Source organism: Olleya sp. UBA1516 (assembly GCF_002323495.1).
In the GTDB taxonomy this organism is placed as follows: domain Bacteria; phylum Bacteroidota; class Bacteroidia; order Flavobacteriales; family Flavobacteriaceae; genus Olleya.
This window is the reverse complement of sequence record NZ_DCQO01000009.1, coordinates 255,512-370,854: the sequence shown is the minus strand read 5'-3', so window position 1 is coordinate 370,854 and position 115,343 is coordinate 255,512. Positions and strand designations below refer to the sequence as shown.

Below are 115,343 nucleotides of genomic sequence, written 5' to 3'. Positions count from 1 at the left end.
TCACAAAAACATTTAAGCTTACAAGTTTACCTAAACTGTTGTTAACAACAGCAAAGTCATGGTATAAAAGCGAACCCTTTCAGCGTAGCGCAATTGTTGCGTATTACGCCATTTTATCTTTGCCTGCTTTAATTATAATTATATTAAATTTAGTAGGATCTGTTTGGGGACGTGATATGGTTCAAGGCGAATTGTTAGATGAAATCGCTAAAGCTATAGGACCTGACACTGCCGAAACCATACGACTAATGATTGTTGGTCGTGGTAATGAAGCGACCTCATTATTTGCAACAGTTGTTGGTATAGCAACCTTATTATATGGTGCTACAGGAGTATTTTTTCAACTACAAGCTGCTTTTGATAAAATTTGGGAACATGAAGACGATTACACCAATGGATTTATAGCAACTCTTATTAGTCGTTTAAAAAGCTTTGGTTTTATATTAATAATCGGCTTTTTATTGCTAACTAGTTTTTTACTAACCTCATTATTAAGCACGTTTAGTAGCCAATTACAACATGTTCTACCTGATAATGTTGTAGAATACTTGTTTGCTTTTGACTTTATAATTTCTATTGGATTTATATACGTATTATTTGCTACTATGTTTAAGTTTTTACCTTCAGCAACTATTTCTTGGAAGTCGGTTAGGGTAGGAGCATTATTAACGACTTTACTATTCTTATTAGGTAAATATCTTTTAGCTATATATTTTAATACCATGCAACCAGGATCAACCTATGGAGCAGCTGGTTCAATAATATTAATCATGCTTTGGGTGTCGTATTCAAGTTTAATATTACTATTTGGTGCGCATTTTACAAAAACTTATGCTAATGCGTATATTAAAGCTTAAAAGTCATAGTTAATACCCAACCATTATTCAGCTAATGTGTCAATATTGTAAAGGACTACAGTAATTGTGTAACATGAAAAGCATACGTTATTGTGACCTTTGTACAAAACAAATTCAAACCAATTAATTATAAAACGCTATCCAAATAGCAACACGTTTTTGATTAATTATAAAACATAAAAAGCTGTGATTAAACCAAGAGAAAAAGCACCAGAATTACAAATCAAATTAGTTAACGATACCACATGGAAATTAAGCGATCAATCGCCAGAAAATTTCACATTAGTATTATTTTATAGAGGTAAACATTGTCCTGTTTGTAAGAGTCAATTAGAAGAGCTTCAAAAAAAGTTAGATAAATTTACAGATAGAGGCGTAAATGTCATTGCCATCAGTTCTGATACAGAAGACGTCGCAAAAGCAACACATAACGAGTGGGATATTTCAAACATTCCGTTAGGATACGATTTTTCAATTGACGAAGCTAGAAAATGGGGATTATTTATTTCTTCAGGAATTAAAGAAGAACCAGAATTGTTTACAGAGCCTGGATTGTTTTTAATAACACCAGACCAAACCGTGTATTGGGAATCTATCCAATCCATGCCATTTGGAAGACCAGGTTTCAATGATGTTTTAGGTGGTATTGACTACATACTAAAAGCAGATTATCCTGCTAGAGGAGAAGCCTAAAACCTTAGGATTAAATAAAATTTAATCCTACAACACGATTAGCCTTTTAATAAAGGCATTTTAAAACACGCTTATTCATATTAAAGTCCCACTTGGACAGTGCTAAGCGTATCACTAACTTAAATATAAATTTACATGAGTAATACCACAGATAAAGGATTTAAAACGATTAATCCAGCAACCGAAAAAACAATAAAACAATACGATTACATGACAGAAGACCAAGCTATTAAAGCTGTAGACAACTGTCATGAAGCTTTTTTAGATTGGAAACTAAAATCGTTAGAAGATCGCGCAACTATTATAAAAGCAGTTGGTAAAACGCTATTGGAGGTTAAAGATGAATATGCCGAATTAATGACTCAAGAAATGGGTAAATTAGTTAGCCAAAGTCATGACGAAATCGAGCTTTGTGCTGGAATTTGTGAATACACAGCAACTGAAGGTATCAAACAATTACAAGATGAAGTACGTACCATGGAAAATGGAGGAAAAGGAATCATCCAACAAGCACCTTTAGGCGTTATTTATGGTATTCAACCATGGAATTTTCCATTATATCAAGCCATTCGTTATGCGATAGTTAATCTTATGGCAGGAAACGGAGTGTTATTAAAACACGCTAAAAACGTGACTGGTTCTGCATTAAAACTTAAAGACGTTTTTGAAAAAGCAGGATTACCTAAAAACCTTTTTACGGTTTTAATTATAGATCACGATACATCTGATAAAATTATCGAACATAAAGCAGTTAGAGGTGTAACGCTAACAGGAAGTTCTAAAGCTGGTGAGTACGTAGCACAAAAAGCAGCCAAAGCATTAAAAAAGACAGTCTTGGAGTTGGGTAGTAATGATGCCTATTTAGTATTAGACGATGCAGATATTGATTTAGCAGTACAAACAAGCATACAAGGACGTACGTATAACAACGGAGAAACTTGTGTGGCAGCAAAACGTTTTGTGGTAGTAGACAAAGTGTACGACCAGTTTAAAGACGCATTTGTTAAAGGAATGAAAGACATTAATTTTGGCGATCCTATGGACAAAGACTCAAAATTAGGACCTATGGCTAGAAAAGATTTAAGAGACAAAATTCACCAACAAGTAGAAGACAGTGTTACTAATGGAGCAACCATTTTATGTGGTGGAACAATACCTGAGGTTACAGGATATTATTATCCTTCAACCGTTTTAGGTGACGTAAAACCAGGACAACCAGCATATAGTGACGAGCTATTTGGACCTGTTGCTTCACTAATTAAAGCAAAAGATAACGAAGATGCTATGCGAATAGCTAACGACAGTCGTTTTGGACTAGGAGGCGGAATTTTTAGTAAGGACGAAGACAAAGCCATCCAATTAGCAAAAGACCATTTTGATACAGGAATGATAAACATTAACTCTTACGGATTAGCACATCCAAACATGCCATTTGGAGGAATTAAAGACTCTGGTTATGGACGTGAACATGGTGGATTTGGTATTAGAGAATTTGTAAATTCTAAATCTATAATGTTGAATAATAGCAAATAAATTATAATAGCGTTACAGCTATTGTATACAAAAGATCAAGTTGAAAAGCTTGGTCTTTTTTTTTGGTTTAATGTGAAATTTACAAAGATGAGGTTTCCCGTAAGGTTTGTTTGAATACTTGATGTAATTTTAAAATAATTAAAAAACTTACGCATAATTATTATTATTATATGTAATTGTTGATAAAGCAATCTTATTTATTAATAACTAATACAATACGGTTAATTTTTAGAACCTATTACTTCATACTTTTGATAATATAAAAAAATACTTATGGCGAAAATACATACACTCAAAATCAATAATTTTAGAGGAATTAAATCATTTGAACAAGTGTTTGGATTCAGTGATTTTGTGTGTTTGATAGGTCGTGGTGATGCAGGTAAAACTACAATTCTAGACGCTATTTCATATGTACTCAGTCCAAATTGGAATCTAACAATAAAAGATACAGATTTTCATAATTGTGATGTCTCTGTTCCAATTGACATAGAAGTCAATTTATATGATTTACCAAAAAAACTAATTCAAGAAAGTCAATTTGGATTATATATTAGAGCTTTGAACAAAGCTAATGGAACCATAAAAGATGATATTGAAGATGGTTTAGAAATAGCTTTAACGTTAAAATTAATAGTCAATAAGAATTTAGAACCAAAATGGTATATAATCAATGGTAGGCAAGATCCTATTGAAATATCTTCATCACAAAGAAGTGAATTAAATATGTTTCAAGTATCAGATTATATAGATAGTCATTTTTCTTGGGATCAAAGGAGTCCATTGAAAGCTTTGTTCAGACTAGAAGATGAAGAGAGTAGTATAGGTGATGTTTTGAATGAATCAATGAGGAACATTAAAGATGACGTTGATAAAAAAGATTTTAATGAATTTAATAACGTTTTAGCAAAGATTGTAGCAAGTTCCAAAAAATTTGGAATTAATATATCAAATGTATCAACAAGTCTAGATTTAAAAAGCATTACATTATCAGATAGTCGGTTTTCATTACATGATAATAATGTTCCATTTCGTTTAAAAGGTAAAGGTTCAAAGAGATTAATTTCAATTGCAATTCAAGCTGAACTAGCTAAGTCAGGCGGTATAGTTTTGATAGATGAAATAGAACAAGGTTTAGAGCCTGATAGAGCACAACATTTAGCAAAAACCTTGAAGCTGAATAATGCAGGACAGATATTTATAACCACTCATTCTAGAGATGTTTTAGTTGAATTATCAGCAGAAAATTTATTCATAGTTAAAAAAAATGAAAAAAAATTAAGAAAGTTAGATACTTCTCTTCAAGGCACTATTCGAAGAAATCCTGAAGCATTTTTTGCTGATAAAGTAATTATTTGTGAAGGAGCAACAGAGGTTGGTTTTTGTCGAGCACTTAATAATAGTAGTTTATCTAAAGATGAAGATAATATAGCTTTGAAAGGAGTTAGGTTAGTTGATGGAGGTGGTTCTACGTTCGTTAGCTATAGTGAAGCTTTTGTAAATTGTGGATATAAGGTTTGTGTTTTTTGTGATTCTGATGTTGACTCTATTAATATTAGAAAAGAGGATCTCAAAAGTATTGGAGTTGAAATAATTGATTGTGAAGATAAATTGGCATTAGAAAAACAATTATTTAAAGATTTACCATGGAATGCTATTTGTAAGATGGTAGCATATGCAATTGAATTAAAATCTAAAGAGAGTATTCAAGATAGTGTTAAGTCAAATTTTATTAATTTCTATGATGAAAATGAATATACGTGGATTGATAAAGATTGTGTTGAAATAAGAAATGTATTAGGTGCAGTTTCTGTAAAAGAAAAGAAAGAATGGTTTAAAAGGATGGATCATGGTGAAGTGATCGGAGATATCTTCTTTGAGTACATAGAAGAAATTAGTGAAACGCATATTGGAAAACAAATTAATAAACTTTCTAATTGGATAGATAATGCATAATTATTTTGATTTCGTGACTAGGCAAAAAAGTTTACTTATTGCACCTGCAGGCTACGGAAAGACTCATGCAATATCAGAGTCTCTAAAGATTACAACAGGAAAACAACTAGTTTTAACCCATACACATGCAGGCGATTCATCTATTAAAGAAAAATTAAAAAAAGCTAAAATACCTAGTAAAAAATTTAACGTAGAAACAATAACAAGCTTTGCTCAAAAATATGTTTTAGCTTTCTATGTTGATAAAGATAAAATTCCAAAACAAGAAGATTCTAAAGCATATTATCCTTTTATAATAGAGGAAGCTTGTAATCTTATTACTTTAAAGCCTATTTCAAAAGTCATTTTATCATCTTATGAGGGATTATTTGTTGATGAATATCAAGATTGTACAAATGAACAGCATCAGTTAATTATGTTGCTTTCCAAATTAGTTAAAACAAGAATACTTGGAGATCATTTACAAGGAATTTTTGATTTTAATAAAGGTGATTTGATTGATTTTGATAACCCAACAATGAAAGATTTTAAATCTAATGAGTTTACATTAAGCACACCTTGGAGATGGAAAAATAATAGTCGTGAAGATTTAGGAGAAGATTTAAAGTGTATTAGAGAAAAACTTATAGGAAAGGAAGTTATAGATTTAAGGGAATTTAAATCTATAGAAACACATATCGTTAATGAAAAAGATTTGCATAATATTGGTAATCCTTATGTTTCTGAAATTTGGAAAATATTAAGAACGAATAAACCATTGTTCATATATCCAGAATCGACTCATATAAGTCCTAGATTATCAATAATCAAAAAATTCAAAAATAGTTTTACATTAATAGAATCAATTGATAATAAAGATTTTTATTCAATTGCTAGGAATATTGATAATACAGATAGTTTTAATATTGTAAAACAGCTGATAGCAATAGCTTCTGAAATTTTTAAAAAAACAGATATTAATAATTGGTTTAATGATAAAGGCGTAAAATCTAAACAAAAGGAAGAGGATAGATTAAAAATAAAATCCTTAAAAAGTAATTTTGAAAATTTAAAAAAAGAAAAATCATTACTACTTATTTCTGATTCTTTATCTAAAATAAAAGATGATTTAAAAATAGCTTGTTATCGCACTGATTTGTATAATTCACTAAAAGAATCATTGGAAGAAGCTCATTTTAATAAAATTACTGTTTACGAAGCGATGGTAAATAAAAGAAATAGAATTCGTAGAAATGGTAAAAAAATATATGGAAATTGTATAGGTACGACCTTATTAACCAAGGGTTTAGAGTTTGACACAGTAGTATTATTAGATGCTCATAAATATAAATGCCCAAAACACCTATATGTTGCGATGACTAGAGCTTCAAAAAAATTAATTATTTTTACAAATAATCCTATATTGAATCCTCATTAAATTAAAAGAATAAAACTTGCATTTAGGATAACAAACTTGACTATATGAAAAACGAAAATCAAATAAAATGTCCTAATTGTGGGACTTCCATAGATGTTCAAGATATTTTATCGCATCAATTAGAAGAGGAAATCAAACAAAAGTATCAGTCGCAAATAGCTGCCGAGAAAAAACGATATGAGAGTCAGCAAGAGCAATTAAAACAAGAGAAGTTAGATTTTGAACAAAAGAAAAAGCGTGAGAATGTGTTATTTCAAGAACGTTTAGAAAATCAGCTTAAAGAAGATAAAAAAGAAATTGAAGCAAAGCTAAAGCTTAAATTAAAGGAAGAGCAATCAGATCAGTTTGCTGCGTTACAAAAAGAGTTAAACGAAAAATCTGAACAAGTCAAAGAGTTAAACCGCTCTAAAGCAGAAATTGAAAAGCTTAAAAGAGAAAAAGGCGAACTTAAAGAAGCTGCTGAGGCGGAAGCACAAAAAAAGCTTAACGAAATTCTAGTAGCTGAAAAAGAAAAGATTAAAAAATCTGAGGAAGACAAAAACGAATTGCGTTTTAAAGAAATGCAAAAGCAATTGGAAGACCAGAAAAAGCTAACCGAAGAAATGAAACGTAAGCAGGAGCAAGGCTCTATGCAACTACAAGGTGAAGTGCAAGAGTTAGCAATAGAGGAGTGGTTAGCAGCTCAGTTTCCGTTAGATACTATCGAGGAAATTAAAAAAGGTGCGAGAGGTGGAGACTGTATCCAAATTGTACATACTAGAACAGAACAAAACTGTGGTACTATTTACTACGAGAGTAAGCGTACAAAAGATTTTCAGCCTAGCTGGATAGAAAAATTTAAAGCAGACATTAGAGATCGAGGAGCCAATATTGGTGTATTAGTGACTGAGGTCATGCCATCAGATATGGACCGAATGGGTTTAAAGGATGGTATTTGGATTTGTAATTACGACGAGTTTAAAGGGTTGTGTGCTGTGTTAAGAGAAGGAATTTTACAAGTTAATAATGCTATTATCACCCAAGAAAACAAAGGTGATAAAATGGATTTACTATATGATTACTTAACTAGTAACACCTTTAGAATGCAAATTGAAGCAATTGTGGAAGGTTTTACACAAATGAAGTCTGATTTAGAGAGTGAAAAACGATCGATGCAACGTATTTGGAAGCAAAGAGAGAAGCAAATCGAGAAAGTAGTGACCAATACCATAGATATGTATGGCTCTATTAAAGGTATTGCTGGAAATGCAATACAATCTGTAAAAGCTTTGGAATTGCCTGGTTTTGATGAAGATGACGATTAATTATTTCGTTTTTTTACATAAATATTCATTTTTATTTCATTGAAAATCAAATAATAAATGAGAATTATAACTCATTATCTAATTAATGGCACTATACTTGCATAATATTAAGTATTAATAAATAAATTACATTACAATGAGTAGAGGTACAGTAAAGTTTTTCAACGACACAAAAGGATTTGGTTTTATTACTGAAGAAGGAGTAGACAAAGATCATTTTGTACACATTTCTGGATTAATCGATGAGATTAGAGAAGGTGATGAGGTTGAATTTGACTTACAAGAAGGAAACAAAGGATTAAACGCAGTTAACGTAAAAGTTATCTAAGATATATATTCAGTACAATTCAAGAAAAAGGTTGCCTAAAAAGGCAGCCTTTTTTTATGCGCTAAATTTAAGATCTATTTAAACAAAGGACTGAAAAGGTTTAGTTATCTAATAGATTTATTTTGGCATAAAATTACAAACAAAAAAAGGTTGTCCAAATGGACAACCTTTTTTATTAATATATAAAGCGAAGCTTATTTTAAGCTTTCTAATAATTTTTCTGCAACTAACTCAGATGATGCTGGATTTTGTCCAGTAATTAAATTACCATCCTGAATAGCGTAAGCTGCCCAATCTTCTTTTTTAGAGTAGATTCCACCATTTTTACTTAGCATGTCTTCCACTAAAAATGGAACAACCTGTGTTAAACCAACAGCATCTTCTTCTGTATTTGTAAATCCTGTTACTTTTTTACCTTTTACTAATGGTTCTCCATCTGTTCCTTTTACATCTTTTAATGCAGCAGGAGCGTGGCATACAAATGCTACAGGCTTTTCTTGTGTGTTAAATTTTTCGATTAAAGCGATTGACGTTTTATCGTTTGCTAAATCCCATAATGGGCCATGACCTCCTGGATAAAATACAGCATCAAAATCGTCAGCATTCATGACTGATAATTTATGTGTATTAGCAATTAATGCTTGTGTTGCTTCGTCTTTGTTGTAACGCTCAGTATCTTCAGTAGCAGCATCTGGTGAGTCACTACTTGGATCTATTGGAGCTGCACCTCCATTTGGAGTAGCAATAGTAATTTTAGCTCCTTTGTCTACTAATGTGTAATATGGATTTGCGAATTCTTCAACCCAAAATCCTGTTTTTTTTCCTGTATCTCCTAATTTATCGTGAGATGTTAATACAAATAATACGTTCATAGTTTTTTCTTTTTTAGTTTCTGTTTTTACTTCTAAAACGCTTTTAGAAGCTGTTTTATCCTTACAGCTAGTTGCTGTAACAATGGTTAGCGTTAAGGCTAATGTTTTTATTAAATTCATTTTAATACTACTGAATATATTTAATAATAATAATAATATTAATATCAGTTTGAGTGCAGTTAAAAACCTTAGAATTTTTGCTGTTATAGCACTTTAACTACACCCAAAAATGATAGTATGTTTAATATGCCATTTTTACAATTTTTTCTGCATCTTCAGGCATTAAAGCTTGACGCTCGCCTAATTTCCAACCTCTAGCTTTAAAACGTTTAGCAACTTCTTCAGCAGTACCTTCATAGTCTTTAGTATAGTCAGATAATTTAGTATCAATACCTAACTGATGGAAAAATGCTTCGGTTTTAGCAATAGCTTCATAGGCTTTATCGTCTGTACTACCTTCAGTAATATTCCAAACACGTTCTCCATATTGTGCTAATTTTTCTTTTTTAGCTTCAAAATTATATTTGTAATGACTTGGAGTAATTACAGCTAACGTACGTGCGTGATCAATTCCGAATAAAGCTGTTAACTCGTGACCCATCATGTGGATTGCCCAATCTCCTGGTACTCCTTTTTGTATAAGTCCGTTTAATGCCATAGTACAACTCCACATAAAGTTAGATGCTGCTTGGTAATTTGTAGGATCTTTTAATACTGTTGGAGCAACCTCTACTAAAGTTTGTAATATACTTTCTGCAAAACGATCTTGTAATAAAGCTCCAATTGGATACGTCATATACTGTTCTAAAACGTGTGTGAAAGCATCTGTCAAACCATTTGCTAATTGACGTTCTGGAATAGACGTTATCACTTGTGGATCTAATATTGAAAACACTGGAAATAAACCAGGTCCTCCCATTGCTAATTTTTCTTTAGTTTCTTCACGTGTAATTACTGCACCAGAATTCATTTCGGATCCTGTTGCTGGTAAGGTTAACACAGTTCCAAATGGCATTCCTTTTTCAGTTCTGATATTTTTAGTTAAAATATCCCAAGGTGTATCACCATCGTAAACAGCAGCTGCAGATAAAAATTTAGTTCCGTCAATTACAGATCCACCACCAACTGCTAGTAAATACGTAATGTTTTCATCTTTAATAATTTTTAAAGCGTCCATTAATGTTGCGTATTCTGGATTTGCAGGAATACCTCCAAACTCAGTAACATTAACGTCTGCTAAAGCAGTTTTTACTTGATCGTAAATTCCGTTTTTCTTAATACTTCCTCCACCATAAAGTAATAATACTTTTGCGTCTGAAGGAATTTCATTTTTTAATTGTTCTATCGTATCCTTTCCAAAAATAATTTTGGTTGGGTTTTTAAATTCAAAATTGTTCATCTTCTTTTTCTTTTGGTTATTATATTTTTACTATCATTTTTCCTTTGTTTTTACCTTCGAATAAATCGATAAAAGCTTGAGGAATATTATCGAAACCATCAACGATAGTTTCGGTATAGGTTAATTTTTCTTCACCTAACCAACCTGATAATTTTTGGATGGCTTCTGGGAATTTTTCGGCATAGTTACTAACAATAAAGCCTTGCATTAACGCACTGTTTTTAACTAAAAATGGTTGTACGCTTAATCCTGTAGGCAATTCAGTATTATTATATACCGAAATGGCACCACAAATAATGATTCTTGCAAATTGATTAATACTAAACATTACAGCATCCGAAATTGGTCCTCCGACATTATCAAAATACACATCCACTCCGTTTGGTGCAGCTAGAGCAATTGCAGATTTCATGTCTTTTGTGGTGTTGTAATTGATGCCTTCATCAAAACCGAATTTACTTTTTAGCATTTCGATTTTTTCATCTGTACCAGCAATTCCAATAACGCGTAAGCCTAATATTTTTGCTATTTGTCCAACAACACTACCAACTGCACCTGCAGCTCCTGAAACTACTATGGTTTCGCCTGCTTTAGGCTTTCCTATTTCGGTTAATCCTAAATAAGCAGTTAAACCTGTCATACCTAAAATACCTAAATAGGTGCTTAAAGGTGCTTTTTCAGGATCTACTTTAATTAAACCTTCACCATTAGACACTTGTATAGTAGACCAGTTTAGCATGCCAGAAACGTAATCTCCAACTTGGAATTTTTTGTTTTTAGAATCTAAAACTTTAGCCACAACACCAGAGTGTATAGGTTCGTTTAATTTAAAAGGCGGAATGTAAGATTTTGCATCATTCATTCGTCCTCTTAAATAAGGATCTACCGAAACATAAGCTGCTTCTAATAAAATCTCTCCATCAGCTATGTTTAACGATTTATCGTCTTCGACAAATTCAAAATTAGAAAGTGTAGGTTGTCCTTCAGGTCTGCTTTTTAATACTATCGTTTTCATGTTCAATTTCATTTAAGTTTTATATTATTCAATAACGGTTACAATCTCATCCATAGGTCTTCTAACTTTGACAAGATTTACTAACCAATCTTCCTCTTCTTTTCTGTAACCAATTGGTAATAATACAGCACTACGTAAACCTTTTTCGCGTAAGCCTAAAATTTTGTCTACAGCATCTGGCTCAAAACCTTCTAAAGGCGTTGCATCTACACCTTCAAAAGCTGCAGCAGTTAACGCTTCAGTAAATGCAATGTAAGCTTGTTTTGATGCGTGAATAAAGTTTTCTTCTGGATCTTTTTGAGGATACATACCTAATAACATTTGTCGGTAATTTTCCCAACCTTCGTTTTTAAAACCACGAATGTCATTGGTTAAATCAAACATATAATTAATACGCTCTGGTGTATAATGGTCCCAAGCAGCAAATACTAAAAGGTGAGAACAGTCTGTGATTACAGATTGATTCCAAGCAATTGGTCTAATTTGCTCTTTAATATCTTGGTTTTTTACCACAAATATTTCAAAAGGTTGTAATCCTGAAGACGTGGGAGCCAAGCGTGCAGCCTCTAAAATACGTTCTATTTTATCTTCTGCTACTTTTTCGCCATTCATGGCTTTAGCTGCGTATCTCCAATTTAATTTATCTAATAATTCCATATATTCAATGTTTGTTTTAGTTGTTTTTAGTAATGCGTTGTATTGCATCTGATGCTATAATAGTATTAGCATGATTGGTGCTATTAGCTAGGTTTAACATGGCTTGAGCAATAGTTTCTGGTTCAATAATTTTATATTTTTTTAAGGAACCTATAAATAGCGGTTTTAATGCTTCAAAAATTGAGATTCCTATTTTTTCAAGCGCACGTCTTTCTTCACGTTGGCCTCCAATTAATGAAGGTCTTAAAATGAAGGATCGGTTGATGTCTTGATTTAGGACATCTTGCTCCATTTCGCCTTTAGTTTTATTATAAAATATGTTACTTTTTGCATTGGCTCCCATTGCAGATATAACTACAAATGTATCTATACCATTAGCTTTAGCAAGCTTTGCAGCAGCAACCGGAATCCCGTAATCTATTTTTTTGTAAAGTGATTTATCTGGTGTTTTACTTTTAGTTGTACCAATGCAACAAAACACTTGATGTGCAGTAAAATCGTCTTTAAAATCTTCTAGTTTTAATAAATCTCCAATGTATTGAGTTACCTTACTAGGTAATCCTTTTATTTTAGATCGTGAAAACAATTTTATGCTGGAGTAGTCTTTGTCTTCAATTAATTTTTGAAGTAAAATACCTCCAGTTAAACCTGTTGCACCTAATATAATTGCTGTTTTTTTCATTTTAATTACAAACTTTTATGCTGCTCCAAGCAGATTGATAGGCTTCTTCTAAATGGGCTTTATCTAATTGAAAAACACCACGTTTTTGGGTAATCATCAAAAACGATAATGGATTTATAGCATAGGCGTACAGTAAATAATCAGATAAAGGTTTAATAATACCTTCTTGTCTTCCGCGTTCCCAAAGGTCTAGCAGTGGCTGTAAGTGTTTTATACCTTCTTGTCTGCTTATCTCGTCAATCATTGGTGTGTTATCACATTGTGCTAAAAACATTGCGTTTTCACTTTCTTTTAATTTAAAGTCTGCAATACGGTTCCAAATTAGTTTAAAGCCAGCTTCAATAGGCATATCTTCTTTATAAGTTTCAAAAGCATATTTTGTATAGTCTGCTTTAACTTCGACGTAAGTCTTATTTACTAAATCTTGTTTATTTTCAAAATACAAATAGATTGTAGCAGGTGAGACGTTAGCCATTTTTGCTATTTTACTCATTGGTGTCGCATGAAAACCGTTGTTGTTAACCAACTCGATTGTCGCCTTTACCAATGCGTTACGTTTATCTATACTTTTTTGAAGTTTTGCCATTTGTGATCTAATTCTGATGCAAAGATATACAAAAATGAATGTTCATTCTTTTTTTTAACAAAGATTTAATTTATGATGATTTAATTATAAAATCATAAGATTAAATCATAGTAACACTAGCGAAAACGTAAAGGCTTAAAGCTAATATAAATGATAGTGTAAATGAATAACAACGCTAAATACCAAGTGTTTGCAACTAAATCTAGATAATCAATTTTACCATTTGCAAAACTAAGTATCATTAAGACTTGAGCGCCATAAGGCAAGATTCCTTGAATAATACAAGCAAAAATATCTAAAATAGAAGCTGTTTTTTTGTTGTCCAAATGATATTGATCGTTGATTGTTTTTGCGATTGGACCAGCTATTATAATAGAAACTGTATTATTAGCAATTGCCATATTAATTGTACCAACCAATGCAGCAATACCTAGTTGTGCAGAGCGTTTACTTTGAATTAAATTTTTAATTTTACTAAGAATATAGTTTATCCCTCCATTTTTTTCCACTAAAGCAGCTAGTCCACCTGTTAATAGAGATAACAAAAAGATTTCGGTCATACTGGTAAAACCACTGTATGCGATTTTAGTAGACTCTATTAATGTGAAATCTCCATAAATAATTCCTAATAGTCCACCAGCAATAACACCTAAAAGCAACGTTACAAAAACATTTATTCCAATAATAGAAAGTAGGATAACCAATAGATAAGGCGTGATTTTTATAATGGAGTAGGTGTAGGTTATAGCATCTGTTGGTACAGCTTTTAATCCAAAACCTTGTATAATTAAAATACCTATAGTGATTAAAGCTGCAGGCAACGCGATTTTAATATTTTGCTTAAACTTGTCACTCATTTTACAACCTAATGACTGTGTTGCTGCAATAGTTGTGTCTGATATTACCGAAAGATTATCTCCAAACATACTACCGCCAAGTAATGCACCACATAATATCCCTAAATCTACATTGCTTTTATCTGCAAAACCAATCACAATTGGAGCTAATGCAACTATTGCACCAACAGATGTACCTGTAGATACAGATAAAAAACCAGCTATTATAAACACGCCAAAATAGATGTATTGTATAGCAATATAATCCAGTCCAAGATTTACAATAGCGTCTACACTTCCAGTAGCCTTAGTTATAGTTGCAAATGCACCAGCCAATAAATAGATTAGGCACATGGTTAATATTTTATCATCACCACAACCTTTAAGCAGCGTATTTATTTTAGAGGTTATGGATTGTTTAAACATTAAAAATGCCACAATTATACCTACTATAACAGCAATTGGAGCTGGTAATGCGTAAAAATCGTTTTGATAAATTCCAACACCTAAAAATGTAAATACAAATACGAATAATGGTATTAATGCTGAAAATTTTGGAGTAATTGTTTTTGACTTTGCCATGTTTCCTTTTCATTTTTAAAAGGAAATAGCAGCAAATAAAAGACATATGATTTAACATTTGTTCCAATTACTTGGCTTATCTATTTAGCACCTTGCTTGTTATTGCAGGTTGCTATCTCCTTTTATTGAGATTCTTGATAATTTATTTAAGTCGGCAAATGTATAGCATAAAGCTATACCAAAATATTAAAATACGTTAAAATTTGTAAAAATATAAGTGATAAATTATGTTGAAAACCTGATAAAAAACTACTGTTTTTACAAGTCCGATTATATGAAGTGATTAGTTAAGTAATATTGTGTAATATTTTTAAAAACAGCTATTTATAATTAAAAATATTTACTAGAAATATCATTATCTTTGACAACTTTAGTTTTTAAAATAAAGGTCATAAAAAGATAAAGCGACAAGTAATGACAAAACAATATTAATAAGGTGAAAATTTCGTTATACAGAAAATATTCATTGATTGGAGATAAGCCAAGGTTGAAAATTGTGGCAACACCTGAGGCTAACAAAATTGTACCAGTAGCGTAATTATCACTAATATAAATCATAGCAAAAGTGATCGCATAAATAAATAAGCACAACGCACAAATAAACATGAATATTATGTTGTAATTCGGGATTTGATCAATCAATAAATCTACCACTGCATAAATTACATATCCAACTAAAAAAACGCCAAGTATAACAGATAATGATAGAAAAGATTTTAATTTACTTTTTATTAAATACTTTTTTAAAATCAAAGTAAAAAGTATAAGGTATCCTGAAGTTAATAAGCTAATAGCATTAAAATATTTATTATAATCGTAAAAACTTATTATATTAAGAATAAGAAAAGCCAGTAAAGCTATTAAAAATTTAGGATCAGCTTTCTTTTTAGTTATACTTAAATATTTAAATATTAATATTAGAATAACTATAGGAGAGATATAAATCAAATCTTTTCTAGAAGTAAGTGAGACACTCATTATCAATGCTGCTATTACAGCAATAAAAAAAAGGATGTCAAAAAAAGAAGATTTAATTTTAAACATTACAAAATGTAATAGATTACACACAAATATACTTAAATGTTAATCAGCATATACATGTTAAGTTAATTTATAATCAGTCTAAAATGAAATAAATTTAAAGTTTAATATATATTTTAGATAAAATTTGATTTAAACAGCTTTAATTTGGCATCTTATTCTTTTATAATTTATAGGAAGAACTTATGATGACGAACAAAATGATTGGTATAGTTGGTGGTGTAGGTAGTTACGCTGGTATTGACTTAATTAAAAAGGTATACGATTTAACCGAAGCGACTTCAGATCAAGACCATTTACCAGTTTCGATGCTCTCTGTGCCTCATAAAATTATTGACAGAACTAAATATCTTTTAGGTGAAACTGAAATAAATCCTGGCATTGCTATAGCAGAAATTATTGCGTCTTTAATCGCTAGTGGATCGTCTATTATTGCTATTCCGTGTAATACAGCACACGCTAAACCAATTTTAAGTTTAATTGAAAAAAGTATACCAGAATCTTGTGTTTTAGTTAATTTAATTGAAGAAGTTGGGCTTCATATTTCTACAAAACATCCAGAGATTACTAAAGTTGGTGTTTTAGGAACCACTGGAACTATTTTAGCAAAAGTCTATCCTGAAGTTCTAGCAAAATACAATATTGAAGTCATTCAACCTTCCGAAGATATTCAGGATTTATTTGTGCATCCTTCTATATATGATACATCTTACGGAATTAAAGCATTTTCAAATCCGGTAAACGAAAAGGCCAAAGAAAACCTAAGTATGGCAGCAACTTATTTGTCTAGAAAAGGCGCACAAGCTGTAATTTTAGGATGTACCGAAATTCCGCTTGCTATTCAATATCAAAAAATAGAAGACAGTTTAATTATTGATGCAACAACCGTTTTGGCTGCTGCTTTAATACGCGAATCTAAAAAAATGGAATTAATAGCTTAACTACTCGTTAAGCTCTAATAGTTGGCGCACAACTTCCACGTTTTAACAACATATATTCGCCATTATTTTTAAACTCTCGTATAGAAGTTCCTGCATATCGCTTAAACGTTTTAGATAAGTGACTTACGTCTGTAAAACCAAGTTCGTCTGCAATTTGGGTTAATGTAAAATCGGAATTTAGCAATCGAATTTCTACAAGTTTCAGCTTCGCTTTAATAATATATTCTCTTAAAGGAATATTTACTTGTTTCTTAAAATATTCACTTACATAAGTCGCAGACATCATAAAAACATCGGCTAAGTTTTCAACTTTAAGTAATTCAGTTTTATCTATGTTTTCATTAATATAGGTTAGCATTTTTGTAATCCTATCATCCGAATTATTTTTAGGAACTTCAAAATAACTTCCTTTTTTTATATTTCGTATTAACAACTCTAAAACACTTGTCATTAAACTAGTTACTAGGTTAACAGATTCTTCACCATAATTTCTAGATTCTTGTAAAATCATAGTTACTAGGCTGTTTAAATGGTTCCTGTCCATTTCATTTTTAATAATATCTCCTGGTAATTGGTTGTAATTAGAGAGTATGTAAGCAGCTTCTTTAAACCATTCGTTTCTATCAATAGTAATTCTGTTTACATTTTTAAAAAACGAATCTGTAAATTTTAAAAACACAAAACGTGTCGGTTTTTCAATAGTAAAAGAATGGCATTTTAATGGTGGTAACAAAAACATGCTGTTTTTTGTATAGTTGTAATCGTTGTAATTAATACACTGCGTACCTTCGCCATCTTTAATTAAAACCAATTCAAAAAAGTTGTTTTTAACAGGACGTTGTTTCCATTCTGTTAATTCTATTTCTTGTATTTCAAAAGGTTTATAGGCTTCTAATACTTGCATAATGATATGTTTTATGGATAATCAAGTACAAATCTAGAGAAATATTGATTTAAAAACTATTAATTCACTATTCAAACCTTTTTAGATACATAATTTTCCTTTTTATCTACCTTAAAACCCTGAATTTCTAGAATTGATTTCACCTAGAAATGTCTATTTTTACAAAAAAAATATCCATTTGTTTTTAAAATACATTCAAAAACATTCTATTTTATCTATTTCTGTAGGTATCATTTTTATTTGCACTTTAATTGTGTTTTTTGCAACCGAAGCAAGTTATAATGCTATTGAAAGGGCCTCATTATGGGTTCGAAATTATTTTGGATACTTCTATTTGTACTTAGGTTTTAGTTGTGTTGTAGCATTGTTATTGGTTGCTTTTTCTAAATACGGAAAAATAAAACTAGGCAAACCAAACGCGAAACCAGAATATTCCCTTTGGTCTTGGATTGCCATGTTATATAGTGCAGGAATGGGATCTGGTATTTTATTAAGAGCAGTACAAGAACCTGTTTTTATGCAACAAAACCCACCTTTTAAATCCAATTTACCTAATGAAACGCTTGCGCTGGAATTTACATTTTACCAATGGGGAATTACAGCTTGGGCATTTTACGGACTATTTGCAGTTATTGTTGGTTATGCCTTGCATGTCAAAAAAAAGAAAGTCAGAATTAGTGCCACTATCGAAGATCGTATTAAAAACAAACCATTAAAAGCAAGTGTAGATATTATCACGATTATCACCACAATTTTTGGATTAATAGCAGCAATTGGTTTAGGGACCACACAAATTAATGGCGGATTAAATCATGTTTTTAATGCTGATTTTGGATTAATTACAACTATAATTCTGTGTGTTTTAATAGCGACAATTGCCTGTTATTCTGCTTGGCAAGGTGTAAATAAAGGGATTAAAATATTTTCAAAATTAAATATTATTGTCACTTTGGTTATTCTATTTTTCATCTTTTTCACTAGTGATGTTAAAGGTATTTTGGTATCCTTTTTTACAGCAACATACCATTATATTATTGACTTTGTACCAATTAGCTTGGCGCTAGGAGATTACAATCCTGGTTTAGAGTTTTTAACCGGTTGGACCTTTTATTATTGGGCTTTTTGGTTAGCTTGGGCACCTTTTACTGGTATATTTATTGCGCGTATTTCTAAAGGAAGAACAATAAGACAATTATTATTAGGCGTGTTAATTATTCCGTCGATCGGAACCTTCTTTTGGTTTTCTGTTTTTGGAGCTTCCGCATTCAATTTAATGGAAACTTGGGGAACTTACGACAACCAATTCGGGAATGTATTTTCTTCTATTTTTGTGTTTTTCGAGCAGTATCCCTTTGCTACCGTTTTAAACATTACTTCTATATTTTTATTAATTAGTTTTTTAATCACTTCTGTTGATTCTGCGGTATTTGTGTTGAGTATGTTTACAGATAATGGCTCTAAAAATCCAAGCAAAACACATCGTGTTATTTGGTCTATCTTCATTTTATTAGCAACCATTGCTTTAATCCTTTTAGGAAACATTAAAGCCAATGTTAATGTTTTAGAGGCTGTGCAGCGTTTATTAATTATAACGTCTTTACCGTTTTCGTTTTTCATCATTATTATGTTTGGCTTTTTTATACAGGATCTAAGGAAAAACAGACTTAATAATGTAGATTTAAAAGAACATTAAAATGGATGTATTCAATCAAACAAATTTATTTTTTACAAAAGAAGTCCGTAAAACAGTATATGATTTACCAGGAGCAGATGTTGTGTTGTTCGAAAATTTCTTCAGCATAGAAGAAAGCAATAAGCTGTATAAAAGCTTACTGGAAAACACACCTTGGCAACAAGAACAAATTACAATTCACGGTAAACTGGTAGATTACCCTAGGTTAACCGCTTGGTATGGCGATATTAGTAAAGACATTAAATACACCAATACTCAAAGTAAAATGCACTTGTGGAATGAGGATTTACTTTTCATAAAAAACAGAATTGAAAAAGAAGTCGATATCAAGTTTACACGTTGTTTACTCAATTATTATCGCGACGGAAAAGACAGTGTAGATTGGCATCAAGATTATAAAGGCGAGCAACGCAAAAATTCAGTAATTGCTTCTGTAACCTTTGGGGCAACCAGAGCTTTTCAACTAAAACACGTCTCTCGTAAAGATTTTAAACGTGTAGATATTCCGCTAGCAAATGGTAGTCTTTTGTTGATGCAAGACGCGACACAAGAAAACTGGAAACATAAAATTCCAAAAACAGCAAAACAAATATCACCAAGAATAAATCTTACATTCAGGTGGATTGCTTAAAATTTTTAAATATTGTATTAATAAAGGTTTAACATTTACTTAATGTAGTTTTAAAAGTTAAAAAACAGTGTTTTTTAGTCTATTTGGGAAAATTTTAAGAAAAAACCTCTATAAAACCTCCTTTTATACCTGTATTACCTTTTTTTGTACAGTAAAAAAATAGGTCTATATATCTAAATTTGCAGTAAAATTAGAATCAACTTAAAAAAATATATAAAAAATGAATTTAAAAGAAATTTTAAACTGGAGATACACAACTAAGGAATACGATGCAACCAAAAAAATATCGGATGCAGATATGGGGGAAATCAAAAATTTACTAAGAATGAGTCCTTCAAGTGTAAACCTTCAACCTTGGCACTTTATAGTTGCTGAGACTACAGAAGGTAAAGCACGTATTGCAAAAGGAACACAAGGCTTTTTTAGTTTCAATGAGCCAAAAGTTACTAATGCTTCGGCTGTAGTTTTATTTTGTGTAAAAACAGATGCTGACGATGCATATTACCAACATATTGCAGATACTGAAGATAAAGACGGAAGATTCCCAAATGAAGATATAAAAAACGGTTTCTTAGGAGCTGTAAAAGCTTTTGCAGGAATTCATAAATACGATTTAAAAGACCTTCAACACTGGATGGAAAAGCAAGTATACCTTAATATTGGTAGCTTTTTATTAGGTGTTGCTAGTTTAGGCTTAGATGCTACACCAATGGAAGGTATTGATGTAAAAGCTTTAGATGAAGAATTTGGATTAAGAGAAAAAGGATACACATCTTTAGTCGCTGTGTCTTTAGGATATCATGCAGCATCTGATTTCAATACTACGGATAAAACACCAAAATCGAGATTAGCTGAAAGCGAAACTTTCACAATAATATAATTTCAAAATTTTCCATTCAGATGAAAGCAATAGGATATAAAGAGAATTTACCAATTGATAATGTAAACGCACTACAAGACATCACTTTAGATACACCAAAAGCAACTGGTAGAGATATTTTAGTGGAAGTGAAAGCGATTTCAGTAAACCCTGTAGATTACAAAATTAGAGCCAACAGACCGTCACCAGATGGAAATTGGAGTGTAATTGGTTGGGATGCAACGGGAATTGTCACTGCTGTTGGAGAAGATGTTACGCTATTTAAAGTGGGTGATGAAGTTTGGTATGCAGGTGATTTTACACGCCAAGGTAGTAATGCAGAATACCAAGTTGTAGATGAACGTATTGTGGGTAAAAAACCTGCAAGTTTATCGTTTTCTGAAGCTGCTGCTTTGCCATTAACTACGCTTACAGCTTACGAAATGTTGTTTCACAGATTACAAGTTTCTAAAGACGATGCCAACAAATCTATTTTGGTTATTGGTGCTGCTGGTGGTGTAGGTTCTATTTTGGTGCAATTGGCTAAAAAGCTAACAAAACTGCACATTATTGGTACCGCTTCTCGCGAAGAAACCACATCTTGGTTAATAGAATTAGGTGCAGATACAGTAATCAACCATAGAAATAAATTGAGTGAAGAGTTTGAAAAATATAGTCTTCCTGCTCCTGAATATGTGGTGAGTTTAAATGCTACTGAACATCACGTAGATGAAATTGTAAAGCTGATTAAACCACAAGGTAAATTCGGATTTATTGACGATCCAAAATCGTTAAACGTGATGCCTTTCAAAGGAAAAGCAGTGTCTACTCATATCGAGTTAATGTTTACCCGTTCTATGTTTCAGACAGATGATATGATAGAACAGCATAACATTTTAAACGAGGTTTCAGAATTAATTGATAACGGAACCGTGAGAACTACTTTAGGTGAAAACTTTGGAACTATAAATGCTGAAAACCTTAGAAAAGCACACGCTTTTTTAGAAACAGGAAAAGCTAAAGGTAAAATTGTTTTAGAAGGATTTTAAAATCAATAGGTTAGATAATAAGGGTACGTCACTTCGAGTGAATTTTGAGGTACGAAAAATTTGTATCAAGAAGCCTAATAGATAAGATTGGTTCTCGATATAAAATTCTGAAAATAGAATTTCACTCGAACTGACAAACTAACTATTAATCGAAGTTCAAGAATGTCACTTCGAGTGTTTTTATTGAAATAAAATGGAAATAAAAATGTATCGAGAACTTAGGTACACGCTTGTTTTTCGATACTAATAACATTTAAAATAAATCTTTCGAACTGACGTATTTAATAAAATAAAGAAATGAAAAAAACAATAGCAGCACTAGCTGTAACAGCATTATTTGCCAGTAACACAGCAAATGCACAAGTAAATACAATAGATTCTGTAGCCACATCAAAAGTGCAACATTTCAATTTTGACGATATGGAATCGGAAACCATCGGGAAAGGCATAAAACGCAAATGGTTTCACGGAGAAAAAGGACAAATGACGATTTTCAATTTAGAAAAAGACGCGCATATTCCTTGGCATAAACACCCAAACGAGCAAATTACGTATATTATGTCTGGTAAGGTTAAAATAAAAACCATTATTGACGGAAAAGAAACATTTGTAGAAGTTGGAGCAGGAGAAGTTATTGTTTTTCCTGAAAATGTACCTCACGAATTTTGGGCTTTAGAAGAAACTGTAGATTTAGATGTGCACGTTCCTGTGCGTGAAGATTGGTTGTCTAAAGAGCTACCAGATTATTTAAAAAAGACAGAAAAACAAGATTAGCGCGTCACTTCGAGTGAATTTTGAGTTATTGAAAATCAAAATATATTTTGATTGAAGATATAAGAAATTTGTATCGAGAAGTCATAAAATCAAAAATTCTCGATACAAAATTCTGAAAAGAATTTCACTCGAACTGACATCATTAATTTAAACATAGAACAAAATGAAAAAAAATATCTTAATCGCATTAGCATTAGTCGCAGGCTTTTATGCAAATGCGCAAACACCAACAACAGATGATGCAAAATCTGTAAATGAAGTAGTAACCGCAGACAATGTAGAATGGGGATGGTTAAATCCATTACGAGGCGATAAAAGTCCGGCTGCAGGAAAATTATGGGGAGATCGTACCAAAAACGGACCAGCAGGTTTTTTAGTAAAATTCAATAAAGGATTTTCTTCGCCACCACACATTCACAACATTACCTATCGTGGAGTAGTAATTCAAGGTTTATTACATAACGATGATGAACAAGCAGCAAAACAATGGTTGCCAGCAGGTTCTTATTGGCAACAACCAGCAGGTGAAGCACACATAACTGCTGCAGATGGTCAGGAAAATATGGCTTTTTTAGATATTCAAGAAGGACCGTATTTAGTAAAACCAACTTCAGAAGCTTTTGATAATGGAGAGCGTCCAATCAATGTAGATAAATCGAATATGGTTTGGTTAAATGCCAACGATATAGAATGGGTAGCTGCAAAAAGTAATGTAGAAACTGCTTTTTTATGGGGAAGTCACGAAAACAATCAATTGCGTGCAACGCTTTTAAGATTACCAGCAGGTTTTAAAGGAAAAATTAAAAATTTGAGTCCGAATTTTAGAGCTGTTGTTATTTCTGGAGGATTAACACACCAGTTTTCTAAAAAAGGAGATAAAAATGAATTAGCGCCTGGATCTTATTTTGGAGTCGAAGAAGATTCGAAATCTATTATTACTACAGATCAAGAAACTGTGATTTACATCCGTAGTAACGGAGATTTTAAAGTCAAGTAATTATGAAAAAACATATTAATAATTGAATCCCTAATTATTGATTAATAGCAGGAAAAAGCCACGATAATCTGTGGCTTTTTCTATTTTAAATAAGTTGTAACTTTATAAAAAAAAATATTATGGCCAGAACGATCATCGAAAACATTGTAATTGCGAAATATCAAGAGCAAACTTTTTTTGAGTTTTGTAAATACACAACCATTCGTTTTTTTGAAATTGTTTATTTTGAAAAAGGGTCAGGAACCATAAAAATTAACGGTAAAACGGTAAATTATTCAGCTAATAGCATTTTTGTATTTATCCCTGATGATATTTATATTGTTAATCCTGAAACAGCAACCACAACTGTAGCTATTAAATTTTTAAAGAGTTTTTTCAGAAATACGACTTCACAAAACGAAACACTTCCCGTGAATGATTGGTTTCGTAAAATTGAAGAAATATTAAATAGTGAAAGTCACGAACTTCGCGAAATGCAGTTTGAAACCGATGCAGATCGTTCGCATTTAGTCGCTTTAGTAAATATGGTGGCTACCGAATATTTAAACAAACAGTCTTTCGATATCTTCATTATTCAGAATTCATTGTCCGTTATTTTACATTTAATTGCACGAAATATTCAGTTTATCAATGGATCCGATTCTGTAAAAGAAATTAAATCTTCAAAAATTCAGCAAATCATAAATTATATCCATTCCAATATTTATAATTCTGAATTATTATCTACTAAAAGTTTGGCAGAAGAATTTCATATGGCAGATAATTACATCAGTGAATATTTCAAAAAACATACCGATGTTTCTTTAAAAAAGTACATCATCAACTACAAATTAAAACTGGTTGAAACCAGACTAAAATATACCGACTTGCAATATTCTGAAATAGCACTCGAGCTTGGATTTACAGATTCTAGTCACTTAAATAAGACATTTCAGTCTTATAGGGGTACTACTCTTAGTGCTTTTAAGGCAAGTCTAAGTTTATAGGTTACTTAATTGTATTAAAACCTTATTTTTTACCAATACCACTTCGTTTTCTACCAAAAGAAGCCTCTATCTCTATTTTAAATTTGCAGTGTTAATAATAATTACACAAAGAATTTAAAACAGGATATTATGGACTACAAGAACTTTCAAACATTTACAGCAAAACAAAACGGAGGAATTCTGACTGTGGATATCAACTTTGGACCTGTCAATGTACAAGGACAGGAAATGCTGGCAGATCTAAGCAGTTTATGTTTACGATTAGAGCGCGATAGAAGCGTAAAAGTTGTGGTTTTTGAATCTTCAAATCCAGAGTACTGGGTATGTCATTATGATACCAACTTATTAAAAGATATGTCTACCGAGGCTGTACCAAGAAACGAAGTACAGTTATTAGACTTACAAGCAATTTTAGAAAGATTAAGCAATGTACCACAAGCAACCATTGCCAAAATTGAAGGTTTTGCTAGAGGTGGCGGACACGAAATGGCATTGGCTTTAGACATGCGTTTTGCAGCTAGAGGAAAAGCAAAATTTATGCAAATGGAAGTTGGTATGGGAATTTTACCTTGTGGTGGTGGAGCGTCGCGCATGGCTAGGCAAGCAGGTTTAGGTAAAGCATTAGAAATAATATTAGGTGCCAAAGATTGGGATGCAGATGAAGCTGAAAAATATGGAACCATAAACAAAGCTTTAGACGCAGATGAAATTGGTGCTTATGTAGATGCTTTAGCACAACGTATATCACAATTTCCAGCAGATGCTATTGCAGCTTCTAAGCGTGCAGTTTATGCATCTATAGATTTACCAATAAAAGAAGCTTTAAAAGAAGAAGCGTATCAATTGTTTCAAGCGACAAGCAAAACACCAGCGGTAAAACGTTTTCAATATGCATATGATAATGGAGCACAATTTGACCACGACAACCAAAAGAACTGGGAACAAATGGTTATGGATATTCAAGAAGTAAATTAAAAACAAAACAAAGAATCAGAACGCTTCTTTTTTCAAGTAGAGGCATTTTTTAAACTCAATTTAATAAATAAAATTTTAAAGAAAATGAAACATTTATTCAGTATTTTAACATTAGTAATATTGACTTTAAACTTTGGTTGTAATACCAAATCAAAGTCAAAAAACACAGAATCTTCAACTACAGAAGTTAAAGCAAATACTAAAGGAACCGCTTTATTAACACCAAGGTTACTTTTAAACTTACCGGAAACTTTTAACTCGCCAGCAAGTGGTGATTTGGATAGCGAAGGAAATGTAATTTTCACATCTCCTAACTTACATAATGAGGTTTTAATTAAAGCTGGTTTTATGCAAAAACCTGCAATACCAACTATTGGTAAAATTGATAAGAACAATACACTAAGTACTTGGTACACTTTTAAACCAGAAGACATGGATGTTAAGAGTGGAACAGTAGTTCCATTTGGATTGGACTTTGGCCCAGATGGTAACACATATGTAATTGATATGCAATTATGGGCTGGTGGCGATTCTAGAATTATTAAAATCACGGTTGAAAATGGCGAAGTTGCTAAACTAGAAACTGTTGTTACCGGTTTGTCTTTCCCAAACGGATTGGTTTGGAAAGGGAACGATTTATTTATCTCTGATACTGTTTTAGGTGAAACTGAAGATGGTAAGCAAATAAGTGGTGTTTATAAAGTTAATATAGATGAGCTAAACGCTGATAAACCATTAGTAATTAGCAAGTTTGTGAATTTAGAATCGAAAGATGCACACCTTTTTGAAACATTCATTTCTAGTGGTGTTTTAAAATTTGGAGCTAACGGAATTACAATTGCTGGTGACGGTAATTTATATACAGGAATTATGGAAGATGGTTCGGTATTTAAAACCACTATGGATGCTGATAATAATAAAATAGCAACGTCAGAATTTACAAAAGGAATGATTGCTACCGATGGTTTAAAATGGGATGCAAGAAGTAATAAATTTTACATCACAGATTTATTCGCAAATGCAGTTTATAGCATAGATATGAAGGGTAATCTAGAACTGTTGGCAGAAAATGGAAACACCGATGGTGCCGACGGAAAACTAGATGGTCCTGGCGAAGTAATCATCAGAGGGAATGAAGCTATTGTTTTAAATTTTGATGCTGCTTTTGGCGCTCCAAATATGGTAAACACTACGCCAGATGCGCCTTACACCATTTCAGTTTTAGATTTAAAAGAATAAGAAAAAAACAAATCGTATTTCAAATAAAACAAGAATATGAAAACAAATAATAACATTGCTTGGACGGTAAATGGTAAAATAAAGAATAAAGTCTAGTACAATGTTGTTTGGTAATATTACTCAAAAACTAGCACCTGCAATAGCAGGAGCAACAACAAGAATAATACGTTACAGTGGATTTATAAATTAAAATAATAATAACAAAATAAAAAAAATAGATATGAAAGCAATGTTACTAAATGAATACGGAGAAAGTGCAAATTTCGAAGTTTCAGAAATAGCAAAACCAGAAGTAAAAGCAAATCACGTATTAGTAAAAATAGCAGCATCTAGTGTGAATACTATTGACATGATGATTAAAAATATGGGGTCAGATTTACCATTATCACCAGCTGCACCAGCCTTATTAGGTATGGATTTCTCAGGAACAGTTGAAGCTGTTGGAGAAGGCGTAACAGGATATAAAGTAGGCGATGAAGTTTATGGTTGTGCTGGCGGATTAGCAGATTTACCTGGTACATTAACAGAATATATTGTTGCAGATAGTAACTTAATTGGTCACAAACCAAAAGACTTGACTATGCGCGAAACTGCAGCCTTACCTTTAGTTGCTATTACAGCTTATGAGGGGTTAACAAGAGCTGGCGTAAAAGCAGGGCAAAAAGTATTGGTACACGGTGGATCTGGTGGTGTTGGTCACTTAGCAGTACAATTAGCCAAATACTTTGGAGCAGAAGTTTTTGCAACAGGAACAGGCGATAAACAAAAAGCTATTGTTGAAAAATTTGGAGCAACCTTTATTGATTTCAAAACTGAAAAAGTAGCAGATTACACTGCAAAATATACAGATGGCGGTTTTGATGTTGTTTTTGATACCGTAGGTGGTACTAACCTGACTAACTCTATGGAAGCAGTTGCTTTAAACGGACATATTTCTACAACGGTTTCTTTATTAGAAATAGATTTAACTCCGTTGCACTTTAAAGGAGCATCATTACACGTAGTTTTTATGTTAATCCCAATGTTACACAACTTCAAAAGAGAAAAACACGGTAATATTTTAGAGACTTTAGCTAAAATTTCTAACGAAGGACATTTAACGCCAATTGTGGACGAAAATAGATTTTCATTTGAACAAGTTGCTGATGCTTATGCGCATTTAGGAAGCGGAAAAGCTATTGGGAAAGTAGTGGTTGAGAATTAAAAATAATTTGGGTTTTAATAAAATCCTTTTAAGTTGATTAGTAGTTTTAAAATGCCTCTATATAGAGGCATTTTTTATATTATAAATAGAAACCTTGAAATTTACCTATAAACCCATTTTTACTACTACTAAAACAATCCATTTCCTATTAACTTTGTAGTATGAAAATTGATAGACAAGCGTTTTATAATTTCATCAAGAAAAACAAAAAATATAAACATTATGAATAAAACAATATTAATCACAGGAAGCACAGACGGAATAGGGAAACTAACCGCTTTAAAACTAGCCAAAGAAGGTAATACAGTATATATTCACGGTAGAAGTGAAGCTAAAGTAAACGCTGTGGTTTCGGATATTAAATTAGTATCGAATAACGATAATGTAAAAGGATTAGTTGCAGATTTTTCAGATTTAAAGGCAGTTAAAAATTTAGCGCAACAAATAAATAAGGAGATTCCTAAACTAGATATTTTAATTAACAATGCAGGGATTTTCAAAACAGCCTCAGTAAAAACGGATGCTGGTTTAGATATTAGAATGGCTGTGAATTATCTGGCGCCATATATTTTAACGGAAAATATTTTACCAGTTTTAGAAAAAGGTACAGAAACAAGAATAGTTAATTTAAGTTCAGCTGCGCAATCTACTGTTAAAAAAGGCATATTAACAGGAGACGTTACCATCAATGCGAGCGATGCCTATGCGCAAAGTAAATTGGCATTAACCATGTGGAGCTTTCATTTTGCAAAACAACATCCTAATATTACAACAATAGCTGTAAATCCAGGATCGCTATTAAATACTAAAATGGCTAAAGAAGCTTATGGTCAACATTGGTCTCCAGCAGAAAAAGGAGTGAATATTATTTATGATTTAGCAACTTCTGATGCTTATAAAGACGCTTCTGGTAAGTATTTTGATAATGATAAAGGAGATACTATAGGTCGTTTTGCTCAGGCACATCCAGATGCTTATGATGAGGCTAAAATTGAAACCTTGTTAGATATAACCAACAGTTTGGTTTAAAAGTTAAATTTAATTGTTAAATTATAGAAAATTTATTTTTTTGTTAAAAGATATTTAAGTTTTTGTACGATTAATTTCAAACTAAATGGATAACCTAATTACCTTTTCTATTGCTGTTTTTACAGCATTTTTTGCAATAACAAACCCAATTTCAAATATGACGGTTTTTTTATCCTTAACTCAAGGTGCAGATAAAAAAACAAAGCATGATATAAACAGACGTTCAAATTTTATAGCATTTATTATAGTTGCTGTTTTCGTACTTTTAGGTAAGTATATTTTCGAGTTATTCAATATTAGTATTCCTGCTTTTAAAATTACTGGAGGCATATTAATTTTTTTCATAGGTTTTGATATGTTACAATCTAAAACATCCAATGTAAAAACCATAGATAATGTAGATATAGATGAAAACATAGCTGTTTCACCATTAGCAATTCCAATATTAGCTGGACCAGGAACTATTGTAACTGCTATGAATTTTGTCGCAAATGTAGAAACTGTACATATAATCTTAGTGATTTCTATTTTTGGTTTAATGAGTTTATTAACTTATTTCACTTTTAGGTTAAGTGATATAATTGTCAAAATTTTTGGTAATAATGTAATTTCTGTTATTGGAAAAATTATGGGATTAATTATAGCTATAATAGGAACAGGTATGATTATTCAAGGTATAAAGTTGTCTTTCAATTTAATTACCTAAAATATACTAAAACTGTAATTTTAAATCTTAAATTGAAGTTATTTCAAAATATGAAAAAAATTCTAATTCTTTTTGCTCATCCAAAATTTGAAAAATCTAGAGCTAATTTGGCTTTAATCAACCATATAAAAGATAAAGAAAATGTGACGCTTCATGATTTGTATGATGAGTATCCCGATTTTCATATAGATGTACCTAGAGAGCAGAGACTTTTACAAGATCACGACATTATTATATGGCATCATCCGTTTTATTGGTACAGTTGTCCGCCTTTAATGAAACAATGGATTGATATGGTTTTAGAATTTAATTGGGCTTATGGTCCAGAAGGAAAAGCTTTGCACAATAAAACGTGTTTAAATGCCATAACAACTGGTGGATCCAAAGAAGTGTATTGTTCAGCAGGATATAACAGCTTCACGGTTGAGCAATTTTTAAGACCCTTTGAGCAAACTGCAAATTTATGTGGCATGTCCTATTTCCCGCCATTCGCAGTAATGGGGACTCATAATCTTTCCGATGAAAAATTAAATGATTACAAAATTAATTATGGTAAATTAATAGATTTGCTTCAAGCCGATTTAACGCTACATGATTTTGAGAAAAAATCATTTATTAATGACATTCCACAACTTAAAATCACTTAAAATATGACTGGAAGTTTACTTTTTGAAGCCATAGTGTTTTTAGCAGGAGCGATTATATGTGTTTCTATTGCCAAACGATTAGGATTAAGTTCTGTTATTGGTTATTTATTAGCAGGTGTATTAATTGGACCTTATGTATTAGGTTTTATTGGAGAGGAAGGTCAAGATATTTTATATTTCGCAGAATTTGGTGTCGTAATGATGCTATTTCTTATTGGGTTAGAAATTGAACCTAAAAACTTCTGGAATATGCGTAAAACCATACTCGGAATGGGAGGAATACAGGTAGGTGGAACCATGTTGTTAACCTATTTACTATTCACCTTTTTGGGATATGAATGGGAAGTCGCATTAGTAATTGCTATGGCTGTAGCATTATCGTCCACAGCTATTGCTATGCAAACCATAAAAGAAAAAGGCTTGATGGATACTACCTTTGGGACTTCCGCATTTTCTATTTTATTATTTCAAGATATAATCGTGATTTTTATGATTGGTGCTATGCCTTTATTATCTAATTTTAAAACAGAAGCACAAACCAATAATCACAGTGAATCTTTAAGTCTAATAGAGAGTTTACCACTTGGGCTGCAAACAATAGCTATTATTCTATCGGTAGCTGTTATTATTGCTTTAGGACGCTATATAATTGTGCCAATGTTAAGAAAAGTTGCTAAAACGGAAGTAAGAGAATTACTTATAGCTGCAGCATTCTTAATTGTTTTTGGTATATCTTTTATTATGGAGTTAGTAGGTATTAGTCCTGCTTTAGGTGCTTTTTTAGGTGGAGTAGTACTATCTAACAGTGAATTTAAACATGAATTAGAAAGTACATTAGAACCTTTTAAAAACTTACTACTAGGTTTGTTTTTTATGGCAGTTGGAGCTTCTATTAATTTTATAGTAATAGCAAAAAGTCCGCTTACTATTGGAGGCGTTTTAATAGCAATTGTGGTATTAAAAGCAGTCGTTTTATTTATTACTGGTCGTGTTTTTAATCTAAAAATAGATCAAAAGTTACTTTTAACTTTCAGTTTAGCACAAGTTGGAGAATTTGCTTTTGTATTGTTATCTTTTGCTTTTGGACTTAATATTTTGGAGCAACAACAAATGGATATGCTCTTAGTTATTACAGCTCTAAGTATGGCATTAACACCAATTTTAAGTATAATTAACGAGCGCTTTATACTCCCAAAGGTAGGTACTAAAGAATCAATTAAACGACCTATGGACCATATTGCAAAATCTCAAAAAATAATTTTAGTTGGGTTTGGTAATTTTGGAAGTACAGTTGGTCGCTTTTTAAGGTCACATGGTGTGGAAGCTACAGTATTAGATCAGGATTCAAATCGTGTTGATTTTTTACGTAAAATGGGATTTGAAGTGTATTATGGTGATGCAACACGTTTAGATTTATTAGAATTTGCAGGAATTGCAGAGGCTAAAATATTAATTATTGCTACCAACAAATTAAGTGTAACTAAAGCTATTAGTAAAATTGTAAACGAAAAATATCCACATATACAGCTCATGATTCGGACTAAAAATAGAGAAGATGCGTACGAATTGTTAAACCTTGGACTTGAAAATTTTTATAGAGAATCGCTGGACACTTCTTTATCATTAGCTAGTGATGTATTGCATAAGCTAGGATTTAGAAAATACACCCTTAATAGACAGGTTAAAAACTTTATTAAATACGACGAAACTAGTTTAAGACGCTTGGCAAAAGGACCTAAACGTGATGAAGATTATATATTTAAAGCAAGAAAAGAGCTTAAAGAACAAGAAGAATTGTTAGATGCAGATTTTAAAAGAGGTATTGTAGATTTTGATAACCATTGGGACAGCGAACATATTAGAAAAGCATTAGAAAATTTTAATACTAAAATGTAATGCCAAAGGATATTCCTCAAATTGTTTTTAATTCTCAAAAACCAAATAATAGCGGAATTGAAATTTTATCTATTGAAAACCTTGCCAATAGAAAAGACCAAGTCGTAAGTCATCATCCGGAAAAAGCACACCAAGTAGCTTTTAATATGATTGTATTGTATACTGCAGGAGAAAGTAAACAATTGGTGGATTTTGTATGGCACACGGTTAAAAAAAACACGATAATACATATATCTAAAGGTCAAATTAATGCCTTTCAGTTTACTAAAAATCTTAAAGGTTACATCTTGTTGTTTACTGAAGATTATCTTTTAAAACAGATTAATGCGTTACCAAAAAATGAATTAATTAGATTATTTAATGCGCACTTGTTTTCTCCAATTATTCAAGTACCAATAGACTCTAATGTGGTTCATTATATTGAATTATTATTTGAAGAATACCATAATCAGAAAGAAGATTATAATCAAGAAAACACTTACAAATCCCTTCATAATATAATATTTTCAAAATTAGAACGCTTAAAACAATATCAAACAATTCATTTAAAACAATCTAAACTGCTTAATACTTTTTTAGATTTTAAATCTCTTTTAGACCTTCATTTTAAAACTAGTAGGAATGCAGATTTTTACGCAGAAAAGCTTAATATTACCTACAAACACTTAAATACTATATGTAAAGCTACAATAGCTATTACTGCAAAGCAATTTATAGATCAATTTGTGGTGTTAGAAGCTAAACGATTACTTATAAACTCTGAAATAAAAAGTACAGAATTAGCTTATTCATTGGGCTTTGAAGAGTCTACAAACTTTGTAAAATACTTCAAGAAGCATACAGGGTTTACACCAAATAAATTCAAAAAACACTATTTGTAATTTTAGGTTCGATATTTACCATTTTTACACTCATATTCATCTTTAACATAATCTTGTTAAATCTTAAATTTGTTCACTTAAAGACCTGTAAACAAGTAAGAACCAAAAAATAACAAAATTATGAAATATCTATTAATTCTATTAACAAGCTTTACCTTATTAAGTTTTTCAAAAAAAGAAAACGACAAAAATTCTTATGTTATTGAAGTAACAACTTATAAAATTAAAGCCTCAGTAAGTACAGAAAACTACTGGATTGAAGACGCAAAAGTAGACACTAATTACACAAGTAAACAACCTGGTTATATAAGTAGAGAAAGTGCATACAACGAAGAAACAAAAACGTTTTTGGTCGTAGCCAAATGGAAGTCAATGAAAGATGCTGAAGCTTCTATGACAAAATTTATGAAAGATGAATCTGTAGCAAAATTTGCAAACATGATTGATGGTAGCACTATGAAAATGTCTCGTTACTTAGTAAAGTAAAAAAAATGATTGATAGCAAACATAAAAGGTTACCTATGGTGGCCTTTTATTATTTAAATAAATTAAATCTATTAATAATTAAAAAAAAATCTAATGTCAGACATAAAAACATGCCCAACTTGTGGTGCAAAAGCAAAATATAAAGTTAAAGAAACTGTTGAAGTGTATGAAGCAGTTCAAGATGAGGATGCTTTTAAAAAAATAGAACAACTTAAAAAAGCTATGCAAAAATTTAAGGATAAAGCAGAAGCTTTACAAAAAGAGATAGAAGCATTAAAATTTAAAAACTAAACAACTTATGGATATTCAAAAAAACAAAGAGAATGCTATTGCTTTCTATAAAATGGCATATGAAGGCAATCCAACAAAAGCAGTAGAACTGTATGTTGGAGAGCAGTATATACAACATAATCCTATGGTTGCAGATGGACCTCAAGCATTTATTGATTATTTTAATCGCATGCAAAAAGAATATCCTGTAAAGTCTATGGATTTTGTCAGAAGTGTTGCTGAAGGGGATTTAGTAGCTTTACATACGCATCAAATTTGGCCAGATAATGACCAATACGTCACTATGGATTTTTTTAGATTTAATGCTGATGGAAAGATCGTGGAGCATTGGGATAGCATTCAGCAAATACCAGAAAAATCGGCTCACAATAATACCATGTACTAATATTTAAAAGTAGTTGTAAAACATTAAAATTAGCACGTAGTTATTATTTTAAGTAGTAAAATATTAGAAAGTGGTAGCAAAATAAATTTATAATGAAAATAGCAGTAACAAGCGCAAGTGGTAAGTTAGGGACTTCAATAATTAAAAATCTTATTCAATTAATAGGAAAGGACAATATTGTAGGTATTGCAAGAACACCAGAAAAAGCAAAATTTTTAGGTGTACCAATCAGAGAAGGAGATTACAACAATCAAAAACAATTTGTAAATGCTTTAAAAGGTATAGATGTTTTATTATTGGTTTCTGGTATGGATGCACCAGAAAAACGTATAATTCAGCACCAAAATGTTATTGAAGCAGCAAAGCAAAATGGTGTTAAAAAAATTGTTTACACAAGTATTGTTGGTGCAGAAACTGGAAATGCTTTTAGTCCTATAGTACAAACTAATAGACAAACAGAAAAAGATGTGCAAAACTCAGGTTTGGATTGGGTTATTGGTAGAAACGGAATTTACATTGAGCCCGATTTAGAATATATCGATACTTATGCAAAAGAAGGCAAAATTACTAATTGTGCAGCGTCTGGCAAGTGCACGTATACCAGTAGGGATGAGCTAGGGTTTGCTTATGCAAAAATGTTAACCCAAGACAAGCATAATAATAAAATTTACAATCTTGTTGGAGAGGCTATCACACAAAGTCAATTGGCAACATATATAAACCAAGTTTATGGCACAAATCTTATATTTAACTCTGTTACAGTTGAAGATTATGCTAAAGAAAGAAAAGCAGCATTAGGTAACTTTATAGGAACTGTTATTGCAGGAATTTATGAAGGCATATTAAATGATGCTTACAACGTGTCTTCAGATTACGCTAAAGCTTCCGGAAGACCACATAAATCTACACTTTCCATAATTAAAGCGTTTAAAAATAATAGTTAAAATTCAAATAGTGTGTAAGTAATAACGCTAAAGTCGACTTAACCACAGTTAATAAGGCATAATGTCCATATTATAAATAGTCTGTTACAATCATTTTATTTAAATTTGAGTATCATGGTTAGACTTTAAAGCAGTAATTTAAAATATAGTAGACACAAAAAGTACAACTCAAAACATCATGATGTATTAAATATATATGAGTATTACAGCACATTTTATACAGGTCAGATCGCAAACAGTATCGTTTTGTAGTCATTTAAATGTTGAAGACTATTCAATTCAAGTTGTAGCATTTGCTAGTCCTCCAAAATGGCACTTAGCACATACGACTTGGTTTTTTGAAGAGTTTATTTTAAAACCTTTTTTACCCAATTATAAAACGTTTGACGCTAATTATGGCTTTCTATTTAATAGTTACTACAATACATTAGGCACACGTGTTTTGCAGTCTAATCGAGGTAATATGTCTAGACCAGTTACTAGCGATATTTTAGATTACAGGAATTATGTAGATAAAAATGTATTAAAACTTTTAGATCAAAACTCTAGTAAGGAATTAACAGATTTAATTGTTTTGGGATTAAATCATGAGCAGCAACATCAAGAATTACTGATTACTGATGTAAAATATATGTTTGGTCACAATCCACTATTTCCGGTTTATAAAAAAGATTATAATCATTTAAAAGATCATAATATAGCTTTGGACACAACCAAAATTAATGAAGGAATCTATCAAGTTGGTTACCAAGGACAGGATTTTTGTTATGATAACGAACTAGGAGTACATAAAGTGTTTATTAATGATTTTGAAATAAATAATTTTTTAGTTACAAATGGTGATTATATAGCATTTATGGAAGCTGGAGGTTATTCCGATTTTAACCTTTGGTTAGATGAAGGTTGGTCTTGGGTAAACAAAAACAACATAAACGCACCTTTATATTGGTTTAAAATAGATGAAATTTGGCATTACTATACCTTATCAGGTTTACAACCAGTAGACAAAAATGCTATTTTAGGTCACATTAATTTTTATGAAGCTAATGCTTACGCAGAATGGAAAGGGATGCGATTACCAACAGAGTTTGAATGGGAAGTAGCGTCTAACACATTGCATTGGGGAAAACGTTGGGAATGGACAGCAAGTGCCTATTTACCATATCCTAATTTTGAAAAAGCAAATGGAGCTGTAGGTGAGTATAACGGAAAATTTATGAGTAACAAAATGGTATTACGTGGCGCATCTGTAGCGACATCTCAAAACCATAGCAGGAATACGTACAGAAATTTTTTCAACCCACTAGAGCGTTGGCAATACACAGGAATTAGATTAGTAAAATAATACATGATACAACAATTTAAAGACGCAGTAAACAACGGTTTAAGCGCACAACATAAAAACTTACCTTCAAAATATTTTTATGATAAAAAAGGTGATGCCCTTTTTGTCCAAATTATGGGTTTACCAGAATATTATCTGACTAGAGCAGAGCATGATATTTTTAAAAACCAAACGTCTAATATTATAGCATCTTTAAAATTAAAGAAAGACACTTATTTTGAATTAATAGAGTTAGGTGCTGGAGATGGTACAAAAACTAAAGAGCTCCTTAAATTGCTAAGTCAAGAAGGTTTTGATTACAGTTATCTTCCTATTGATATTTCTCAAAACGCATTAGATAATTTAGAAAGTACCCTAAAAACAGAATTACCTGCTATTTCTGTTAAGACAAAACAAGGTGATTATTTTGAGGTTTTAGAGTCTTTAAAGCATAGTAAACATCCTAAGGTAATTCTATTTTTAGGATCTAATATTGGTAATATGAATGATGCTATTGCATCAATTTTTATGCAAAACCTAAGCGCTAATCTAAACCTAGGAGACAAACTTTTTTTAGGAGTAGATTTAATTAAATCTGAAGACATTGTTTTGCCTGCTTATAATGACAGTCAAGGTGTAACAGCAGCTTTTAATTTAAATTTATTAGACCGAATTAATAAAGAATTAGATGCCGATTTTAACAGAAACAACTTTATACACACACCAACTTATAATGAAAAAGAAGGTATTGCCAAAAGCTACATAACAAGTACCATAAATCAAGACGTCCATATTAAAGCGATAAATAAAACGTTCAGCTTTGTTAAAAACGAAAAAATTCATTTAGAAATTTCGAGAAAATATAATGATGAAATTCTAAATAATATTATCACCAATACTCAATTCATTATAAAAAATAAATTAAGCGATAGTAATAACTATTTTGCTAACTACATCCTTGAAATAGAATGAACACATTAGGCGTATTGGGACTTGGAAGTTATTCTACATTGTTTTACATAAAAACGCTTAATGCTATGTATAACAAAAAATACGGTGGATTTAGCACATGTCCTTTTACACTGTTAAATGTAGATTTTGATGCAATAAATAAGCTGTTACCAAATACGTCCAATACCTTAGATACTATTGTAAAAACGCATTTAAATACACTTGACGCTTTAAAAGTAGACAATATTATAGTTCCAAATATTACCTTACATGAAACTATAGATAGGTTACAAATTAAAACCAATGTAATACACGCTATACAAGAAACAATTTCCAAAATTACTAGAAGTAATCATGTTAATACCACCATTTTTGGCACATTATATACCATGCAGTCCAACTACGTAACATCTCAATTTACTGCGCGAAACATTAATATTATTAAGGCTTCTGATGCAGATATGCAACTAATAGATAATTTAAGAATAGCTGTTTACAATGGTGATGCAAATCCTAAGCAGTTAAATATATTTAATGATTTGCTTAATAAGTACACCAAAAATGGAATTGTAGTTTTAGCATGCACAGAGTTATCTGTTATTAATACCTCAAGCTCTAAGTTAGTTTATGATATGGCCAGAATACAGATACAAGCAGCTATAAAATCGATTTAATACCATTGTTTTTTCTTATAAATCACTTTTGGTTTTAAGAATATAAAATCAAAAAGACACCTAATAATATCCCAAATAAAGGAACAAGTTTTTTGCGTTTATTATGTTCTTTAAAAATAATACCTCCAATTACAACTGCAATTATAAGTTGACTTCTTTTTATAGCAGATAATAACATGATTAATGCATCAGGATCTTGTAGTGCTTTAAAGTAAAAATAATCTGCTGCTTGTAATAAAATACCAACAGCAATAATAGTCCAACGCCATTTAAACGCTTGTCGTTTAGCTTTATACGGAAACCACGTAATAGATAAAATAACTATTAAAATTAGGATGGTATACCAACAAAACCAAAATTGCAACGTTTGAGGGTTAAGGCTTAAACTCTGGATCAAAAATTTATCATATAAACCGCTAGATGCACCTAAAAATGTTGCTCCAATAATAGCAAAGATCCATTTGTTTCTTTTAAATATAATACCTTCTTTTTTACCAATTCTAGAGTAGAGGATAACAGAAAATATGATAAGAAAAAAACCTATCCATTGTAAAAACTTAGGCGTTTCGTTATAAATAATTATGGCACCAATAAAAGTAAAAAAAGGACCTGCGGATCGGATTGGTGTAACAATAGTTATGGGTAAGTGTTTTAACGCTTGATAGGCTAATATCCATGACGCAGCCATAATCATTGATTTGATAAATATAAAACCATGCGTTTGCCAAGGAATACTAGTAATATAAAATCCTAAGTTTTTGGTTTCCTCTGGAAAAAAAACAGAACCAATAAAAAACGGAAGAATAAATAAAAAGCCAGAGCCAATAGTACCTAAAAGTACGGGAAAAACCTCATTACCTTGTACTGCATGCTTTTTACACAAATTATGTAATCCTAAAAAAAGAGCTGCTAATAAACCTAAATACATCCACATGCTGCGAATATAGTTTTTTAACAGATTTTGAAATACTAAAACTGATATTTTTAAACGTTTTGCACAGTCAAAAATTAAATTTTAATCAAAAAAATATATTTTAAATTTGATAAGATTTTTACTACAACGGACTTTTTTACTGTTAATCGTTTGAATGGAATTTCCTACTAATAATGCAAACACTTTTTTTCGGTTTTATGACTAATTTAACTTTTATGCATTTACTAGCTAAGCACTAAAAACATTGGACTTAAAACATATTTAAACATAATTAATTAACGATTCTACACTCTAATTCAAAAACATTATTATTTCGATAATTGTGGGTTTTGACAGCTAATTATTTCAATAAAATTTTTGTCTTTTATTGATTTCAATTGTTGTTAATTTGCCGGCTTAATTAATTTTTAAAATAAAAAATAATTTGAATATGAAACAGTATTACAACATTTTATCATTAACACTTATACTAGTATTTAGTATGCAATTTTCTTTTGCACAAAACACAGAAAAGACTTGGTCTTTTGAAACTGGTTTTACTGCAATTGATGTTTATCCTGTAGGAGAAGATTTTCCTCAAGGAGATTATTTAGACGAATTTTTAAATCTTAACGATCACTGGAATTACGGTGTTTATGTTGGGATTACTAGAAACTTTAATAATAACTTATCACTTTCTGCTAGAGGTACTTTTAGCGAAATTAGCAAATGGGGTGATTTAGGTGCTGCTGATGAAAGTGTATTAGTGGATAACCTTAAATATTATGGTTTAGACGCTATGATCAATTATGCTTTTGGTAAAGGTAAATTACAACCTTTTTTAGCAGTTGGTGGTGGTTACACTTGGATTGAAGAAGGTCCATACAATACTTCTTTTGCTGCTAACGGATCAGACTTAGTTGGTGCTGGTACTGTAAATGGAGCTTTAGGATTACGTTATAACGTTTCTAATAGATTTGGTATTAACTTACAGACTACATATAAACACTCATTTGAGGACTATTTAACTAAACATTGGGCACACAGTTTAGGTTTAGTTTATAGCTTAAATCAAGATACTATTAAGGAAGAAAATAGTGCTGACATGTCAGTTACAGATTCTAAAAACGACAAACGTTGGTCTTTTGAAACTGGTGTAAGTGCTATTGATGTTTATCCTGTTGGAGAAAATGCGCCACAAGGTGATTATTTTGACGAATTTTTTAACCTTAACGATCACTGGAATTTAGGTGTATATGTTGGTGTAACTAAAAATTTCAATAAAAACTTATCTATTACTGCAAGAGGGACTTTAAATGAGTTAACTAAATGGGGTGATTTAGGTAGTGCAGATGAAAGCGTTTTAGTAGACAACCTTAAGTATTACGGTTTAGATGGTATGATTAACTATGCATTTGGTAAAAACGATTTACAACCATTTTTAGCAGTTGGTGGTGGTTATACTTGGATTGAAGAAGGTCCTTATAATACATCTTATGCAGCAAACGGTTCAGATTTAGTTGGTGCAGGTACTGTTAATGGTGCAGTTGGTTTAAAATATAGTATCAATGATGATTTTGGATTAAACTTACAAACCACATACAAGCATGCGTTTAAAGATTACTTACCAAAACATTTTGCACATAGCTTAGGTATCGTGTATAAATTAGGAAATGGAAACGCTAAGGAAGAGGTAAATAATGATATTGATGGAGATGGTGTACCAAACGAGTATGATGTTTGTCCAGAAGTTGCAGGATTAGCTAGTCTTGGTGGATGTCCTGATACAGATGGTGATGGTGTTGCTGATAAAGACGATTTATGTCCTGAAGTAAAAGGTCTTGTTGAATTTGGTGGATGTCCAGATACTGATGGTGACGGTTTCCCTGATAATAAAGATAACTGTCCTGAGGTAAAAGGTACAGATAACGGTTGTCCTGTTGTTGTTAAAGACGTTAAGCCAGTTGCTAACCCTATTGAAGGCGAAAGAAAAGTATATTTTGCTTATGATAGTGCAGAGCTTGATTTAAATGCTAAAATAATCTTAGATCAATTAACTACAGATATGACAAAAGATGCTTCATACAACGTGTCTATAGTTGGTCATGCAGATAACAAAGGTGGTGTTAACTATAACTACAACCTATCTGTAAAAAGAGCGCAAACTATTAAAGATTACTTAGTATCTAAAGGATTAGCTTCAGATGTTATTACGACTACAGGAGTAGGAGAGACGCAACCAGCATCTACTAATACAACTGCTGCTGGTAGAGCAGAAAACAGAAGAGGTGTATTAACTATTAAGATTAACTAATTAGTTAATCCTTAAATTACAACTTAAAAAAAAGCTATCATAATTAAAATTATGATAGCTTTTTTGTTTTATAAAACTTAATGTTATTATAAATTATTAAAAAGTATGACGTTGTTCTGCTATAACAGATGCTTTAAGCAATTGGTTAAATGTTTTTATACTATCAAAGTTTTTAGTAATTTGACTAGAAACAGCTACTCCAGAAATTCCCGTTTTTAAAATAGCTTCAATATCTGAAGTTGTAATTCCTCCAACACCAATAATTGGCGTTGTTGTATTTAATACATCCATAATTGCAGTATAACCTTCTAAACCTAGAATTGGTCCTACATTGGCTTTAGTATCAGTAAATCTAAAAGGTCCCAAACTAATATAATCAACTTCTTTAGTGATTAAAGTTTCGCAGTCTTCTAAAGTATTAGCAGTACCTCCAATACTTTGCCAAGTATATAAGTGTTTTCTAGCAATAGTTGGACAAGTGTCTGAAGGTCCTAAATGGACTCCATCTGCTTTAATAGTTTTAGCTATTTTATAATGGTCATTTATAATTAATCTTGTCTGATAATGGGATGTTATTTTTATAACCGCTTCAGCCAATTTTAAAAACTTTTTTTCAGACACATTTTTATAACGTAATTGTACTAATTCTGCACCAGAAGTACATGCCTTTTGGACATTTTCTAAAATTTGTTTAGTAGTTTCGCCTTGCGTTATATAATGTAGTTTAGGTATAATCATGTATTTAAAACTTTCTTGTTACAACCGTGTTTTGGATATTAAAACACAAAAATACAACTATTATAAACACTTAAGTCTTTCTTAATGCGCACAACTATTATAATTTATTAAGAAGGCTTTAGCAAAAGTTTAATAGATGCATACAACCTTAGCAGTACTATGTTATGTAACTTTGTAGTTGTAATATTTAAGGTCTAAAACAGACTTATAATAGCACATATATAAACTATGAAAACTCAAAAAACATCATATTCTATTTTAGATTTAGCGTTAGTGTCTCAAGATCATACACTAAAGCAAACCTATGATAATGCGTTATATTTAGCGCAACAAGCGGAAGACTTTGGTTATAAAAGATATTGGTTGGCAGAACACCATAACTCGCCCAATATAGGTAGTAGTGCAACCTCAATTTTAATTGGTTATGTTGCACAAGGCACCAAAACAATAATTATTGGATCTGGAGGAATTATGTTACCAAATCATTCGCCATTAATCGTAGCAGAGCAGTTTGGTACATTAGCCACTTTATATCCTAACCGTATTGATTTAGGTTTGGGTAGAGCACCTGGAACAGATCGTGAAACAGCTGAAGCTATTAGATCTGATTTTATGGAAGCTGCACACGCATTTCCTAATATGGTAGGACAAATTCAGCAATATTTTTCTGAAGATAATGCAACATCTAAAGTTAGAGCTACGGTTGCAGAAGGTGTGACTGTTCCTATTTACATTTTAGGATCAAGTACAGATAGTGCACATTTAGCCTCTAAAAAGGGATTACCTTATGCATTTGCAAGTCACTTTGCGACAACTTATTTATGGGATGCTTTAGATATTTATAGAACTAAATTTCAGCCTTCATCAGTGTTGCAAAAACCTTATGTTATTGCTGGTGTAAACATTATTATTGCAGATACTGATCAAGAAGCAGAGCGTCTATCTACGTCATTAATTAGCATGATTGTTGGCTTGTTTACAGGCAAAAGACAAGCAGTGCAACCACCAACAGAGATGACAGAGTATTACAAAGAGATTTTAAAAAATCCTCAGGTACATCAAATGTTAAAGTATTCTTTTATTGGTAGCAAAGATACTGTAAAGCCTAAAATTAAAGCATTTATGGAGCAGACTAAAGCTGACGAGCTTATTGCTGTTACTAATATTTATGATATTAACGACCGTATTAAATCGTATCAATTATTTGCAGAAATTATGGATGAGCTAAATACTGATTAGCACTAATTGTTGTACATTTATTGATGAAGCTTTACTAATTAATCTTTTAGTTTTAATGAAAATATACGAAACACTTGTTATTGGTGGTGGTCAGGCAGGTTTGTCTGTTGCCTATTTTTTAAGACGTTATAAAATTGAATATTTAGTTTTGGACGATCAAGATCAAGCAGGTGGATCATGGACAAATACTTGGGACAGTTTAAAGTTGTTTTCTCCAACACAATTCAGCTCGTTATCAGGTTGGGGAATGCCTGAAGGCGAAACCGAATATCCTAGTAAAATTAGTTTTATTGAGTATTTAAAACAATATGAAAAACGTTACGATTTAAATATTAAAAGGAGTACTAAAGTAACCACTGTACATAAAACAGCGTTTGGCTATAAACTTGAAACAAATACGGGAACGTATTACTGTAAAACCTTAGTTAGTGCTACAGGAACTGCACAAAACCCTTTTATACCAACATATCCTAAGCAAGCATTGTTTTTAGGAACCATGATACATTCTTCACAATATAAAAATGCAGATTCCTATAATAACAAAAGTGTATTAATAATAGGAGGCGGAAACTCGGGAGCACAAGTTTTAGCAGAAGTTTCTAAAGTTGCAAAAACCCAATGGGTTACTATAACTGAGCCTAATTTTTTACCTGATGATATTGATGGACGCTATTTATTTAATGATGCTACAGATAAGTTTTATGGAAAAACAGGTAATACTAATGCTGGTTTAAAAACATCATTAAGTGATATTGTCATGGTACAAAGCGTAAAAGAGGCTAGAGGTAGAGGTGTACTAACGTCTAAACGCCCTTTTTCTTCTTTTTACGACAATGGAGTTGTTTGGGATAATGGAGATAAAACTGCATTTGACGCAGTGATTTGGTGCACTGGTTTTAAGGCAAACTTAAAACATTTAGAGTCCTTGGATATTATTGAAAATAATAAAATAGAAACCAGTTATACAAAGTGTAAAAAGTTACCAAATTTATGGTTAGTTGGTTATGGTAGTTGGACTGGATTTGCATCTGCGACTATTTACGGAGTCGGCAAAACAGCAAGGCATACTGTTAATAATATAGTTTCGATTTTAAGATCTTAACATTATAATTTTCAATCAAGTAATTTTGTATTTCAAATTAAAAGATTTTAAATTTTCAGCATAAAAAAGCCTATTAAAATCACGTTTTAATAGGCTTTGTTTTTTTAATATATACTATCTAAAAGACTTATTGTTTTTTAGAATTACTTTTAAATTTATAAGTAATTCCGAAGTTAATTCCGAATGACGAATAAGGTACTTTTTGAGATAATTTTCTAGATGAATCCGTATTTGTATTAGATAAATTATCAACATAAGTTGTTTCTTTATTATAACCATTTGGTAAATTATCTATATTGTAAAAACCAGCAAATGCAACAGTACCATCAGGTAATACTACGTCTGTATTGAATTCAGTAATTTCAGAATCTTTACGCTTTAAGCTAATTCCGTAATACTCAGCTTCAACAAATAAATTTAAGTTATCATTTAAATTAAATTTATAACCTAAAGCACCTACAAATCCTAACGGAAAATGTCCATGAAAATCTTCTTTATAATTTGTCTCAGAATAAGACCCTAAAGGGATTCCAAAACCATCAGCTTCAGCTTGACTAAGTGTTGACTTATCATAGACTACAGCTTCAGTTTTTCCACCTAATTTTAATAAAGCACCAAAACGACCATAAATATTGTTTGTAAATTTATAGACAATAGATGTTGATGCTCCAAAAGCACGAGCTCTAGCAACAGCATCTACTTCACGGTTTGGTACGCTAATTTCAGATACCGTTTGGTCTGTACCATGTAAGTATCCTAAACCTAAATCTACACCAAAAGATTCATTAAAATAATAAGTACCTCTTAATTGCACGTTTGCACCTTCACCATAACTACCATAAGCGTTTTCTGTTTCTGATAGGTTAATAGATTCTCCTAATTTCATTCCAGCACTTCCAACAGCATAACCTGTACTTAAAGAGACTTCTAATTGAGCAAATGATAGACCACTAATTAATAGTGCTGTTAACACTATTCCAAATTGTTTCATAATTGTTTGATTTGAAAATTATTTTATGTAAAAAAGTAAGATTGAATTTACAGCTATTTTACTTCAATTTCAATCTGTACAAATATACTTGATTTTTATACAAAGTAGCTTTAAAAATAGTTAATCTCTTGGTGTAAATACGGACTAATTTGCTAATCAAATACTTAAGTCAACTAGCGTCGTTAAAAGATTGTAGGAAAAAAAATGTTAATTTGAACATGGATAATATTAGTTTTAAAAATGTAAATATTATATTAGTAAAACCAAACTAACTTAACCACATTTAAAATTCTGATTAGTGCTATGAAAAATGATTATCAAGACCCTTTAGGAACCCACTCAGAACAACTTAAAACCAATAAATTAAATTATTTAAAACAATTAGAAAAAGATAAAATTATAGAGCGACAAATTCGTTTTCAAGAGTTATTAATTAGTATATCTACACAATATATTAACTCTGATTTATCGGACATTGATAATTTAATTAATACTTCTTTACAACAAATATGCGAGTTTGTAGAGTCTGACAGAAGTTACATTTTTTCATACAATTTTATAGACAACACGACGTCTAATACTTATGAGTGGTGTGCACAAGGTATTGAACCAGAATTGGATAATTTACAGCAAGTCCCATTAGATTATTTTCCGCAATGGGTTGAAGCACATAAAAAAGGGGAAGCCTTTTTTGTGGAAGATGTCAGTTTGTTACCAAAAGATGGCGAGCATGGTTTACGTGCTGTTTTAGAGCCACAAGGCATTAGAAGCTTAATAACGATACCTAAGTTTAAAAACAAAGAATTGATAGGTTTTATAGGATTTGACTCCGTTAAACAAATCAATAAATTTAATGATCAAGAAAAAGATATCCTTTTTGTATTTGCTAACATGCTTGTAAATATTATTCAACGAAAGGAAAATGAAGAACGTCTTAAGGAGCAAGAGGTTAAAAAAGAAGAATTATTACAGTTTTTATCACGTCAAAATGAAGAGTTAAATGAATATGCTCATGTTGTATCACACGATTTAAAAGCACCATTAATAAATATCCATACGCTAATAAGTTGGTTTATGGATGACCATAAAGATATATTGGAGGATGTAGCATTAACACCATTACATCAAGTGTTGTTTAATGTAGAAAAGATGGATTTTTTAATCAAAGGAATTTTAGATTACTCAACCATTGACAGACTTGAGGCAGAAGATAAATCTATTGATTTTAATGTAATCGTAGACGAAGTTATACAAACACTATTAGTACCAACTTACGTTACCATAACAGTACAACCAAACTTACCTAGTATATATGGTAATGCTTGGCGATTTAAACAAGTGTTTCAAAATTTGATACAAAATGCCATAAAATATGGTAATCCAGAAAAAGGAAGTATACAAGTTGGTTACACAGATCAAGATGATCATTATCAGTTTTTTGTCAAAGACAATGGTATTGGTATTAAATCTGATTATTACGACAAAATTTTTAAAGTCTTTACTAAATTAGAAAGTACAGGATCATCCTCTGGTATAGGTTTGTCCATTGTAAAAAAAATAATTACTTACTATAAAGGGGCTATTTGGGTTGATAGTCAAGAAGGTGTTGGAACCACTTTTTATTTTACGTTATTAAAAAACTAGCCCAATTTCTTTTTTGATAAAAAATGGATTGCGCAATAAGTGATATTATTATTTGTTAATTTTGTTTAACCTTACAAGTGTATTGTTAAACATTTTGTATCTTCACATAATTAAAACTAATAGATACAAAAGACACTAAATAATAACGATATGTTCGGAATATTTAAAAAGAAATCAGAAAAAGAAAAATTACAAGCTAAATATGAAACGCTTTTAAAAGAAGCCCACACGTTATCTACTACCAACAGAAAACTAAGTGACCAAAAAACGTTTGAAGCTGAAGAAGTTATGAAACAGTTAGAAAAACTTAATTAAGGTTTCTAGCTTTTTTATTAAGCATTTTATAATGTAATTTAAATGAGTCTTTTAAATTTAGCAATACTACTATCTAGTTGTGCCTTTTTATTTTATGGTATTAATTGCCTGTCTTCTCTGAAAATGAAAGACGAGTTTAAAAGATTTGGCTTAGACAAACAAAGAGTCCTAACAGGCATTTTACAAATATTAGGAGCTTTAGGCTTAATTTTAGGTTTTTTCCTGTCTCCAATACTAACATTAATAGCTTCTGCTGGATTAACAATTTTAATGTTGTCAGGGTTTATAGTTAGGATAAAAATAAAAGACAGTATAGCACAAGCCTTACCATCGTTAATCTTTGCACTTATAAACTTATATATTTGTGTAGAATATTATTACAAAATTACTTCGTATTAGACTTTAAATAAAAGCAATAATTAGGCATAAGGTTAAAAACAACGTTGCAGGAAAAGATTTTATCAATGGATCATTTATCTTAAAATGCATTACAACAGATCCCGATAAAAGTACAGCTAATCCTAATGCTGATGGCTGTTTTAAAACAGGAAACCAAATAGCACAAAGTAATAAAACAGCAAGAGTTACCTTAAAAATACCAACGATGTAACACATTTGCTTTGATAGTCCATAAGCACGAAATTCTTCCAATAAAGTTTTTGCATTTCCGCCTCGCCATTTTGTTGCTTTATTATATTGTATTAGCCATACGTTAAGTATACTTATACCTACTATAATTTGAAGAGCAATAATTATATAATTCATGATAATGAAGGTTTTATTGATTTATAACTAGATTAGCTTATCTCAAAAATACAAATTTTGTTTATCTTTACGTTAAAATAATTAAACAAAATAGTAAAGTGAAAAAACAGGATTATAAAATACATATAATTGGTGCCGGAATTAGTGGTTTAATTGCTGCAACGGTTTTAGAAAAAAATGGATTATCTCCTGTTATTATTGAATCGACTGATAGGGTTGGAGGCCGAGTAAAAACAGATATTGTAGAAGGTTATCAATTAGATCATGGTTTTCAGGTATTATTAACTGCTTATCCTGCTGCACAAAAATATCTTAATCTTGAAGCCTTACAATTACAAACGTTTATTCCAGGAGCTTCAATTTTCAAAAATGGAAAACAAAATAGTATTGGAGATCCTCTTAGAGATAAGTCATTATTATTATCGACGGTATTTGCTAGAGTAGGAACCCTTTCTGATAAATTTAAGATTCTGAAACTTAATATTAAATTAAAGAAAAAATCACTTTCAGAAATATTTTCAAGCAAAGAACAAACCACAAAAACCTATTTAATAGATTTTGGTTTTTCTTCAAAAATGATAAATGACTTTTTTAATCCTTTTTTTAGCGGAATCTTTCTAGAAAACAAATTAGAAACCTCTAGCAGGATGTTTGAATTTGTATATAAAATGTTTGGTGAAGGTGATGCAGCGTTGCCAAAAGGAGGAATGCAAGCCATACCAAAACAACTATCAAATAATTTAAAGCGTACCACGTTTAAATTTAATACAAAAGTGGCAACTGTTAATGATAGCGAAATAACTCTTGAAGATGGGCAAAAGATTAAAAGTGATTTTACCATTATAGCAACAGAACCTACTAAATTAGTAAACAAACTAAACAAAAAAGTAATAGACTGGCAAAGCTGTGATACTTTGTATTTTGAAACTGAAAGTAGAGTTATTAATAAACCTTTAATTGGATTAATCCCTGAAAAAAATTCAGTAATAAATAACATTTTTTATCACACTAGCCTTGAATCCGATTTAAAGGGTAATAAGGAGTTGCTATCTGTTACTGTTGTAGATAATCAAAACTTGTCTTCAGATAAATTGATACAACGTGTTCAAAGCGAATTAAAACAGTATTGTGGTATTGATGTCATTAAACTTATCAAGCATTATAAAATCCCAGTGTCTTTACCTAAATTACAAAATTTACAGTACAACCTTTTACCATCACAAACGTGTTTGACTGATACAATTTTTCTGGCAGGAGATGTACAATTAAATGGGTCTTTAAATGCTGCTATGATAGCAGGAGAGAAGGCTGCACTTGGTGTTTTGGATAATTTATAATCGTATGTTCTAAAGTTTAAAGTTTTAAGTAGTCTTATGACTAAGTTAAAATCACCTAAAAAACAGAAGATATGTATTATTTTTGTAGTCAATATATTAAGTATAAAAAATAAGATTTGTTAGATAAAAAACAGCAATTACCACAAACACAAGTATTAGATACAGACTATTTTATTTACTGTCTTGAAGCAGTTGAAGATGAAGAGATTGAAACTGTAACAGAAACGCAAAACAAACTAGACTTATTAACATCACAGTATGGTGTTGCCAGTATTTATAACACATGCGACTCTATTGAAGGTTTAGAATCTAACCTAAATGCATTGGTCTTGGACGATCATAACTTTAATGATTATGAAATAATCTATCTAGTAATTCCAGGCGAAGCTAATAGTATTATTCTAAACGATTATAATTATAGTTTACAGGAAGTTGCAGAGCTTTTTGAAGGACGATTACAAGGCAAGATTCTACATTTTTCCAATGCTAAAGTGTTGGATTTAGATGAAGAAGAAGCACAATATTTTTTAGATATTACTGGAGCAAAAGCTATCTCTGGTTATGGTTATGAATCCAACGGAATTACAAGTTCAAACCTTGATATAGCCTTTTTTAACTTATTTAAAGAAGATGATAATATGTTTGACGTCGTCGAAGAGCTGCATCAAAGACATTACAAACTATGCAAACTACTTGATTTTAGATTATATTATTAAGATTAACAATGTATTATTAAAACAAATAGACGCACTGTCTTAATTTAAAAACCCTAACTAATTTTACATATAGTTAGGGTTTTTACAATGTTGTTTTTGTTTATAAAATCGTGCTACTCTTTAAAGCTAATATTTCTAATATTACTTTTTTGGGGAAATTTATAAGGTGGATTTTGAATATATAGTTTCAAAATTTAATTCTTAGGACTAATTTTATTTATGGTTGTGGTAAATCCATTTTGCGAAAATGTTAAAGCTTTTTCATTACCATTTATAATCTCTAAAGTTGCACCAACTACAGTGTCATAAAGTGTGGTCTCATTTTTTTGGGTCAATTCACTTTTAACGCCTTGTGCTTCCACTACTAAATACAACTTCGTGTTTTCTTCAATTATTTCTAGTGTTAAATTTGCTTCTTTAAGCAAATATTTACCAGTATATTTTTTAAAATTATCAATATTAACGGTCTTAAATTTTTCAATTTTTTCATTACTCAAATACGCTAATAAATCATCTTTTAAAGTCTTTTCAAACGGTATACTCATGGTATTACTAAACATTAAAAACAAGTTTTTAGTTTTAGGATTATAAGCATTTCTAAAAGCATAGCCTATGTTATTTCCTCCATGTCCAAATAATTTTTCGTTAGCATTATTAGATTTCATAATTCCGAAACCATAATTCTCATTTCCTGATACCATCATTTGCTGTACTGTTTCTTTTTTAAGTAAAATATCGGTTTCAAATAAAGAGGTGTAAAACAATTCCATATCAGATAATGTAGACGCTATACTTCCTGCTGAATTTGCAATATTTGCAAAAAACTTATAATTCAAATACGCTGTAACATCTTTTTCTTGATGGTAAGGTGTTGCTAAATTAGGTAAACCTTTGTGTAAATAAGGGTAGGTATTATTCATTTTTAAAGGAATAATGATGCGCGCTCTAACCAAATCAAAATAACTTTGATCTGTTATTTTTTCAATAATTCTGCCTAATAACAAGTAGTTTGTATTACAATAATCATACTTACCTATCATTTTTGGATTGTTCTGTTCTATTTGATTTAAAAGATCAATATTATAAACAGAATCATTTTTAGCATAAAATGCATCTTGGATGTTTTTTCCTATAACTTCATCCAATCCACTCTCATGAGTTAGTAATTGTTGGATAGTTAATCCATTATCTACATTTTTTAATGGTGTCAAATACATACCTATACTATCACTTAGTTTTATTGTTCCTTTTTCTACTTCTTGAAGCAATAAAATAGCAGTAAAGGTTTTTGATGCACTACCAATATTAAAAACATGATTTTCATGTAAGTTAAAGTTACCAAGACTTAATGTGTTTATCTCAGAATCTTTTTTTATTAGTATAGCAACACCTTTCTTTTGTTGGGTTAACAAGGGATTAAATTTTTGATTAATAAGGTCTAATTTGTCTTCCTGAGCAAAAGACATACTTTGAATAAGTACAAATAGTAATAGTGTTAATTGTTGTAAAGTTTTCATGTGATATCTATTTTTAAATTATACCTCAAAACTCTCTTAATTCTTCAATATCTAAAAAAAAGAATGACAAACAGGTCTGATAAAATGACAACGGTAAAAAGACCTATTATCATTAAAAAAGAGTGGTTTACACTTATTTAAGCAACTTTCATCATTATAAAACAGAGATGTTTAGATGAAATAGTATTTTTGATTAGATAATTAATGTAATAAAATGTCAAAATTAGAGTCTTGGATAGATAATAAAATAGTACAAAACCTCTTTATTTGGGTTTTCTTCTTTTTAATTTTACTAACGGTTATATCCAATAGCAATAGGGTAGAAGTAGCACTGTTTTCCATATTACTGTTGGCACCAGCTGTATACATAAACAACCTTGTAATACTACCTTATTTTAAACAAAATCGTGCATTATTTCTTTTGTATTTTATTTTAAATACGCTGTGTTTTACTATAATTTCTGTTTTACTTATTAAAACGGTAGATAACCAAGAGTTTGAAATAAGAATGTTTATTAACTTTTTTGGAATATTGGTTTTAGCACTAATTTTTGCTTCATCTATAAAATTGGTAAGAGATAATTTTATTAGACGTCATCAGGAAAAAGAAGCCGAATTAAATTTACTTAAAGCACAATTAAATCCACATTTTTTATTCAATACATTAAATAATTTATATGGCTTAGCAGTTGTAAAATCGGATAAATTGCCAAATCTAATGTTGAAATTATCAGACTTATTACGTTATAGTTTATATGAAACAAAAGACACTTTAGTCCCATTAGAAAAAGAAATTACTTATTTGGAAAACTATATGTCTTTAGAGAAAATCCGATTAGAAGACAAAACCGAAATTGAATTTATAAAATCAGGATCGATTTCCTCAAAAAAAATAGCTCCTATGTTATTAATTGTCTTTGTTGAAAACGCATTTAAACATTTAGGAACCTTGACAAATGGAGAAAGTAAGGTTTTAGTTTCTGTTGTGGCAGATGATAAAAAATTAACATTTATATGTAATAATACTTTTGATAAAAACAGCATAAAGCAAAATGATTTTGAAAAAGGAAAGCGTGGTATTGGCTTAAAAAACGCTACTAAACGATTATCTTTAATGTATCCAGAAAAATATCAGCTAACCATTACTGATAATGATAAAAGCTATAATACCAAATTAATAATAAATGTTTAGATGAAAAATTTACAATGTATTATTGCAGATGACGAACCTATAGCACGTCAAATTTTGGAAAATTATATTCAAGCAATTCCTAATTTAAAAATTATAGCGTCTTGTAAAAATGCTTTTGAAGTACTTGAAATATTGCAAACTAAGACTGTGGATATTTTATTTTTAGACATTAATATGCCTAAGCTTTCTGGTTTAAGTTTGCTAAAAACGATGCAGCAAAAACCGTCTGTAATTATAACGACTGCCTATCCAGAATACGCTATTGAAGGGTTTGAACTATCTGTAACAGATTATTTATTAAAACCTTTCTCTCTAGAACGTTTTTTACAAGCTGTAAACAAAGTGCCTCAAAAAGAAGTCTCAAAGCCTGAAACTACGACAATACCAAAACAAGAAATTCCACAATCAATATTTGTGAAAAGTGACAAAAAAATTATTAAAATAGATTTTGATCAAATTAATCATATTGAAGCGTATGGTAATTATATCAAGATTTTTACAGATATAATGATTTTAACACCACAAACACTAACCGAATTTTTAGAAAAACTTCCAAATCATTTTATAAGGATTCATAAATCATGTATCATAAATTTTAATCAGTTAAAATTGATTGATGGTAATCAAGTAGTCCTTCAAAATAATACAAAGTTACAAATAGGAAAATCTTATCGGAAAAGTGTTTTAGATAGCATTTAAGATTTTCTAAATTTTAATAAATAAATCTAATTTCTAATAATATTTGCAAAACGTATTAAATTTATGCAAAGTTGCAGCTACATAATTTTAATGGAACATCCTTTTTGCTAAATGACGTTAGTACCCTAGTAGAATGCGTTTTGAAGGAAACCAATCTCAAATGTGTCTAATTTTTTGAATAAAGCTAGTTCAGAAAATTTAATATTATATTTGAAGCCATTAAAATTATCATTTTCAACTATTGAAAGATTCATCTATAATAAATCATACCATAAGTGATCTTATTGAAATCCTTGGAGATTCTAATCAAGGTAATAGTTTACATATTCATATTTCTCAAAATAGATTCGAAAAAATTCCAATTACTTACCCTTTCAGAACGGATAGTTATTGCTTGTTTCTCTTAGTTTCAGGTAGTTTAACATTACAACTTAACTTAATCAGACATACACTTAAAAAAAACGAAATGATTGTTGCTAAGCCTCAAGTGGTAGCGCATATTCGTGAAATGAGTCCAGAAATAAGCATGATTTCTGTAAGTTTTACAGTAGATTTTATTTTAAGTAACGGATTTAAAAAAGAAGATCATGATGCTTTTGAGTTTTTTACAGGAAATAACATTCCAAAGTTAAAATTATCTGATGAAGAGATGAATTCATCAATCGCTTTAGCAAAAATACTAGAACGAAACCAACGCTTTTCATTAGAAAAAAAAGCCTATAAAGAAGAGTTGTTACAATCTTCGTTTAAATTACTGTTATACCATTATGCCTCTATTTATAAAAGAGAATTCCCTGATTTAGAAGCTAGTTTGTCTAGACAAGAAGATTTCATGATTCGCTTTTTAGACCTTTTAAATGAAAATTTTAAGAGTGAAAGAAGCGTTCAATTTTATGCAGATGTACTTTGCATTACTTCAGGTTATTTATCTAAAGTATTAAAAGAGGTTTCAGGTAAAACAGCCAATCAATTAATAGATGAAGCTGTGATTTTAGAAGCTAAACTTTTATTAAACAAACCAACCTTAAGTATTGCCGAAATTGCAGAAGAACTTAAATTTAGCGATCAATCCTTCTTTGGTAAATTTTTCAAAAAACATACAGGTTTATCTCCAACAGCTTTCCGGAAAGCACACTAAATATTCATTGTTTTAATAGCGTTTTTAGACTAAAATTATTCATATTTAGTTCTTTAAACTACGAAATTCAACCTTTTTCAGAATTATTGTAATTTTAAAATAACTGTTTTAGACCAATTTATTCAATTTATAGACCTTTTGTAATATCTCTTTTAGAAGCAATTTTGCAGTGTAAAAATAACTAAACAAAAATTACACAAATAAAGGAGAAATCTATGAAACATTTAATTACTGCAACTGTTCTTGTTCTATTATTAGCAAGTTGTTCCAGCGAAAAAAAAGAAACTAAAACAAACGAACCAATTCAAAAGGCAACTGTTTTAGAGATAAAAACCACCTCAGAAAACGAAATACTAAACTACAGCGGAACCATTGAAGCAGATAATATTGTTTCCATTGGTTTTGCAGTACAAGGACGTGTATCTCATGTTGCTGTAGAGGAAGGTCAACGTGTTAAAAAAGGACAATTATTAGCATCTATAGATGCAACTACATATCAAAACGCATTTTATATTGCTGAAGCAAGTTTAGAACAAGACAATGATAATTTTAACAGATTAAACGGTCTGTACAAAAAAGGAAGTTTACCAGAACGTGATTTTATTACCGCAAAAGTAGCTGTTGCACAGGCAAAAGCGAATAAAAGTATGGCTGGTAAAAATTTATCTGACAGCAAATTATATGCACCTTTTACAGGAATTATTACTGCTAAAATTACTGAAATTGGCGCCACTGCCGCACCAAGTATTCCTGCATTTACCTTAATGAAAACAGATAAAGTATATGCAAAAGCATCTATAACAGAGTCTGAAATTTCTAAACTTAAAATTGGTACGGAAGCAACCATTTCTATTGCATCATTAAACAAATCTTTCAAAGGGAAAATAGATATTTTAAATCCGAGTGCAGATGCGCTTACTAGAACATTTAATGTAAAAGTGCGCTTAGATAATAAGGATAATGAATTGTTACCAGGAATGATTAGCACTATCGAAATCAATACAGGAAATCCTGTAGAAGTAATTACAATTCCTTCGGTGTCTGTGATTAGAGATGCTAATGATATTCTTTATGTATTTGTTGCAGAAAACGGAAAAGCAATCAAAAAAAGAGTGGAAGTTGGAGGTTTTAAAAACAACGATATTATCGTGACTTCAGGATTAAAAGTAGGTGACAAAGTGCTTGTTGAAGGACAAAAAAATGTAAAAGAAGGACAAGCGATTGCCATCTAATTCTAACTGAAAAGATATTTAAGAAATGAAAAAAGTGAAAATAAATTTCATAGAGGCTTCTATGAAATATCATCAGGTAACACTTGTGCTTACTGCAATTCTTATGATTTTAGGAATTTACTCGCTAGCCACAATGGCACGTAGTGAAGATCCTCAAATTACAGTACGTAAGGGATTAGTTATTGCAGCATTTCCTGGTGCAGACGAGTTACAAGTAGAACGACAATTAACAGATCCGTTAGAACAATATTTATTTGGTTTCGAGGAAATTAGAAAAGCAAAAACATTTTCTGATACTTCTGAAGGACAAGTGGTTATTACAGTTGAGTTAAACGAAAATGTAAAAAATACAGATGAGTTTTGGTCAACACTACAACGTGGATTAATGACCACATTCCCACAAAGTTTTGCAACACCAAAAGGCATGGTTGGACCAATAGTCAATAGTGATTTTGGAGATGTTGTATCGCAAATGATTACTGTTTCGGCTCCTAACAGAAGTTATGCAGAGCTTGAAACCTACTTAGATAAGTTAGAAGATGGATTGAAAACCATTCCAGAAACTTCTAAAATTAAAAGATATGGCGGACAAAAAGAACAAATTTATGTGACTGTTAAAGATGAAAAATTAAGACAATATGGTTTTGATTTTTCAAGTATTGCGCAAGTCATTCAAATGCAAAACAATACAGATTATGCAGGCGGAATTACCTTAGAAAACTCAGAAGTATCCGTTTTTGCTAAAAATCAATATAAAAATGTTACCGATTTAGGCAATCAAATTGTGTACAGCACACCAGAAGGAAAGATTGTACGCTTAAAAGATGTTGCAAATATTGAACGTCGTTATGAAGAAACCACAAGTTTTATTAAAGTTGGCGACGATAAAGTAACCATGATTGCAATAGAAATGCAACCAGGAAACAATATTGTACAATTTGGAGAAAAAGTTGAAGTTGCTTTACATAACATAGAGCAGGAATTACCAGACGATGTACATGTACAAACCATTGTAAATCAACCAGAAGTAGTACAAGAAAGTATTAGCCACTTTATGCTAGAATTCGCTATTGCCATTTTAGCTGTAATTATGGTGGTTATTATTTTACTTCCATTCCGTTTTGCAATAGTTTCGGCTGTTGCTGCTCCTGTGTCTATTTTTATCACGTTTGGAGTACTAAATATGATGGGAATTGAAATTCATCAAGTAACGCTAGCTGCCTTAATTATTGTGTTAGGTATGGTGGTTGATGATGCCATTGTTGTCGTAGATAATTATGTAGAAAAACTAGATGAAGGCGAAGATCCTTGGACTGCTGGTTGGCAAAGTGCCACGCAGTTAATGGTGCCTGTTTTTACTGCAACTATGGCTATTATTTGCTCATTTTTACCATTGGCATTTTTCTTAAACGGAATCTCAAAAGAATTTATTCAAGCATTACCAGTTGCAGTTGCGGTCGCTTTATTTGCGTCGTTATTAGTAGCTCTTTTACTAACACCTTATTTATGTTATATCTTCATTAAAAAGGGTTTAAAGAAAGATTCAGAAAAAGAAGAGAAGAAAAAAAATAGCATGCTAGATCGTTTACAAAATGTATTCAATAGTATGTTAGATCGTTGTTTTAAAAGTCCAAACTTGACCATGTTAATCGGACTACTTACAATTTTCGTAGGCTTCGGAGTCGCTTCACAATTAGAACAAGAATTATTTCCAATAGCAGAAAGAAATCAATTTAATATTGAAGTTTGGCTACCAAATGGTGGAAGTTTAGAACAAACCGAAGCAGTTGTACAACGTGTAGAGGCAGCAATTGAAGGAGAAGATAGAGTAGTAGGTGTAGCCAGTTTTGTGGGTACAAGTTCGCCACGTTTTCATTCTACCTACGCACCAGAATTTCCACGTAAAAACTTTGCACAAATTTTTATTACTACAACAGGTAAAGATGCAACAACCGAATTGGCTCAGGAATATCTAGAGACATTCAAAAACTTTGTGCCAGACGGTTACATTAGAGTACGTCAATTATCTTTAAACGAAGCACCTGCACCAATAGAAGTTAGAATTGTTGGTGAAGATATGAACGTGCAAAAAGAAGTTGCTGTACAAGTTGAAGATATTCTTAGAAATGCTGAAGGCACAAACTGGATTAGGACCACATATCAAGATGATTATTTAGGAGCTACAGTTGCTTTAAAAGATGATGTAGCCAATAGGTTAGGTGTGACTAATACCAACGTATCGCAAACTTTAGGCGCAGGATTAAAAGGGTTTCCTGTAAGTACAATTTATGAAGGTGATAAACCTATTGATATTTTATTGCGATATGATGAAAACGACAGAAAAAACATTGATGAGTTAGGAAGTTTAAATATTTCAACAGCTTTAGGAACCAAAGTGCCTTTAAGAGAAGTCGCAACTATTTCTCCAGAATGGCATACAGGAATTATTGCACACAGAAATGGGTTACGTACACTTACCGTAAGATCGGAAGCGCAAATGGGAATTAAAGCAGCTACTATTCAAGCTGAAATTATGCCTCAAATTGAAGCTTTAAATCTTCCAGATGGTATTAGTATTAACTATGGTGGAGAATTTGAAAGTATTAATGAAACTGGTCCTGGAATGGGAGCGTCAATGGGAATTAGCATCATGCTTATCTTTTTAGTGTTACTATTTCAGTTTAAAAATTTCGTAAAAGTACTAATCGTTTTAGCAACGTTTCCATTGAGTTTATTAGGTGCCTTTTTAGGATTATACCTTACAGGAAACCCTTTCGGATTTACAGCATTCATGGGAATTATTAGTTTGATTGGTATTGTAGTTAGAAACGGAATTATACTAGTAGATTATGCAGATGAATTGATTCTAGAACATGGATACAATAAACTTGAAGCAGCAAAAGGAGCTGGAAAAAGACGTATGCGTCCTATTTTCTTAACCTCATGTGCAGCAGCAATTGGTGTAGTACCAATGATTGCAGGAAAATCTCCACTTTGGGCTCCTTTGGGTAGTGTTTTAGCTGTTGGTTTATTGGTTTCTATGGTCATGACCTTATTTATTGTACCTATTCTATATTACAAATTCGTAAAAATTGAAGTTGCATCTAAAGTACATCCTCATCCAAATGCACAAACTTTTGAACCTATACTTTACAAACCAAAGAAAAGCAGAACGTCTAGAAAAATAGACATCTTAAAACACAAATTAAAAAAACGATTAAAATAACACAACTATAGGCTACTGCTTCCATTGATTAATAGCAATTTATTCCCTAAACGAGAAGTGGTAGCACTATAGTCATTTTATAATTAACATAATGAAAACATATAAATTTATATTGTCTTTGGCGTTTATAATCGCTTTCTCTTTGCAGAGTATACAAGCCCAAGAGCAAATTCTATCTTTGGAACAAGCTAAAACTTTAGCTAGAAAAAATAATAAAAACACCAAAATAGCAATACAAAATATAGAAGCAGCCAAAGCAGCAAAAGCCTCTGCTTATACGTCTGATAAACCTTTTGTAGATGCGAGTGCAATGGGTATTCATGTTGGTGAACCATTGAGTGCGTTATTGCCAGAGAATCAAGCTTCTGCATCATTAGGTGTTACACAAGTTATTTATGCTGGTGGAAAAATAAACACTGTTAAGAAAATAAGTACTACAGCTGTAGATCTTTACAGCTCTCAAAAAGAACTTACCGAAGCAGAAGTTATTTTAGATGTAGAAACTACTTATTGGCAAATTATTAATGTTAGTGCAAAAGTAGATTTAGCTACTAAATATCAAGAACTTTTAACTGCTTTATTACAAGATTTAACCAACGCTTTTGATGCAGGATTAATTTACAAAAACGATGTACTTCAAGTGCAAGTGCAACTCAATCAAGCAGCATTGGATTTAATAACAGCAAACGATAATCTATCCATTTTAAAATTAAGAATGGCACAGTTAATAGGTCTTGAAAATTCAAATTTTATAGTTGATGAAAATTTGGATGATAACACTATACTTTCAGATAAAATAAATGCAAATGAAGCTGTAGCAAAACGACCAGAAATTAAAATGTTAACTAATGCTGTAGAAATTGAAAGCTTACAAGCCAAAGTGTTAGAATCAGATAGAAAACCAACCATTTCGTTTAATGTAAGTGGACTTTATGCTGCAGGAGATCAAATTAACTTTACAGATGCAAGTAACGATTTTACCTCTTATTATGGCATGTTAAACGTTAATATTCCTGTGTTTGATTGGGGAAGTAGAAAGCAAAAAGTAAAAGAGCAAAATTTTAAAACTGAAGCAAAGCAACTAGAATTAGAAGATACACAAGAGTTAATTATAATTCAAATAGAAAATGCTTACTTAGAATTACAACAAGCCATTAAGCGTGTAGAAGTTACTAAAGAATCTTTAGCACAAGCCGATGAAAATTTACGTTTATATCAAGATCGTTTTGATGCAGGAACCGTTGTTGGTAAAGATGTTTTAGAAGCACAAGTGTTGTGGCAACAAGCCTATTCTGAGGTTATAGATGCAAAAGCTGTACAACAAATAAGTAAAGCAAACTACAAAAAAGCTATTGGTGAATTAAAATAAAACCGTTTTATAATGCAAGTAAAAAGTTACATTTTAGAAGTAACCAAAGCGCTGTTTTTTAGCTTTGGTATTCAAAATATCAGTATGGACGATATTGCCAATAAATGTGGTATATCAAAAAACACTATTTACAAGCATTATAAAAATAAGAGTGATTTATTAAATGAAACCATAAAATTACAAGTAGAAGAATTAATAGCAAATTTAAAACAAGCGAGTGCAAACTCTAATAATGCCTTAGAAGAATTGCACTCGTTTTTTAAGTATGTAAACGGAGTTTCATTAATTATTGCTCCAATTTATGGTCATGAAATAAAAAAATACTATCCAAATAAATACTTAGAGCTATTTAGATATAAAGACGAAATTATAATACCGTTTATACTTCGTAATATAGAAAAAGGTATAATACAAGGGTTGTATAAAAATGAAATAAATACAAAGGAAATTTGCTCCTCGTTTGACAATATTTCAAAAATAATTTTTACATCAGATTTTTCTTTCGATGCACAAACAAGTCAAAATGCTATCTGTTTTTTAAACTCTCTATTTATGTACAGAGTTGTTTCTATAAAAGGATTAGAGGTTTTGAATAAACTACAAGACAATTGATTTATAAAGTAAAGTTTAGTAATTCATATCAAGAATATTAAATAATGACTAATATTATTATAAAAATGAAATTCTGAACAATCTCATAAATCGCGTATTTAAAAAAACTTGAATAATTACAGAATATTAAATTTATAAGAAATGTAAAATAAAATGTTTCTAAACCCAAGTAGAAATTATTATAATGAAAACTGACCATTCTGGGATATTTTACATTATATAGAATTATAGTTACACATCAAGATTATAATAACGAAGCCACAATTAGCTTGACATAATTACTCACGATTTTATATTTAAATAAATTGGAGTTCGTGAATCTCCTGAAGTCGATTTATCTATCGATATAAGTCTAAAGACATTATATCTGCAACTATGTAAAATAGCACGAAAAAGTGCTATTCGCTAATTGTTATAAAATGTACTATAATGTTCTGCGTTATGTAACTTTGCTTGGGTAAAGCAAAGTTACATAACAATAGTTTTCTCAAAAAATTCTCTTCAAAAGGATTCTTTAAAAAGTTAATGGAACACTCTTTTTACGAAACGACGATAGGAGAGTAGTGGAATGTGTGTGGAATGGGAATAATAATTACTAATACTCAATTTCAATGCTCTCTGTTAATGGAATACTCTGACAACTTAAAATATAACCTTGTTCAACTTCTTTGTCAGTTAATGCCAGATTATTTTTCATGTGTATTTTACCAGATTTTAGTTTACACATACAAGTAGAACAAACACCACCTTCACAGGAATAAGGCGGTTTTTTTCCTGCATCAATAAGCGTTCTTAAAACAGTTTTCCCTTTAGGAATAGAGACTTGAATAGTTTCTCCATTAAGATTTGCAGTTAATTTTGCATTTTCAAAAGCTTCTGTAGTATCCTTTGAAGCATTAGCACCAAAACTTTCAATAAATATGCGTTCGTCTGGAACATCAATAGTCTTTAATGCTTTTTTAGTATTCTCAATCATAGTTCCTGGGCCACAAATGTAATATTCAGTGTTTTGGGCATAAAGAGGATATTCATTTATAAACCATTTTACCGCTTCTGCATCTACACGTCCTTTTCTAAAAATATGCTCGTTTGAAGTTTTCCATAAATCACTCCAACTACTTTTTGGACGACTTAAAGTATATTCTAAAATAAATCGATCTCCATATTTTTCTTGTAGCGCATCTAATTCTTGTTTAAACATAATAGATTCTTCAGTTCTATTTCCATAAATCATATAGACATAACTGCGCGCTTCAGTAAATAATACAGTTCGAAGAATGGACAAAATAGGCGTAATCCCACTTCCTGCTGAAAACAGATAATATGTCTTGTAATTGTCTTTCTTTACATCCGCAAAAAAACGTCCATCTGGAGGCATTACGTCAACCAAATCACCAACTTTTATGTTATCGTTTATATGGTTGGAGACTAACCCATCTTTTACTCGTTTTACACCAACTCTTAATGGTTCTTCCAAAGCAGGCGAACTACACAATGAGTATGAACGACGTACTTCTTCTCCATTAATATTAAATTTTAAAGTTAAATATTGACCTGGTTTATAGTTAAAGGTTTCATACAATTCCATAGGAACATCAAATGCAATAGATGTTGCATGTTTCGTTTCTTTTTTAACTTCAAGTACTTTTAGTTGATGAAAATTAGCCATTATTTATTTGTTTGTTTTTCAATCCATTCTTTTACTATACTTTGAAACTTACTTACAGCAAATTCTCCTTTTTTTGCTTGAGCACCAACACTAAATAGTGGTGAACTTAAAGACTTTTGCTGTTGTTCGCAAGCATAAACATCTTCTGCCATAAAATCTCCTGATGCCATTGGGTCACTTGCATCTCCTTCATATTTACCTTTATTGCCTATGGTTTTCCAAACTTTACTAGTCATAGATTTTGTGTATTGTTTGGTATATTCCCATTCGCTAACATTCATTGTTTTTGAACGAATTACCACCAAGGTTCTATCTGGTGCTAATGGAATAGCGTGAAATGTATTCCAAGCACTTTCACTTTCTGTAATGCCTATATTAGGAAATAACCAAGGCACATAAGCGCCCATTTTATCTTCTGGCATTTTATCTATTAATGGAAAAGGTGATGCATTCTTTACGTCAGCTAAATATTCAGGAACTAAAGGTTCATAAAAATGATAATGTGGTCCTGCCCAACCAAATTCTGCTTTAGCATGATCATACATATTTAAGGTGCCTTCATGTAAATGTGCTAGGTGATATTGATCGATATAGTTTTCGACTATAATTTTCCAGTTGGCATTAATTTCTTTGGTGTAAAAAGGCTCGCCCTTTTTTTCTTGATATTCAATTAATTCCTCTGGAATATGTGGGCCAAGATATGGTTCTACTTCTCCAAAAAACGTCATAATATTCGGCGCATCTTTTTCTGGATGTACAAATAACATACCTTTAAAAATATCTACAGATGCTTCGTGAAGATTAAGTCCACATTCGTGTAATTCTTTATTACATAAATCTGGAAATTCTTCTTCTTTTTTCGGTATACTAACTAGTTTTCCTTCTAAATTATAAGTCCAATCATGATATGGGCAGGTTATTGCTTTTTGACCTTTACCAACTGCGCGTAATAATTGTGTACCTCTATGGCGACACATATTATGAAAAGCACGCAAACGATTATCTCTACCTTTTACAATGAAAATATTATTTAATCCAGCTTGTACAGAAATGTAATCTCCAGGATTTGCAACATCCTCAACAAAACCTGCAAATTGCCAAGTTTTACTAAAAATGTGTTTTTGTTCTAAATTATACCATTCTTGAGATGTGTATGCATCTACCGGAAGTTCGTGCATCATATTTTGTTTTTTCATAATTTTAAAATTTAATGAGCACCACTCATGTTTAATCCAACAATACCAATAATAATTAATGCAATAGAGCCAATTTTTAATGCTGAAAAACTATCACCAAAAACAAAATATCCAATTATAGCCAAGATAGAAATTCCAATTCCAGACCAAATAGCATATACGGTTCCTAACTCAAAATATTTCATTGCATATTGCAATAAGCCAAAACATATAATATAAGCTACCCATACTGTAATTGTCCAGTAGGTAGCATATTTACCACCTTGCGAAGCCATTTTCATAGCTGTTGTTCCTAAAACTTCAAAAGCTATTGAAGCTAATAAATACATCCATTTCATAAGTAATCTGTTTTAATCTGTTGTATTTCTTGTCCAAGTTTCTGTGTACGGTTGTTTTTCAACAGTCATTAATGCTTCCAAAGTATTTTCATTTTTCAAAGTAAAAACCACCTTGTAAAAACTGCCATCTGGTAAATACATTTTTCCATTTATATATTTTCCGTCTTTAAATTCTATGTCTGTTAAGAAATAATCTTCTTTTTTCTTATCGCCTTTATATTCTGTGCTACCATCATTATAGTAATGTACTTTTCCGAAGAACTTCTTGTCGTTTTCTACTATTTCATAAATAGCTTGATAGTAATCATTTTTAACATCCCAAACACCCACGATTTTATGGTCTTGTGCACAAGAATTAAATGTGAGTGCTAAGAAAAGAAGTGTCAATATTAATTTAAAATATTTCATGGTTTTTTGATTTTAACGTGTACAAAGGTGCTAGAGTTTTTAGGTTTTATTTTTGACATAAATCAAAAAACAGCTAAGTAGTCTGCTATAGAGTATAATGCTAATACAGCCCAAATAACAACCATAAACCAATATAGTTTTGGTGTTTCATTTTTAGTTACTGATTCTACAAAATGTATTTCGCCACTTTGTATAACATGAATTAAACCAAGAAATATAAAAATGGCCCAAAACCAATTCCAGTCTAAAATAATAGCGAAAGCCATTAATAATAGGGCTATTATGGTTTTCCACTTTTTCATATTAATAATAGAATTGATTATAATCTATAAACAATGTAGAAATGGAATATGCAGCCATTAAAACCCAACTTACAATAATTATCCAATAGAGTAGCGGACTTTCCTTTTTTTCGACAGGTTCAATAAAATAGGTGATTCCTGTTCGTATGTCTGGAACTACCCAAAGCAAAAATAAAATTCCCCAAGCCCAAGTCAAATTCATAAGCATTGCTATATACATTAGAATAAGCGCAATTATAGTTCGCCATTTAATAGTTTTTTTCATGTATTACGATTTTACATTATTAAAGGTTATACCAAATCTGTTTAGCATTTTTTTCTCCATAGTCCAGAAAAAATGAAACTGACCGAATATCCATCCGTATAATACTAAAAATAGTTGGTAGAAAATAAAACTTAAAACAATAAAAAGAGGGTAATACATAAAAGCATTTAGGTTTTCTAAAGTGATTCCTATAAACTTTAAAATTGGCCTTCCTATGGCTATGGATGAAGAACCTGTAATGGAAAAAACAAAAAAGATAACTATAAGTTGCCAAGGTTTTTCAATATTCCATCGTGTCATTAATTTATTCATATTCTATATTTTTTTAGATGCTGCAAATCTATAAGCTCTTTTAAAATTTGGATTTGACTTATATCAAAAAAACCAAAATTACACATCAAAATATGATTTTGACATAGGTCAAAAAAAAACATCTATCCTCACAATAGATTTGCCCTAAGAAACAAAACAATGAAAAAACAAGTATGTGCAATTCTATTAATTATCACCTTCTCCTGCTCTAAAAGTGCACCGGAGTTACTAGGAGTATGGCAAGTAAAAAGCAACTATTATAAAGCTACATATTCCATAATTAACGAGAACGATTCTATTAAGGCGAAAGTACTGTATTATAACGATGGTACTACCATTTTAAGAAAAGAAGATAAGAACACATTTTATGTTTTTGAAAACTTAAAACCATCTAATAATGGATATGTAGACGCAGTTTCTGGTGCAACAAAAACCAATGAAATAAAACCAAATATTGAACTTCAGAGTTTACATAAAGATACCCTAGAAGTTATTACATATTTAAGAAATAAACCATTAAAAGAGGTTTGGATTAGAATTAATAAATAACAATAATACATGAAAAAAACGATTCAATTTTTAAGTTTTACTGCTGTTTTATCAGCATTAATTATAGGGTGTTCTACAGAGGATATTCGAAATATCTCAGGACCAAATGGAGGAGAGGTTACTCCACCTGAAACAACCGAAGTTATTCCTGTGGATATCAATATAGATGGGTTTGATTTTATGGAAAAAATGCAAGGACATTGGGTTGGCAATAACTTAGTAATTAATGACGAGTACCCATTTTTTGCTTGGGATTATAGAGCCATTTCTCCATCACACACCTTTGGTATTCATGAAGGTGGCTCGGCAGGTAATTTATTGACTTCTTTCTTTGTTACCAATTTTAAAGGAAAACGAACCATTATGGCCAGAAATGGTGGTTTACTAAACGGCATTTATAGAACCAGTTACTTTGTTTTAGATAAAGTTGAAAATAGAAATAACGGTCGTTATTATAGATTAGTCGATGCCATTGGAGGTGATGGTATTATGTACATGGAATTACGCTTTCCAAATAGTACAGATAGCTTATATTTTAACTCTTACACTAGTGGTTTAGGAAATAGACTTCCTAATAGACATATGACCTTTAAAGGTAAACGAATGCATTTGGAATTAGCAGAAACTGCTGCTACTGCTACTGGTTACCCTCAAAATATAGTTGATACTGGTCTAGATTTCGCCAATGGATTTAACACAGATTATTTGTATGTAAAGGAAGGATTAACCGAAGCCAATTCTGCCACATTTTTAGCTGTACAAGAAACCAATAATATTTTTGAATTAGCACCACAATCGGGTGACCCTTATATCATAACAGACCATCCACAACTAGGCTATTTGCAAGTAGATATTGAGCGAGGAACGATACCAACCAATCAAAGTTTATTGCTGTTTTTATCAAGAGATCCTTTTACTGATGCAAATGGCTATTTCACATCAAATCTTGGTGCTTATAATACCGCTTTACATTACCCAATACTGTCTATTGAAGAAAATCAGTTTTTAATGACCTATATGCATCCTGGTACTTACTATGTAACTGTTGTTGCAGATACGGATGGTGATTTTTCTATTTCTGAAGGTGATATAACTCACACACAACGCATGATTACTATAGAACCTTTAGGAGAACAACAAATAACAATTGATAATATAACAATTCAAAACTAAACTAAAAATGTATAAAAATATATTCAAAATTGTATTGCTAGCACTTGTTTTAGGAATTCAAAGTTGTACTACCGCTGTTATTGATAAAGGTAATAAAAATACATTGCCACCAATTAATAAAACGGTTACATATCAAACAGATATTAAATCCATAATGACCAATAATTGCATTACTTGTCATGCTGGTCCAGCACCTAATGCAGGACTAGATTTGTCTAATTATCAAAATACAAGATATTCTGCAGCACAAGGAAATTTGGTTGCTAGAATGAATAGTGCTACAAACCCAATGCCACCAAGTGGTACATTATCACCACAAACACTTCAAATAATAGATAAGTGGATTATAGATAACCTTCCTGAAAATTAAAACTAAAATTTATACTATGAAATATATATTAATACTTGTGCTTTTTGTTTCAAATATGGCAACAGCACAAAAACACTTCACCAAAACGGGATTAACCACATTTAAAGCTTCGGTTGATACTTTTGAACCTATTGAAGCAAAAAATGAGAGTACCACAGTAATTTTAAATACAGAAACAGGTGCCATTGCCGCACTACTTTTTGTAAAAGCATTTCATTTTGAAATAGCCTTAATGCAAGAGCATTTTAATGAAAATTATATGGATTCTGATAAGTTTCCAAAAGCAACTTTTAAAGGGCAGCTTATCGATTTTAATATGAAGCATTTGTCTTCTGAAGATAAAGAATTTCAATTGAAAGGTACTTTAACTATACGCGGAAAGGATAAATTAATTGCTACTGTGGCTAAGTTAAAAAAACAGCATAATAAAATAGTTATTACTTCAAATTTAACTGTGAAACCAGAAGAATTCGATATTAAAATACCTGGTATTGTTCGTGATAAAATTGCAAAATCGATAAACCTAAATCTTCATTATGAGCTTGTTGAAAAAAAATAAATTTATTCTAATATTCTTGTTTTTCATCCTTGTTCTGGGAGGGTATTCTGCTTATAAATACACCTACAAACCACATCCATCTTTAGCTGAGAAAACCGTAGCATTTTCAGGTTCTGCTGAAGATTTTTCAGAAAAAGTTAAAACCGATGATGTTAAATGGCAAGACGTAGTTGTTGAATTAACAGGAATAATCACCCAAATAGATATTAAAGGCATTACCCTGAACAACAATATATATTGCCAATTAGAACATAGCAAAGCAATATCAACATTACAGAAAGGGAAAATCATTACTATTAAAGCAAGAATGATAGGCTATGACGACCTTTTAGAAGAAATAAAATTAGACCAAACCATTATAAAATAGAGAATTAATGAAGTATTATTTATTAGCAATATCCATAACATTTCTAGGCATAAACACTTTAATTGCTCAAGAAGATTTATTAAATGAATTAGAACAAGAAACCAAAGAAGAATCTTACGAGCAACCTGCTTTTAAAGCTATGAAAATTGGAAATTTACAATCTACTAAAGTTGCAGCAAAAGGCGATATGTATATGTATGTTTCGCATCGTTTTGGCACGCTAAAGGATGGTTTAACCACTTTTTTTGGTTTCGATAATGCCAACACTAAAATTCAATTGGTATATGGTATTTATGATGGTGTTCAAATAGGATTAGCAAGAGAATCGATAAGAAAAACATATTCATCGCATATAAAAGCAAAAATAATCGGGCAATCTAAAGATTTTCCAGTCAACATTGTTGGATATGCAACAGCAAATATTAGAACAGATTTAAGAAAGGAACAATACCCATTATTAGAATTTGGAGATAGAATGACTTATGCGACACAGTTATTAGTTTCTAGACGATTTAGTAATCATTTTTCTTTTGAATTAGCACCAACCTATGTCAGACAAAACTTGGTTTTAGAACCTTTTCAGAAACACAATCAAATAGCTTTAGGTGCTGGCGGACGTTTAAAAGTAAGTAAGCGCATGTCTGTAAACGTAGATTATGTATACAATTTTAGCAGACACAAAAACTCTATTTATAACAATCCATTAACTTTTGGGTTGGATATTGAAACTGGCGGACACGTTTTTCAGTTATTATTCTCGAATGCGCAATCTACTAACGAACCAGGATTTATTAGCAATGCAGAAGGAAAGTGGTTTGAAGATGTGTTTTTTGGGTTTAATATTGTAAGAGTATTTTAATTAGAATCCCTAACTATTCTATTAGAATAAGGCTTGCATTAATTATGCAAGCCTTTTTTATTTCCCCTAATTCTACTTAAAGTTTCTTGAGAAATGCCTAGCATAGAGGCTATATGTCCAAGATTTGCACGTTGCGTAATTGTTGGAAAAGCAGAAGTTAACAAAGCGTATTTTTCTTTAGCCGATAAAAAGTAATAACCCTTAAAAAAATCATCAATTAACGCCATTTGTTCTTCTAAAATTAATCTACCAAATCGTTCTAAAATTGGATATTTTAAATACAGTTCTTGCCATTGATTATAAGACAATGAAATTAAAATAGAATCTTCTGTGGTTTCAATATATTCAGATGCAGGTTTTCTTAAAATATAACTATGCCATGAGGTGATCATTGAATTTTCTGGATATATCCAGTAGGTAATATCTTTAGCATCTTGATAATGATAGGTTCTTACTGTCCCTTTTTCTATAAAGTACAAACGCTCGCAGGTTTTACCTTCTTTCAATAATAAATGTCCTTTGCTCGCATTTTCAAGTAAAGCTAAATTAAAAATGTCTTTTTCAGCTTCAATAGAAAGGTTGATATATTGTTTTATATATTTTATAAATTCTTCCATAAATCAAAAATATGAAAGTCTGTTTGAAATGACCTCATAAAATTTTGGTAAAACAATGGGAGAGTGCAACGTAATATTTTAGGGGTTTAGAAATATCGTTTCTTAAGAGTTTTAATTTTGCAATGAATTTCAAAAACAGTCTTGACAAGTTACAATGCTTCCTAAAATATAGTGAAACGAAACGTAATTGTTTCCAAAATTATATTCAGTCTTGATATTTTTGTATCTTTTTTTATCAAGAAAAAAAAGATAAGAATGAAAAGATTGAAAGCTCAAAAGTATAAATGCTATTTTACATAATATTGATAGTTACTATTTAGAAAAGTTTAATGGAAAGACTAAACGAGCAATTGTATAGAAATTTTAAAGCGAGGATGATGTCGTTGGAAAATTTTATACTGTTGCGTGAAGCTTACTAAATGTTAATGAGATTTTTTACAACGAGGATATCAATGCAATTTCTACATTTAATTAGAAACTAAAAGGTTTTGCTTTTTTGGCGTTGGCAAGCGATGGATAATTTACATAACGTCTAATTATAGCTACAAATGTTTTTAAACGCTGCGAAGCAAACCGCTTATTAGTATAATGACCCAAGTAACAATTAATCTTATGAAAACAAATGCTTCTGGGATATTTTACATAATACTACATTATAGCTATCAAATGGAAACAACTGCTTAAACAATATAATGAACATTTGTATTATAATTTATATTATGTAAAATAGAATATTTCATAACATCTTCTATTGTTAAAATACATGATAAATAGTTTTATTCGGAATTATGAAACTATATACTATAAATCAATTGCTCAAATTAAAAAGTAATATTCTATGAAGTTAATTTTTATACTATAAACTGTAAATAGAATACTTTATTTAAATTTCGTTTTTAAAACAATATTTAAAGTTAAACCCAGAATAATTAAAATTATACCAACTAAGCTAATTAGCGTATAGATTTCTTGTAACCAAATGGCTCCAATTATCATTGTAAATACAACTTCAATATATTTTAAAGGTGCAACTTGATTAATTTCGGCATTTTGTAAAGCTTTAGTCATGTATAGTTGTCCAAAATAACCAAAGATTCCTAAGCTTAGCAGTAAAATCCATTCCATACCTTGTGGATTTGTCCAATGGTTTATACTTAACAGGCCTCCAATGATTGCAGAAATAATCATAAAATAATTTACTACAACTATGGGATGATCATGGCTTCCAATTTTACGGATTATAATATAAACTAATCCAGTAAAAACAGCAGATAATAATGCATATAACAAGCCTAAAGTATCAATATTATTATCAAATCCTTTTAATATAACAACTCCCATAAAGGCTATAAAAAAACATATCCATTGAAAGTATTTGATATGTTCTTTTAGTAAAAATATTGCAAAAAAAGCTGCAAATATGGGAGAAATATACCTAATGGATACTGCAGATCCCATGGATAGATGATTAAGAGACATAAAAAATAATGTCATAGCAATACAGCCAACTACTCCTCTAGCAATTAATAAACCTTTTTTATTTCCTAAAAAATTTATCTTGTTTTTTAGTAAAAACGGAACAGTAAAAAATAAGGTCCCAATGGATCTAAAAAATACCACTTGATTTACATTAAAATGGCTAGATTGTTTGACTAAAACATTTAATAGTGCAAATCCTAATGCACTGATAGTCATATAAAATATTGCTTTTTTTTGCATACTTTTATTATTTAGACTTTCATATTTAGTCATATATTAAAAGCAGCCTGTTTAGAAGCTGCTTTATAGTGCAAATATACTTGTAAATGCTAAATTTATAGGTAGTAAAACTTTACTTTTTAAGCGTTTTAATAATATTAATTGCTGTTTTTGTAAGGTTAGTAATGGTGTCTAAATCATAGTTACCATCTTTATCTTTTGCTATTAGTTTTGAGCCTATACCAACACACGTTACTCCTGCATTAAACCAAGATTCTAAACTTTGTTGTGTAGGTTCTACTCCTCCAGTTGGCATAATACTAGTCCAACTACATGGTCCTTTTATTGCTTTTACATAACTTGGATTGTAAGCATTACCAGGAAATAATTTTACTATTTCACAACCTAACTCTTCTGCTCTAGCTATTTCTGTTAATGTTGCACAACCTGCAGACCATAATACTTTTCTGCGATTGCATACTAAAGCAATATCCTCTCTTAATACTGGTGTTACAATAAAATTTGCTCCTAATTGCATATATAATGATGCAGCTGCAGCATCTGTAATTGAGCCAACACCTAAAATCATTCCAGGTAAATTAGCAATAGCATATTTGTTTAGTGCTGCAAAGGTTTCAAAAGCAAAGTCTCCTCTACTTGTAAACTCTAAAAGTCTTGCACCACCATCGTAACATGCTTTTAATATTTTTTTACTGACTTCTATGTCTTCATTATAAAATAAAGGAACTAAGCCTGTCTTTTGCATTACTGATGCAACTTCTATTCTTGAATATTGTGCCATGTTATTGTTTTTTATCTTGAAACTTTTCCTGATGAATCACCACTTAATAATTTTTCTATGTCACTAAGTGTTACTAAATTAAGGTCACCAGAAATAGTATGTTTTAAACAGCAAGCTGCTACTGCTATATTTAATGCTTTTTGTTTATCTGTATCGTCATTTACTAAACCATAAATTAATCCACCCATAAATGCATCTCCACTTCCTACCCTATCTACAACAGGAGTTACCTCTTTAACATCTGCATTATAAATTGTTTTTCCGTCATATAATACGCCTCCAATACGTTGGTGCGATGCACTAACCGAATATCTTAATGTAGTCGCTACAGTTTTTAAATTAGGACATAATTTAAATAATTGGTCGTATAAAGCTGGCAACGATTTTTCGTTTTGATAATTAGGGTCTACTTTATCTTTACCTAACATAAAAAATGCAGTATCAATATCGCCTAAAATTACATCACTATATTTTAAAAGTTCTGGCATGATTTGATCTGGAGTCTTACCATATTGCCATAATTTGGATCTATAATTTAAATCTGAAGAAATTGTAATCCCTAATTTATTAGCAACTTTTAAGGCGATTAAACACTCATCTGCAGCAGATTGAGATATTGCAGGTGTAATACCACTCCAATGAAACCAAGTCGCATCTTTTAAGACCGCTTCCCAATCTATGGATCCAGTTTGAATAGTTGACATAGAACTGTGAGCTCTATCATAAACCACATTACTACCACGTGTACCTGCTCCAGTTTCTAAATAATAAATACCTAGACGATCACCTCCATAAATTATGTTTTTAGAATCGACATTAAATTTGCGCATCTCTTTAAGTGCACAAGCGCCAATTTCGTTATCAGGTAATCGGGTTACAAATTCAACAGGAATACCATAATTTGCTAATGATACTGCTACATTAAATTCTCCACCACCATAAGAGGCAGCAAATGTTTTTGCTTGAGAAAACCGCAAATGACGTTCTGTTGAAAGTCTAAGCATTATTTCTCCGAATGTGACAATTTTACTCATTTTATAAATTTGATTACTATTCTATTAATTGTATTAAAAGCCAGATTGTTTTGCTTAAATCTATTGTATTACCGTGAAGATAATCAATTGACTAAACAAAACAATCTGACTTTATAAATTTAGGTTATTAAATACCTAATGCTTGACCACCACCAATTTGGATAGTTTCTGCTGTGATAAATGAAGCATCCTTACTTGCTAAGAATGAAATTACACCTGCTACATCTTCTGGCTGACCTAATCTACCTAACATAATATTATTTGCCCAAGATGCAAATACTTCTGGCTTAGTCGCTTTAATTTGTGCATGAAAAGGTGTATCAATTGTACCTGGAGATACAGCATTAACACGTATTCCGTATTCTGCTAAATCTTTAGCTAATGCTCTTGTAATGGCATGCACACCTGCTTTAGACGTACCATAAATTCCTGCTCCTGGTCCACCTGCAGTCCATCCTGCATTTGATGTATAGTTTATTATTGAAGGATGTTCTCCTTTTTTAAGAAAAGGAATTGCAGCTCTAGAAGCAAAAAATACAGAGTCTAAGTTTAATGCCATTACGTTCCTGTAAAACTCAGTTGTCATTTCTTCAAATCTAGAACGACCACCTAATCCACCTGCATTATTAACAAGTACATCAATACGACCATATTTTTCTCCAATTTTAACGATGTTTTCTGTTACTTGGGCTTCACTTGTAACATCAAAACCGTAATATTCTGCAGTGATACCTAAACCTACTAATTCTTTTAGTTTTTCAGCTCCAGCTGCATCATCAATACCGTTTAAGATTACAGTATAGCCATCTTTTCCTAATCGTTTTGCTACTTCAAAACCAATTCCACCTGTGGCTCCTGTTACTATAGCTACTTTTCCGTTTGTATTACTCATTTCTAATTGTTTTTATTGTTGTTATTCTATATTTAAAAATCTATATGCTTAATTAATTACTGGGTTTTAAAGGTTCTATTTTAGGACATAATATCCAAATAGCCAATAATGCAATTATTGCTAAAGCGCCTCCTATTAAAAAAGCGGGAGTATAATTACCTCCTGTTGTTATAAACGTTACTAAAAGAGTTAATCCTGCAGCACCTAATTTTGCAGCCATACCAGCAAAACCTGATAATGTTCCTACTATTTTTCCTCCAAACATATCACTAGGTAACGTTTGGATATTTCCGATTGCTATTTGAAATCCAAAAAGTAACACTGCCATTATAATTACTGCAGTTGTAGCAGATCCTGGTGCTTTAAGTAAAAAGAAACAAGGAATCATAATCAAACATCCTAATGTAATTACCATTTTTCTAGTTTTATCCACTGACCAACCTGCTGTTAATCTATTTTGCGCTATCAGACCACCAGCCCAAGCACCAATCATAGCACCAACGTAAGGTAACCAAGCAGAAAATGCGATTTCTTTAACGTTTAATCCAAAGACTTCAGATAAATAAATTGGTATCCATACTATAAATAACCACCATATAGGATCTAATGCTGCTGATGCAATAATTACTCCCCAACTTTCTTTATGTTTAAGAAGTTGTGCAGTTGTTGGTACATAACCATCATCGTAATTTCCGTCTTCATCTAAGTCTTGATTTTTTTGTCCAGAAAGAATGTATTTTCTTTCATCCTCAGATAACCATGGATGTGTTTTTGGTCCTGACTTTACAATGTATAACCAAGGGATTAACCATAATAATCCAAGAGCACCTACAACTATAAATATAGCTTTCCACTCTAAATAAGCAGATAATAATCCTATAACAGGATAGGCTACAATACCTCCAATTGCAGCTCCAGAATTAAATACGCCTTGTGCTAAAGCACGCTCTTTAGTAGGAAACCACTCTGCATTTGCTTTAGCTGCTCCTGGCCAATTACCGGCTTCAGCTAAACCTAATATTGATCTAAAAATTGAAAAACTTAGCATACCTTGTGCAAATGCATGAAACATAGTTGCTATAGACCACACACCTATTGAAAGTGCAAATCCCATTCTGGTACCAATCCAATCAAAGATTTTACCAAACAATGCCTGACCACCAGCATATGATAATATAAAAACTGTTGATATCGTTCCAAATATTAACTTATGTCCATCTTGATCCATGTCTGGAAATAGATCTTTAGCAATTTCAGGCCAAAGTGCTCCAAAAGCTTGTCTGTCTATGTAGTTAACAACTGCAGCCAAAGCTACAAGTCCAACTACCCACCATCTAAGTCCTTTTAATTTCATGTTTTTTTTAATTTAAAAAAATAAAAGTCTAAACCGAATAACAAGTAACTACTCATTATCAGTTGATTAACTTAATTTATATTGTTTTTGATTGAAAATAATTTGAGAATTAACGATCTTAAATTATCATCTGTTTATTTTATAAGTTATAACAGTATTTATACAGTTCGTTAAAGTGATTTTTCATTGCTTGTTTAGCTTCAATTGGGTCTTGATTTTTAATTGCTTCAAAAATTAATTCGTGTTCTTTAATAGCTGTTTGAGATAGATTTTTATCACAAACATGATACTTTTCAAAATTTGTAATTATTTCTGGAGTGATGATTAACATAAAAGTATTCATTGTACTATTTCTACTAGCTCTTGCAATAGCTAAGTGAAATAACAAATCTTCTTGAACTGCATCTTCTTTATTAATTACTTTATTTTTATAAGCATCTAAGGCAGATTTCATTTTTTCTAAATCTTCATCTGTACGTCTTAAAGCTGCTAATCTAACCGTTTTTAATTCTAACAAAATTCGGGTTTCGACTAACGATTTAAAATCAGGATCCTCTAATCTTAAAATATCTTCTATCATACCATTAAGTGCTATGACTCCAATATTTGCTACAAATGTTCCGCTTTGCGGAATTGATTTTAACAGACCATAAAATTCTAATTTTTGAATGGCTTCCCTTACACTACTTCTAGAAACTTCAAACATTTCTGATAACATTCGTTCAGCTGGCAATTTATCTCCAGGTTCAAGATTTTTTTTATTAATTAAATCTCTGATGTTAGCAATTATTGTCTTCTGAATATTAAAATTTTCGTTTTTTGTAAGGATTTCCAATTTCATATAAATAACATTTTATTTATTTAACTTTTCATGTCAAATTTAAGAATTCTGAGTAGACTTTTATTTAATTATTAAGCTAAACTTTAAGGTCTTTTTTATGACCTATAAAGCCTAACTTAACAACAAGACTAATCAAATATTTTTAGTGTTTGACTTCTAAATCATAATATCTAACTTTTGCAAAAGCCCCTTCATCTCTGGTTTGCAAATAGTTTCCTGCTTTAAAATAGTTTTCAAAAACACCCCATTTTTTCATGTGGATATCTTCGTAAACTTTGTATTCGTTTTCATTTAAAATAACCACCATTTTTCCGTCAGAAACTTCCACTTCTAAAGTAAATTTTTTGAATCCTACTTCTTGCTCAAAATTAAATCCTTCGTCATCATCCCAAGCATCTTCATGTAACATTTCTTCTTCTGTTGCATCTAAGTTTTTAAGGACTTTTGTTTTTACTCTAATTTTTCCTTTGTCCCAATAAATTTTAAGAATTGGTGGTGCATTATTATCTTTCTCTCCTATTAAATCTCTTTGTTCATTAGTTAATCTACCATGAATTTGCATAATGATAGTGCGATGATATTTACCATCACTATCTTTAGAAATATCATCTATTGCTAATTTTCCTTTCATATAACCACCTTGCTTGAATGTCCAATTAACATTATTCTCTCCAGATACCATTTGCTCTCTTAGTTCTGACCTAGAGTATTTAGTATTTGCAGTGGTTGCGCTACTTGGAAATGCATAAAAAACAATTGCTCCTTTTGTAGAATCATTATACATATAAGGTTTTAACGATTCATTTGTAGCATAATCCATAATTTCTGGTGGAGACACTTCTTGTGGCTTTTTACCATCACCAGCAGGAGTTGTTACTTTCCAATGGGTTAAATCTATGTTTGGTAGTTTATATCTATTTCTTTTCTTTTTTTTCTTCTTCTTTTTTGATTCAACTTTAGACTCTGTAACAACCTTATTAGATTGACAGTTAGCATTGAAGACTGAAACAAAAACAAACAAGACTATTAATTTAAGTTTTATACGCATAAGTTTCAGTCTTTAATTTTTATTGAATGTTATTAATTATTGTAAATCGGCTGTAAAATTATCTACTCTAGCCTCTTCACCTTGATTTGTGATGTAAATACTTACTGTGTTATTAGCACCAGAATTAAACATAATGTTTACTGGCGTGTAAGCTTCTGCAGATCCTGTAAAAGATTGTAAGATTGCTGCATCTGTTTCAGCTTGAGTAGTAAATCCTCCACCTGCAAGTATTGCAACTGTACATGATCCACCAGCAGCTTCTAGTCTATATGAGTAAGAAATCACGTAATCTGTGTTTGGAGATACTTCAATTTCTTGATAACCAATTCTGTCTCCTGCTCCCGGAAATTTAGCTGCTTGTCCACCATCTGGAACAGAGCTACTTGTATTAATTTGAATTACACCACCTAAGTTAGAGTTTTTCCAAGAATCACGACCATCTCCTGAACCATCAGGTAATGTATTATCCTCAAAACTTGGTTCTAAAATAACAGGTATGATAGCTAAAGGCTCTTCTGGTTCAAACACCACAACATCTATTGTTACTGTGTCTGATGCACCATTAGCGTCACTTGTTGTTAAAGTAACTGGATAAGTCCCTTCTCCTGCTTCAAATGTATAAGTAGGATCTTGATCCGTTGTTGTTACACCTCCACCAAAATCCCACAAATACATTGTAGATTCTGATGATAAATCAGAGAAATAAATCTTTTTAAAATCATCTATATCTGCTGCATATGTAAAATTTGCAGTTGGTAAAACAGTGTCTACTTTTGAATTAGCGTCTGGTAACTCAAACTCAAATTGATCTTCGCAACTTGTAAAAGTGAATGACATTATCATGCTTACAAGTAAAAACGTAGTCGTACGAATAATATTAACTTTGTTTTTCATATTTTTTTATGTTTTAATATCCTGGGTTTTGACTTAAAAGTCCATTACTTATATTAATTTCTCTAGCTGGAATAGGTAGTAATAAATCTCTTGTATTAAAAGTGTAGTCCATCTCTGTAGCATGTGCACTTAATACTGAGTTTGCAATTCCAAATCTTACTAAATCAAAGAATCTATGGTTTTCAAAAGCCAATTCTACACGTCTTTCATTAATTAAATCTTGTTTAGTTATCGCATCTGGAGCATCTATCGTTGGCATATTAGCTCTTAATCTAACTTCGTTAAAAGAATCTCTTGCTGCTTGTACTGTTGTTTGCGCACCACCTGCCATAATAGCTTCTACATGCATTAATAATACATCTGCATAACGTGATACAATCCAATCGTTTCCTGCTTGACGTGGATTTGGACCATAATTATCTGCTAATCCAAAACCATTAGGAAAAAATTTAGCTACTTCGTAGAAAGAACCAACAGTAATGTAAGATTCTGCTGTTCTATCTCCTCCATAAAGTCCGAAGTCCGCAATTAAATTATCATTAATTACATTTAATCCATCTTGTCTACCAACAGATGTTGTAAACTCTGATGAAAATCCTTGACTCTCTGCAGTGTTACCTGCTACATAACCAATTGCAAATAGTATTTCATCGTTTAATTCTGAATAATACACATCATGAAAGTTTGGCATTAATGAAAATTGCATGCTTTGTATTATTGATTCGCATAATTGTTGAGCGCCTAAATAATCTGGTGATTGTTTAGTTAAATATACTTTAGCTAATAATGCTTGTGCAGCTGCAGTAGATGCTCTTGACTTATAAGTACTATTTAAATTTAATATTGCTTCTTGTAGGTCTTCAATTATAACAGTGTAAATAGTTGAAGTACTAACTCTTGTAAAAAGTACATCTGTTTCTTCTGGACCAACTACAGATGTAATTAATGGTACATCACTAAATAAACGTACTAGGTTAAAGTAAGCGTATGCTCTTAAAAATTTAGCTTCAGCTGTGTAAGATGCTCTATTTGCTGCATCTGCTTTTTCAATATAATTTAAAACAGTATTTGCTCTAAAAATGATTTCGTAAGAACTAGCATAGTAATCCTCTACTTCCACATTATTTGCATCTACTAAATATCTATGAAAATCTGCTTTAGATCCTTCTGTTGTAGCAGATCTAGTATTATCAGTTCTCATTTCTGTTAAAAGATATTCAAACTGTACACCTCTATTATAATTTGAAGAGTTAGTTTCGGTATCTTCATTTACGCCTTGAATAGCATCGTAAATTCCGATAATTCCAGCAAGTACATCGTCATCGTTATTAAAAAACTGATCAACTACTACTACTGAGTCTGGCGTTGGGTTTAGAAAATCATCGTTACAAGAAAATAACATCATTCCTGAAACTAAGACCGCTATATATTTTATATGTTTCATAATTTATATGTTTTTTTTAATTAAAAGTCTACGTTTAAACCAAAAGAGATAGTTTTAAAAATAGGTGTTCCTGCTCTTTGTGCACCATATTGTGTTGGTGTGTCATCATCTACAAACTCTGGGTTAAATCCATTATACTCACTAGACGTAATGTATAATAAGTTTTGAGCAGTAGCATAAACTCTTAATTTAGATAAACCAATTCTTTCTGTTATGTCATCTGGTAAAGTATAACCTAAGTTGATGTTTCTTAAAGAAAAGTAAGATGCACTTTGTACCACGTCATCTGTTAATACTCTTTCTTGTAAAAATGAAGCATCTGGAATAATTCCTGCATCCACTACTTCTTGCGGACTAGTCGTTGCACCTTGCCAATGTGTAGCAAAATATTGGTCTCCAATGTTTTTAACTTCTGCACCATGACTACCTTGAACCATGAATGAAAAATCAAATTGATCATAACTAAACTCATTAGTTAAACTCCAAACTAATTCTGGATAAGGATTACCTAAGATAGCTTTATCTTCTTCTGTAATTAAACCATCACCATTTAAATCTTTTACAATTACATCTTGTGATTGTCCATTAATTGGGAAGTATGGAGACTCCCAGTATTGGTTTGCTAATTCTGTATCTACTACATAACCATAAAAAGATGATATTGGGTTACCTACTAGGTTTATCCATTGTGAGTTTCTACCAAATGTATCTTCTGGAGTTGCACCATTTGAATCACCATAATCAGTTAATTCATTTTTGTTTGTTGAAGCGATTAAAGTTGTGTTCCATCTAAAGTTTTCTGTCGAAATATTTTTTGTTCTAAACTCTAATTCAAAACCACTATTTACAACTTCTCCTAAGTTTACAATACCTTCAGAAAAACCTGTCGTGTAAGATACTGGGTTGTTTAACAATAAGTCATTACTTGTTCTTTTATAATAATCTAAAGAACCACTAATTTTGTTGTTAAATAATCCAAAGTCGATACCTGGATTAAATTCTTTTGAAGCTTCCCATCTTAACTCTGCGTTTGCAATATTAGCTGGAGAAAAACCTGTAGTAACGTTACCATCTATAATAGCATTTGAGTCGTTTAATAAAGATAAGTATGCGTACCAATCTGTAAGATCACTTCCTGTATCAAAGTTTTCATTACCTGTAAGACCGTAACTTACTCTTAATTTTAAGTTGTTTACAACATCGCTTTCGCTTAAAAAATCTTCGTTAGATACATTCCAACCTAAAGATAATGCTGGGAAATTACCCCATTTTGTACTTGCTCCAAATACAGAACTTGCATCACGTCTAAATGACGCTGATAACAAATACTTGTCGTTATATGCATAGTTTACCCTTCCAAAATAACCGATTTTATTTTTTTCGATATTATATTCTCCGTAGCTAGCAATAGTAGTTGCTGCATTAAGATTTTTAATTAAGTCATTAGTATAACCAGAACCTTCTACTGCACTGTTTTCAATTCTTCTGTTTTGAACTGTAAAACCTGCAAGGAAATCAAACTCATGGTTTCCAAAATCTTTAGAATATGATAAAGTGTTATCTGATCATGTAGCACTTGAAGTTTCTAGAAGTGCATCACCAGAAGTTGTTTGGTCTATTAATGATTTTTTATGTGACCATATGTAACCATCTTTCCAATATATTTTAATTAAAGGAGGTCCATTATTAGAAGAAAATCCATGAATAGCCATATCCTCTTCGGAAATTATACCATGAATCTGCATTACGATTACCTTATGAAAATTTGCACTAGTATCTGCATCTTCTGAAATAGATACCACTTGCAATCTTCCAATCATTTCGCCTCCATCGTTTAAAGACCAATTTTGCTTAGCATTATTTGGATTGTATTTGAGGTTGAAACATCAGGAATAGAATAAAACACTAAACTATTGTCTGAAGTATCATCATATAAATATGGTTGAATAGCTGTTATATTTTGATAACCAAAACCTACTAATTGATTTGGTTGAAACTCGTCTGGAGAACCATTATTATTTAAATCGACTGGTAAAGTTAATTTCCAATTTGTAAAGTCTATTATGGGTGTGCTATTTTCAGTATCCAGAATTTGACCAATAGTAGTCGACGTATTGTTATCCTCTGGATTATCAACCGATGAACAAGACATCCATAAACTTAAAAACAAAGCTGTTTTTAATACAAATGCGGTTGAAGAAAAAGCGAATTTCATTATAAAAATATAAAAAATTAGAAATTGGTTTACCAAACTGGTTTACCAAATATAAACGTTTTATATTAATATTAAAATTTTTAACGGTTTTATTAATAAATTGTTAATTATTAGCCTTTAAATTGATTAAACAATAAGTAGTAATAAATTTAAGTTAAATCATATATAATTATAGATTAAAACTAAGTGTAATAATTAAATAGTGTACACTCTTACCTTTTTCTTTTTTAATCTTGTGTTATTAATTGTATCGATAATAATAGTTGCTTTTGTTTTTGGCACAGCTACAAACACACAATCTTGTTTAAGTTCTATAATTCCAATTTCGGATTTATCTAGATTACATTGTTTAAACAACACACCTGCTACATCTCCTTTAGAGATTTTATCTTTACGTCCTCCAGAAATAAATAGTGTAACCCAATCTGTAGCTAAAGTATTTACCGTTCCTCTTGGCGTTACTGTATCATCAAATTTAATAAAATCCGGAAGGCGCTCTCCTTCCCATTGTATAACATAAGATGTCCCTTCTGCATTCATACGTGCAGTACGACCATTACGATGTGTAAACTCTTCTGCCTTTAAAGGTAATTGATAGTGAATAATGTAATTTAATTCAGGAATATCTAAACCACGTGCTGCAAGATCTGTGGCGATTATAATTTGATGTGTACCGTTTCTAAATTTAATTAATGCTCGTTCTCTATCAATTTGCTCCATGCCACCTTGAAAACAACCATGTCCAATATTATTTTTAGTTAAAAAGTCGCTTACAAATTGTATAGTGTCTTTATAATTACAAAATATAATACCTGGTTTATTACCTATATCATGTAATAAATCTACTAACGTTTGAAGCTTATTTTTATCTGGAGACAAAACTTGCTTGATTTCTAAATTTGAAACTTTAGTATCAGAATAATCAATAATCAATTCGTTTTCAAGACCTACAAAACGCGGAATTTCCATGTCTTGAGTTGCTGATGTTAGAATCCTTTTTTTAATATGAGGCAAACTAGCTATTATTTCACTCATTTCCTTTTCAAAGCCTACTTCTAAAGACTTATCAAATTCGTCTAAAACAAACGTGTTTATATCATCCACTATAAAGGTTTCACGTCTTAAGTGATCAGCCACACGACCAGGAGTACCTATTAAAATCGCAGGTGTATGCGCTAAGTCGATTTTATCTTTACTAAAATGTCTACCTCCATAAACAGCATTTGCTTTAAAACCGGTTCCCATAGTGCGAATAACCTGTTCTATTTGAATTGCTAATTCTCTTGAAGGTACTAATATTAGTAATTGTACATTTTTACAATCTGTATTTAATGCAGTAATGGTAGGCAATAAAAAGGCTAGTGTTTTACCAGTTCCTGTTGGCGATAATAACACTGTGTTTTCAGCATTTGTAATAGATAACAAAGCTTCTTCCTGCATTGGATTAAGTGCCTTGATATTTAATTTATCTAAAATATCTTGCTGTACTTTTAAATAGCTACTCATGGTTTATTTTTTCTTTTTTTTCTTTATAACCTCTTGTTTATCAACAATGGTATTATTTTCTGCTATGTAATTGGATAATATTTTATCTACTAATTCTTCTTTTGTTAAATGATGAAAAATAGTTTTTACTTTCGCTTTAAAATCTTCTGGAATATCTCTGTTTACCTTAGTTTTAAAGATTTTTTTAGCCCAAAGTAATCCATTATTTTCTTCTATACTTTTAGCATCAGCTTTTTGATATTGTTTGAAATTAATACCTAGTTCTGCTTCAAAATCCGGAATGTCTTGTACCTCGTCTTCTTGGATAACACTTAATGCAAGACCATTTGCTCCTGCTCTAGCTGTACGACCACTTCTATGCACATAAGCATCGTATGTATCAGGTAAATGATAATTAACTACAAAAGCTAAATCTTTAACATCAATTCCACGAGCAGCCAAATCTGTTGCTACAAGTATATTAATGTGACCTTCTCTAAATTGACCCATAATACGATCTCGAATCCCTTGTGTTAAGCTACCATGTATAGCTCCAGAAGAAAATTTATTTATCGCTAAATTTTTAGCTAACTTATTAACTGCTGCTTTTGTTTTACAAAAAATAATACCACGCTGACCATCATTGGCGTTTAAAAAGTGCATTAACACATTTAATTTCTCTATAGGCTCAACCACCACATATTGATGATCTATACCTTGGTGTCCAACGGTTTCCATATCAGCTTCAATAGTCAGCACTTTTTTAGACAAACTGTTTTGAACCAATTGCTTTATTGTTCCTGGCATAGTTGCAGTAAACAACAACGTTCTTCTGCTTTTTGGTAAAACCTTAATTATAGCATCAAGACCTTCTTTATGTGCACTAACCATTTCATCTGCTTCATCTAAAACAAAATATGAAATCTCTTTTATATTTATAGCGTTGCGCTCTATTAAGTCCGCTAAACGTCCAGGAGTTGCTACAACAATATGAGTAGTTTTTTTAAGTGCTTCGATCTGTGGCTTTATTGGTATACCACCAAAAACACCAGCAATAGACACGTTTAATTGAGATGAATTAAATGCTTCTAAATTTTTAAATATTTGCTGACCCAACTCTCTTGTTGGAGCTAAAATAACTGCTTGAATATCACTTTTATTACTATCTATTAATTGTAATAATGGTAATCCAAAAGCAGCAGTTTTTCCTGTTCCTGTTTTTGCAATAGCAACAATATCGTCAGTTTGGTTTAGTATTACAGGTATTACTTTTGATTGAATATCTGTTGGTTTTGTAATTTGCAAATCTGCTAAAGTGCTTTGCAATGCTGCGTGAATACCTAAACTTAAAAATTGTTGTGACATAAAATATAATTTTATGCAAATATAGTGGAGTTTTATTGGTTTAATAGATTTATGTCATGCGATTTAGAATCCCTTTTAAACAGTTATTTAATTTAATAAATTATATAAATCAAAAAGAGGATAATTTTTCAAATTATCCCCTTTTCTCACTATCAACAAACCAAATCAAAAAATCATTTATTCCATTTCTATAATACCAACCACTTCATAAGCTCTGGTACCATCTATTTGTATTTTTTCGTATAATATATTTGCGTATTCGTAATATGTTTCGTCGTTTATAACAACCTTTTCATAATCGTCTGGTAACTCATAAACAATAGTACCAACTTCAGGATCTACTACTTCATATTCATTACCTATTTGAGTATAAAATACACCATAAGCATTGTAATAATTACGATTATTATAACGTACTTTTTTATAATTTACTGGTAAGGTATTAATCCTAAAACCAACCTTTGGCGCTATTACAATATAACGACCTCTAGACTGTGTATAATACTTATTGTTAGCATAGTAATAGTTTTGTCCTCTGTATGTTACGACCGTTCTGTTTGGTACAGTTCTAACTGAAACCACTTTACGTTTTGGTGTTTTATAAGTAACCTTAGTGCTAGGCACACGCGCAGCAACAGTACGTTTAGTAGTCGTTGTTGTGGTTGTAACAACCTTTTTATTACTTGTAGTTCTTCTTGTTTGTGCTTCTGTTTGTGTAGCAAATGCTATCAGTAATACTGCTGGCAATATGTATGCTTTTATAAATGTTTTCATAATTTAAAGATTTAAAATTCAACTTTATTTTACTATCAATACTAAGACGTTTTTTAGTATTAATAGTTTAAAGGTATTTGAATTATTCCTGTTAAAAAATGAAAATATACCGTTAACTAGATTGTATCTACCAAACCAGTATTTTTATAGATGAGATTATTTTGAAGAGACAAAATCCCAGTAAATTAATGCAAAGAATTATTATTAATATACTCTAAAAATTTAGGCTTATATTGCTCCGAAACTGTTATACGTTGGTCGTTAATTATAATCTGACTACGCTCAATAACATCTATATTTTTAAGTGATACTATAAACGAACGATGCACACGCATAAATTGTGTTTCTGGTAATTCTTGTTCTAAAGATTTTAAACTCATTAAAGTTAAAATAGCTTTTGGGTTGTCTTTTAACCAGATTTTAATGTAGTCTTTTAAACCTTCAAAATATAAAACATCTGTTAATTTTATGCGCAATTGTTTGTATTCCGATTTTACAAAAAGAAATTCTTTTGCTTCAGAAATTACAGGTTGCTTCTTCCCTTTTACTAATTCAAACCAAGTAGCTGCTTTGTTGGCTGCAGCTAAAAACTCAGCGTAATCAAAAGGTTTTAATAAATAATCTATAGCTTCTACTTTAAAGCCTTCTAACGCATAATTATCAAAAGCGGTGGTGAAAACAACACGTGTATCTTTTGGTAACATTTTAGAAAATTCAATACCTGTTAAATCTGGCATTTGTATGTCCAAAAACAATAAGTCTACAGGATTATTTTTAACAAACTCCATAGCTTCAATTGCACTACTACATTTCTGTTTTAGTTCTAAAAAAGGTGTTTTCTCAACATAACTTTCTACTAAATTTAAAGCCATAGGCTCATCATCTACAATTACACAAGATATTTTTAGGTTGCTCATACTTTAGTTGGTTTCAATTTCTAATTGGGCTACAAAACGCGATTCTTTTACAAAGGTTTTAAAACTATTTTTGTTTGGATACAACAATTCTAATCGTTTTTTAATATTAGGTAGTCCTATTCCTGAGCCACTTTTATCTTCGGTTTTCTTCGGAAAATTATGATTTTCGATAGTAAATAAAACCGTTTGATTATCGCAAGTCATGTTAATGTCAATAGTACTTGCTTTACTAGCGGAAACACCATGTTTAAAAGCGTTTTCAATTAATGAAATAAATAATAAAGGTGCAATTTTAATTCCCGTTTCAGCTGAAGGAAAACTATAATTAACAACTGTTTTGTCAGACACACGAAGCTTCATAAGCTCGATATACTTTTTCATAAAATCTATTTCTTTAGTTAAAGCAATAGATTCTTCGCTTGTTTCATATAACATGTAACGCATCAACTTGCTCAAACTATGTATTGATGTTTTGGCTTGATCTGGTGAAATATCTACCATAGCATAAATATTATTCAATGAATTGAAAAAGAAATGCGGTTGTAACTGGTAATGTAAATGTTGTAATTCTGACTGTAATTTAAAATTGGTAGCTTCCTTACGTTCTGCTTCTGTTTTTACCCAACGTTTTGTTGTTTTTAATGCTATTGAAAACAATAAAGGTGCCATATATGATACCATTTGAACGTAAATAAACATCTTAAATGGTGGACCAGAACTATCACTATCCACTCTTTTCTTAACAATATTTTGAAAAAAAGCACCTTCAACTGTTTCTTTAAAATAAATGAATAATGCAATGCAAATCACATTAATACCTACAAACCAAACTGTTTTTTTTGTGAATAAAAACTTATCTATTAGCACAAAATAATTGAGATAAAACAAAACAGCAGATAGCACTAACGGAATCCAAAAATGTATAACCACTCTATTTATGTCTTGCTCTTGACCGTAAGACAATAAGTAAGGCATGCTAAACAGTACAAACCAAACTAGAATGTGCGATAACAGTGTTATGTTTTTATTTTTAATCATGAGTTTTTTATTCGTAACGTAAAGCGGTTATTGGATCTAAAGCTGAAGCTTTTCTTGCAGGATACCATCCAAAAAAGATACCTGTAACTGCACATACTGCAAATGATATTACTATTGAGTACAGCGCAACACTTGTAGGCCAATTTAAGAATTTTTCGATAAAAACCGTGGCTCCAAGTCCTAAGATTACACCAAGTAATCCACCAGTGATGCTTATTAAAATAGCTTCGATTAAAAACTGCATTAAAATATCCGATCCCTTACCACCAACAGCCATACGTAAACCAATTTCTTTAGTACGCTCTTTTACAGAAACATACATGATATTCATAATACCAATACCACCAATTAATAGCGATATACTTGCAACTGCAACTAAAAGTACGGTTAGCATTTCGCTAGTAGAGCTAAACGTTGAAATTAACTCTTCCATAGAACGCACACTAAAATCATCTTCTTCATTATCTAATAGTTTATGCTCAGTTCTTAAAATTTCTGTAACCTGAGTCACAGCATCTGCAGCATCATCTTCACTAATTGCAGAAGCTATAACTTGATTTAAATGGTCTATTGCCAAAATACGTTTTTGAACCGTTGTATAAGGCGCAATAACTACATCATCTTGATCTTGACCAAAGGTGTTTTCTCCTTTTTCTTCTAAAACACCAATAACTTTAAACGGTATATTATTAAAACGAATCATTTGTCCTACAGGTTCTTGTCCATCAGGAAACACATTATCGACAACCGTTTGCCCAATTACTACAACTTTAGAAGCCGATTTAACTTCGGCATGTGTAAACATACTACCACTCTGTAAACCAACAACTTTAATATCTAGATACTCTGGATTTACACCATAAATGGAAGAAGGCCAGTTGTTTGAGCCATTAATAACTTGTCCACCACCATTAACGACTGGTGTTACATAACTTAATAAATCGGCTTGCGCTTTTATCACTTCGTAATTTTGAAGCGTTAATGTTTGCACATCTCCTCCACTACCTCTGGCAGGACCTCTATCGTCTGCTCCTGGTTGTATGGTAATCATATTTGAACCCATATTTGAAATGGTAGAACGAATACTTTCTTTAGAACCTTCACCAATAGCTAACATAGCAATTACAGACGCTACACCAATGATGATACCTAACATAGTCAGCAAGGTTCTCATTTTATTAAGGACAATTGCCTTAAAAGCAATTTTTATTAAATTTAATAGTCTCATAATTAATCGTCTTGTTTAGGCAGTTTAGCTAATTGCTCTGCTGCAGATTGTACTTTATGATTTTTATAGTCTTGCATGATACTTCCATCTTTTAATACAATAGTTCTGCTACTAAAAGTGGCTATATCAGGCTCATGTGTAACAAAAGTGATGGTAATCCCTTTTTGATTTAGCTCCTGAAACAGCGACATAATTTCGTACGAGGTTCTTGTGTCTAAGTTTCCTGTTGCCTCATCTGCCAGAATCATTACTGGGTTATTTACCAAGGATCTTGCTATAGCAACACGTTGTTGTTGTCCTCCTGAAAGCTGCGAAGGTGTATGATGCAATCTATCTCCTAAACCAACCATTTCTAATGCTTTTATAGCACGTTCTCTGCGCTCTTCAGTAGACACTTTACTGTTATATAACAAGGGTAATTCTACATTTTCTATTGCAGATGTTCTTGCCAATAAGTTATAAGATTGAAATATGAATCCAATTTTTTCGTTTCTTATGGTTGCTAATTCATTTCGGCTTAAAGCCTTAACACTTACACCATCAATTTCATATTCACCAGAGGTTGGCTGATCTAAACACCCTAAAATGTTAAGCATCGTACTTTTTCCAGAACCACTAGATCCCATTATGGTAACAAATTCACCTTCTTTTATATTAAACGAAATTCCTTTTAAGGCATGTACCGTTTCGGTTCCCATGGTAAACTGTCGTTTTAAGTCTTCTATTTTAATAATGTCTTTACTCATGGCTTTTATTTTTTCTTGTTTCCTCCTGGACGTTGTGGCATAAACGGACTTTCGTTTGCTCCTGCTGGTCCTGAAGCTTCTGCTTTTGATACACCTTTTAAACTATACACTAACTCATCACCTTCATTAATTCCGCTTAACACTTGTACATTTACACCATCACTAGCGCCTAATGTTACTGTTTTTGGTGTTATACTTCTATCTTTTCCTAATACCCAAAGTGTAGTTTCTTTTTTTGAAGCTGTACTAACACTGCTTGATAAATTATGATGTGTATTATAAGACGTTAATGTTTCAGTTTCTGGAGTAAAGTTTATGGCTTTAGCTTCTGCAGTTAACACATCATTTAATTCCAATGTGAAAATTGAAATAGTTGCTGTTAATCCTGGTTTAAGTTTTAAATCTGGATTGTGTGCCTTAATAACCACTGTGTACGTTACTACGTTTGATGTTACTGTTGGATCTAAACGTACTTGTGTGACTTCACCTTCAAAAGTTTCGCCTAAATAAGCATCTACTGTAAAGGTTACACGTTGTCCTTCTTTTACATTTCCAATATCTGCTTCATCTACATCTGCTTCTACTTGCATTTCTTTTAAATCTTGAGCAATTGTAAATAAGGTTGGCGTGCTTAAACTTGCTGCAACTGTTTGTCCTTCATCAATAGCTCTAGATAAAACAACTCCATTTATTGGCGAATATATATTAGCATAACCTAAATTTGTTCTAGCAGATTGTAAATCTGAATAACGCTGTGTTACTGTACCTTTTGCTGTATCGTAATTAAAAGCTGCATCATCAAAATCGGATTTGCTAATTACCTGATTATCATATAAGGTTTTTTGTCTGTCGTAAATAGTTTTGGTGTAATTTCTTTGGCTTACAGCATTATCATAAGCTGCTTGTGCTTGTGTTTTTGCAGCATTTAAGTTAGTTTTATCTAATTCTGCAATAAGCTGACCTTCTTTAACTACGCTATTGTAATCCACATAAATTTTCTCCACAACTCCAGAAACCTGTGTACCAACTTCTACTTGTGTAATTGGCTCAATAGTTCCCGTTGCAGTAACCATAGTGGTTACGTTATTTATTTTTGCTGTAACCGTTTTAGGTTCTATTACTATGGCATCGTCGCTTTTTAAAAAGCTATAGCCTACAAATGCAAGTACAAGTACGACAATGCTAGTTATTATTATATTTTTTTTGTTTTTCATGATCGTTTTGATTAAAGTTTAATATCGTTTCCTTGGTAAAATTGTAATAATTCGTGGTACAAAATATTTAAGTATTTAGACTGTAAATAGTTTTGTTGTGCATTGGTATATGTGTTTTGACTTATTACCAAGTCTGTAGTACTTAATGCACCTAATTCGTATTTTTTTTGTGCTAGGTTATAGCTTTGTTCTGCTGCTACTTTAGAGGCTTCAGTAGCTATAACTTGCTCTTGTGCAGAGACTGCATTTTGGTAAGCAGTTTCTACTTTTTTATACACTTCTTTTTCTGTGTTTTGCTTTTGTATTTCCGCTTTATCAATATTTATTGATGCTGTTTTAACTGCTGCTTTAGTTTGATTTCTATTAAATATTGGAATGGTTAACGATAAGCCTAATTTTTGATTGAAGTTAACATCAAACTGATCTGAAAACGTATTATCGTTAATACTTGTGTAACCAGAACCCATACTTCCTGTTAAGGATAAGGTTGGTAAAAAACCACCTTTAGCAATGTCAAGTTCTTTCTCGTTTGCTGCAATATTTAATTGACTTGCCTGAATTTCTGGCAGAAAACCAATAGCATTATTATAAAGTTGATTTTTATCGATGTCTAGATTAATTAAATCCATGTTTTCATCAATAGTTTCAATTTGAATATCTTCTAAAGGCGATAATTCTAATAATTGTTTCAGTTGAATAATGTATTGCTGATAATCATTTTTAGCAGATATAACATTGAATTTGTTAGTAGCTGCTTGACTTTGTGCTTCGGTGTAATCACCTAAAGCAATGGTTCCTGCATCTAATCTTGCTTTTGCTCTTTCAACTTCTTTTTCTGATGCAACAACATTGTTTTCCGCTATAGCGATACTTTCTTTGCTATAAAGCGTTTGTAGATACACTTCTAGAATGTTTAAAACAATATTGTTTTTTTCGACTTCTTCTAGAAAAATACTTTGCTCTAATAAAATCTTGTTTTGCTTGATTTGATTGCTAAGTTGATTCCCTTGAAATAAAGTCATCGAACTATTAATACCAACATTTGTACTATGGATTTGATCTGTAACATAATCGCTAGTAATAGGATCTATAGTACTTCCGTTAGAAAAATTTTGCGATGCACTACCAAATAGGTTTGGTAATCTAGACGATTTTGCTTTGCTGTAATCTACTTCGGCAAGGTTTTTATCTAAAGTGGCATCTTTGATCGTAATATTATGCTCAATTGCATAATCTATGCAATCTTGAAGCGACCAAACTTTAGTTGATGTTTCTTGAGCAAACGACAATTGCACAAAAAATAAACTGACTATGATTAAATATAATTTCATTTTAAAAGGTGTTTTAATTCTACACTTCAAAGGTGAAACTATATACTATCTTATTATAATGCGATAGACGTTTGAGGGTTTTAACTATACGAAATCGGGAAATCTATCGACGAGAATTTTTCGGCTTTAGCCTAAAAACAAAAACAGCCTCTAAATAACTTAGAGACTGTTTTTTATATAATTAAAAAAGTGCTTTAATTTTTAAGCGAATTCATGTCAATTACAAAACGATATTTAACATCGTTACTTGTTACACGATCGTAGGCTTTATTAATATCTTGCATATCAATAAGTTCAATATCACTGGTAATATTGTGTTCTCCACAAAAATCTAACATCTCCTGTGTTTCTTTTATACCTCCAATTAAAGATCCTGCTATACGTTTACGACCTACTATAATATTTCCACCATGAAAAGGTTCTAACGCTTCAATTGCACCAACTAAAACCATCGTAGCGTCTATTTTAAGTAACCCTAAATACGGATCCATTTTATGACCTACAGGAATGGTATTTAAGATAAAATCGAAACTACCTTGGTGTTTTTTCATGTCGTCTGCATCTTTAGACACTAACACTTCATGTGCGCCTAATCTTTTTGCATCTTTACCTTTTTCTGGAGATGTTGTAATCATAACAACATGCGCTCCTAAAGCATTCGCAAATTTAACTCCCATGTGACCTAAACCACCTAGACCAATAACACCTACTTTATCTCCTTTTTTAACTTTCCAGTGACTTAAAGGGGACCATGTTGTAATTCCAGCACATAATAAAGGTGCTGTTGCTGCCTCGTCTAAATTTTCAGGAATACTTAATACAAATTTTTTGTCAACCACTACTGACGATGCGTATCCACCATAGGTTTGTTTACCTTCAATATGTTTATCTGGACTGTTGTAGGTCCACGTTGCACCTTTTTCGCAAAATTGTTCTAAATCCTGATCACATGATGCGCAAGATTGGCAAGAGTCTACTAAACATCCTACACCTACTAAATCACCAACTTTATAATTGCTAACTGCTGATCCAACCTCTGTAACACGACCAATAATTTCGTGTCCTGGCACTACTGGATAGGTAGATCCTTTCCAATCGTTTCTAACCGTATGGATATCACTGTGGCAAACACCACAATACGTAATATCAATTTTTACGTCGTCCGTACCTACAGCACGTCGTTGAATATCTAAAGGTTTTAAATCTTCGGTTGCTGAAGTTGCACCATATGCTTTTACTGTTGTCGTTGCCATTTTTATGCTTTTTTAAGTGTTACTTTAAGTTCTATCTCTGTATTAAATACTTTGGAAATTGGACATACTTCCTTTGCTTTGTGTGCTATTTGCTGGAATTGTTCTGCATCAATTTCTGGAACATCACCTTCTAGGTTTAGTGTTATTTTAGTAATTGCTCCATCCTCAAAAGTAACCGTAGCATCTACTTCCAAACTTGTTGCTGTAAAATTGTCTTCGTTTAATAAAAAGCTTAATTGCATTGCAAAACATCCTGCGTGTGCTGCTCCTATTAACTCCTCTGGGTTTGTTCCTTTTTCACCATCTTCAAATCGTGTATGAAACGAATATTGTGTTTTATCTAAAACTTTACTTCCTGTGGTTAGACTTCCTTGTCCATCTTTACCACTTCCCTTCCATTCTGCATTTGCTTTTCTTGTAAATTTCATTTTGTATGTTTTAAGTTAAACTATAATTATTTAGACGCTGTTGGATAGTCAGTGTATCCTTTTTCTCCTGTTGTGTAAAAAGTATCTTCATCCCAATCTGCCAGCTCTAAATTGTTTTCAAAACGTGCTACTAAATCTGGATTTGAAATAAATAACTTACCGTAAGCGACTAAATCTGCATTACCATCCTCAATAACCTTGTTTCCTTTTTCTTGATCAAAACCTGCATTAATCATTAATGTACCATTATATAATGGTCTAAAATGCTTAGCAATCTCTTTGACTGCATAAGGAATCTCTGAAACATCATTAAAAGGTTCTGATAAGTGTACGTAAGCTAGATTATAGTTATTTAATTTTTTGATAATATACTCAAATGTAGGAATGGTCTCTTCATCCATTGTCATACCAAAAAGACCATCTAAGGATGGGTTAAAACGTGCTCCAATTTTTTCTTGCGGAATTACTTCTTTTATAGCATCTAAAACTTCAAAGAAAAAACGTGTTTTATTTTCTATGCTTCCACCATATTCATCTGTTCTATTGTTAGATGAATTATTAAAAAACTGATGAAATAAATAACCATTTGATGAATGAATCTCTACACCATCAAAACCTGCTTTTACTGCATTTGCTGCAGCATCTTGAAAATCTTTAACCGTTTGTTTAATCTCTTGAATAGTCATTGCCTTAGGTGTCACAGTATCTTTAAACCCATCAGGTGTATACGATTTTGCGTTTGGATTTAAAGCTGAAGATGATACTGGTAAATCTCCATTATGAAAGTCTGGATGTGACATACGTCCAACATGCCATAATTGAATAAAGATTTTTCCGCCTTTATCGTGCACACGTTTGGTTACTTTTTTCCAGCCCTCTATTTGCGCATTTGTATGTATTCCTGCGGTATTGATATAACCGACAGCTTTTTTTGACACTTGAGATCCTTCGGTAATTATTAAGCCTGCAGAAGCACGTTGCTCATAGTATAATCCGTGTAATTGATCTATTGGTACATTACCATCGTTATTTGCACGACTACGTGTCATAGGAGCCATAACGACTCTGTTATTTAAACTTATGCTTTTGTTATATGGTAGTAATAAAGGTTGTTTGCTCATATTTATAAACTGTATTATGTTAATAACATCAAATTTACAAATCAGAAACATCAATTTAATTGACCTACATCAATTAAGACAGATTTAACTTTTTAATTGTTTTCTTACTCTGCTTAGGTTTTCAGGAGAAATACCAAGGTAATTGGCAATGTCATAATTGGGTACTCGGTTTTCAATATTTGGATACGACACGCAAAACTCTAAATACCTTTCTTTAGTATTTTTTTCAAGTGTAGATAAAATACGCTTACGCTGTGCGATAAAAGCTTGGGTTATTAATACCCTAAAATAACGTTCAAAAACTGGTGCTTTTGTGTATAACTCTTGCAGCACGTCGTAATTTATTGCCAATAGTGTGGCGTCTTCAATAGCTTCAATATATAAGATGGATGAACCTTGATTATAAAAAGCATCAAAATCTCCAATCCACCAATTTTCAATAGCAAATTGAATAATATGAATACCACCTTTATCGTCAATGTAATATGCTTTTAGACAGCCTTTAACAACAAAGTATTCATGCTTAACATGTGTGCCAGGTTTTAGTAAAAACTGCCCTTTAGATACAGATATTTGATTTAAAGCAGCATTAAATAATTTAATATCCTCCAAACTTGGAGATACGTGATTATTTATGTGATTTATGATAGCAGAATACATCATACAAAGATGCTAAAAATTTAAATAAATATCAATGGAATTATTGAGCTTTAAATGAATAAAAAAAGGCTTTATGTAAACATAAAAGCCTTATCAACTACTATCAATCAATTCAAAAAAAATAAAAACGTAAAATAACTTAAGGGTTAATAAACGTATTAATATCTTCCATACTAAATTTAGGATTAGCACCTTGACTTCCCGCAACCAATGCTCCAATAGCACATGCATAATTAATGGCGTCTTGAGGATTGTCACCCTTAAGTAATTTGCTTATTAGTGTAGCTAAAAATGAATCTCCTGCACCAACAGTATCAACGACCTCTATATGGTAACCACTATTGTAATAAAAGGTATCATTAAAATATAAAATTGCGCCATGACGTCCTTTTGTTACACAAATAGTTTTGGTATTTGTATGATCCGCTAAAAATTTAATATTTTGCTCTAAAGAATGTGTTTTGGAATTTAATGTTTCTCCTATTTCAAAAATTTCTTCATCATTAAATTTTATAAAATCAGCTTCATTCATTAAATGATTTAAAACCTCTTTTGTATAATATGGCGCTCTTAAATTTACATCAAATATCTTGTACTTTGCATATTTTAAAAGTTGGTATAAAGTCTCTCTGGAGTTTTCATCTCTTGCAACTAAACTACCGTAAATAAAAGCATCAGCTTGTTGTGTTACACTTTTATTAAGCGATGTAATTTGAATATTATCCCAAGCTCTAGGAAACATAATATCATATGAAGCAGAACCTTTTGCATTAAGCATTACTTTAACCTTACCAGTTTTTAACTTAACATCCACTTGTAAATTATCGATATTTACACCTTGACTTAAAATGAAATCTTTTATTTTACTACCTTTATTATCGTCTCCAATACTACTAATAATTGATACATTATTGTCTAAAGACTTTAAGCGCAAAGCCACATTTAAAGGTGCTCCTCCAATTTTTTTATGTGAAGGAAAAACATCCCATAACACTTCTCCAAAACAAACTATATTTTTCATTTATATTAGTTTAAATATTAGCGTTTAAATCAAATACACATTGCTCCACACCATACTTTAAAATATCATTATATGCTGTTGTGTAAGCTTCAACAAATGGCTTTGAGTCTTTTAATGAACCAAAAATTGCTTCTATTTCTAAAAATGCTTCTGGATTAGCAGTGCTTTCCAGTGCTTTTGCATGTAATACCGGTTGCATAGCATCTTTTATTATTAAACCATTTCCTTTCTCATCTTTACCTAAACTATATATAGCCCAAGCAGCTACTACAAATGCAGCACTAGTAATATCACATTTATCTTGTAATTGTGCGTTTACTGTCGGTAATATAAAAATGGGAAACTTAGCCGAACTTTCTGAACAAATACGATCAATTTGATCTTTAATATTGATATTTCCGAAGCGCTCTAACAACGATTGTTTATAGGCATCCAAATCAACACCTTCTAAATCGCCTAAAGTTGGTGTCACTTCTTCATCCATATAATGCATTAGAAAAGTTCTGATATTTGGATTGTTGACCGCTTCATCAATGGTATTATAACCCATTAATGCACCAAAAATTCCTATTACTGAATGACCAGCATTTAATAAGCTTAGTTTCATTTTTTCATATGGCACCACGTCTTTTACAAACTGCGCTCCAACATTTTCCCAAGCAGGTCTTCCTTCAATAAAATTATCTTCTATAACCCATTGTTTAAAAGGCTCGCAAACTACTGGCCAAGCATCATGAATCCCTGTAGTTTTAATTAATTTTAATATATCCTCTGGTGTCGTTGCTGGTGTTATCCTATCTACCATAGCGTTTGGAAACGATACGTTTGACTCAATCCAATCGATTAAATCTGGCTGAGCTTTGCTAACATAACTTAGTAACATCATTTTTGTCATGTGACCATTACCTTGAATGTTATCGCATGACTGAATAGTTACACCCTTTAAACCTAGTGATTGCCTTAACTTTAATGCTTGTGTGATATATCCAAAAATGGTTTTTGGTGTGTTAGGATATTCTAAATCGTGAATAATTAACGGATTTGTAAAATCGAATGTCTTAGTCGCTTCGTTGTAATTATAACCACCTTCTGTTATAGTTAATGATATAATTTTTACTTCAGGACTAGCCATTTTTTCGATAACCGCTAATGGATTTTCTGGCGCATATAAAAACTCCACTATAGAGCCAATAATACGATTAGTGTGAGTACCATCTAACTCTTTAACCACTAAAGTATACAATCCATTTTGATCTTTTAGAGTATTATAAATTCTGCTATCAAAATCTAATAATGCAATACCACATATTCCCCAATCCTTGTTGTTTGGATCGTGTAATAATTGGTCTGTATAAAAAGCTTCATGTGATCTATGAAAACCACCAATACCAATGTGTACTATTCCTGTCTTTATGGTCGTTCTATCGTATTGTGATACTGTAATTCTTTCAGATATATTTGAAAGATTTTCAGCGTTTAATTTGTAATTTTTCATCTTAATAATTTTATTATTTACTCTCAAATCTTTGAAGTAATACTGCAAAAATGATTATGGCTCCTTTAACAACTTGCTGAGGATAAGAAGGTACATTTAGTAAGTTTAAAATGTTTCCTATTAATCCTAAAATAAGCACACCCATTAACGTATTAATAGCAGTCCCTTTACCACCATTTAAACTAGCTCCACCAATCACAACAGCTGCTATAGCATCTAACTCCCAAGACATTCCCATATTTGGTGATCCTAAATTAGTTCTGGATGCGACTATTATTGCAGCAGTAGCAGCTAAAGCACCAGAAATAGCATATACCAAAAACTTATACTTGTTAACTTTAATTCCGGATAAGCGTGAGGCTTCTTCATTACTACCAATAGCAATAATTAAACGACCAAATACATTATAACGCAACATAACCATAGTAGCGATTACGATTAAAAAAAAGACTATAGCAATATTTGGAACACCTAATGTAGAGTTGTTTGCAAAATTTGACATAAATACACCTCCTGCAGTTTTAAAAGTAACTGGAGACCCTTTAGAGTAAATAAAACTTAATCCTCTTGCAATAGTCATTAATGCTAAAGTTGCAACAAAAGGAGCCATTTTTTGATAAGCTACTAGATAACCCGAAATACTACCTAAACCAAAACCGATAGCAATGGTAAAAACAATAGCTAATGGTAGTATGACTAAATTAATTAAAATAGCAAATGTAACTGCAAGCAATGCAACCATGGAGCCAACTGATAAATCAATACCTCCTGTTAATATTACTATTAACATCCCTATACTAATAATACCAATACCAGAGACTTGTTTTAATAAGTTAGACAAGTTTACTGAAGTAAAAAACACATCGGATATCAATGCTGAAAAAATTACCAGTAAAATAAAAATGAATATAGTATTGTACTTTACTAAAAACTTAAGAATACCACTTGGACTGCTAAGTTGTTGTTTTAATGTTAAAGCCATAACATGAAATTTTTAATATTTAATTAGATTGTTTTAATGCTTTACCTATCGAGTAACGCAATATGTTTTCTTCGGAAAATTGTTCTTTTTGTAACTCGCCATAAATAGTCCCTTCATGCATGACTAAAATACGGTCAGAAATACCCATAATTTCTGGCATATCAGAGGATATTACAACTACTCCAACTCCTTTTTTAGCGACTTCGTTTATAAGATTGTAGATTTCTATTTTAGCACCAACATCTACACCTCTAGTAGGTTCATCAATAAAAATAACTTTACTATCAATACTTAACCACTTAGCTAGAGCTACTTTTTGCTGATTTCCACCACTTAAGTTTTTAACATCAATCTCTGAGCTTGGGGTTTTAATGTTTAATTTATCAATTAAACTTAATACCTTTTTATACTCGCTGTCCACATTAATAAATCCTAATTTTCCTGAAATAGAATTAAAATTAGTCACACTAATATTTCTTCTTATGGACAGTGGTAGAAAAACCCCTTCTTCTTTTCTGTCTTCAGACACAAAACCAATTTGATGCGCTGCAGCATCTACCGGAGATTTTGTTTTAATCTCTTTACCGTTTAAAATTAAAGTTCCAGATTTTTTTTTGTCTGCTCCAAAAATAAGTTTAGCGGTTTCTGTTCTTCCACTACCTCCTAATCCTGCAATACCAAGCACTTCACCTGGACGTACTGAAAAAGAAACATCATGAACCATGGTGTCTTTTGCAGTTAGATTTTTAACCTCAAAAATAGGTTCTGTTCCTATTTTTACATCTCTAATTGGAAACAAATCTTTCAATTCGCGACCAATCATTAATCGGATAATACCATCTGTATCTGTCTCCTTAATAGCCATACTTCCTGTATCAACACCATCTCTAAGTACTGTAACAGAATCTGCTATTTTAATAATCTCGTCTAAATGATGAGAAATGTATATTATTGAAATTCCTTGATCTCTTAATCTAAAAAGGTTGTCAAACAGTTTTTTTGTATCTGTAGGATCAAAAACAGTTGTTGGCTCATCTAAAACCAATACTTTAGTGTCTTCAGATAATGCTTTTGCAATTTCGACTACTTGTTTTTGGACTATACTTAAATTTCTAACTTTTGCTGAAGCGTCAATTGTAAAGCCTAAAGAGTCTATTAAAGCTTGAGCATCTTTAGTAATCTTATCCCAATTCATCCAAAACTTACTTGCTCCTAATTTGTGTAAATAGATGTTTTCGGCAACAGACAAATCATTAACTAAAGACAACTCTTGATACACCACACTTATGCCTAAAACCTGACCTTCATGTGTGTTTTTAGGATTAATTTCTGTGCCATTTAAGCGAACAGTACCAGAGTCTTTATAATGTACACCACTTAATATTTTTATAAGTGTTGATTTTCCTGCTCCGTTTTCGCCTAATAAAGCATGAATTTCTCCTGGTTTAACTTTTAAAGTCACATCTTTTAATACGGAAACAACACCAAAACTTTTGGATATACCTGACATTTCAAGACGATATTCATTTTTTAAGTTTTTCATATCAATGGATATTAGCTATTAAAATAAAGCATCAGGATTGTAATATTTAGCAGCGTTTTCTTTTGTAATTAATAAAGGTGCTGTATAAGATTTTTTATCAAAATCACGTTTTCCGTTTATATATTCTATTGCATATTTAACAGCATTTTTACCAATTTGCACTGGACTATTCATTGCAGTACAACCATAAAAATCAGTTTCCATAATGTACTTAATAGCTTCTTTTTGTCCATCAGCACCAGCAACTATTAATATATCATCTGTTTTACCAGCCTGTTCAATAGCTTTAATAGCACCTAACACACACACATCAGACTCAGTGATCACCACATTAATATCTGGATGAGCTACCAAAATATCCTCCATAGCTTTTAAACCACCTGCATAAGACCACTCTGTATACGCTTGGGTTTTTACATTTAAATTAATTTTTCCTTGCGTACGTAATTGCTCCTCTGTTATACCTTGTAACAAACCTTGTTTGCGTGTGCGTCCAACAGGGTTTCCTGCGTTACCACTTAACAAAGCAATATTCATTGGTGTGTTACCCATTTTTTTAGCTAACCACTCTCCTGCTAATGCGCCATTTTCCAGATTATTAGATTGAATGGTTGTTACAAAATCTGCGGAAGAGTTTATAGAACTATCAATTATAAAAACCGGAATTCCTGCAGCTTTAGCTACTTTTGTAATCCCAACCAAAGCATCTGGATCTTTTGGATTTAATAAAAGGGCATCAACACCTTTAGTTATTAAATCCTCAACCGCAGCAATTTGCTTGGTGATATCATCTTGACCGTCTGCTGATAAAAAAATCATACCATTTTTTTCTGTAGTAGATTTAATACTTTGTAGCAGAGCTTGGTAGTAAGGCGCATTTAATGATGGTGTGCAGTAGCCTATTTTTTTACCTGTAAGATCTATAGCACTATTAAAAAGCGCTCCTTCTACCTCTGCACCACTTGTTTTATTTTGACTTACGTCTAAATGCTCTACACAGCTGTATAGCGATAGATTAAATAAGAGAACCAACATTGGCATACTTATAAATTTTAGTTCGAATTTTAAGTTTTTTATTCTCATGATTTTAAATATTACTTAAAGATATTTGTCTTTTTATGTAAGTTAACACTTTATCGTTATACATTAATTATTACTGCTTTAGCTTTAATTTAAAACAATGTTATATCTAATTGTAACACGGTCTTTTCTTGCTCTGGATTCCACATTGCAGTAACATCCACTGGTATATTATAATTACTGATTTTAAGCTTTTTACTAAAGGTAGCACCAACATTAATGATATTACCAGATCCTTTTGTATAAAAAGTTTTATCTGTAATAAAAGACCATGCACCTCCAGCAAATAAAGACAAGCTTGAAGATTTGTTTTGCCACACTTTACTATTAATTTCAAAATAATGTGTCCACGAGTTTTCTAGGTCACCATTGGATTGCACTTGATAATCACCAGAACCTCCATTAATAATTGTTGCTAAATACAATAACGTATTAGGCGTAATATTGTAACCAAAATTTAAATCCACAAAATTATAACCTTGTGTTTTATCATAACTCCAATAGTGAAGCTTATCTCCTCTTTCTTCTACACCTGTATAATTATTATGTGATACTGCTTCAATAAAAAACTTATCTGAAAAACGGTATTTGGTATAAATTGAAAACTCTTTATAGTAAGCACTTTCATTTTCGTTAGTGTTAATGTTTTTTACATCTACTGAAGAAAAACTTGCTCCTCCCCAAAAACCAAAAGTAAACTTCTTGTTTTTTGAATTATATTCTAAGTTAGCAGTAAATAATGCTCCTGGATGCACCACAAAACCATGCCATGTGTGCATATTCTTTACATGCGCACCTATACTAAATGGCTCATAATCCTGCTCTGTATCTTCTACATTATTTTGGTTGTCTTCCTCTAACACCTCTTGATTTTGAGAAAAAACATCTGGAACAACACTAAGCATAAAAAAACCAAACAATAATAATAGTAGTAGATTTTTATTACCAAGCTTTTCAGACTTTATAGTATGTTTGGTTAATTGGCTAATTATCATTTTATTATGTTTTAAAATTCAGTATATTTTTAAACGTCATAATTACGTTTGTTTTTCAAATGTATCATAAATAATTTATAAAAACCTAATAATTCGCAAAAAAAATATGTTATATTAACTTTTATATATGCTATATTACCAAAAACTTAAGTATATTGTATTGGATACACATATATTATTTAACGTAACAAAGACGTTAACGTGCCTATTTTAATAAATGAAATAAATCTATGAGTACAGAAAAAATATTAAACCTATCGGTAGATTGTGTGGTATTTGGTTATGACACCAACACCAAGTCGTTGAATGTTTTATTAATAAACCGATTTTTAAAATCTAAATTGTCTGAAGAAATTTTGGTTGATGATTTTGTATTGACGGGATATCATGTATATAATGACGAAACTTTGGACGATACAGCCACTAGAGTTTTAAAAGAATTAACAGGATTAACAAATCAATACAAAAAGCAGTTTAAAGCTTTTGGAGATCCAGATAGATTAACAAATCCAAAAGACCTAATTTGGATTGAAAATGAAGCTTTTAATTTAAGAACAATAACAATAGCTTATTACTTTTTACTTAAAACAGAAGATGTTAATTTAGAAAAAAACGCCTTCAACCCAAAATGGTTTCCTGTTAACACCTTGCCTGAAATAGGTTTTGATCACGAAAAAATAATATTGGAAGCTTATGAAGATTTAAAAGTTAAATGCTTATCAGAGCCAATCATATTTAAATTACTTCCTGATAAATTTACAATTAATGAAGTACAAGATCTATATCAATCTATCTTAGGCATTGAAATAGACAATCGCAACTTTAGACGCAAGCTAATTAACAAAAAATACATTATTGCTTTAGATGAAAAGCAAGTTGGCGTATCCAAAAAACCTTCACAACTTTATATGTTTAGTTTGGATATATATAATAAAATGTTTAGCAAAAATTATTTGATAAGCATCTAAAATTTATATTGTAATTTTTTAAATAAAAAAAAACCCATTAAGATTACTCTTAATGGGTTTATAATTTAAACTATGGTCGATTATATTTTTTTAACCTTAACTGCGTTCATCCCTTTCATTCCTCTTTCAAGCTCGAAAGACACTTTATCATTTTCTGCAATTTGATCAATCAATCCACTAACGTGGCAAAAATATTTTTCGTTGTTTTCTGTATCGATAATAAAACCAAAACCTTTAGATGTATCAAAAAATGATACTTTACCGTTTCTTACTGGATCTTCTTCCTCTCCTTCAACCTTTTTAGGAACACCTAAAACGATTTCTTCTGCATCAATCTTTTCCTTTAATTCTGGATCTGGTGGAGTATCTACCAAATTACCATTATAGTCTACATATGCAAACTGTATACCATCAGAACCACCATTAGCTTCTTTGTCAAGCTTACGTGCCTCCATCTTCTTGCGCTTATCTTCTCTTTTCTTTAAGCGTTTTTTTTCTTTTTCACTTTTATTAAATGTTTGTTGCGATTTAGCCATTAGCGTTATTAAATGTGTGTTTTAAATGAATTCATTTGTCAGAAAGTAATTAAAAGCTATGTTCTGCTTAACGATTCTAAAGTACTTAAAATAAAGATTAAGGAAAGGTTTACTTGCTTAAATGAGCTACAAAGATAGTAAATTTTTAAATAATTGTATATTAAGTCTTTAGGCTAATTAGCTTTTTTTATGTAACAGCCTTAATTATTGCTTTTTAAATCGTGAAAAAATAACTAGTTTTTTCTTAGAGTTAATAAAATAAACTCCTGTTAATAAAGTTAATGCTGCCACTATAGATTGCATCGTAATTTGCTCGTCTAGTACATACCAACCTAAAAACAATGCTATTACAGGATTTACATAGGCAGAAGTAGAAACTTTTTCTGTAGCGACCTCTTTTAACAAGTAATTAAATGCTGTAAACGCGACAACGCCTCCAAAGACAATTAATAATAACATAGACCCTTTGGCATTTAGACTCCATTTTGTTGGTGCTAACCAAGCCTCATTAAAAGCTAAGCTTAATATAAATAATAAAAGACTAGCAAAAAGCATTTGATAACCCGTTGCTACAAAAAAGTTTTTAGGCAAATTAGATTTAGAAACAAAAATACTACCGTAACTCCAGCTTAATACACATGTAAATATCATTAATATTCCAATAATACTGTCCTTATTAAGTGCTAATGCTTCTTGACTTACTAAAAGACACATACCTATAAAGCCAAAAATGACACCAATAATAGATTTAGTTTTAATTTTAGAACCATGCAATATTCGCATTAAAAATATAACAAATAATGGTTGTGTAGCTGCTATTAATGCAGCAAAACCACTATCTACATACTTTAAGGCCCAAACAAAGACTCCATTACCATATACCAGAAATAAAAATCCAGCAAAAGCTAAATTTAATAATTGTCTTTTGGTAGCTTTAAGTGATATTTTTAAAAATTTGGCAATTATAAAAATCAATATTCCAGCACTAAAAAATCTTATTCCTGCTAAAAAAAATGGTGCGACCTCTGACACCATAATTTTATTTAACAAATATGTAGAACCCCAAATAAAGTAAATAGAGAAAAAAGCAAGTACAATTAATATTGATTTTCTAGTACTATCCATACGATTAATTTTAAACGAAATTAATGATTAATCCTATATAAATGGTAATTAAAAAAAACAATAATTATCTTTGTAAAAAAGACAAATATTATGCTTCAAACATTTCGTATCGTTGCTTTATTAGAAGGTGTTTCTTACTTATTATTAATGGCTGCTGCTATTTACAAAAGACTTCCTGATGGTGACGATTATTACGTCCAATTATTAGGAATGCCACATGGTTTATTATTTGTTGGATACATTGCTCTAGCTTTTTTAATTAAGCCAGAACAAAAATGGTCAAATAAAGTCTTTGGTATTGTATTATTGGCGTCCATATTGCCTTTTGGTACTTTTTACGTAGATAAAAAATACTTAAAATAAGTTTGCAATAGTGTGATGCACTAAAATATTAATTTGACAACCTATCCTTTACAAACTCAATTTTAGTTTTTCCGTGTGGTTTTGAATTACCATCCTTGTCTAGATTGACCATAATAATATTATCTACTGTAATTATGGTTTCTCTGGTACGCATATTTCTTACTTCGCAATTTAAAGATATTGAGGTACTTCCAAATTTTTTAACTTCCATACCTATTTCAATTATATCACCTTCAACAGCCTTACTCATAAAGTTAATTTCGCTCATGTATTTGGTCACCACTTTATTGTTTTCTAACTGTATTATTGTATAAAGTGCAGCTTCCTCATCAATCCAAGCTAATAATTGTCCTCCAAATAATGTTCCGTTAGGATTTAAATCTTCGGGTTTTACCCATTTTCTAGTGTGAAATCTCATGTTTTTTTCTTTTAATCAAAGATAAAAAATCTTGATTGTTAACAACACAGTTAAAAAGTATATTTAACTATACCATCATTAGTCTTTATTATCGATATTTTTAATAAAACTTAAATATTATGACTACCAGAGACACACAATTACTAGCTATCAGACCCATAATTAAAAGTATTATCATTAGTCAAAATATGAGCGATGAGGAGCGTTTCCAGAACATAACCCTTAGACCAATTATAAAATTACAAAACGAATTATTTATTCAAGTTTTTAGAAATTATATAGCTAAACATAAAAATGTATTTTATCAATTAACCATTGAAAAACGTTTAAATTATATTGAAAATGCTGTCCATAAAGACATCAAATTTAGAAATAGTATAAAAGGAATGATAATTGGTCAATTTACTACAGAAGAATATGAAAAATATATTCTAAATTCGTCCGCTTTAAATAAACGAATGATGTCCATTGTAAAACAGCGTTTGCAAAGTAATATTCAGCTATTTGAAAAACCAGAAATACTAAAAGCAGTTTAATATAACCAATGACAATAAAACAACAACTTCTGCAAATTTGTAACGAACAGGTAGAAAAACGCATTACAGATTATAAAAACGAAATAGACCTTATAAAAGAGTCTATAGAGAGTAATGATAAAGGAGGCTCTGATGATGATGATTCTGGAAACGGTAAACTTTTAAATGATTTAGAAAAAAATATGGGTTATCTAAACGATGCTAGAAAAACCCAAGATTATTTAAAATTAGTAAAAGCCAATTTATTAAGTACTAGTGTAGCTTTAGGAAGCTTAGTTAAGACAGACAGTCTTCACTTTTTTATATCCATTAGTGCTGGTAAAATCCAGATTGATAATCAAGATTATTATGCCATTTCATTACAATCACCTATTGGGCAATTATTAAAACAAAAGTCTACAGGTGACACTTTTGAATTTAATGGTACTAAATATACGGTTACAGAAGTTGCTTAATCTTGTATTAAAGACACACCATTTAAGTCTGTAGTTAATACATCACTCATATAATCAAAAAAGGGTCTAATGGTTTTAAAATAGTCATTGACCTTTTGAGCAAAGTCTTCTGAGATGACTTCTGCGTCTGTAAATTGTATAGAAAATATGTATTGCTTTTTCTTAATTAAATCAATAGCTTCATGATCTTTGTCAAAATTTCTTGGAGCTGTTTTTAGTTCGTCACCTTTTAGTGTTCCCCAAACAGATTTAAATTTTGAATCATTAATGATTGATGTAATCTCATTATCATCCATTTCAAATTCTTTTCTAATTCTTAACAAATCCTCTTTGCTAGGATCCCAAAAACCACAAGCAATAAAATTATTTCCTGGTTGTATTTGCACATAATACCCACCTCTTAATCTTGGTTTAACACGATGAAACGTACCTCCAAAATTATTTTTGTAAGGCAATTTATTTTTAGAAAAACGGACGTCTCTATAAATCCTAAACAGCTTCATTTTATCAAGTTCATCATGCACTTGCATTTTTGAATATATGTCATTAAAAACCAATTTAGTTGCTTTTAACGCCTTGTCATACTCTGATTTGTTATCTGCAAACCATTCGCGATTATTATTTTTTTCTAATTTTTTAAGAAACGCTATTGCTAGTTTAATGCTCATAAATTTGTGATATGGTTTAAAAATACAAAAGTCCTAAAATTAATTAGGACTTTTGTTGCTATTAATCAAATACATTTAAAATATATTAATTAATTTTTTCTTTTTCTTAGCTATTCTTTTTTGTTTTAATCTACTGCATCTTCTACATCGTCCGCAACGTTTTCAACTGCGTCTTCAACTTTTTCTCCTGTAGATTCTTCTCTGCAACCTGTTAATAGTAATGATACTGAAAATAACAAGATAAATGTGTGTGCTAGTTTTTTCATTGTTTTGGTTGTTAGTGGTTATTTTATTCTTCTATTTCTTCAATTTCATCTTCTACATCATCCATAGCATCATCAACATCATCTGAGGCGTCCTCTAGGTTGTCGTCTATGTCATCTATAGTTTCTTCAACTTTTTCTTCAGTCGTTTTGTTTTCTTCTCTACATCCCGTTACAGCTATTGAAAGTGAAAATAGGATTAGTAATGTATATAAAAGTTTTTTCATTGTTTTTGGTTTTAACGGTTTAATAAACTAATCAGCTTACTTATTTTTGCTTAAAATATCAGTTAAAAGCTGATTAGTTTTTATTAGTTTGTTATTAGTTTTAAGCTTTTTTTAATAGTGTCAATACAAATAACACTAAAAAAATGAAGAATAATACTTTAGCAATTCCTGCAGATGCTCCTGCTATTCCACCAAATCCTAAGATTCCAGCGATAATTGCGATAATAATAAATGTGATTGTCCAACGTAACATAATTTTTGGTTTTTAATGATTAATACTAAACTAAAAGCGCTTTACTTTTAATTGTTTGAGAATGAATTCTCGGTTTCCTTAGGCATATCAAATGATAGTTTGTTATCAAATTGAAGTGTTCTAATTGGAAATGGTATGTTTATATTTTCTTTGTCGTAAGCCTTCTTTATTTCAATAATAGCTTTACTTTTTGATCTCATTTTTTCTAAAGCATTTTCTGCATCTATCCAAAATCTACATAGGTAATTAATTGAGCTTCCTCCATATTCTGTGTAGTAAAACTCCACATCTTCTGGTTTTTCTATTTGATCAAATGTATTGCAAATGGTTTCTTTAGTTAATTGTTCTACATGATCTAAATCCGACTCATAGCCTACTCCACATTCTAAGAAAACTCTCATTTTAGTGGTTAAGGTGTAATTTTTCATGGGATTATCAAGGATCATCTTATTTGGGATTATCACCATGTTATTGTCAGCTTCCTTAATGGTAAAATCTTTCAAATTAATATCTATAACTTCTCCTGAAAATCCATTGGTTTCTACCCAATGTCCAATTTGTATTTTTTTTCTAAAAGACAATACAATACCAGCAAACGTATTAGATAATGTTCCTTGCAATGCTAAACCAATTGCTAAACCTGCAACACCAGCACCTGCTAGTAAAGAGGTTAAGGTTTTACTTAAGTTTAAAATACCTAAGGCTAAAAATAGTCCTGCTAATACTACAACTACTGATGATAGACTACCTATCATGTTAGTAATAGAGTTTTGCTGAATTTTTCTAGACACTAATTTTGTAACATATTTATTTACATATTTAGCTATAAAATAAGCTGCAATTAATACAACTATGGCTAAAATTAGATTTGGTATATTGGATACAATAGCATTAAACCAAGATTCTAACTTGTCGATTAATAGGTTGTATGCTTCTGATAATTGAGATTTCATATGGTTTTGTTAAGTTAATTAAGAGGTAATGGTTTTAAATTTATAATTAACTGTTAGTTACTACTTTTTTTAGTTGCTCTGAGGTATTTTTAGACCAAGCGTTTAACATCCAACTTGATTTTTCAAGCTCTCTAATGTATGCACCAATTAAATCAATTGTTCCCTCATCTCCTGCTCCTTCTGCTTTACTAAGTACTTGAGACATTTGCGCTAACATGGTCTTATGGTCATTTAGTAGTTCCTCTATCATTTCTTGATCAGTAATCATGCTTGAGGCTTCGGATAGTGACGAAATTTTTAAATAATCACTAAATTTACTTACTGGATGGTGTCTTAAAGTTAAAATGCGTTCTGCTATTTCATCTACTTTTAATTTCGCTTCGTTATACATGTTCTCAAATTTTTCATGTAAATCAAAAAAGTTTTTTCCTAAAACATTCCAATGGAAACTTCTTAATTTTTGGTAGTATATATTATAATCTGCTAGTAACGTATTTAACTCTACAACTACAGGTAGTATTTTCTCATCTTGCATATTCAAATAATTCATGTGTTCTGTTTTTAATGTTGTTAATTTCTTTGATACAAAGATGCAACACTAATCCAGTTGGCATGTTATATGATTTTTTAAGAATGTTATAGAATTTCAATAAACACCTATAAAACAGAGGTTTTTATATTAAAATAGTGTTAAAATGTAGAAATTATGAAGAATATGATAACTTTTACTCGAACTCGATATCCTTTAAAATTAATCCAGAAGCAGGAGCTATGTAGTGATTATGACCTTCAAAATCTGGTTTTAAACTGGCTTCAATATCTGCTAATGTGCGTTTACCTTGACCAATTTCAATCAATGCTCCCATCATTAAACGGATTTGATTGCGCATAAACCCCTTTCCCTTTACACGCAGTATATAACTCTGTTCTGGAAAAAAGTTTGCTGTATAGATGGTGTTTTCTACAATTTCGCATTTTAAAATAGTCCTATTATATATACCATTATCTGTTGGTCTATAACAATAGTGTTTTAAAAAATGTTCTCCTTCAAACAGTCTCGCAGCCTTTTTCATTAACTCAATATCTAAAGGATCCAAAATTGTAGTTAATATTGGTGCACAAAAAGGATGAAACTTACCGCCAAAAGCAAAAACGTATAAATACTCTTTTATTTTTGAATGTTGAATAATATTAAATTTACTATCCACCTCTTTAATTGTCAAAGCACGAAGATCTTGTGGTAGATTGTAATTAAACAAGGCCATAAATGCATCAAAATCATCAATAGGTTCTTCTAAAAACAACTCGAAAGCAGCACTCTCTGCACTTACCATAGCATCTGTACGACCAGAAGTTAAGGTTTTAAATTTCTTTTTATCTAAAATGAAATTTAAAGTTCTGTCAATCATTAAATGTAAGGTCTTTAAGTTAGGCTGCTTTTGCCAACCATGAAACCTATACCCTAAATATTGAATTGTAATGACGTAGAAATACTTTTTTTGCATGATAATTTATGAATGCCGAAAATACTGCTTTGTAATCATTTCGCAAAAATTTTATACCTTGAAACCTTAATAACTAATTAAAACTAACTTTATGACAAATGTAACCTCACAAAAACCACCTATGTGGTTTTTAGTAATTAGTATTATTGCCTTAATATGGAACCTTTTAGGCGTATTTGCTTACATAGGGCAATCTATGATGACTGACGAAGTATTAGAACAACTACCAAAAGCAGAACAGGAGATGTATGCAAACTTACCCTCTTGGTATATTGGTGCTTTTGCAATAGCTGTTTTTGCTGGAGCAATTGGAAGCTTGGCATTGGTGATAAGAAAAAAATGGGCTTTTCATGTTTTATTAATTTCGTTAATTGCAGCACTAGCACAAATGTATTACTTAGTATTTGTACTAAAAATGGCTAATGCAATGACACCAATGATAGTGATTGTTGGAATGGCTTTAGTATGGCTAGCCAATCATGCAACTAAAAAAGGATGGATATCTTAAACCTAATCAATACACACAAAAGCATCAATTATGTAATTGATGCTTTTTAATTCTTTTTTAATTTGAATTTAAAATACCCCTTCGATCCTTATTTAAAACACCACGTTATTATTGGGTTTGGTCTTGCTTTATGGATTTTTTTATTTTTATTTATTACTGAGCCTTTAGACATAAGCGAACTTAATACCACTGAAAAACTAAAGTACCTACCTTTTTATAGTCTGATTGCGACGCTATCATACTTACTATTTTTACCGCTACAAAATTACATTTATAAACAGTCACGAAATAATTGGTTACTAAAACACGAAATACTGTTTTTATTAAGCCTGTCTGTTGTTTCTCTTATTTTAGCTAGGTCTTATTATTTATATGTTGTGGTCGCTGGTCAAGCAAATCCACATACTTTAGGCTATATGCTTATGTCACTTTTACTACCTGCATTAGCTATTATTTTACCAATTATAATTATTGGTCGTTTTGCTTTTGGAAAATATTTTGAAAAAATACTTGAGGATAAAAAAATTGAGATTAAAGGAGAAGGTAATTATGAAAGTTTAAAGCTTCATTTAAACGATTTAATTGCGGTACAATCTTCAGATAATTATATTGAAGTTTTTTATATTTCTGGTTCTATTCTGAAAAAAAGTTTGATCAGGAATAAATTATCTACTATCGAAACTACTTTTACAGAATTACAACGCACACATCGCTCTTACGTTATAAATCCTTATCATTTTCAGTCTTGGAAAACCGAAAAAGGAAAACACTTTTTAGTACTATCGCATAACATAGAAGTGCCAATATCCAAAACTTATTTAGAAGCTATTAAAAGTGCTTTAAATTTCGCCACAGCATAACGGTATTTCACCCCAAACCCTTATTATAATTGATTTTTATTTGATTTGAAATATATCTTTGCTTCAGAAAGTTTAATCAATAAAAACCCGTTACAATGAAAAATTTCACATTAATTTTAGTACTTTTTTTAGCTTCTATTCAGCTTACTTTTTCTCAAACCGAAACTTGCGACTGTAAAACCGATTTAGATTTTATTGTTGAAAAAATAAAAGCAATGCCTTCTTTTAAAACACAAATTAAAGGTGAGAAAGCAACCGAATTTGAAAATACATACACAAACTTATCCAACCAAATGAAGCAGCCCATTTTAATAGAGGATTGCTATAAAATGTTATTACAACAAATGGTTTTAGTTAATGATGTGCATGCCTCATTAAGCTATATTAAAACTCCAATTAATAAGGAAGATTTAAACGATACTTCAAAACTAAATGACTTTAAAGCTAGTAATGCTTTTAAAAAGCATCCAAAAACAGAATATAACCTAAACGATTTGGAGGCTGAATTATCTAAAAAAAACGAACAAGAATTAGAAGGTATTTATAATTATGGTGACGATCTTAAAATTGGAATTTACCAACAAAAAGATAGTGATACCTTAGTAGGTGTTGTTTTAAAAAGTAACCTAAATCAATGGGAAGCTGGACAAATTATAGTCTATGCTACGCACACTACAGGAATAAAATATAATCTGTTTTACTATAACCCAAGTACTAGATCTCCTGGTTTTGTTAAAAGTATTTCTTTTGAAAATGGAAGACTTTGGATATATAAAAAAGCTACTAATACTAATAACGAAGAATTACCAATAAAAGACCAATCTAACTGGGAGTTTAAACAATTAACACCAGATACTCAATATATGTATTTTGGTAACTTTAGTTCGTTTAGTAAATCTAATCGAAAAGCATTTAAAGATTTTTACGCTAAAGCGAAAAAAGAGCTAACTGCAACAAATGTAATTGTAGATTTAAGAAGTAATGGTGGCGGAAACAGTAAACTATCTGATCCCTTTTTAAAATTATTAAAAAAGAAAAACGTGTATATTTTAACCAATTGCTTTACAGGAAGTAATGGAGAGCAATTTACTTTAAAACTAAAAGCACTTAAAAATGCAAAACATTTAGGACAGACAACACGCGGTATTATTGCTTACGGAATGAATTACGGGTACAATTATAATACACCTTCTGGTAATTTTAATATTACACCAACAGACATGAATTTTAATAAGTATTTAGCTTACGAAGGGAAAGGTGTCACTCCAGAAATTGCTTTAGACTTTGGTAAAGACTGGTTAGAGCAAACATTAGCAATAATAAAAAACACATCTAATTAATTACATATAATTGTTTTACGTGGTTCTAATGCACGATTAAACTTTCTATTTTATCATTAGATAAACTGTCGCTAAAAAATTAGCGACAGTTTTATATGTTTATTTTTTCTCTCTACCTTTTAAAACCTCCACAACATCATTAAGCTTAAACCCTTTTGCTTGTAATAACATTAAGTAATGAAACAGTAAATCTGCACTTTCACTTAAAAACAGATGGTCTTTGTTGTCCATTGCTTCAATAACAACCTCTACAGCTTCCTCTCCTACTTTCTGTGCTACTTTATTTATACCTGAAGCAAATAATGAGGCAACATAAGATTTCTCTGTATTTCCCGCTGCTACTCTACTTTCAATCGTGTTTTCTAATTTTGAAATAAAACCGAAATTTTCAGAGTTAGTGTCGTTCCAACACGTATCCGACCCTTTGTGACACGTTGGTCCTTTTGGATTAACTTGTATTAATAACGTGTCGTTATCACAATCTAATTTTATATCTACAAGGTTTAAAACGTTTCCGCTTTCTTCACCTTTAGTCCATAATCTGTTTTTTGTGCGACTAAAAAAAGTAACCAATTTAGTCTCTTTTGTTTTATTAAATGCTTCTTCATTCATGTAACCCAACATCAACACGTTTTTTGTTGTGGCATCTTGGATTACTGCTGGTACTAAACCGTCATTGTTTTTGTTGAAATCTATGGTCATCTTGTTATGTATTGGTATTGCTATAAACATTGTGCTTTTTAGCAACCATTTATTAATTATGTGATACTGAAACAAGTTCAGTATGACGTTGTTTTATTATTGTGTCGTTAGTACTAATGACATTGTCTTTTTTTGATTTTGTATTAAGAACCTTTTTTGTTGTGCTTCTCGATACAATTTGCTCATGCTTCACAAATCACTCGAAGTGACGTTATGCTGTTTGCTCTGTTTTAATTGGCGCAAACTACTGTTTTACGCTTTGCTTTATGTGATACTGAAACAAGTTCAGTATGACGTTGTTTTTATTATTGTGTCGTCAGTTCGAGTGAAATTGCTTTTTTCGCAATTTTGTATCGAGAACCTTTTTTCTTTTGCTTCTCGATACAATTTGCTCATGCTTCACAAATCACTCGAAGTGACGTTATGTTTTGTTTGCTCTGTTTTATTTGGTGCAAACTACACTTTTATGTTTTACTTTATGTGATACTGAAACTAGTT

121 protein-coding genes, 1 pseudogene and 1 riboswitch (1 of these 123 cut by a window edge) are annotated in these 115,343 nt (G+C 31.0%); of the genes and pseudogenes, 58 read left to right on the top strand and 64 right to left on the bottom strand.

Features of this window, described 5'->3' with window-relative positions; translation table 11 throughout:
• The 7 genes from B2989_RS05895 to B2989_RS05865 form a co-directional block, all read left to right on the top strand.
• On the top strand, window positions 1-857 hold the 3' portion of the coding sequence (locus B2989_RS05895; protein WP_292945550.1) for a YihY/virulence factor BrkB family protein. 7 nt of this gene lie to the left of the window's left edge; only the last 857 of its 864 coding nucleotides appear in the window; its start codon lies off the left edge, out of view; its stop codon occupies window positions 855-857.
• A 186-nt stretch (window positions 858-1,043) separates the two neighbouring features.
• Entirely contained in the window at window positions 1,044-1,550 is a 507-nt protein-coding gene (locus B2989_RS05890; RefSeq protein WP_292945547.1) for a peroxiredoxin-like family protein, read from the top strand.
• Window positions 1,551-1,685: 135 nt separating this feature from the next.
• Window positions 1,686-3,083, top strand: coding sequence for an NAD-dependent succinate-semialdehyde dehydrogenase (locus tag B2989_RS05885; RefSeq protein ID WP_292945544.1), 1,398 nt, complete (start codon window positions 1,686-1,688; stop codon window positions 3,081-3,083).
• Between the two features lie 273 nt (window positions 3,084-3,356).
• A complete protein-coding gene (locus B2989_RS05880; protein WP_292945541.1) occupies window positions 3,357-5,039 on the top strand; it encodes an ATP-dependent nuclease in 1,683 nt (560 codons plus the stop codon).
• A gap of 13 nt (window positions 5,040-5,052) precedes the next feature.
• Window positions 5,053-6,456 (top strand): UvrD-helicase domain-containing protein, encoded by a 1,404-nt coding sequence (locus B2989_RS05875; protein ID WP_292945538.1) that lies wholly within the window; start codon window positions 5,053-5,055, stop codon window positions 6,454-6,456.
• A gap of 44 nt (window positions 6,457-6,500) precedes the next feature.
• A complete protein-coding gene (locus B2989_RS05870; protein WP_292945535.1) occupies window positions 6,501-7,760 on the top strand; it encodes a DUF2130 domain-containing protein in 1,260 nt (419 codons plus the stop codon).
• Window positions 7,761-7,896: 136 nt separating this feature from the next.
• Window positions 7,897-8,088, top strand: a complete 192-nt coding sequence (locus tag B2989_RS05865; RefSeq protein ID WP_145001677.1) for a cold-shock protein — start codon at window positions 7,897-7,899, stop codon at window positions 8,086-8,088.
• 194 nt (window positions 8,089-8,282) lie between these two features.
• Here B2989_RS05865 and B2989_RS05860 read toward each other — a convergent pair whose 3' ends face one another.
• The 8 genes from B2989_RS05860 to B2989_RS05825 all read right to left on the bottom strand — a co-directional run bounded on the left by B2989_RS05860 (window position 8,283) and on the right by B2989_RS05825 (window position 15,761).
• Complete coding sequence (locus tag B2989_RS05860) at window positions 8,283-9,080, bottom strand: type 1 glutamine amidotransferase domain-containing protein (protein ID WP_292945530.1); 798 nt, start codon at window positions 9,078-9,080, stop codon at window positions 8,283-8,285.
• A 121-nt stretch (window positions 9,081-9,201) separates the two neighbouring features.
• Complete coding sequence (locus B2989_RS05855) at window positions 9,202-10,359, bottom strand: iron-containing alcohol dehydrogenase (RefSeq protein ID WP_292945527.1); 1,158 nt, start codon at window positions 10,357-10,359, stop codon at window positions 9,202-9,204.
• A gap of 19 nt (window positions 10,360-10,378) precedes the next feature.
• Window positions 10,379-11,374 carry an NADP-dependent oxidoreductase gene (locus B2989_RS05850; protein ID WP_292945524.1) on the bottom strand — a complete coding sequence of 332 codons (996 nt, stop codon included), beginning with the start codon at window positions 11,372-11,374 and terminating at the stop codon, window positions 10,379-10,381.
• Between the two features lie 24 nt (window positions 11,375-11,398).
• On the bottom strand, window positions 11,399-12,031 hold the full coding sequence (locus tag B2989_RS05845; protein ID WP_292945522.1) for an NAD(P)H-dependent oxidoreductase: 633 nt from the start codon (window positions 12,029-12,031) through the stop codon (window positions 11,399-11,401).
• Window positions 12,032-12,047: 16 nt separating this feature from the next.
• Window positions 12,048-12,713 (bottom strand): NAD(P)H-binding protein, encoded by a 666-nt coding sequence (locus tag B2989_RS05840; protein ID WP_292945520.1) that lies wholly within the window; start codon window positions 12,711-12,713, stop codon window positions 12,048-12,050.
• 1 nt (window position 12,714) lies between these two features.
• Window positions 12,715-13,299, bottom strand: coding sequence for a TetR/AcrR family transcriptional regulator (locus B2989_RS05835; RefSeq protein ID WP_292945518.1), 585 nt, complete (start codon window positions 13,297-13,299; stop codon window positions 12,715-12,717).
• 116 nt (window positions 13,300-13,415) lie between these two features.
• Window positions 13,416-14,717 (bottom strand): Na+/H+ antiporter NhaC family protein, encoded by a 1,302-nt coding sequence (locus B2989_RS05830; RefSeq protein WP_292945516.1) that lies wholly within the window; start codon window positions 14,715-14,717, stop codon window positions 13,416-13,418.
• Between the two features lie 47 nt (window positions 14,718-14,764).
• Window positions 14,765-14,863, bottom strand: a riboswitch (SAM-I-IV-variant riboswitch).
• Window positions 14,864-15,047: 184 nt separating this feature from the next.
• Window positions 15,048-15,761 (bottom strand): hypothetical protein, encoded by a 714-nt coding sequence (locus B2989_RS05825; protein ID WP_292945514.1) that lies wholly within the window; start codon window positions 15,759-15,761, stop codon window positions 15,048-15,050.
• Window positions 15,762-15,943: 182 nt separating this feature from the next.
• Here B2989_RS05825 and B2989_RS05820 point away from each other — a divergent pair, with 182 nt between their 5' ends.
• Window positions 15,944-16,699 carry an aspartate/glutamate racemase family protein gene (locus tag B2989_RS05820; RefSeq protein WP_292945512.1) on the top strand — a complete coding sequence of 252 codons (756 nt, stop codon included), beginning with the start codon at window positions 15,944-15,946 and terminating at the stop codon, window positions 16,697-16,699.
• Between the two features lie 7 nt (window positions 16,700-16,706).
• On the opposite strand, the gene B2989_RS05815 is transcribed toward B2989_RS05820, so the two are convergent.
• Window positions 16,707-17,603: an AraC family transcriptional regulator gene (locus B2989_RS05815; RefSeq protein WP_292945510.1), complete on the bottom strand. Its 897-nt coding sequence runs from the start codon at window positions 17,601-17,603 to the stop codon at window positions 16,707-16,709.
• A gap of 178 nt (window positions 17,604-17,781) precedes the next feature.
• Here B2989_RS05815 and B2989_RS05810 point away from each other — a divergent pair, with 178 nt between their 5' ends.
• The 22 genes from B2989_RS05810 (at window position 17,782) to B2989_RS05705 (ending at window position 38,224) form a co-directional block, all read left to right on the top strand.
• Window positions 17,782-19,296, top strand: a complete 1,515-nt coding sequence (locus B2989_RS05810) for a BCCT family transporter (RefSeq protein ID WP_292945508.1) — start codon at window positions 17,782-17,784, stop codon at window positions 19,294-19,296.
• Between the two features lies 1 nt (window position 19,297).
• Complete coding sequence (locus B2989_RS05805) at window positions 19,298-19,927, top strand: alpha-ketoglutarate-dependent dioxygenase AlkB family protein (protein ID WP_292945506.1); 630 nt, start codon at window positions 19,298-19,300, stop codon at window positions 19,925-19,927.
• A gap of 220 nt (window positions 19,928-20,147) precedes the next feature.
• A complete protein-coding gene (nfsB, locus tag B2989_RS05800) occupies window positions 20,148-20,807 on the top strand; it encodes an oxygen-insensitive NAD(P)H nitroreductase (protein WP_292945504.1) in 660 nt (219 codons plus the stop codon).
• A 20-nt stretch (window positions 20,808-20,827) separates the two neighbouring features.
• A complete protein-coding gene (locus B2989_RS05795) occupies window positions 20,828-21,835 on the top strand; it encodes a zinc-binding alcohol dehydrogenase family protein (RefSeq protein WP_292945502.1) in 1,008 nt (335 codons plus the stop codon).
• Window positions 21,836-22,132: 297 nt separating this feature from the next.
• Window positions 22,133-22,609, top strand: a complete 477-nt coding sequence (locus tag B2989_RS05790; protein WP_292945500.1) for a cupin domain-containing protein — start codon at window positions 22,133-22,135, stop codon at window positions 22,607-22,609.
• 163 nt (window positions 22,610-22,772) lie between these two features.
• Complete coding sequence (locus B2989_RS05785) at window positions 22,773-23,606, top strand: DUF4437 domain-containing protein (protein WP_292945497.1); 834 nt, start codon at window positions 22,773-22,775, stop codon at window positions 23,604-23,606.
• Window positions 23,607-23,725: 119 nt separating this feature from the next.
• Window positions 23,726-24,592, top strand: a complete 867-nt coding sequence (locus tag B2989_RS05780) for an AraC family transcriptional regulator (RefSeq protein WP_292945495.1) — start codon at window positions 23,726-23,728, stop codon at window positions 24,590-24,592.
• A 129-nt stretch (window positions 24,593-24,721) separates the two neighbouring features.
• Complete coding sequence (locus B2989_RS05775; RefSeq protein ID WP_292945493.1) at window positions 24,722-25,567, top strand: enoyl-CoA hydratase/isomerase family protein; 846 nt, start codon at window positions 24,722-24,724, stop codon at window positions 25,565-25,567.
• Window positions 25,568-25,651: 84 nt separating this feature from the next.
• A complete protein-coding gene (locus B2989_RS05770) occupies window positions 25,652-26,806 on the top strand; it encodes a hypothetical protein (protein WP_292945491.1) in 1,155 nt (384 codons plus the stop codon).
• Between the two features lie 220 nt (window positions 26,807-27,026).
• Window positions 27,027-28,010: a zinc-dependent alcohol dehydrogenase family protein gene (locus B2989_RS05765; RefSeq protein ID WP_292945488.1), complete on the top strand. Its 984-nt coding sequence runs from the start codon at window positions 27,027-27,029 to the stop codon at window positions 28,008-28,010.
• A 222-nt stretch (window positions 28,011-28,232) separates the two neighbouring features.
• Window positions 28,233-29,039: an SDR family NAD(P)-dependent oxidoreductase gene (locus B2989_RS05760; RefSeq protein WP_292945485.1), complete on the top strand. Its 807-nt coding sequence runs from the start codon at window positions 28,233-28,235 to the stop codon at window positions 29,037-29,039.
• A gap of 85 nt (window positions 29,040-29,124) precedes the next feature.
• Window positions 29,125-29,745, top strand: a complete 621-nt coding sequence (locus tag B2989_RS05755; RefSeq protein ID WP_292945482.1) for a MarC family protein — start codon at window positions 29,125-29,127, stop codon at window positions 29,743-29,745.
• 50 nt (window positions 29,746-29,795) lie between these two features.
• A complete protein-coding gene (locus B2989_RS05750; protein WP_292945479.1) occupies window positions 29,796-30,392 on the top strand; it encodes an NAD(P)H-dependent oxidoreductase in 597 nt (198 codons plus the stop codon).
• A 3-nt stretch (window positions 30,393-30,395) separates the two neighbouring features.
• Window positions 30,396-32,288, top strand: coding sequence for a monovalent cation:proton antiporter-2 (CPA2) family protein (locus B2989_RS05745; RefSeq protein WP_292945476.1), 1,893 nt, complete (start codon window positions 30,396-30,398; stop codon window positions 32,286-32,288).
• Complete coding sequence (locus tag B2989_RS05740) at window positions 32,288-33,169, top strand: helix-turn-helix domain-containing protein (RefSeq protein WP_292945473.1); 882 nt, start codon at window positions 32,288-32,290, stop codon at window positions 33,167-33,169. The genes B2989_RS05745 and B2989_RS05740 overlap by 1 nt, the downstream gene beginning before the upstream one ends.
• 120 nt (window positions 33,170-33,289) lie before the next feature.
• On the top strand, window positions 33,290-33,655 hold the full coding sequence (locus B2989_RS05735; protein WP_292945470.1) for a hypothetical protein: 366 nt from the start codon (window positions 33,290-33,292) through the stop codon (window positions 33,653-33,655).
• A 93-nt stretch (window positions 33,656-33,748) separates the two neighbouring features.
• Window positions 33,749-33,946: a hypothetical protein gene (locus tag B2989_RS05730; RefSeq protein WP_292945467.1), complete on the top strand. Its 198-nt coding sequence runs from the start codon at window positions 33,749-33,751 to the stop codon at window positions 33,944-33,946.
• A gap of 7 nt (window positions 33,947-33,953) precedes the next feature.
• Window positions 33,954-34,331, top strand: coding sequence for a nuclear transport factor 2 family protein (locus B2989_RS05725; protein WP_292945464.1), 378 nt, complete (start codon window positions 33,954-33,956; stop codon window positions 34,329-34,331).
• Window positions 34,332-34,423: 92 nt separating this feature from the next.
• Complete coding sequence (locus tag B2989_RS05720; RefSeq protein ID WP_292945461.1) at window positions 34,424-35,275, top strand: SDR family oxidoreductase; 852 nt, start codon at window positions 34,424-34,426, stop codon at window positions 35,273-35,275.
• A gap of 196 nt (window positions 35,276-35,471) precedes the next feature.
• Window positions 35,472-36,620: an ergothioneine biosynthesis protein EgtB gene (gene egtB / locus B2989_RS05715; RefSeq protein WP_292945458.1), complete on the top strand. Its 1,149-nt coding sequence runs from the start codon at window positions 35,472-35,474 to the stop codon at window positions 36,618-36,620.
• Between the two features lie 3 nt (window positions 36,621-36,623).
• A complete protein-coding gene (locus B2989_RS05710) occupies window positions 36,624-37,571 on the top strand; it encodes an L-histidine N(alpha)-methyltransferase (RefSeq protein WP_292945455.1) in 948 nt (315 codons plus the stop codon).
• Complete coding sequence (locus B2989_RS05705; protein ID WP_292945452.1) at window positions 37,568-38,224, top strand: aspartate/glutamate racemase family protein; 657 nt, start codon at window positions 37,568-37,570, stop codon at window positions 38,222-38,224. Before B2989_RS05710 ends, B2989_RS05705 begins: the two co-directional genes overlap by 4 nt.
• Before the next feature lie 34 nt (window positions 38,225-38,258).
• Here B2989_RS05705 and B2989_RS05700 read toward each other — a convergent pair whose 3' ends face one another.
• On the bottom strand, window positions 38,259-39,158 hold the full coding sequence (locus B2989_RS05700) for an EamA family transporter (RefSeq protein ID WP_292945449.1): 900 nt from the start codon (window positions 39,156-39,158) through the stop codon (window positions 38,259-38,261).
• Between the two features lie 430 nt (window positions 39,159-39,588).
• Between B2989_RS05700 and B2989_RS05695 the strand changes: the two genes are divergently transcribed.
• Window positions 39,589-41,451 carry an OmpA family protein gene (locus B2989_RS05695; RefSeq protein WP_292945446.1) on the top strand — a complete coding sequence of 621 codons (1,863 nt, stop codon included), beginning with the start codon at window positions 39,589-39,591 and terminating at the stop codon, window positions 41,449-41,451.
• Window positions 41,452-41,547: 96 nt separating this feature from the next.
• Here the strand turns inward: B2989_RS05695 and thiE are convergent, their stop codons facing one another.
• Window positions 41,548-42,189, bottom strand: a complete 642-nt coding sequence (gene thiE / locus B2989_RS05690; protein WP_292945443.1) for a thiamine phosphate synthase — start codon at window positions 42,187-42,189, stop codon at window positions 41,548-41,550.
• A gap of 228 nt (window positions 42,190-42,417) precedes the next feature.
• On the opposite strand from thiE, the gene B2989_RS05685 reads away from it, so the two are divergent.
• Window positions 42,418-43,428 (top strand): LLM class flavin-dependent oxidoreductase, encoded by a 1,011-nt coding sequence (locus B2989_RS05685; protein WP_292945440.1) that lies wholly within the window; start codon window positions 42,418-42,420, stop codon window positions 43,426-43,428.
• 55 nt (window positions 43,429-43,483) lie between these two features.
• The gene (locus B2989_RS05680) at window positions 43,484-44,530 is read left to right on the top strand and encodes an ArsO family NAD(P)H-dependent flavin-containing monooxygenase (RefSeq protein WP_292945437.1); all 1,047 of its coding nucleotides are present in this window, start codon (window positions 43,484-43,486) and stop codon (window positions 44,528-44,530) included.
• A 127-nt stretch (window positions 44,531-44,657) separates the two neighbouring features.
• On the opposite strand, the gene B2989_RS05675 is transcribed toward B2989_RS05680, so the two are convergent.
• On the bottom strand, window positions 44,658-45,521 hold the full coding sequence (locus B2989_RS05675; RefSeq protein WP_292945434.1) for an outer membrane beta-barrel protein: 864 nt from the start codon (window positions 45,519-45,521) through the stop codon (window positions 44,658-44,660).
• A gap of 303 nt (window positions 45,522-45,824) precedes the next feature.
• Between B2989_RS05675 and B2989_RS05670 the strand changes: the two genes are divergently transcribed.
• The 3 genes from B2989_RS05670 (at window position 45,825) to B2989_RS05660 (ending at window position 47,879) form a co-directional block, all read left to right on the top strand.
• Entirely contained in the window at window positions 45,825-47,165 is a 1,341-nt protein-coding gene (locus tag B2989_RS05670) for a GAF domain-containing sensor histidine kinase (RefSeq protein ID WP_292945432.1), read from the top strand.
• A gap of 150 nt (window positions 47,166-47,315) precedes the next feature.
• Window positions 47,316-47,480, top strand: coding sequence for a Lacal_2735 family protein (locus B2989_RS05665; protein ID WP_145001693.1), 165 nt, complete (start codon window positions 47,316-47,318; stop codon window positions 47,478-47,480).
• 42 nt (window positions 47,481-47,522) lie between these two features.
• Window positions 47,523-47,879 (top strand): DoxX family protein, encoded by a 357-nt coding sequence (locus tag B2989_RS05660; RefSeq protein ID WP_292945427.1) that lies wholly within the window; start codon window positions 47,523-47,525, stop codon window positions 47,877-47,879.
• Between the two features lie 3 nt (window positions 47,880-47,882).
• Here the strand turns inward: B2989_RS05660 and B2989_RS05655 are convergent, their stop codons facing one another.
• The gene (locus B2989_RS05655; RefSeq protein WP_292945424.1) at window positions 47,883-48,245 is read right to left on the bottom strand and encodes a DoxX family protein; all 363 of its coding nucleotides are present in this window, start codon (window positions 48,243-48,245) and stop codon (window positions 47,883-47,885) included.
• Window positions 48,246-48,343: 98 nt separating this feature from the next.
• Here B2989_RS05655 and B2989_RS05650 point away from each other — a divergent pair, with 98 nt between their 5' ends.
• Both B2989_RS05650 and B2989_RS05645 read left to right on the top strand, forming a co-directional pair.
• Window positions 48,344-49,582, top strand: coding sequence for an NAD(P)/FAD-dependent oxidoreductase (locus B2989_RS05650; RefSeq protein ID WP_292945421.1), 1,239 nt, complete (start codon window positions 48,344-48,346; stop codon window positions 49,580-49,582).
• Window positions 49,583-49,698: 116 nt separating this feature from the next.
• Entirely contained in the window at window positions 49,699-50,298 is a 600-nt protein-coding gene (locus B2989_RS05645) for a DUF6642 family protein (RefSeq protein WP_292945418.1), read from the top strand.
• Window positions 50,299-50,492: 194 nt separating this feature from the next.
• Here the strand turns inward: B2989_RS05645 and B2989_RS05640 are convergent, their stop codons facing one another.
• A complete protein-coding gene (locus B2989_RS05640; RefSeq protein WP_292945415.1) occupies window positions 50,493-51,815 on the bottom strand; it encodes a serine hydrolase domain-containing protein in 1,323 nt (440 codons plus the stop codon).
• 214 nt (window positions 51,816-52,029) lie between these two features.
• Between B2989_RS05640 and B2989_RS05635 the strand changes: the two genes are divergently transcribed.
• The 7 genes from B2989_RS05635 (at window position 52,030) to B2989_RS05605 (ending at window position 61,283) form a co-directional block, all read left to right on the top strand.
• Window positions 52,030-53,007, top strand: coding sequence for a sensor histidine kinase (locus B2989_RS05635; RefSeq protein ID WP_292945412.1), 978 nt, complete (start codon window positions 52,030-52,032; stop codon window positions 53,005-53,007).
• Window positions 53,008-53,706 carry a LytR/AlgR family response regulator transcription factor gene (locus B2989_RS05630; protein ID WP_292945409.1) on the top strand — a complete coding sequence of 233 codons (699 nt, stop codon included), beginning with the start codon at window positions 53,008-53,010 and terminating at the stop codon, window positions 53,704-53,706.
• A gap of 241 nt (window positions 53,707-53,947) precedes the next feature.
• The gene (locus tag B2989_RS05625) at window positions 53,948-54,844 is read left to right on the top strand and encodes a helix-turn-helix domain-containing protein (RefSeq protein WP_292945406.1); all 897 of its coding nucleotides are present in this window, start codon (window positions 53,948-53,950) and stop codon (window positions 54,842-54,844) included.
• A gap of 215 nt (window positions 54,845-55,059) precedes the next feature.
• Window positions 55,060-56,076: an efflux RND transporter periplasmic adaptor subunit gene (locus B2989_RS05620; protein ID WP_292945403.1), complete on the top strand. Its 1,017-nt coding sequence runs from the start codon at window positions 55,060-55,062 to the stop codon at window positions 56,074-56,076.
• 61 nt (window positions 56,077-56,137) lie between these two features.
• Entirely contained in the window at window positions 56,138-59,302 is a 3,165-nt protein-coding gene (locus tag B2989_RS05615) for an efflux RND transporter permease subunit (RefSeq protein WP_292945400.1), read from the top strand.
• A 91-nt stretch (window positions 59,303-59,393) separates the two neighbouring features.
• Complete coding sequence (locus B2989_RS05610; protein WP_292945397.1) at window positions 59,394-60,671, top strand: TolC family protein; 1,278 nt, start codon at window positions 59,394-59,396, stop codon at window positions 60,669-60,671.
• A gap of 12 nt (window positions 60,672-60,683) precedes the next feature.
• On the top strand, window positions 60,684-61,283 hold the full coding sequence (locus B2989_RS05605) for a TetR/AcrR family transcriptional regulator (RefSeq protein ID WP_292945394.1): 600 nt from the start codon (window positions 60,684-60,686) through the stop codon (window positions 61,281-61,283).
• A 595-nt stretch (window positions 61,284-61,878) separates the two neighbouring features.
• Here B2989_RS05605 and B2989_RS05600 read toward each other — a convergent pair.
• The 7 genes from B2989_RS05600 to B2989_RS05570 all read right to left on the bottom strand — a co-directional run bounded on the left by B2989_RS05600 (window position 61,879) and on the right by B2989_RS05570 (window position 65,773).
• Window positions 61,879-62,952, bottom strand: coding sequence for a ferredoxin--NADP reductase (locus tag B2989_RS05600; protein WP_292945391.1), 1,074 nt, complete (start codon window positions 62,950-62,952; stop codon window positions 61,879-61,881).
• Window positions 62,952-64,148, bottom strand: coding sequence for an aromatic ring-hydroxylating oxygenase subunit alpha (locus tag B2989_RS05595; protein ID WP_292945388.1), 1,197 nt, complete (start codon window positions 64,146-64,148; stop codon window positions 62,952-62,954). The genes B2989_RS05600 and B2989_RS05595 overlap by 1 nt, the downstream gene beginning before the upstream one ends.
• 11 nt (window positions 64,149-64,159) lie before the next feature.
• Complete coding sequence (locus B2989_RS05590; RefSeq protein ID WP_292945385.1) at window positions 64,160-64,486, bottom strand: DMT family transporter; 327 nt, start codon at window positions 64,484-64,486, stop codon at window positions 64,160-64,162.
• A gap of 12 nt (window positions 64,487-64,498) precedes the next feature.
• Window positions 64,499-64,873, bottom strand: coding sequence for a DUF2147 domain-containing protein (locus B2989_RS05585; RefSeq protein ID WP_292945382.1), 375 nt, complete (start codon window positions 64,871-64,873; stop codon window positions 64,499-64,501).
• An 83-nt stretch (window positions 64,874-64,956) separates the two neighbouring features.
• Window positions 64,957-65,196 carry a hypothetical protein gene (locus B2989_RS05580; protein WP_292945379.1) on the bottom strand — a complete coding sequence of 80 codons (240 nt, stop codon included), beginning with the start codon at window positions 65,194-65,196 and terminating at the stop codon, window positions 64,957-64,959.
• 1 nt (window position 65,197) lies between these two features.
• Entirely contained in the window at window positions 65,198-65,461 is a 264-nt protein-coding gene (locus tag B2989_RS05575) for a hypothetical protein (RefSeq protein ID WP_292945376.1), read from the bottom strand.
• A gap of 3 nt (window positions 65,462-65,464) precedes the next feature.
• Window positions 65,465-65,773: a DUF6787 family protein gene (locus B2989_RS05570; RefSeq protein WP_292945373.1), complete on the bottom strand. Its 309-nt coding sequence runs from the start codon at window positions 65,771-65,773 to the stop codon at window positions 65,465-65,467.
• Between the two features lie 159 nt (window positions 65,774-65,932).
• Between B2989_RS05570 and B2989_RS05565 the strand changes: the two genes are divergently transcribed.
• Genes B2989_RS05565 through B2989_RS05540 form a run of 6 tightly spaced genes read left to right on the top strand, consistent with a single transcriptional unit; the run spans window position 65,933 to window position 69,650 of the window.
• Window positions 65,933-66,322 (top strand): hypothetical protein, encoded by a 390-nt coding sequence (locus tag B2989_RS05565; RefSeq protein ID WP_292945370.1) that lies wholly within the window; start codon window positions 65,933-65,935, stop codon window positions 66,320-66,322.
• 9 nt (window positions 66,323-66,331) lie between these two features.
• The gene (locus B2989_RS05560) at window positions 66,332-67,495 is read left to right on the top strand and encodes a hypothetical protein (protein WP_292945367.1); all 1,164 of its coding nucleotides are present in this window, start codon (window positions 66,332-66,334) and stop codon (window positions 67,493-67,495) included.
• A 7-nt stretch (window positions 67,496-67,502) separates the two neighbouring features.
• Window positions 67,503-67,865, top strand: coding sequence for a hypothetical protein (locus tag B2989_RS05555; RefSeq protein ID WP_292945364.1), 363 nt, complete (start codon window positions 67,503-67,505; stop codon window positions 67,863-67,865).
• Between the two features lie 16 nt (window positions 67,866-67,881).
• Complete coding sequence (locus tag B2989_RS05550) at window positions 67,882-68,424, top strand: YceI family protein (RefSeq protein WP_292945362.1); 543 nt, start codon at window positions 67,882-67,884, stop codon at window positions 68,422-68,424.
• 16 nt (window positions 68,425-68,440) lie between these two features.
• Window positions 68,441-68,791, top strand: a complete 351-nt coding sequence (locus B2989_RS05545; protein WP_292945359.1) for a hypothetical protein — start codon at window positions 68,441-68,443, stop codon at window positions 68,789-68,791.
• A 7-nt stretch (window positions 68,792-68,798) separates the two neighbouring features.
• On the top strand, window positions 68,799-69,650 hold the full coding sequence (locus B2989_RS05540) for a DUF5777 family beta-barrel protein (RefSeq protein WP_292945356.1): 852 nt from the start codon (window positions 68,799-68,801) through the stop codon (window positions 69,648-69,650).
• A gap of 38 nt (window positions 69,651-69,688) precedes the next feature.
• On the opposite strand, the gene B2989_RS05535 is transcribed toward B2989_RS05540, so the two are convergent.
• The 32 genes and pseudogenes from B2989_RS05535 to B2989_RS05385 form a co-directional block, all read right to left on the bottom strand.
• On the bottom strand, window positions 69,689-70,267 hold the full coding sequence (locus B2989_RS05535; RefSeq protein ID WP_292945353.1) for a Crp/Fnr family transcriptional regulator: 579 nt from the start codon (window positions 70,265-70,267) through the stop codon (window positions 69,689-69,691).
• An 879-nt stretch (window positions 70,268-71,146) separates the two neighbouring features.
• Entirely contained in the window at window positions 71,147-72,019 is an 873-nt protein-coding gene (locus B2989_RS05530) for a DMT family transporter (protein WP_292945350.1), read from the bottom strand.
• 79 nt (window positions 72,020-72,098) lie between these two features.
• Window positions 72,099-72,767, bottom strand: a complete 669-nt coding sequence (locus tag B2989_RS05525) for a bifunctional 4-hydroxy-2-oxoglutarate aldolase/2-dehydro-3-deoxy-phosphogluconate aldolase (protein ID WP_145001704.1) — start codon at window positions 72,765-72,767, stop codon at window positions 72,099-72,101.
• Between the two features lie 11 nt (window positions 72,768-72,778).
• The gene (locus tag B2989_RS05520) at window positions 72,779-73,801 is read right to left on the bottom strand and encodes a sugar kinase (RefSeq protein ID WP_292945346.1); all 1,023 of its coding nucleotides are present in this window, start codon (window positions 73,799-73,801) and stop codon (window positions 72,779-72,781) included.
• Window positions 73,802-73,928: 127 nt separating this feature from the next.
• On the bottom strand, window positions 73,929-74,693 hold the full coding sequence (locus B2989_RS05515) for an SDR family NAD(P)-dependent oxidoreductase (RefSeq protein ID WP_145001706.1): 765 nt from the start codon (window positions 74,691-74,693) through the stop codon (window positions 73,929-73,931).
• A gap of 52 nt (window positions 74,694-74,745) precedes the next feature.
• Complete coding sequence (locus tag B2989_RS05510; RefSeq protein WP_292945341.1) at window positions 74,746-76,047, bottom strand: MFS transporter; 1,302 nt, start codon at window positions 76,045-76,047, stop codon at window positions 74,746-74,748.
• Between the two features lie 139 nt (window positions 76,048-76,186).
• The gene (locus tag B2989_RS05505) at window positions 76,187-76,888 is read right to left on the bottom strand and encodes a FadR/GntR family transcriptional regulator (RefSeq protein WP_145001708.1); all 702 of its coding nucleotides are present in this window, start codon (window positions 76,886-76,888) and stop codon (window positions 76,187-76,189) included.
• 142 nt (window positions 76,889-77,030) lie between these two features.
• Window positions 77,031-77,936, bottom strand: coding sequence for a polysaccharide lyase family 7 protein (locus tag B2989_RS05500; protein WP_292945336.1), 906 nt, complete (start codon window positions 77,934-77,936; stop codon window positions 77,031-77,033).
• Window positions 77,937-77,972: 36 nt separating this feature from the next.
• On the bottom strand, window positions 77,973-78,830 hold the full coding sequence (locus tag B2989_RS05495) for a PKD domain-containing protein (RefSeq protein WP_292945333.1): 858 nt from the start codon (window positions 78,828-78,830) through the stop codon (window positions 77,973-77,975).
• A gap of 13 nt (window positions 78,831-78,843) precedes the next feature.
• Entirely contained in the window at window positions 78,844-80,274 is a 1,431-nt protein-coding gene (locus B2989_RS05490) for a RagB/SusD family nutrient uptake outer membrane protein (protein WP_292945330.1), read from the bottom strand.
• 20 nt (window positions 80,275-80,294) lie between these two features.
• Window positions 80,295-81,824: pseudogene (locus B2989_RS05485) on the bottom strand (SusC/RagA family TonB-linked outer membrane protein); the annotation flags it as partial.
• 15 nt (window positions 81,825-81,839) lie between these two features.
• The gene (locus B2989_RS15360; protein WP_348661350.1) at window positions 81,840-82,094 is read right to left on the bottom strand and encodes a hypothetical protein; all 255 of its coding nucleotides are present in this window, start codon (window positions 82,092-82,094) and stop codon (window positions 81,840-81,842) included.
• A gap of 14 nt (window positions 82,095-82,108) precedes the next feature.
• On the bottom strand, window positions 82,109-82,489 hold the full coding sequence (locus B2989_RS15355) for a polysaccharide lyase family 7 protein (RefSeq protein ID WP_348661348.1): 381 nt from the start codon (window positions 82,487-82,489) through the stop codon (window positions 82,109-82,111).
• A 195-nt stretch (window positions 82,490-82,684) separates the two neighbouring features.
• Window positions 82,685-83,995: a DEAD/DEAH box helicase gene (locus tag B2989_RS05475; protein WP_292945328.1), complete on the bottom strand. Its 1,311-nt coding sequence runs from the start codon at window positions 83,993-83,995 to the stop codon at window positions 82,685-82,687.
• Window positions 83,996-83,998: 3 nt separating this feature from the next.
• Window positions 83,999-85,339: a DEAD/DEAH box helicase gene (locus B2989_RS05470; protein WP_292945327.1), complete on the bottom strand. Its 1,341-nt coding sequence runs from the start codon at window positions 85,337-85,339 to the stop codon at window positions 83,999-84,001.
• Window positions 85,340-85,516: 177 nt separating this feature from the next.
• Window positions 85,517-86,113: a DUF6515 family protein gene (locus tag B2989_RS05465; protein WP_292945324.1), complete on the bottom strand. Its 597-nt coding sequence runs from the start codon at window positions 86,111-86,113 to the stop codon at window positions 85,517-85,519.
• Between the two features lie 185 nt (window positions 86,114-86,298).
• On the bottom strand, window positions 86,299-87,030 hold the full coding sequence (locus tag B2989_RS05460) for a LytR/AlgR family response regulator transcription factor (protein WP_292945321.1): 732 nt from the start codon (window positions 87,028-87,030) through the stop codon (window positions 86,299-86,301).
• A 3-nt stretch (window positions 87,031-87,033) separates the two neighbouring features.
• Entirely contained in the window at window positions 87,034-88,068 is a 1,035-nt protein-coding gene (locus B2989_RS05455) for a sensor histidine kinase (protein WP_292945318.1), read from the bottom strand.
• A 7-nt stretch (window positions 88,069-88,075) separates the two neighbouring features.
• A complete protein-coding gene (locus B2989_RS05450; RefSeq protein WP_292945315.1) occupies window positions 88,076-89,296 on the bottom strand; it encodes an ABC transporter permease in 1,221 nt (406 codons plus the stop codon).
• Between the two features lie 2 nt (window positions 89,297-89,298).
• On the bottom strand, window positions 89,299-90,042 hold the full coding sequence (locus B2989_RS05445; RefSeq protein ID WP_151894687.1) for an ABC transporter ATP-binding protein: 744 nt from the start codon (window positions 90,040-90,042) through the stop codon (window positions 89,299-89,301).
• 5 nt (window positions 90,043-90,047) lie between these two features.
• On the bottom strand, window positions 90,048-91,256 hold the full coding sequence (locus tag B2989_RS05440; RefSeq protein ID WP_292945304.1) for an efflux RND transporter periplasmic adaptor subunit: 1,209 nt from the start codon (window positions 91,254-91,256) through the stop codon (window positions 90,048-90,050).
• Between the two features lie 11 nt (window positions 91,257-91,267).
• Window positions 91,268-92,587, bottom strand: a complete 1,320-nt coding sequence (locus tag B2989_RS05435) for a TolC family protein (protein WP_292945301.1) — start codon at window positions 92,585-92,587, stop codon at window positions 91,268-91,270.
• A gap of 194 nt (window positions 92,588-92,781) precedes the next feature.
• Window positions 92,782-93,840 carry an NAD(P)-dependent alcohol dehydrogenase gene (locus tag B2989_RS05430; protein ID WP_292945299.1) on the bottom strand — a complete coding sequence of 353 codons (1,059 nt, stop codon included), beginning with the start codon at window positions 93,838-93,840 and terminating at the stop codon, window positions 92,782-92,784.
• 2 nt (window positions 93,841-93,842) lie between these two features.
• Window positions 93,843-94,268, bottom strand: a complete 426-nt coding sequence (locus B2989_RS05425; RefSeq protein WP_292945296.1) for an OsmC family protein — start codon at window positions 94,266-94,268, stop codon at window positions 93,843-93,845.
• A gap of 26 nt (window positions 94,269-94,294) precedes the next feature.
• Window positions 94,295-95,389: an alkene reductase gene (locus tag B2989_RS05420; protein ID WP_292945293.1), complete on the bottom strand. Its 1,095-nt coding sequence runs from the start codon at window positions 95,387-95,389 to the stop codon at window positions 94,295-94,297.
• An 84-nt stretch (window positions 95,390-95,473) separates the two neighbouring features.
• On the bottom strand, window positions 95,474-96,052 hold the full coding sequence (locus tag B2989_RS05415) for a Crp/Fnr family transcriptional regulator (protein ID WP_348661344.1): 579 nt from the start codon (window positions 96,050-96,052) through the stop codon (window positions 95,474-95,476).
• Between the two features lie 136 nt (window positions 96,053-96,188).
• On the bottom strand, window positions 96,189-97,070 hold the full coding sequence (locus tag B2989_RS05410; protein ID WP_292945290.1) for a carbohydrate kinase family protein: 882 nt from the start codon (window positions 97,068-97,070) through the stop codon (window positions 96,189-96,191).
• 10 nt (window positions 97,071-97,080) lie between these two features.
• Window positions 97,081-98,565 carry a mannitol dehydrogenase family protein gene (locus B2989_RS05405; RefSeq protein ID WP_292945287.1) on the bottom strand — a complete coding sequence of 495 codons (1,485 nt, stop codon included), beginning with the start codon at window positions 98,563-98,565 and terminating at the stop codon, window positions 97,081-97,083.
• Window positions 98,566-98,578: 13 nt separating this feature from the next.
• On the bottom strand, window positions 98,579-99,547 hold the full coding sequence (locus tag B2989_RS05400; protein ID WP_292945284.1) for an ABC transporter permease: 969 nt from the start codon (window positions 99,545-99,547) through the stop codon (window positions 98,579-98,581).
• Between the two features lie 19 nt (window positions 99,548-99,566).
• The gene (locus B2989_RS05395) at window positions 99,567-101,090 is read right to left on the bottom strand and encodes a sugar ABC transporter ATP-binding protein (RefSeq protein WP_292945282.1); all 1,524 of its coding nucleotides are present in this window, start codon (window positions 101,088-101,090) and stop codon (window positions 99,567-99,569) included.
• Window positions 101,091-101,108: 18 nt separating this feature from the next.
• Window positions 101,109-102,173 carry a substrate-binding domain-containing protein gene (locus B2989_RS05390; RefSeq protein ID WP_292945279.1) on the bottom strand — a complete coding sequence of 355 codons (1,065 nt, stop codon included), beginning with the start codon at window positions 102,171-102,173 and terminating at the stop codon, window positions 101,109-101,111.
• Window positions 102,174-102,262: 89 nt separating this feature from the next.
• Window positions 102,263-103,165: a hypothetical protein gene (locus tag B2989_RS05385; RefSeq protein WP_292945276.1), complete on the bottom strand. Its 903-nt coding sequence runs from the start codon at window positions 103,163-103,165 to the stop codon at window positions 102,263-102,265.
• A gap of 230 nt (window positions 103,166-103,395) precedes the next feature.
• Between B2989_RS05385 and B2989_RS05380 the strand changes: the two genes are divergently transcribed.
• Window positions 103,396-104,133 (top strand): NUDIX hydrolase, encoded by a 738-nt coding sequence (locus B2989_RS05380; protein WP_292945273.1) that lies wholly within the window; start codon window positions 103,396-103,398, stop codon window positions 104,131-104,133.
• Window positions 104,134-104,213: 80 nt separating this feature from the next.
• On the opposite strand, the gene B2989_RS05375 is transcribed toward B2989_RS05380, so the two are convergent.
• Together B2989_RS05375 and B2989_RS05370 are read right to left on the bottom strand one after the other, a co-directional pair.
• Entirely contained in the window at window positions 104,214-104,669 is a 456-nt protein-coding gene (locus B2989_RS05375; RefSeq protein WP_090841006.1) for a cold-shock protein, read from the bottom strand.
• Window positions 104,670-104,873: 204 nt separating this feature from the next.
• Window positions 104,874-105,794 carry an EamA family transporter gene (locus B2989_RS05370; protein ID WP_292945260.1) on the bottom strand — a complete coding sequence of 307 codons (921 nt, stop codon included), beginning with the start codon at window positions 105,792-105,794 and terminating at the stop codon, window positions 104,874-104,876.
• 90 nt (window positions 105,795-105,884) lie between these two features.
• Here B2989_RS05370 and B2989_RS05365 point away from each other — a divergent pair, with 90 nt between their 5' ends.
• On the top strand, window positions 105,885-106,157 hold the full coding sequence (locus B2989_RS05365; protein ID WP_145001736.1) for a DUF3817 domain-containing protein: 273 nt from the start codon (window positions 105,885-105,887) through the stop codon (window positions 106,155-106,157).
• Window positions 106,158-106,185: 28 nt separating this feature from the next.
• Here B2989_RS05365 and B2989_RS05360 read toward each other — a convergent pair whose 3' ends face one another.
• Complete coding sequence (locus B2989_RS05360; RefSeq protein ID WP_292945255.1) at window positions 106,186-106,575, bottom strand: acyl-CoA thioesterase; 390 nt, start codon at window positions 106,573-106,575, stop codon at window positions 106,186-106,188.
• 119 nt (window positions 106,576-106,694) lie between these two features.
• On the opposite strand from B2989_RS05360, the gene B2989_RS05355 reads away from it, so the two are divergent.
• A complete protein-coding gene (locus B2989_RS05355) occupies window positions 106,695-107,111 on the top strand; it encodes a glyoxalase (protein ID WP_292945252.1) in 417 nt (138 codons plus the stop codon).
• 8 nt (window positions 107,112-107,119) lie between these two features.
• Entirely contained in the window at window positions 107,120-107,566 is a 447-nt protein-coding gene (locus B2989_RS05350) for a hypothetical protein (protein WP_292945249.1), read from the top strand.
• Here the strand turns inward: B2989_RS05350 and B2989_RS05345 are convergent.
• From B2989_RS05345 to B2989_RS05315, 7 genes are all read right to left on the bottom strand, one after another.
• The gene (locus B2989_RS05345; RefSeq protein WP_292945246.1) at window positions 107,563-108,234 is read right to left on the bottom strand and encodes a DUF2461 domain-containing protein; all 672 of its coding nucleotides are present in this window, start codon (window positions 108,232-108,234) and stop codon (window positions 107,563-107,565) included. The genes B2989_RS05350 and B2989_RS05345 overlap by 4 nt on opposite strands.
• A gap of 125 nt (window positions 108,235-108,359) precedes the next feature.
• Window positions 108,360-108,500, bottom strand: coding sequence for a hypothetical protein (locus tag B2989_RS05340; RefSeq protein WP_191098705.1), 141 nt, complete (start codon window positions 108,498-108,500; stop codon window positions 108,360-108,362).
• 23 nt (window positions 108,501-108,523) lie between these two features.
• Complete coding sequence (locus B2989_RS05335) at window positions 108,524-108,724, bottom strand: hypothetical protein (protein WP_292945239.1); 201 nt, start codon at window positions 108,722-108,724, stop codon at window positions 108,524-108,526.
• A gap of 100 nt (window positions 108,725-108,824) precedes the next feature.
• A complete protein-coding gene (locus B2989_RS05330; protein WP_028282108.1) occupies window positions 108,825-108,977 on the bottom strand; it encodes a DUF1328 family protein in 153 nt (50 codons plus the stop codon).
• 47 nt (window positions 108,978-109,024) lie between these two features.
• Window positions 109,025-109,930 carry a mechanosensitive ion channel family protein gene (locus tag B2989_RS05325; RefSeq protein ID WP_292945234.1) on the bottom strand — a complete coding sequence of 302 codons (906 nt, stop codon included), beginning with the start codon at window positions 109,928-109,930 and terminating at the stop codon, window positions 109,025-109,027.
• Between the two features lie 46 nt (window positions 109,931-109,976).
• The gene (locus tag B2989_RS05320; RefSeq protein WP_292945231.1) at window positions 109,977-110,480 is read right to left on the bottom strand and encodes a Dps family protein; all 504 of its coding nucleotides are present in this window, start codon (window positions 110,478-110,480) and stop codon (window positions 109,977-109,979) included.
• Between the two features lie 175 nt (window positions 110,481-110,655).
• The gene (locus B2989_RS05315; RefSeq protein WP_414692214.1) at window positions 110,656-111,435 is read right to left on the bottom strand and encodes a tRNA pseudouridine synthase A; all 780 of its coding nucleotides are present in this window, start codon (window positions 111,433-111,435) and stop codon (window positions 110,656-110,658) included.
• Between the two features lie 91 nt (window positions 111,436-111,526).
• On the opposite strand from B2989_RS05315, the gene B2989_RS05310 reads away from it, so the two are divergent.
• From B2989_RS05310 to B2989_RS05300, 3 genes are all read left to right on the top strand, one after another.
• Window positions 111,527-111,943, top strand: a complete 417-nt coding sequence (locus B2989_RS05310; RefSeq protein WP_292945228.1) for a hypothetical protein — start codon at window positions 111,527-111,529, stop codon at window positions 111,941-111,943.
• Between the two features lie 62 nt (window positions 111,944-112,005).
• Window positions 112,006-112,803, top strand: coding sequence for a LytTR family DNA-binding domain-containing protein (locus tag B2989_RS05305; RefSeq protein WP_292945225.1), 798 nt, complete (start codon window positions 112,006-112,008; stop codon window positions 112,801-112,803).
• Between the two features lie 95 nt (window positions 112,804-112,898).
• Window positions 112,899-114,143 carry a S41 family peptidase gene (locus tag B2989_RS05300; RefSeq protein WP_292945222.1) on the top strand — a complete coding sequence of 415 codons (1,245 nt, stop codon included), beginning with the start codon at window positions 112,899-112,901 and terminating at the stop codon, window positions 114,141-114,143.
• Between the two features lie 99 nt (window positions 114,144-114,242).
• Here the strand turns inward: B2989_RS05300 and hisIE are convergent, their stop codons facing one another.
• Complete coding sequence (gene hisIE, locus B2989_RS05295) at window positions 114,243-114,845, bottom strand: bifunctional phosphoribosyl-AMP cyclohydrolase/phosphoribosyl-ATP diphosphatase HisIE (RefSeq protein WP_292945219.1); 603 nt, start codon at window positions 114,843-114,845, stop codon at window positions 114,243-114,245.
• Between the last annotated feature and the right edge of the window lie 498 nt (window positions 114,846-115,343).

Bases quoted from the DNA above. Each gene is read 5' to 3' on its own strand.
- B2989_RS05450 (WP_292945315.1), bottom strand. From the start codon at position 89,296: ATGAGACTATTAAATTTAATAAAAATTGCTTTTAAGGCAATTGTCCTT.
- B2989_RS05550 (WP_292945362.1), top strand. From the start codon at position 67,882: ATGAAATATATATTAATACTTGTGCTTTTTGTTTCAAATATGGCAACA.
- B2989_RS05535 (WP_292945353.1), bottom strand. From the start codon at position 70,267: ATGGAAGAATTTATAAAATATATAAAACAATATATCAACCTTTCTATT.
- B2989_RS05860 (WP_292945530.1), bottom strand. From the start codon at position 9,080: ATGAATTTAATAAAAACATTAGCCTTAACGCTAACCATTGTTACAGCA.
- B2989_RS05555 (WP_292945364.1), top strand. From the start codon at position 67,503: ATGTATAAAAATATATTCAAAATTGTATTGCTAGCACTTGTTTTAGGA.
- B2989_RS05355 (WP_292945252.1), top strand. From the start codon at position 106,695: ATGACTACCAGAGACACACAATTACTAGCTATCAGACCCATAATTAAA.
- B2989_RS05745 (WP_292945476.1), top strand. From the start codon at position 30,396: ATGACTGGAAGTTTACTTTTTGAAGCCATAGTGTTTTTAGCAGGAGCG.
- B2989_RS05705 (WP_292945452.1), top strand. From the start codon at position 37,568: ATGAACACATTAGGCGTATTGGGACTTGGAAGTTATTCTACATTGTTT.
- B2989_RS05470 (WP_292945327.1), bottom strand. From the start codon at position 85,339: ATGTCACAACAATTTTTAAGTTTAGGTATTCACGCAGCATTGCAAAGC.
- B2989_RS05310 (WP_292945228.1), top strand. From the start codon at position 111,527: ATGACAAATGTAACCTCACAAAAACCACCTATGTGGTTTTTAGTAATT.
- B2989_RS05330 (WP_028282108.1), bottom strand. From the start codon at position 108,977: ATGTTACGTTGGACAATCACATTTATTATTATCGCAATTATCGCTGGA.
- B2989_RS05720 (WP_292945461.1), top strand. From the start codon at position 34,424: ATGAAAATAGCAGTAACAAGCGCAAGTGGTAAGTTAGGGACTTCAATA.
- B2989_RS05580 (WP_292945379.1), bottom strand. From the start codon at position 65,196: ATGAAAAAGTGGAAAACCATAATAGCCCTATTATTAATGGCTTTCGCT.
- B2989_RS05760 (WP_292945485.1), top strand. From the start codon at position 28,233: ATGAATAAAACAATATTAATCACAGGAAGCACAGACGGAATAGGGAAA.
- B2989_RS05635 (WP_292945412.1), top strand. From the start codon at position 52,030: ATGTCAAAATTAGAGTCTTGGATAGATAATAAAATAGTACAAAACCTC.
- B2989_RS05370 (WP_292945260.1), bottom strand. From the start codon at position 105,794: ATGGATAGTACTAGAAAATCAATATTAATTGTACTTGCTTTTTTCTCT.
- B2989_RS05460 (WP_292945321.1), bottom strand. From the start codon at position 87,030: ATGAGCAACCTAAAAATATCTTGTGTAATTGTAGATGATGAGCCTATG.
- B2989_RS05435 (WP_292945301.1), bottom strand. From the start codon at position 92,587: ATGAAATTATATTTAATCATAGTCAGTTTATTTTTTGTGCAATTGTCG.
- B2989_RS05790 (WP_292945500.1), top strand. From the start codon at position 22,133: ATGAAAAAAACAATAGCAGCACTAGCTGTAACAGCATTATTTGCCAGT.
- B2989_RS05685 (WP_292945440.1), top strand. From the start codon at position 42,418: ATGAAAACTCAAAAAACATCATATTCTATTTTAGATTTAGCGTTAGTG.
- B2989_RS05640 (WP_292945415.1), bottom strand. From the start codon at position 51,815: ATGAAAACTTTACAACAATTAACACTATTACTATTTGTACTTATTCAA.
- B2989_RS05825 (WP_292945514.1), bottom strand. From the start codon at position 15,761: ATGTTTAAAATTAAATCTTCTTTTTTTGACATCCTTTTTTTTATTGCT.
- B2989_RS05765 (WP_292945488.1), top strand. From the start codon at position 27,027: ATGAAAGCAATGTTACTAAATGAATACGGAGAAAGTGCAAATTTCGAA.
- B2989_RS05735 (WP_292945470.1), top strand. From the start codon at position 33,290: ATGAAATATCTATTAATTCTATTAACAAGCTTTACCTTATTAAGTTTT.
- B2989_RS15355 (WP_348661348.1), bottom strand. From the start codon at position 82,489: ATGAAATTCGCTTTTTCTTCAACCGCATTTGTATTAAAAACAGCTTTG.
- B2989_RS05595 (WP_292945388.1), bottom strand. From the start codon at position 64,148: ATGAAAAAACAAAATATGATGCACGAACTTCCGGTAGATGCATACACA.
- B2989_RS05445 (WP_151894687.1), bottom strand. From the start codon at position 90,042: ATGAGTAAAGACATTATTAAAATAGAAGACTTAAAACGACAGTTTACC.
- B2989_RS05420 (WP_292945293.1), bottom strand. From the start codon at position 95,389: ATGAGCAAACAACCTTTATTACTACCATATAACAAAAGCATAAGTTTA.
- B2989_RS05475 (WP_292945328.1), bottom strand. From the start codon at position 83,995: ATGAGTAGCTATTTAAAAGTACAGCAAGATATTTTAGATAAATTAAAT.
- B2989_RS05320 (WP_292945231.1), bottom strand. From the start codon at position 110,480: ATGAATTATTTGAATATGCAAGATGAGAAAATACTACCTGTAGTTGTA.
- B2989_RS05500 (WP_292945336.1), bottom strand. From the start codon at position 77,936: ATGCGTATAAAACTTAAATTAATAGTCTTGTTTGTTTTTGTTTCAGTC.
- B2989_RS05400 (WP_292945284.1), bottom strand. From the start codon at position 99,547: ATGGCTTTAACATTAAAACAACAACTTAGCAGTCCAAGTGGTATTCTT.
- B2989_RS05395 (WP_292945282.1), bottom strand. From the start codon at position 101,090: ATGAAAAACTTAAAAAATGAATATCGTCTTGAAATGTCAGGTATATCC.
- B2989_RS05345 (WP_292945246.1), bottom strand. From the start codon at position 108,234: ATGAGCATTAAACTAGCAATAGCGTTTCTTAAAAAATTAGAAAAAAAT.
- B2989_RS05850 (WP_292945524.1), bottom strand. From the start codon at position 11,374: ATGAAAACGATAGTATTAAAAAGCAGACCTGAAGGACAACCTACACTT.
- B2989_RS05680 (WP_292945437.1), top strand. From the start codon at position 43,484: ATGAAAATATACGAAACACTTGTTATTGGTGGTGGTCAGGCAGGTTTG.
- B2989_RS05815 (WP_292945510.1), bottom strand. From the start codon at position 17,603: ATGCAAGTATTAGAAGCCTATAAACCTTTTGAAATACAAGAAATAGAA.
- B2989_RS05540 (WP_292945356.1), top strand. From the start codon at position 68,799: ATGAAGTATTATTTATTAGCAATATCCATAACATTTCTAGGCATAAAC.
- B2989_RS05455 (WP_292945318.1), bottom strand. From the start codon at position 88,068: ATGATTAAAAATAAAAACATAACACTGTTATCGCACATTCTAGTTTGG.
- B2989_RS05750 (WP_292945479.1), top strand. From the start codon at position 29,796: ATGAAAAAAATTCTAATTCTTTTTGCTCATCCAAAATTTGAAAAATCT.
- B2989_RS05520 (WP_292945346.1), bottom strand. From the start codon at position 73,801: ATGAGTAAAATTGTCACATTCGGAGAAATAATGCTTAGACTTTCAACA.
- B2989_RS05710 (WP_292945455.1), top strand. From the start codon at position 36,624: ATGATACAACAATTTAAAGACGCAGTAAACAACGGTTTAAGCGCACAA.
- B2989_RS05885 (WP_292945544.1), top strand. From the start codon at position 1,686: ATGAGTAATACCACAGATAAAGGATTTAAAACGATTAATCCAGCAACC.
- B2989_RS05390 (WP_292945279.1), bottom strand. From the start codon at position 102,173: ATGAGAATAAAAAACTTAAAATTCGAACTAAAATTTATAAGTATGCCA.
- B2989_RS05365 (WP_145001736.1), top strand. From the start codon at position 105,885: ATGCTTCAAACATTTCGTATCGTTGCTTTATTAGAAGGTGTTTCTTAC.
- B2989_RS05770 (WP_292945491.1), top strand. From the start codon at position 25,652: ATGAAACATTTATTCAGTATTTTAACATTAGTAATATTGACTTTAAAC.
- B2989_RS05655 (WP_292945424.1), bottom strand. From the start codon at position 48,245: ATGAATTATATAATTATTGCTCTTCAAATTATAGTAGGTATAAGTATA.
- B2989_RS05570 (WP_292945373.1), bottom strand. From the start codon at position 65,773: ATGAATAAATTAATGACACGATGGAATATTGAAAAACCTTGGCAACTT.
- B2989_RS05405 (WP_292945287.1), bottom strand. From the start codon at position 98,565: ATGAAAAATTACAAATTAAACGCTGAAAATCTTTCAAATATATCTGAA.
- B2989_RS05510 (WP_292945341.1), bottom strand. From the start codon at position 76,047: ATGAAATTAAAAGGACTTAGATGGTGGGTAGTTGGACTTGTAGCTTTG.
- B2989_RS05430 (WP_292945299.1), bottom strand. From the start codon at position 93,840: ATGGCAACGACAACAGTAAAAGCATATGGTGCAACTTCAGCAACCGAA.
- B2989_RS05775 (WP_292945493.1), top strand. From the start codon at position 24,722: ATGGACTACAAGAACTTTCAAACATTTACAGCAAAACAAAACGGAGGA.
- B2989_RS05490 (WP_292945330.1), bottom strand. From the start codon at position 80,274: ATGAAACATATAAAATATATAGCGGTCTTAGTTTCAGGAATGATGTTA.
- B2989_RS05440 (WP_292945304.1), bottom strand. From the start codon at position 91,256: ATGAAAAACAAAAAAAATATAATAATAACTAGCATTGTCGTACTTGTA.
- B2989_RS05675 (WP_292945434.1), bottom strand. From the start codon at position 45,521: ATGAAACAATTTGGAATAGTGTTAACAGCACTATTAATTAGTGGTCTA.
- B2989_RS05335 (WP_292945239.1), bottom strand. From the start codon at position 108,724: ATGAAAAAACTTTTATATACATTACTAATCCTATTTTCACTTTCAATA.
- B2989_RS05630 (WP_292945409.1), top strand. From the start codon at position 53,008: ATGAAAAATTTACAATGTATTATTGCAGATGACGAACCTATAGCACGT.
- B2989_RS05835 (WP_292945518.1), bottom strand. From the start codon at position 13,299: ATGGCAAAACTTCAAAAAAGTATAGATAAACGTAACGCATTGGTAAAG.
- B2989_RS05425 (WP_292945296.1), bottom strand. From the start codon at position 94,268: ATGAAATTTACAAGAAAAGCAAATGCAGAATGGAAGGGAAGTGGTAAA.
- B2989_RS05610 (WP_292945397.1), top strand. From the start codon at position 59,394: ATGAAAACATATAAATTTATATTGTCTTTGGCGTTTATAATCGCTTTC.
- B2989_RS05870 (WP_292945535.1), top strand. From the start codon at position 6,501: ATGAAAAACGAAAATCAAATAAAATGTCCTAATTGTGGGACTTCCATA.
- B2989_RS05380 (WP_292945273.1), top strand. From the start codon at position 103,396: ATGAGTACAGAAAAAATATTAAACCTATCGGTAGATTGTGTGGTATTT.
- nfsB (WP_292945504.1), top strand. From the start codon at position 20,148: ATGAATTTAAAAGAAATTTTAAACTGGAGATACACAACTAAGGAATAC.
- B2989_RS05465 (WP_292945324.1), bottom strand. From the start codon at position 86,113: ATGAAAACATTTATAAAAGCATACATATTGCCAGCAGTATTACTGATA.
- B2989_RS05880 (WP_292945541.1), top strand. From the start codon at position 3,357: ATGGCGAAAATACATACACTCAAAATCAATAATTTTAGAGGAATTAAA.
- B2989_RS05820 (WP_292945512.1), top strand. From the start codon at position 15,944: ATGATGACGAACAAAATGATTGGTATAGTTGGTGGTGTAGGTAGTTAC.
- egtB (WP_292945458.1), top strand. From the start codon at position 35,472: ATGAGTATTACAGCACATTTTATACAGGTCAGATCGCAAACAGTATCG.
- B2989_RS05525 (WP_145001704.1), bottom strand. From the start codon at position 72,767: ATGGCACAATATTCAAGAATAGAAGTTGCATCAGTAATGCAAAAGACA.
- B2989_RS05830 (WP_292945516.1), bottom strand. From the start codon at position 14,717: ATGGCAAAGTCAAAAACAATTACTCCAAAATTTTCAGCATTAATACCA.
- B2989_RS05865 (WP_145001677.1), top strand. From the start codon at position 7,897: ATGAGTAGAGGTACAGTAAAGTTTTTCAACGACACAAAAGGATTTGGT.
- B2989_RS05325 (WP_292945234.1), bottom strand. From the start codon at position 109,930: ATGAAATCTCAATTATCAGAAGCATACAACCTATTAATCGACAAGTTA.
- B2989_RS05600 (WP_292945391.1), bottom strand. From the start codon at position 62,952: ATGGCTAATTTTCATCAACTAAAAGTACTTGAAGTTAAAAAAGAAACG.
- hisIE (WP_292945219.1), bottom strand. From the start codon at position 114,845: ATGACCATAGATTTCAACAAAAACAATGACGGTTTAGTACCAGCAGTA.
- B2989_RS05350 (WP_292945249.1), top strand. From the start codon at position 107,120: ATGACAATAAAACAACAACTTCTGCAAATTTGTAACGAACAGGTAGAA.
- B2989_RS05785 (WP_292945497.1), top strand. From the start codon at position 22,773: ATGAAAAAAAATATCTTAATCGCATTAGCATTAGTCGCAGGCTTTTAT.
- B2989_RS05840 (WP_292945520.1), bottom strand. From the start codon at position 12,713: ATGAAAAAAACAGCAATTATATTAGGTGCAACAGGTTTAACTGGAGGT.
- B2989_RS05560 (WP_292945367.1), top strand. From the start codon at position 66,332: ATGAAAAAAACGATTCAATTTTTAAGTTTTACTGCTGTTTTATCAGCA.
- B2989_RS05495 (WP_292945333.1), bottom strand. From the start codon at position 78,830: ATGAAAAACAAAGTTAATATTATTCGTACGACTACGTTTTTACTTGTA.
- B2989_RS05695 (WP_292945446.1), top strand. From the start codon at position 39,589: ATGAAACAGTATTACAACATTTTATCATTAACACTTATACTAGTATTT.
- B2989_RS05780 (WP_292945495.1), top strand. From the start codon at position 23,726: ATGGCCAGAACGATCATCGAAAACATTGTAATTGCGAAATATCAAGAG.
- B2989_RS05660 (WP_292945427.1), top strand. From the start codon at position 47,523: ATGAGTCTTTTAAATTTAGCAATACTACTATCTAGTTGTGCCTTTTTA.
- B2989_RS05845 (WP_292945522.1), bottom strand. From the start codon at position 12,031: ATGGAATTATTAGATAAATTAAATTGGAGATACGCAGCTAAAGCCATG.
- B2989_RS05565 (WP_292945370.1), top strand. From the start codon at position 65,933: ATGAAAAAACAAGTATGTGCAATTCTATTAATTATCACCTTCTCCTGC.
- B2989_RS05795 (WP_292945502.1), top strand. From the start codon at position 20,828: ATGAAAGCAATAGGATATAAAGAGAATTTACCAATTGATAATGTAAAC.
- B2989_RS05410 (WP_292945290.1), bottom strand. From the start codon at position 97,070: ATGAAAAATATAGTTTGTTTTGGAGAAGTGTTATGGGATGTTTTTCCT.
- B2989_RS05730 (WP_292945467.1), top strand. From the start codon at position 33,749: ATGTCAGACATAAAAACATGCCCAACTTGTGGTGCAAAAGCAAAATAT.
- B2989_RS05340 (WP_191098705.1), bottom strand. From the start codon at position 108,500: ATGAAAAAACTAGCACACACATTTATCTTGTTATTTTCAGTATCATTA.
- B2989_RS05415 (WP_348661344.1), bottom strand. From the start codon at position 96,052: ATGATGTATTCTGCTATCATAAATCACATAAATAATCACGTATCTCCA.
- B2989_RS05620 (WP_292945403.1), top strand. From the start codon at position 55,060: ATGAAACATTTAATTACTGCAACTGTTCTTGTTCTATTATTAGCAAGT.
- B2989_RS05505 (WP_145001708.1), bottom strand. From the start codon at position 76,888: ATGAAATTGGAAATCCTTACAAAAAACGAAAATTTTAATATTCAGAAG.
- B2989_RS05375 (WP_090841006.1), bottom strand. From the start codon at position 104,669: ATGGCTAAATCGCAACAAACATTTAATAAAAGTGAAAAAGAAAAAAAA.
- B2989_RS05700 (WP_292945449.1), bottom strand. From the start codon at position 39,158: ATGTGGATGTATTTAGGTTTATTAGCAGCTCTTTTTTTAGGATTACAT.
- B2989_RS05515 (WP_145001706.1), bottom strand. From the start codon at position 74,693: ATGAGTAATACAAACGGAAAAGTAGCTATAGTAACAGGAGCCACAGGT.
- B2989_RS05740 (WP_292945473.1), top strand. From the start codon at position 32,288: ATGCCAAAGGATATTCCTCAAATTGTTTTTAATTCTCAAAAACCAAAT.
- B2989_RS05725 (WP_292945464.1), top strand. From the start codon at position 33,954: ATGGATATTCAAAAAAACAAAGAGAATGCTATTGCTTTCTATAAAATG.
- B2989_RS05665 (WP_145001693.1), top strand. From the start codon at position 47,316: ATGTTCGGAATATTTAAAAAGAAATCAGAAAAAGAAAAATTACAAGCT.
- B2989_RS05575 (WP_292945376.1), bottom strand. From the start codon at position 65,461: ATGAAAAAAACTATTAAATGGCGAACTATAATTGCGCTTATTCTAATG.
- thiE (WP_292945443.1), bottom strand. From the start codon at position 42,189: ATGATTATACCTAAACTACATTATATAACGCAAGGCGAAACTACTAAA.
- B2989_RS05315 (WP_414692214.1), bottom strand. From the start codon at position 111,435: ATGCAAAAAAAGTATTTCTACGTCATTACAATTCAATATTTAGGGTAT.
- B2989_RS05605 (WP_292945394.1), top strand. From the start codon at position 60,684: ATGCAAGTAAAAAGTTACATTTTAGAAGTAACCAAAGCGCTGTTTTTT.
- B2989_RS05360 (WP_292945255.1), bottom strand. From the start codon at position 106,575: ATGAGATTTCACACTAGAAAATGGGTAAAACCCGAAGATTTAAATCCT.
- B2989_RS05590 (WP_292945385.1), bottom strand. From the start codon at position 64,486: ATGAAATGGATGTATTTATTAGCTTCAATAGCTTTTGAAGTTTTAGGA.
- B2989_RS05615 (WP_292945400.1), top strand. From the start codon at position 56,138: ATGAAATATCATCAGGTAACACTTGTGCTTACTGCAATTCTTATGATT.
- B2989_RS05855 (WP_292945527.1), bottom strand. From the start codon at position 10,359: ATGAACAATTTTGAATTTAAAAACCCAACCAAAATTATTTTTGGAAAG.
- B2989_RS05300 (WP_292945222.1), top strand. From the start codon at position 112,899: ATGAAAAATTTCACATTAATTTTAGTACTTTTTTTAGCTTCTATTCAG.
- B2989_RS05805 (WP_292945506.1), top strand. From the start codon at position 19,298: ATGGATGTATTCAATCAAACAAATTTATTTTTTACAAAAGAAGTCCGT.
- B2989_RS15360 (WP_348661350.1), bottom strand. From the start codon at position 82,094: ATGATTGGAAGATTGCAAGTGGTATCTATTTCAGAAGATGCAGATACT.
- B2989_RS05755 (WP_292945482.1), top strand. From the start codon at position 29,125: ATGGATAACCTAATTACCTTTTCTATTGCTGTTTTTACAGCATTTTTT.
- B2989_RS05670 (WP_292945432.1), top strand. From the start codon at position 45,825: ATGAAAAATGATTATCAAGACCCTTTAGGAACCCACTCAGAACAACTT.
- B2989_RS05385 (WP_292945276.1), bottom strand. From the start codon at position 103,165: ATGATAATTAGCCAATTAACCAAACATACTATAAAGTCTGAAAAGCTT.
- B2989_RS05530 (WP_292945350.1), bottom strand. From the start codon at position 72,019: ATGACTAAATATGAAAGTCTAAATAATAAAAGTATGCAAAAAAAAGCA.